General features: G+C 37.1%; 106 protein-coding genes and 6 pseudogenes (2 of these 112 only partly in view). 81 read left to right on the top strand and 31 right to left on the bottom strand.

Annotated features, from left to right (window positions below):
- The 3 genes and pseudogenes from QF028_RS24180 to QF028_RS24170 all read left to right on the top strand — a co-directional run.
- On the top strand, positions 1–312 hold the end of the coding sequence (locus QF028_RS24180; protein WP_429469678.1) for a GerAB/ArcD/ProY family transporter. It extends 777 nt beyond the left edge of the window; the window shows 312 of its 1,089 coding nt (coding positions 778–1,089); the start codon falls outside the window, past its left edge; its stop codon occupies positions 310–312.
- Entirely contained in the window at positions 309–1,373 is a 1,065-nt protein-coding gene (locus QF028_RS24175) for a Ger(x)C family spore germination protein (protein ID WP_429469676.1), read from the top strand. Before QF028_RS24180 ends, QF028_RS24175 begins: the two co-directional genes overlap by 4 nt.
- A gap of 171 nt (positions 1,374–1,544) precedes the next feature.
- Positions 1,545–1,877 (top strand): annotated as a pseudogene (locus tag QF028_RS24170) (alkene reductase); the annotation flags it as partial.
- Between the two features lie 2 nt (positions 1,878–1,879).
- On the opposite strand, the gene psiE reads toward QF028_RS24170, so the two are convergent.
- Positions 1,880–2,332 carry a phosphate-starvation-inducible protein PsiE gene (gene psiE / locus QF028_RS24165; RefSeq protein WP_429469674.1) on the bottom strand — a complete coding sequence of 151 codons (453 nt, stop codon included), beginning with the start codon at positions 2,330–2,332 and terminating at the stop codon, positions 1,880–1,882.
- Positions 2,333–3,042: 710 nt separating this feature from the next.
- Here psiE and QF028_RS24160 point away from each other — a divergent pair.
- A complete protein-coding gene (locus tag QF028_RS24160) occupies positions 3,043–3,687 on the top strand; it encodes a TerC family protein (RefSeq protein ID WP_429469672.1) in 645 nt (214 codons plus the stop codon).
- A gap of 192 nt (positions 3,688–3,879) precedes the next feature.
- On the opposite strand, the gene QF028_RS24155 is transcribed toward QF028_RS24160, so the two are convergent.
- A complete protein-coding gene (locus tag QF028_RS24155) occupies positions 3,880–4,971 on the bottom strand; it encodes a low temperature requirement protein A (protein WP_429472503.1) in 1,092 nt (363 codons plus the stop codon).
- Positions 4,972–5,044: 73 nt separating this feature from the next.
- Here QF028_RS24155 and QF028_RS24150 point away from each other — a divergent pair, with 73 nt between their 5' ends.
- The 14 genes from QF028_RS24150 to QF028_RS24085 all read left to right on the top strand — a co-directional run bounded on the left by QF028_RS24150 (position 5,045) and on the right by QF028_RS24085 (position 21,153).
- Entirely contained in the window at positions 5,045–5,605 is a 561-nt protein-coding gene (locus QF028_RS24150; RefSeq protein WP_429469670.1) for an NADPH-dependent FMN reductase, read from the top strand.
- Between the two features lie 206 nt (positions 5,606–5,811).
- Entirely contained in the window at positions 5,812–6,456 is a 645-nt protein-coding gene (gene ycaC, locus QF028_RS24145; protein ID WP_429469668.1) for an isochorismate family cysteine hydrolase YcaC, read from the top strand.
- Between the two features lie 417 nt (positions 6,457–6,873).
- The gene (locus QF028_RS24140) at positions 6,874–7,251 is read left to right on the top strand and encodes a Gp49 family protein (protein WP_410886581.1); all 378 of its coding nucleotides are present in this window, start codon (positions 6,874–6,876) and stop codon (positions 7,249–7,251) included.
- Positions 7,252–7,429: 178 nt separating this feature from the next.
- Positions 7,430–7,987 (top strand): DUF4240 domain-containing protein, encoded by a 558-nt coding sequence (locus tag QF028_RS24135; protein WP_429469666.1) that lies wholly within the window; start codon positions 7,430–7,432, stop codon positions 7,985–7,987.
- 258 nt (positions 7,988–8,245) lie between these two features.
- Positions 8,246–8,500: a hypothetical protein gene (locus QF028_RS24130; RefSeq protein ID WP_429469664.1), complete on the top strand. Its 255-nt coding sequence runs from the start codon at positions 8,246–8,248 to the stop codon at positions 8,498–8,500.
- A 1,023-nt stretch (positions 8,501–9,523) separates the two neighbouring features.
- Positions 9,524–10,825, top strand: a complete 1,302-nt coding sequence (locus QF028_RS24125; protein ID WP_429469661.1) for a pyrimidine-nucleoside phosphorylase — start codon at positions 9,524–9,526, stop codon at positions 10,823–10,825.
- A gap of 282 nt (positions 10,826–11,107) precedes the next feature.
- Positions 11,108–12,289, top strand: coding sequence for a NupC/NupG family nucleoside CNT transporter (locus QF028_RS24120; protein ID WP_429469658.1), 1,182 nt, complete (start codon positions 11,108–11,110; stop codon positions 12,287–12,289).
- Between the two features lie 123 nt (positions 12,290–12,412).
- Positions 12,413–13,042, top strand: a complete 630-nt coding sequence (locus QF028_RS24115; protein ID WP_429469656.1) for an AmiS/UreI family transporter — start codon at positions 12,413–12,415, stop codon at positions 13,040–13,042.
- A 681-nt stretch (positions 13,043–13,723) separates the two neighbouring features.
- On the top strand, positions 13,724–14,704 hold the full coding sequence (locus tag QF028_RS24110; protein ID WP_429469653.1) for an ABC transporter substrate-binding protein: 981 nt from the start codon (positions 13,724–13,726) through the stop codon (positions 14,702–14,704).
- An 83-nt stretch (positions 14,705–14,787) separates the two neighbouring features.
- Positions 14,788–16,347, top strand: coding sequence for a sugar ABC transporter ATP-binding protein (locus QF028_RS24105; RefSeq protein ID WP_429469650.1), 1,560 nt, complete (start codon positions 14,788–14,790; stop codon positions 16,345–16,347).
- 89 nt (positions 16,348–16,436) lie between these two features.
- The gene (locus tag QF028_RS24100) at positions 16,437–17,339 is read left to right on the top strand and encodes an ABC transporter permease (RefSeq protein ID WP_374193759.1); all 903 of its coding nucleotides are present in this window, start codon (positions 16,437–16,439) and stop codon (positions 17,337–17,339) included.
- A gap of 178 nt (positions 17,340–17,517) precedes the next feature.
- Positions 17,518–18,996: a xylulokinase gene (gene xylB, locus QF028_RS24095; protein WP_429469647.1), complete on the top strand. Its 1,479-nt coding sequence runs from the start codon at positions 17,518–17,520 to the stop codon at positions 18,994–18,996.
- 59 nt (positions 18,997–19,055) lie between these two features.
- A complete protein-coding gene (locus tag QF028_RS24090) occupies positions 19,056–20,021 on the top strand; it encodes a carbohydrate kinase family protein (protein ID WP_429469644.1) in 966 nt (321 codons plus the stop codon).
- 625 nt (positions 20,022–20,646) lie between these two features.
- A complete protein-coding gene (locus QF028_RS24085; protein ID WP_215002108.1) occupies positions 20,647–21,153 on the top strand; it encodes an acyl-CoA thioesterase in 507 nt (168 codons plus the stop codon).
- A gap of 109 nt (positions 21,154–21,262) precedes the next feature.
- Here the strand turns inward: QF028_RS24085 and QF028_RS24080 are convergent, their stop codons facing one another.
- The gene (locus QF028_RS24080) at positions 21,263–21,427 is read right to left on the bottom strand and encodes a hypothetical protein (RefSeq protein ID WP_429469641.1); all 165 of its coding nucleotides are present in this window, start codon (positions 21,425–21,427) and stop codon (positions 21,263–21,265) included.
- Between the two features lies 1 nt (position 21,428).
- Positions 21,429–22,748: an ATP-binding protein gene (locus QF028_RS24075; RefSeq protein WP_429469638.1), complete on the bottom strand. Its 1,320-nt coding sequence runs from the start codon at positions 22,746–22,748 to the stop codon at positions 21,429–21,431.
- Between the two features lie 245 nt (positions 22,749–22,993).
- On the opposite strand from QF028_RS24075, the gene QF028_RS24070 reads away from it, so the two are divergent.
- Positions 22,994–23,995 (top strand): glutaminase, encoded by a 1,002-nt coding sequence (locus QF028_RS24070; protein ID WP_429469635.1) that lies wholly within the window; start codon positions 22,994–22,996, stop codon positions 23,993–23,995.
- Positions 23,996–24,143: 148 nt separating this feature from the next.
- Positions 24,144–25,436, top strand: coding sequence for a Glu/Leu/Phe/Val family dehydrogenase (locus QF028_RS24065; protein WP_429469632.1), 1,293 nt, complete (start codon positions 24,144–24,146; stop codon positions 25,434–25,436).
- A gap of 314 nt (positions 25,437–25,750) precedes the next feature.
- Here QF028_RS24065 and QF028_RS24060 read toward each other — a convergent pair whose 3' ends face one another.
- Positions 25,751–25,918 carry a hypothetical protein gene (locus QF028_RS24060; protein ID WP_215002116.1) on the bottom strand — a complete coding sequence of 56 codons (168 nt, stop codon included), beginning with the start codon at positions 25,916–25,918 and terminating at the stop codon, positions 25,751–25,753.
- A gap of 88 nt (positions 25,919–26,006) precedes the next feature.
- Between QF028_RS24060 and QF028_RS24055 the strand changes: the two genes are divergently transcribed.
- The 7 genes from QF028_RS24055 to QF028_RS24025 all read left to right on the top strand — a co-directional run bounded on the left by QF028_RS24055 (position 26,007) and on the right by QF028_RS24025 (position 33,802).
- Positions 26,007–27,440 carry an alanine/glycine:cation symporter family protein gene (locus tag QF028_RS24055; RefSeq protein ID WP_429469629.1) on the top strand — a complete coding sequence of 478 codons (1,434 nt, stop codon included), beginning with the start codon at positions 26,007–26,009 and terminating at the stop codon, positions 27,438–27,440.
- A 328-nt stretch (positions 27,441–27,768) separates the two neighbouring features.
- Complete coding sequence (locus QF028_RS24050) at positions 27,769–28,191, top strand: CBS domain-containing protein (protein ID WP_215016824.1); 423 nt, start codon at positions 27,769–27,771, stop codon at positions 28,189–28,191.
- A 251-nt stretch (positions 28,192–28,442) separates the two neighbouring features.
- Positions 28,443–29,228 (top strand): 6-carboxyhexanoate--CoA ligase, encoded by a 786-nt coding sequence (gene bioW / locus QF028_RS24045; protein WP_429469626.1) that lies wholly within the window; start codon positions 28,443–28,445, stop codon positions 29,226–29,228.
- On the top strand, positions 29,209–30,567 hold the full coding sequence (gene bioA / locus QF028_RS24040; RefSeq protein WP_429469623.1) for an adenosylmethionine--8-amino-7-oxononanoate transaminase: 1,359 nt from the start codon (positions 29,209–29,211) through the stop codon (positions 30,565–30,567). The genes bioW and bioA overlap by 20 nt, the downstream gene beginning before the upstream one ends.
- A complete protein-coding gene (gene bioF, locus QF028_RS24035) occupies positions 30,557–31,729 on the top strand; it encodes an 8-amino-7-oxononanoate synthase (RefSeq protein ID WP_429469620.1) in 1,173 nt (390 codons plus the stop codon). The genes bioA and bioF overlap by 11 nt, the downstream gene beginning before the upstream one ends.
- Entirely contained in the window at positions 31,726–32,427 is a 702-nt protein-coding gene (gene bioD, locus QF028_RS24030; protein WP_215002128.1) for a dethiobiotin synthase, read from the top strand. Before bioF ends, bioD begins: the two co-directional genes overlap by 4 nt.
- Before the next feature lie 166 nt (positions 32,428–32,593).
- Positions 32,594–33,802: a cytochrome P450 gene (locus QF028_RS24025; protein WP_429469617.1), complete on the top strand. Its 1,209-nt coding sequence runs from the start codon at positions 32,594–32,596 to the stop codon at positions 33,800–33,802.
- 182 nt (positions 33,803–33,984) lie between these two features.
- Here the strand turns inward: QF028_RS24025 and QF028_RS24020 are convergent, their stop codons facing one another.
- The 8 genes from QF028_RS24020 to QF028_RS23985 all read right to left on the bottom strand — a co-directional run bounded on the left by QF028_RS24020 (position 33,985) and on the right by QF028_RS23985 (position 39,708).
- Positions 33,985–34,662, bottom strand: a complete 678-nt coding sequence (locus tag QF028_RS24020; protein ID WP_429469614.1) for a sulfite exporter TauE/SafE family protein — start codon at positions 34,660–34,662, stop codon at positions 33,985–33,987.
- A 73-nt stretch (positions 34,663–34,735) separates the two neighbouring features.
- A complete protein-coding gene (locus QF028_RS24015; RefSeq protein ID WP_215002135.1) occupies positions 34,736–35,560 on the bottom strand; it encodes an urease accessory protein UreD in 825 nt (274 codons plus the stop codon).
- A gap of 1 nt (position 35,561) precedes the next feature.
- Positions 35,562–36,173: an urease accessory protein UreG gene (gene ureG / locus QF028_RS24010; protein WP_098262975.1), complete on the bottom strand. Its 612-nt coding sequence runs from the start codon at positions 36,171–36,173 to the stop codon at positions 35,562–35,564.
- Positions 36,174–36,189: 16 nt separating this feature from the next.
- A complete protein-coding gene (locus tag QF028_RS24005; protein WP_429469610.1) occupies positions 36,190–36,876 on the bottom strand; it encodes an urease accessory protein UreF in 687 nt (228 codons plus the stop codon).
- Positions 36,869–37,324, bottom strand: coding sequence for an urease accessory protein UreE (gene ureE / locus QF028_RS24000; protein WP_429469607.1), 456 nt, complete (start codon positions 37,322–37,324; stop codon positions 36,869–36,871). Before ureE ends, QF028_RS24005 begins: the two co-directional genes overlap by 8 nt.
- Positions 37,325–37,334: 10 nt before the next feature.
- Entirely contained in the window at positions 37,335–39,047 is a 1,713-nt protein-coding gene (ureC, locus tag QF028_RS23995) for an urease subunit alpha (RefSeq protein ID WP_429469604.1), read from the bottom strand.
- The gene (ureB, locus tag QF028_RS23990) at positions 39,044–39,367 is read right to left on the bottom strand and encodes an urease subunit beta (RefSeq protein WP_215002217.1); all 324 of its coding nucleotides are present in this window, start codon (positions 39,365–39,367) and stop codon (positions 39,044–39,046) included. Before ureB ends, ureC begins: the two co-directional genes overlap by 4 nt.
- Before the next feature lie 38 nt (positions 39,368–39,405).
- Positions 39,406–39,708 carry an urease subunit gamma gene (locus tag QF028_RS23985; protein WP_066250648.1) on the bottom strand — a complete coding sequence of 101 codons (303 nt, stop codon included), beginning with the start codon at positions 39,706–39,708 and terminating at the stop codon, positions 39,406–39,408.
- A 169-nt stretch (positions 39,709–39,877) separates the two neighbouring features.
- On the opposite strand from QF028_RS23985, the gene QF028_RS23980 reads away from it, so the two are divergent.
- Positions 39,878–40,840, top strand: coding sequence for an urea transporter (locus tag QF028_RS23980; protein ID WP_429469601.1), 963 nt, complete (start codon positions 39,878–39,880; stop codon positions 40,838–40,840).
- Between the two features lie 222 nt (positions 40,841–41,062).
- Positions 41,063–41,614: a DJ-1/PfpI family protein gene (locus tag QF028_RS23975; protein ID WP_215002160.1), complete on the top strand. Its 552-nt coding sequence runs from the start codon at positions 41,063–41,065 to the stop codon at positions 41,612–41,614.
- A gap of 108 nt (positions 41,615–41,722) precedes the next feature.
- Here the strand turns inward: QF028_RS23975 and QF028_RS23970 are convergent, their stop codons facing one another.
- Both QF028_RS23970 and QF028_RS23965 read right to left on the bottom strand, forming a co-directional pair.
- Positions 41,723–42,133 (bottom strand): histidine phosphatase family protein, encoded by a 411-nt coding sequence (locus QF028_RS23970; protein WP_429469597.1) that lies wholly within the window; start codon positions 42,131–42,133, stop codon positions 41,723–41,725.
- Complete coding sequence (locus tag QF028_RS23965) at positions 42,102–42,440, bottom strand: histidine phosphatase family protein (RefSeq protein WP_429469594.1); 339 nt, start codon at positions 42,438–42,440, stop codon at positions 42,102–42,104. The genes QF028_RS23970 and QF028_RS23965 overlap by 32 nt, the downstream gene beginning before the upstream one ends.
- A 67-nt stretch (positions 42,441–42,507) precedes the next feature.
- Here QF028_RS23965 and QF028_RS23960 point away from each other — a divergent pair, with 67 nt between their 5' ends.
- Positions 42,508–43,074, top strand: a complete 567-nt coding sequence (locus QF028_RS23960) for an MOSC domain-containing protein (RefSeq protein ID WP_429469591.1) — start codon at positions 42,508–42,510, stop codon at positions 43,072–43,074.
- Positions 43,075–43,327: 253 nt separating this feature from the next.
- Here QF028_RS23960 and QF028_RS23955 read toward each other — a convergent pair whose 3' ends face one another.
- Complete coding sequence (locus QF028_RS23955; protein ID WP_429469588.1) at positions 43,328–44,029, bottom strand: HAD family hydrolase; 702 nt, start codon at positions 44,027–44,029, stop codon at positions 43,328–43,330.
- Between the two features lie 237 nt (positions 44,030–44,266).
- Between QF028_RS23955 and QF028_RS23950 the strand changes: the two genes are divergently transcribed.
- The 10 genes from QF028_RS23950 to QF028_RS23905 all read left to right on the top strand — a co-directional run bounded on the left by QF028_RS23950 (position 44,267) and on the right by QF028_RS23905 (position 54,606).
- The gene (locus QF028_RS23950) at positions 44,267–46,282 is read left to right on the top strand and encodes a BglG family transcription antiterminator (RefSeq protein WP_429469585.1); all 2,016 of its coding nucleotides are present in this window, start codon (positions 44,267–44,269) and stop codon (positions 46,280–46,282) included.
- Positions 46,251–46,727: a PTS sugar transporter subunit IIA gene (locus QF028_RS23945; protein WP_429469582.1), complete on the top strand. Its 477-nt coding sequence runs from the start codon at positions 46,251–46,253 to the stop codon at positions 46,725–46,727. Before QF028_RS23950 ends, QF028_RS23945 begins: the two co-directional genes overlap by 32 nt.
- Entirely contained in the window at positions 46,724–47,038 is a 315-nt protein-coding gene (locus QF028_RS23940; RefSeq protein WP_429469579.1) for a PTS fructose transporter subunit IIB, read from the top strand. The genes QF028_RS23945 and QF028_RS23940 overlap by 4 nt, the downstream gene beginning before the upstream one ends.
- A gap of 13 nt (positions 47,039–47,051) precedes the next feature.
- Positions 47,052–48,140: a PTS fructose transporter subunit IIC gene (locus QF028_RS23935; protein WP_429469576.1), complete on the top strand. Its 1,089-nt coding sequence runs from the start codon at positions 47,052–47,054 to the stop codon at positions 48,138–48,140.
- A 50-nt stretch (positions 48,141–48,190) separates the two neighbouring features.
- Positions 48,191–49,471 (top strand): class II D-tagatose-bisphosphate aldolase non-catalytic subunit, encoded by a 1,281-nt coding sequence (locus QF028_RS23930; RefSeq protein WP_429472500.1) that lies wholly within the window; start codon positions 48,191–48,193, stop codon positions 49,469–49,471.
- Between the two features lie 207 nt (positions 49,472–49,678).
- Positions 49,679–51,703 carry a transketolase gene (gene tkt / locus QF028_RS23925; protein ID WP_429469573.1) on the top strand — a complete coding sequence of 675 codons (2,025 nt, stop codon included), beginning with the start codon at positions 49,679–49,681 and terminating at the stop codon, positions 51,701–51,703.
- A 116-nt stretch (positions 51,704–51,819) separates the two neighbouring features.
- Positions 51,820–52,779, top strand: a complete 960-nt coding sequence (gene pfkA, locus QF028_RS23920; protein ID WP_429469570.1) for a 6-phosphofructokinase — start codon at positions 51,820–51,822, stop codon at positions 52,777–52,779.
- 59 nt (positions 52,780–52,838) lie between these two features.
- Positions 52,839–53,123: a phosphocarrier protein HPr gene (locus tag QF028_RS23915; RefSeq protein WP_429469567.1), complete on the top strand. Its 285-nt coding sequence runs from the start codon at positions 52,839–52,841 to the stop codon at positions 53,121–53,123.
- Between the two features lie 437 nt (positions 53,124–53,560).
- The gene (locus QF028_RS23910; protein ID WP_429469564.1) at positions 53,561–54,160 is read left to right on the top strand and encodes a hypothetical protein; all 600 of its coding nucleotides are present in this window, start codon (positions 53,561–53,563) and stop codon (positions 54,158–54,160) included.
- Entirely contained in the window at positions 54,157–54,606 is a 450-nt protein-coding gene (locus tag QF028_RS23905) for a Uma2 family endonuclease (protein WP_429469562.1), read from the top strand. Before QF028_RS23910 ends, QF028_RS23905 begins: the two co-directional genes overlap by 4 nt.
- Positions 54,607–54,980: 374 nt before the next feature.
- Here the strand turns inward: QF028_RS23905 and QF028_RS23900 are convergent.
- Both QF028_RS23900 and QF028_RS23895 read right to left on the bottom strand, forming a co-directional pair.
- A pseudogene (locus QF028_RS23900) lies at positions 54,981–55,640 on the bottom strand (shikimate dehydrogenase family protein).
- A 248-nt stretch (positions 55,641–55,888) separates the two neighbouring features.
- Positions 55,889–56,887 (bottom strand): LacI family DNA-binding transcriptional regulator, encoded by a 999-nt coding sequence (locus QF028_RS23895; protein ID WP_429469559.1) that lies wholly within the window; start codon positions 56,885–56,887, stop codon positions 55,889–55,891.
- 272 nt (positions 56,888–57,159) lie between these two features.
- On the opposite strand from QF028_RS23895, the gene QF028_RS23890 reads away from it, so the two are divergent.
- The 8 genes from QF028_RS23890 to QF028_RS23855 all read left to right on the top strand — a co-directional run bounded on the left by QF028_RS23890 (position 57,160) and on the right by QF028_RS23855 (position 65,844).
- Complete coding sequence (locus QF028_RS23890; protein ID WP_429469556.1) at positions 57,160–58,413, top strand: sugar ABC transporter substrate-binding protein; 1,254 nt, start codon at positions 57,160–57,162, stop codon at positions 58,411–58,413.
- Positions 58,414–58,500: 87 nt separating this feature from the next.
- Positions 58,501–59,376 carry a carbohydrate ABC transporter permease gene (locus QF028_RS23885; RefSeq protein ID WP_429469553.1) on the top strand — a complete coding sequence of 292 codons (876 nt, stop codon included), beginning with the start codon at positions 58,501–58,503 and terminating at the stop codon, positions 59,374–59,376.
- 15 nt (positions 59,377–59,391) lie between these two features.
- A complete protein-coding gene (locus QF028_RS23880) occupies positions 59,392–60,309 on the top strand; it encodes a carbohydrate ABC transporter permease (protein WP_429469550.1) in 918 nt (305 codons plus the stop codon).
- 22 nt (positions 60,310–60,331) lie between these two features.
- A complete protein-coding gene (locus QF028_RS23875; protein WP_429469547.1) occupies positions 60,332–61,441 on the top strand; it encodes a glycoside hydrolase family 172 protein in 1,110 nt (369 codons plus the stop codon).
- 70 nt (positions 61,442–61,511) lie between these two features.
- Entirely contained in the window at positions 61,512–62,597 is a 1,086-nt protein-coding gene (locus tag QF028_RS23870; protein ID WP_429469544.1) for a glycoside hydrolase family 172 protein, read from the top strand.
- Position 62,598: 1 nt separating this feature from the next.
- On the top strand, positions 62,599–64,119 hold the full coding sequence (gene xylB, locus QF028_RS23865) for a xylulokinase (protein ID WP_429469541.1): 1,521 nt from the start codon (positions 62,599–62,601) through the stop codon (positions 64,117–64,119).
- Between the two features lie 20 nt (positions 64,120–64,139).
- Positions 64,140–65,108: a carbohydrate kinase family protein gene (locus tag QF028_RS23860; protein ID WP_429469538.1), complete on the top strand. Its 969-nt coding sequence runs from the start codon at positions 64,140–64,142 to the stop codon at positions 65,106–65,108.
- Positions 65,109–65,277: 169 nt separating this feature from the next.
- Entirely contained in the window at positions 65,278–65,844 is a 567-nt protein-coding gene (locus tag QF028_RS23855) for a YesL family protein (RefSeq protein ID WP_429469535.1), read from the top strand.
- 100 nt (positions 65,845–65,944) lie between these two features.
- Here QF028_RS23855 and QF028_RS23850 read toward each other — a convergent pair whose 3' ends face one another.
- On the bottom strand, positions 65,945–66,670 hold the full coding sequence (locus QF028_RS23850) for a histidine phosphatase family protein (RefSeq protein ID WP_429469532.1): 726 nt from the start codon (positions 66,668–66,670) through the stop codon (positions 65,945–65,947).
- Positions 66,671–66,736: 66 nt separating this feature from the next.
- On the opposite strand from QF028_RS23850, the pseudogene QF028_RS23845 reads away from it, so the two are divergent.
- Positions 66,737–67,303: pseudogene (locus tag QF028_RS23845) on the top strand (MOSC domain-containing protein).
- Positions 67,304–67,483: 180 nt separating this feature from the next.
- A pseudogene (locus tag QF028_RS23840) lies at positions 67,484–67,705 on the top strand (reverse transcriptase domain-containing protein); the annotation flags it as partial.
- An 82-nt stretch (positions 67,706–67,787) separates the two neighbouring features.
- Here QF028_RS23840 and QF028_RS23835 read toward each other — a convergent pair.
- Positions 67,788–69,344 (bottom strand): ABC-F family ATP-binding cassette domain-containing protein, encoded by a 1,557-nt coding sequence (locus tag QF028_RS23835; protein ID WP_429469529.1) that lies wholly within the window; start codon positions 69,342–69,344, stop codon positions 67,788–67,790.
- 556 nt (positions 69,345–69,900) lie between these two features.
- On the opposite strand from QF028_RS23835, the gene QF028_RS23830 reads away from it, so the two are divergent.
- The 3 genes from QF028_RS23830 (at position 69,901) to QF028_RS23820 (ending at position 72,597) form a co-directional block, all read left to right on the top strand.
- Positions 69,901–70,593: a DUF4351 domain-containing protein gene (locus tag QF028_RS23830; protein WP_429469527.1), complete on the top strand. Its 693-nt coding sequence runs from the start codon at positions 69,901–69,903 to the stop codon at positions 70,591–70,593.
- 676 nt (positions 70,594–71,269) lie between these two features.
- A complete protein-coding gene (locus QF028_RS23825; RefSeq protein ID WP_429469524.1) occupies positions 71,270–71,728 on the top strand; it encodes a hypothetical protein in 459 nt (152 codons plus the stop codon).
- Positions 71,729–72,213: 485 nt separating this feature from the next.
- Positions 72,214–72,597 carry a retropepsin-like aspartic protease gene (locus QF028_RS23820; protein WP_429469521.1) on the top strand — a complete coding sequence of 128 codons (384 nt, stop codon included), beginning with the start codon at positions 72,214–72,216 and terminating at the stop codon, positions 72,595–72,597.
- Positions 72,598–72,784: 187 nt separating this feature from the next.
- On the opposite strand, the gene QF028_RS23815 is transcribed toward QF028_RS23820, so the two are convergent.
- Both QF028_RS23815 and QF028_RS23810 read right to left on the bottom strand, forming a co-directional pair.
- Positions 72,785–73,141, bottom strand: a complete 357-nt coding sequence (locus QF028_RS23815; protein ID WP_429469518.1) for a histidine phosphatase family protein — start codon at positions 73,139–73,141, stop codon at positions 72,785–72,787.
- The gene (locus QF028_RS23810; RefSeq protein ID WP_429472498.1) at positions 73,111–73,500 is read right to left on the bottom strand and encodes a histidine phosphatase family protein; all 390 of its coding nucleotides are present in this window, start codon (positions 73,498–73,500) and stop codon (positions 73,111–73,113) included. The genes QF028_RS23815 and QF028_RS23810 overlap by 31 nt, the downstream gene beginning before the upstream one ends.
- A 73-nt stretch (positions 73,501–73,573) precedes the next feature.
- On the opposite strand from QF028_RS23810, the gene QF028_RS23805 reads away from it, so the two are divergent.
- From QF028_RS23805 to QF028_RS23785, 5 genes are all read left to right on the top strand, one after another.
- Positions 73,574–74,140 (top strand): MOSC domain-containing protein, encoded by a 567-nt coding sequence (locus tag QF028_RS23805; protein WP_429469515.1) that lies wholly within the window; start codon positions 73,574–73,576, stop codon positions 74,138–74,140.
- Between the two features lie 688 nt (positions 74,141–74,828).
- Positions 74,829–76,589: a hypothetical protein gene (locus tag QF028_RS23800; RefSeq protein WP_429469512.1), complete on the top strand. Its 1,761-nt coding sequence runs from the start codon at positions 74,829–74,831 to the stop codon at positions 76,587–76,589.
- Positions 76,570–79,926 (top strand): AAA family ATPase, encoded by a 3,357-nt coding sequence (locus tag QF028_RS23795; protein WP_429469509.1) that lies wholly within the window; start codon positions 76,570–76,572, stop codon positions 79,924–79,926. The genes QF028_RS23800 and QF028_RS23795 overlap by 20 nt, the downstream gene beginning before the upstream one ends.
- Before the next feature lie 22 nt (positions 79,927–79,948).
- The gene (locus QF028_RS23790) at positions 79,949–80,839 is read left to right on the top strand and encodes a macro domain-containing protein (protein ID WP_429469506.1); all 891 of its coding nucleotides are present in this window, start codon (positions 79,949–79,951) and stop codon (positions 80,837–80,839) included.
- A 236-nt stretch (positions 80,840–81,075) separates the two neighbouring features.
- Entirely contained in the window at positions 81,076–83,889 is a 2,814-nt protein-coding gene (locus QF028_RS23785; RefSeq protein WP_429469503.1) for a DEAD/DEAH box helicase, read from the top strand.
- Positions 83,890–83,908: 19 nt separating this feature from the next.
- Here the strand turns inward: QF028_RS23785 and QF028_RS23780 are convergent, their stop codons facing one another.
- Positions 83,909–84,307 carry a (deoxy)nucleoside triphosphate pyrophosphohydrolase gene (locus QF028_RS23780; protein WP_429469500.1) on the bottom strand — a complete coding sequence of 133 codons (399 nt, stop codon included), beginning with the start codon at positions 84,305–84,307 and terminating at the stop codon, positions 83,909–83,911.
- Positions 84,308–84,471: 164 nt separating this feature from the next.
- Between QF028_RS23780 and QF028_RS23775 the strand changes: the two genes are divergently transcribed.
- From QF028_RS23775 to QF028_RS23750, 6 genes and pseudogenes are all read left to right on the top strand, one after another.
- Positions 84,472–84,891, top strand: a complete 420-nt coding sequence (locus QF028_RS23775) for a hypothetical protein (RefSeq protein ID WP_429469497.1) — start codon at positions 84,472–84,474, stop codon at positions 84,889–84,891.
- A 12-nt stretch (positions 84,892–84,903) separates the two neighbouring features.
- The gene (locus QF028_RS23770) at positions 84,904–85,389 is read left to right on the top strand and encodes a hypothetical protein (RefSeq protein ID WP_429469494.1); all 486 of its coding nucleotides are present in this window, start codon (positions 84,904–84,906) and stop codon (positions 85,387–85,389) included.
- Between the two features lie 3 nt (positions 85,390–85,392).
- A complete protein-coding gene (locus tag QF028_RS23765) occupies positions 85,393–85,671 on the top strand; it encodes a hypothetical protein (protein ID WP_429469491.1) in 279 nt (92 codons plus the stop codon).
- Positions 85,672–85,794: 123 nt separating this feature from the next.
- Positions 85,795–86,261: pseudogene (locus QF028_RS23760) on the top strand (GNAT family N-acetyltransferase).
- Between the two features lie 78 nt (positions 86,262–86,339).
- Positions 86,340–86,828 (top strand): peptide ABC transporter substrate-binding protein, encoded by a 489-nt coding sequence (locus QF028_RS23755; protein ID WP_429469488.1) that lies wholly within the window; start codon positions 86,340–86,342, stop codon positions 86,826–86,828.
- Positions 86,829–87,105: 277 nt separating this feature from the next.
- Entirely contained in the window at positions 87,106–88,620 is a 1,515-nt protein-coding gene (locus QF028_RS23750) for a malate:quinone oxidoreductase (RefSeq protein ID WP_429472496.1), read from the top strand.
- Between the two features lie 443 nt (positions 88,621–89,063).
- Here QF028_RS23750 and QF028_RS23745 read toward each other — a convergent pair whose 3' ends face one another.
- A complete protein-coding gene (locus tag QF028_RS23745) occupies positions 89,064–89,504 on the bottom strand; it encodes a YfmQ family protein (protein ID WP_429469486.1) in 441 nt (146 codons plus the stop codon).
- Positions 89,505–89,747: 243 nt separating this feature from the next.
- Here QF028_RS23745 and QF028_RS23740 point away from each other — a divergent pair, with 243 nt between their 5' ends.
- Entirely contained in the window at positions 89,748–91,340 is a 1,593-nt protein-coding gene (locus tag QF028_RS23740; RefSeq protein WP_429469483.1) for a GMC family oxidoreductase, read from the top strand.
- Between the two features lie 176 nt (positions 91,341–91,516).
- Positions 91,517–91,924: a DUF1259 domain-containing protein gene (locus QF028_RS23735; RefSeq protein ID WP_429472494.1), complete on the top strand. Its 408-nt coding sequence runs from the start codon at positions 91,517–91,519 to the stop codon at positions 91,922–91,924.
- A 184-nt stretch (positions 91,925–92,108) separates the two neighbouring features.
- Here QF028_RS23735 and QF028_RS23730 read toward each other — a convergent pair whose 3' ends face one another.
- The 3 genes from QF028_RS23730 to QF028_RS23720 form a co-directional block, all read right to left on the bottom strand.
- The gene (locus tag QF028_RS23730) at positions 92,109–93,479 is read right to left on the bottom strand and encodes an MATE family efflux transporter (protein ID WP_429469480.1); all 1,371 of its coding nucleotides are present in this window, start codon (positions 93,477–93,479) and stop codon (positions 92,109–92,111) included.
- A gap of 181 nt (positions 93,480–93,660) precedes the next feature.
- Positions 93,661–94,104 (bottom strand): cell wall hydrolase, encoded by a 444-nt coding sequence (locus tag QF028_RS23725; protein WP_429469478.1) that lies wholly within the window; start codon positions 94,102–94,104, stop codon positions 93,661–93,663.
- 149 nt (positions 94,105–94,253) lie between these two features.
- Entirely contained in the window at positions 94,254–94,880 is a 627-nt protein-coding gene (locus tag QF028_RS23720) for a hypothetical protein (protein WP_429469475.1), read from the bottom strand.
- Between the two features lie 222 nt (positions 94,881–95,102).
- Between QF028_RS23720 and QF028_RS23715 the strand changes: the two are divergent.
- The 4 genes and pseudogenes from QF028_RS23715 to QF028_RS23700 all read left to right on the top strand — a co-directional run bounded on the left by QF028_RS23715 (position 95,103) and on the right by QF028_RS23700 (position 97,953).
- Positions 95,103–95,636 (top strand): annotated as a pseudogene (locus QF028_RS23715) (sigma-70 family RNA polymerase sigma factor).
- Positions 95,637–95,638: 2 nt separating this feature from the next.
- Positions 95,639–96,046, top strand: coding sequence for a PadR family transcriptional regulator (locus QF028_RS23710; protein ID WP_429469472.1), 408 nt, complete (start codon positions 95,639–95,641; stop codon positions 96,044–96,046).
- 7 nt (positions 96,047–96,053) lie between these two features.
- Entirely contained in the window at positions 96,054–97,316 is a 1,263-nt protein-coding gene (locus tag QF028_RS23705; protein WP_429469469.1) for an FtsW/RodA/SpoVE family cell cycle protein, read from the top strand.
- Between the two features lie 274 nt (positions 97,317–97,590).
- Positions 97,591–97,953: a hypothetical protein gene (locus QF028_RS23700; RefSeq protein ID WP_429469466.1), complete on the top strand. Its 363-nt coding sequence runs from the start codon at positions 97,591–97,593 to the stop codon at positions 97,951–97,953.
- A gap of 56 nt (positions 97,954–98,009) precedes the next feature.
- On the opposite strand, the gene QF028_RS23695 is transcribed toward QF028_RS23700, so the two are convergent.
- Positions 98,010–98,672 (bottom strand): hypothetical protein, encoded by a 663-nt coding sequence (locus tag QF028_RS23695; RefSeq protein ID WP_429472492.1) that lies wholly within the window; start codon positions 98,670–98,672, stop codon positions 98,010–98,012.
- Between the two features lie 446 nt (positions 98,673–99,118).
- Here QF028_RS23695 and QF028_RS23690 point away from each other — a divergent pair, with 446 nt between their 5' ends.
- From QF028_RS23690 to QF028_RS23675, 4 genes are all read left to right on the top strand, one after another.
- A complete protein-coding gene (locus QF028_RS23690) occupies positions 99,119–100,414 on the top strand; it encodes an IS110 family transposase (protein ID WP_429465923.1) in 1,296 nt (431 codons plus the stop codon).
- Between the two features lie 515 nt (positions 100,415–100,929).
- On the top strand, positions 100,930–101,511 hold the full coding sequence (locus QF028_RS23685; protein WP_429469463.1) for a pyridoxamine 5'-phosphate oxidase family protein: 582 nt from the start codon (positions 100,930–100,932) through the stop codon (positions 101,509–101,511).
- 230 nt (positions 101,512–101,741) lie between these two features.
- Complete coding sequence (locus QF028_RS23680; RefSeq protein ID WP_215002209.1) at positions 101,742–102,332, top strand: molybdopterin-dependent oxidoreductase; 591 nt, start codon at positions 101,742–101,744, stop codon at positions 102,330–102,332.
- Positions 102,333–103,482: 1,150 nt separating this feature from the next.
- Positions 103,483–103,611 (top strand): hypothetical protein, encoded by a 129-nt coding sequence (locus tag QF028_RS23675; RefSeq protein WP_429469459.1) that lies wholly within the window; start codon positions 103,483–103,485, stop codon positions 103,609–103,611.
- An 830-nt stretch (positions 103,612–104,441) separates the two neighbouring features.
- Here QF028_RS23675 and QF028_RS23670 read toward each other — a convergent pair.
- The 3 genes from QF028_RS23670 to QF028_RS23660 form a co-directional block, all read right to left on the bottom strand.
- Entirely contained in the window at positions 104,442–104,546 is a 105-nt protein-coding gene (locus QF028_RS23670) for a spore germination protein (protein ID WP_410889529.1), read from the bottom strand.
- A gap of 428 nt (positions 104,547–104,974) precedes the next feature.
- Positions 104,975–105,934: a DUF3231 family protein gene (locus tag QF028_RS23665; protein WP_429469456.1), complete on the bottom strand. Its 960-nt coding sequence runs from the start codon at positions 105,932–105,934 to the stop codon at positions 104,975–104,977.
- A gap of 196 nt (positions 105,935–106,130) precedes the next feature.
- Positions 106,131–106,574, bottom strand: coding sequence for a hypothetical protein (locus QF028_RS23660; protein ID WP_429469453.1), 444 nt, complete (start codon positions 106,572–106,574; stop codon positions 106,131–106,133).
- Positions 106,575–107,275: 701 nt separating this feature from the next.
- On the opposite strand from QF028_RS23660, the gene QF028_RS23655 reads away from it, so the two are divergent.
- From QF028_RS23655 to QF028_RS23625, 7 genes are all read left to right on the top strand, one after another.
- A complete protein-coding gene (locus tag QF028_RS23655) occupies positions 107,276–108,262 on the top strand; it encodes an NAD(P)-dependent alcohol dehydrogenase (protein ID WP_429469451.1) in 987 nt (328 codons plus the stop codon).
- A 215-nt stretch (positions 108,263–108,477) separates the two neighbouring features.
- Entirely contained in the window at positions 108,478–109,308 is an 831-nt protein-coding gene (locus QF028_RS23650) for a hypothetical protein (RefSeq protein WP_429469448.1), read from the top strand.
- Between the two features lie 423 nt (positions 109,309–109,731).
- Entirely contained in the window at positions 109,732–111,600 is a 1,869-nt protein-coding gene (locus QF028_RS23645) for a V4R domain-containing protein (RefSeq protein WP_429469446.1), read from the top strand.
- 282 nt (positions 111,601–111,882) lie between these two features.
- Positions 111,883–113,067, top strand: a complete 1,185-nt coding sequence (locus QF028_RS23640) for an acyl-CoA dehydrogenase (RefSeq protein WP_429469444.1) — start codon at positions 111,883–111,885, stop codon at positions 113,065–113,067.
- 66 nt (positions 113,068–113,133) lie between these two features.
- Entirely contained in the window at positions 113,134–113,613 is a 480-nt protein-coding gene (locus tag QF028_RS23635) for a flavin reductase family protein (RefSeq protein WP_168241969.1), read from the top strand.
- 21 nt (positions 113,614–113,634) lie between these two features.
- Positions 113,635–114,450, top strand: coding sequence for an FAD synthetase family protein (locus QF028_RS23630; protein ID WP_429469443.1), 816 nt, complete (start codon positions 113,635–113,637; stop codon positions 114,448–114,450).
- Positions 114,451–114,468: 18 nt separating this feature from the next.
- Positions 114,469–115,343 carry the 5' portion of a hypothetical protein gene (locus tag QF028_RS23625; protein ID WP_429469442.1) on the top strand. The gene runs 115 nt beyond the window's last position, so 875 of the gene's 990 nt are visible here — the first part of the coding sequence; the start codon lies at positions 114,469–114,471; the stop codon falls past the right edge of the window.

The following is a 115,343-nucleotide window of genomic DNA, read 5'->3' as shown; positions in this document are numbered from 1 at the left end:
GTGGAAATGCCTTTTGTGGAGAGATTTGAATACATTGGCATCGCCAATTGGAATATCATCATTCTCCCCAATTTCTGTATTGCCCTATGGTGTGCCAGCCGCATTGTAAAAAGGGTGACCAACATGAAGCAAAAATATGGGGTCCTTATATTAGCAATGGTCGTGTTAATCACCATTAATTTTTTAAAGACCCGGCAACAAATTCACACCTTGATCGACTATACAGGAAAAATTGCTTTTTGGATTAACTACGGGTACATCCCATTACTCTTTTTTCTCATTCTTATTGTGAAGAAGGTGAAGAAAAAATGAAAAGTATCATGATATCCCTACTAATTTTAACCACAGTTCTTGTAGGGTGTGTACAAAAGGAGATCTTAGATGATGTTAATCTCGAAACGGGAAGCGCTTATGATTATGTTGGTGATAAGATACGCGGAACGGCATTAATACCTATCTATTTGCCAGATAAAGCCGTTGAAAATAAAACCTTTACGGCCTCTTCTATGTTAAGCAGGGATTTTTTAAGAGATGTGCAGCGTCAATCTTCAGATCCGATCGTGACAGGAAGTCTTAAAGTAGTCCTTTTTGGTGAACGGCTTGCGAGAAAAAAAGGAATTTTAGACCTCATTGATTCGTTTCAACGGGATCCCAGCGTAGGTGCCGGCCTTTACCTCGCTGTAACAGAGGGTGAAGCAAAGGATTTTGTTGAAGGTCAGTTTGGAAAAAGAGGAAATGCCGTTTATTTATCCAATCTCATTCGCCATAATATGAAAACAAAAGATGTGCCCAAAACAAACCTTCAGCGTTTTTTATTTGATTTTAATCAATTGGGGAAAACACCTTATCTCCCGCAGTTAAGAAAAATTGGAAAGGATCAGATTGAAATAAGCGGAATCAGCTTTTTTCGGTATGGAAAAGTTGTGGAAACCATTCCAGCTGAGAAAATGTTCTATTTCAAGCTGCTGGTTGACAAATATAGTCAAGGAACCTTAAAGGTGAACATGGGCAAAGATTGGGCAGCCATTGAAAGCATCCGTTCAAAATACAAAATGCGGCTTTCATCCAGAGATCCCGTTACAGTAAATGTGCAGCTTAAGATTAAAGCTATCTTAAATGAATACTCCGGCAACCGTGCTACACCAAAGGAAATTAAAGAAATCGAAAAGAAACTACAAAAGAAAATTGAAGTTGAATGTAAAAAATTAACAAAAAGGTTTCGGGAAAAAAATATTGATCCAGTAGGATATGGGCATTTTGTAAAAAGCAACACTAGGCAATTCAATTTTAAACAGTGGGCAACTGACTATCAAAATCTAAAAGTAAATGTCCATGCAGATGTAGCCATTACGGAATCTGGGGTCATAGAATAATTTTGATATTCACTTAACCATTTTAGAAAATATATTGCTTCATACCATTCTCTGCTGAATCTGAAAAGGAGACACTTTGTTTTAAGTATCTCCTTTTCATTTAATATAAGGTTTTAGATCACATTTTAAACATTTATTTGGAAAATCGCCCCACTAAAACCCAATACAGGAATGCGAACTCGCACAGCTATGGCACCGATGACACGCTGTTTTGCTGACGACCAAACAGGTGTCGTAGGCTCGGACGTGGTCGAGTATTACCGGAAACGTGCGGCAGACGGTATCGGCCTAATTATTACAGAAGGGACAGTAATCAGCCCACAAGGGAAAGGGAATCCGGGTATTCCAGGTTTATATTCCCTAGAACAAATTGCAGCATGGAAAAAAGTGACCGAAGCCGTACATGCTGAAGGGGGCACGATTATTGCCCAGATTTGGCATGTCGGAAGACTCACACATCACGAACTAACAGGAGGTCTTTCTCCGCAAGCTCCCTCTGCCATGCTTCAAACATTATTTTTTTTAAAGAACCATTTACTATCTGGTCTTTCACGAGGAGTTAAATTCATAATGAAATACCCAATGATCAGGATTAAGATGACAAGCGAATAAAGCATTGTATTTACAGGCTGTTCGTGGTCAACAATAATTATTCGTACCATTGCCGTTATGCCTATATATATAAAATATCTAATAGGGAAATGGTATTCTTCTTTAAAGTATTTAACGATCATCGTAATAAACTCAAAATATAAAAAGAAGATGAGTATATTGTCCAGAAAGAGTTTATAGTCGTCGCTGCCACTTTCTATCAAAATATGACTGAAAATGATTAATTCCTTAACTAGTAAAATCGATAGAATAATTGCTAAAAAAATGAGGGAAATATTCAAAAATACTTGGAGAATCTTAGGGATAAGGTATAGAACAAAAGTAAAATCCTTTTTTACCTTTAACATACAAACCATCCTCTCACTTTTTTAGGTTTTGTTTTAATAAAACTTGATTAGAGAATAATCTACGATGTAGTTATATACTATTTTTAATTTTATGAAAAATCAAGATATTATTATCGATCTTTCCATAACTAGAATTTTCCCCAACTAATTAAAACGTTTTTAATTTTAAGGGCTATCTACAAAATTGACAGCCAAATGTTCTTCCTTTTATATACGATCTTTTCCGAAAGGGATAGCAGCCCGACTAGTTTTAAATTTGCCGTTTGGAATGAGGTAGCAATCGAATATCAGAATGAGAAACCTGCCAAAAAAGAGTTATACCCCATATAGGCACACCACTGATTCAAACTCCGGTGTTACAGTCCCCGAGTGAGAGCTTTTTTTCATCGAACGGTCGCTCTAACGGTGTTACAGTGCCCGGGTGAGAGCCCTTTTTCATCGAACGGTCACTCTATGGTGTTACAGTGCCCAGTTGAATGCTTTTTTTTCCGAGGCGTGACAGGCACTGAATCTACGAATCACACCCTAATTTTAGTATGAAAACATCCGTCATCAAAAGTCTTTTGACCCTTACAAACTTCAACGCTTCCGTCGCAATGCCATGTCTTTCATCCATTTATACGTATATGAAAAGGTCTTTTTTTTACATCAAATTAATATAATGACAAAGTTAACTTTTTCTAGAGGTGAATACTTTGGAGATTTTTGGTTTGTCATTTGCGGTACTCTTGAAAATTATTTTAATCAATATTGTCTTAAGTGGAGATAACGCAGTCGTTATCGCAATGGCATCACGTAATGTTCCAAAGAAACAACAAAAGAAAGCGATCTTTTGGGGAACATTTGGAGCCATTATTTTACGTTTAATATTTGCAGTAGCAATTATTTACCTACTAGACGTACCTTATGTAACTTTTATAGGTGGGCTTCTTCTAGTGTATATTGCCATTAAACTACTAATTGGCGATGATGAAGAAAATCTTAGAGAAGGAGGTTCAAGCTTATTTTCCGCTGTGAAAACAATCATGATTGCTGATGCCGTAATGTCGCTTGATAATGTACTAGCTATTGCTGGTGCTGCTGAAGGAAATTTAGTCGGTATTATCATCGGAGTTATTATTAGTATTCCTATCGTTGTTTTTGGGAGCCAGTTAATATTAAAAGCAATGGAAAATTACCCTATTATCTCTTATGCAGGTGCGGGAATCTTATCTTGGACCGCAGGTGAAATGATCGTCGGAGAACCAAAATTTGAACCTATTCTCACTCACGGTCTACATTTATTGGTTCCTACGGCTATTACAGTTTTTGTTATTGGTTTTGGATATTTAATTTCTAAGAAAAAACTGCTATAGAAAAAATTCCAAGTAACCATGCGCCTTTACGAATGACACATGGTAAATTCCCATTAATTTCGATGTCCTTGCCATTTAGCAGCTTTGGCTTAATGCCACCGCTGCTAAATGCTATCTTAGTTGGTATTGTCTTAAGTGTATATCGCCGAAAGGAGCCTTCAGGACCCCCATTATTAAATTTTCCGTATTTTATTAAGTGGTTGTAAATTTAGCATAGATGATAAAAAATAGAGTTAATTCACCCATTATGACAATGTTTGGAACTACCATGATTAAATTAATAATAAAAAAGGCTGCTAAAATCCCTAAAAACAACCCTAAATGATAAATTTTCAGACGGTGTTGTTCATACCTGTATTGATGAAAAACAATGGTAGTTGAAATGAAATAGAGCAATACAGAACTAAATACAAAATATACGATAAATGAATAATGGACCTCAGATAAAAACATCAGTTTGATAGATGCTGCAATCATGCTCAAAGACATTAGAATAAACAGATGTCCGTAAATAATAGTTTGTCCTGCCCCATGAATCGACTTATCTACCTTCTTTTCTACATTATCAAAATATTGCCACCACATCGAAATAATAAGGATAAATGAAATAATCGAAAATGAGATCGAATTCCAATCACCTTTTTGGGGCTGTAGTACAAATAGGGTGCTGACGACCGATTCTCCAAAAAGGATTAATGTCAATAAAGCAAATCGTTCTAATAAATGAGCCGTATTGGTCAGGGCTTTTACCAAATACCTGCGTCCGAAAACAGGCACAATAACATCGACAATAATTCCTGCATATAACACAGCGTATCGAATCCATGAGTCAAAAAAGATAGAGAGAAATGAGATGAGGACTCCAATCCCAAAACATGTTCCTAAAAACCGAGCAGCTGTTTTTCTATCCCCTTCTTCTAGATTCTGAACAACAAGATATTGAATTGCCGTTAGTGCCCTTACTCCAATATAGCCAATAAGAAAAGGGAGATAGTATTGATCAAAATCTTCCGATAAGCTGGATGTCATAACAAGGACAAATAACATTTGAAGAATTATAAAGATACGTTGATGCAAAAAATCTTGTCCAAACCGATTAATAAACATTGTTTGTCCAGTCCAAGACCACCATATCGGGATAAACATTAGAGCAAACTTTAATAGATATTCTGGATAAATATAACCTTTTTCAACATGAAGTAAAACATGAGTAGTAGTTGCAACTGCTGCCACAAATAGCAAGTCATAAAAAAGTTCTAACCACGTCACTTTTTTTTCTACCACCACTGGAAATACCTCCTATAAATAATAAAATATGGTATTATTAAAGTTGATTTCAAACAAGGAGGGAATCTCTATGCCCAAAACCATTGGCCTTATTTGTGGAAGTTTACGAAAAAATTCTTATAACCGAATCGTTGCTCAATCATTGACAGATATGAGTGATGCCGCCCAATTTCGCTGGATCGAAATCAACGATCTTCCTTTGTTTAACGAAGATTTAGAAATTGGCGGTGATCCAGAAACAGTAACATCATTTAAGTCCGCTATTCAGGACGTTGACGGTATCATTATCGTTAGTCCGGAGTACAATTCTGGAATTCCGGGCGTGCTAAAAAATGCATTAGACTGGGCGTCAAGAACTCCGAAGTCCTCCGTTCTTAGTAGAAAACCGGTTGGCTTAATCGGAGCAACTCCTGGGGGATTAGGGACTGCCTTTGCTCAAATGCAAATCAGACAAATATTAGAAGCAATACAAGCTCAGGTTCTTCCATTTCAAAAAGTGCTGATTTCGCAAGTACATGAAAAGATTGACTCCGGTCAGAAAGTGCTTACTGACGAAAAAACAAAACGATATCTTGAGCGTTATTTACAACAATTTATTCATTGGATTGATCAGACTTCTGTTTTAAATTAACCAAAGAAAACAAAACATCATCAAGTAATTTTTTATGATGATCTTGTATTATTAAAAAATGCTGTTGACACTTAATAGGTTTATAGATAAACCAATGACAACAATCAATTTACTATTAAACTAATTATAACAGACGAAGGAGTTTAAGGTAAATTTACCGATATATGGTACTTTCTAATATTCGTTAATATAAGGAGGATTATAAAATGTCTGATCTCTATTCTCGTCTTTCCAAAGAGGATGCTGCCGTTCTTCTTGTGGATCATCAAACTGGCCTTATTTCCGGCCTAGTGCGTGACTATGGTGTTGATGAATTCAAGAACAATGTTTTGGCTCTTGCTAACACCGCTAAGTTTTTTGATTTACCGGTTATTTTAACAACAAGCTTTGAAAACGGACCTAACGGCCCACTAATGCAAGAATTGGTTGAGCTCTTTCCTGATGCGCCAAAAATAGCTCGGCCTGGACAAATTAACGCTTGGGACAATGAAGAATTTGTTAAAGCCATTGAAGCAACAGGTAAAAAACAACTTATTATAGCAGGAGTTGTTACTGATGTTTGTGTTGCGTTCCCGGCACTATCTGCTGTAAATGCTGGTTACGAAGTATGTGTTGTCACTGATGCTTCCGGAACGTTTAGCAAACAAGTAGCGAACGCGTCATTAATGCGTATGGCCCATGGTGGAGTACAGCTTATGAACTGGTTTAGCGTTGCGTGCGAATTACAACGCGATTGGCGCAACGACGTTGAAGGTTTTGGCGCTTTACTCTCTAGTCAACTTCCTGGTTATCAAAATTTAATTGGAAGCTATAGGGGAGCACAGAGAGATCACGGCAAGCAGAACGCTTAGATCAACAAAGGTCAACCTTGACATAAAGTTAGCTATCCTCACCAACAAACGCGAATTTTATATGAAATTCGCGTTTTGCCATCAGGACCCCTTCTTCAACTAAACCAGCTAATAGTTTGTCAACATTTTTCAATAAAAAGATTAATAACCTCGTGATATACTAAAATGTTTATTCCAAATAACCTTTCGTTAAACCCTAATTGGAGTGTTTTGTTGTATTTAGTTAGATATGGTTTTTAAACCAATATTGGAAAGTAGTTCTGCTTTTGTAAGGGGCAAATCCAATGTAAGAAAAATTAAGTACCTTCAATATTAGAAGGTATTTTTTTTTCGGAAATGAAATATATAAAGTAACACAACCTTTGTTCTAAGATGTTTTCATCCTATTAACCAAATAATTTAAAGGGAGTGCGGTAAATGGTAAGTATGTTCATAGATAGTATTTGTCCAAAATGCGGAGAGATCAATCAAGTGGAACATAAAGGGGAAAAAATTCTTATCGTAACTTGTAAGAATCACCATATGTATGACCATATCGTCATCCCGTATTCTCGAATCCATCCGATTAAGGATGAAAAACGGATTAAATTAGAAGAAATGCTCATAGAGAAAAAATTCCATCGTATGAGTGATAAATCAACGATATGTCTTCTTATTTTTAATAATGGGTATGAAATTGAAGGACGTTCGACAGTTCGAGATGTTGCAGATTTTCGTACTGTAGTGGGTAAGGATAAGGCCTATGAACAAGCATTAAAGAAAGCGATGGTGGCCTTAGGGGCATACCTAGTATAATAGCAAATTATTCAAAAGGAGTATAACTCTTAGAATGGCGATACTCCTTAACGGTATCGCAGTTTTTTTGGATTGTAAATAAATTGTTATACTTGATAAAATAGGAATTAATAAATATTTTTGGTAAAAGGAAAAACCGTAATTGAGTAATATCTACATATACTGGAGGGGTCATAGAGTGAATAAAACGGAATACTGGAATTTAATAGAGCAGTCCAAGTCTTACAAAGAAGACCAGGTTGACTGGTTAACAGAAGAACTTAGTAAGAAATCGATAGATGAGATCGTGGATTTTGAGTTTATTTTCGAAGGTTACATGAAGGAAAGCTATCAATCTCATCTATGGGGTGCAGCCTATCTGATCATGGGAGGATGCTCTGATGATTCTTTTGATTATTTTAGAGGATGGCTCATTTCACAAGGACAAGAGGTATACGAGAAAACACTGAAGGAACCCGAATTTTTGGCAAATTATATAACTGATGAAAATTTGGGAGATGAAGGTGTTCCGGAATACGAGGATTTTCTAAATGTAGGTTTTGATGCCTATACACTGAAAAAGGATGGTGACCCAGAAGATTGGGATGAAGATTTGTATGACGAGATGCTAGAGTTGCTGTCTCAAAAGGGATTGGTAGATAATATAGAAATTGAATTTGATTGGGAAGACGAAGATGATCTAGAAGAGATGTTTCCAAACCTTTGGGAACGATTTGGAGAAGATCCTCTCGGTTAAGTGGTAGATTTCGGTTGGTAAATAGTGACTGCACTGTTTGTCATTGGTACATAAGGTCTAAAAAAACTAATCAAACGTTTGATTGGATCGCTGGAATCCTTGGTACGTATGGGCCGAATAAAATCAAAACCCAAAATTAAGCCTCAATAGGTTTAATTTTGGGTTATTTTTAGGACTCCACATAGGCGAACAGTGACAGTCACTGTTCGCAAGGTGGACGAAAAAGGTCAGTTTGCTAAGCAGAGAAGGTACGGTGAAATGAGCAACCTGTCTCTTGTAATGGTGTTTTTCTCTTACTTTTATTTTGATGATTATTGGAAGTATGCGAGTGTGTATACGTATGCCAACGCGGCCAATACACTAGCGGTTGCTCAACTGCCATTTTTTGCGGTACTGCTTCGGATGGTTCTGGTCATGGGGATGGAGGTCACGGAGGCGGTCATGATGGAGGTTCAAGTTGCTCAAGTTGTTCTAGTTGTGGTAGCGGATGTTCCTCATAGGGTAAGCATTTAGTTCATAAAGCCCATCCACCGGAAAATGGATAGTCACCGGTCGATAAGAGAGGTTCATAAAGCCTGTTCACCGAAAAATAAAGGGTCACCGGTCGGTGTTACAGTGCCCGAGTGAGAGCTTTTTTTGATCGAACGGTCACTCTAACGGTGTTACAGTGCCTGAGTGAGAGCTTTTTTTGATCGAACGGTCACTCTAACGGTGTTACAGTGCCCGAGTGAGAGCTTTTTTTGATCGAACGGTCACTCTAACGGTGTTACAGTGCCCGAGTGAGAGCCTTTTTTGATCGAACGGTCACTCTAATGGTGTTACAGTGCCCAGTTGAATGCTTTTTTTGATCGAACGGTCACTCTAACGATGTTTCAATGCCCGAGGGACTACTTTGTTTTCCTCAAACGGTCAATGGAACGTTCTTTCATGCACCGCGAAAGCTCCCTTTTTCGTAAATGTAAAAATAGCAACAAAGTTAATTAACAAAGCTTTTTAAAAAAAGAGAAATGTTTTTCCTATCTACAGCTAAAACACCCATGTCACCTCATTTCTTATCTATCTCCATCTTTCCACGATCGGATATATCGGTAGATCATCCATTTCCCGCTTTTAACTCCAATTGTTTTGTAAACCCAGTTGAATTATTTGATGAAATGGCAAGGGTCATTGTATATTACCAATCTTTACAATTTTTCTATTGTACTTTTACAAAAGTTCAGTAAATTCTTAAATATAGTGCATATTTGCTGATATGAATGTTATTTAGGATGAAGATGGCGATATGGTAAAAAATAAGTTTGAATTTTGTTCAAATGTTACTTAACATTTGTTCACCATCTGTGCTATAGTTATTTTGAAATAATAAGCGGATAGATGAAAGCGTTCGCTTTGGGAAAACACAAACCAAGATTTCAAGAAGTTATTAGTCAGATTTCTACTAGTATTTAGCAGCTGAACAGTTTGTAACTTTAATGATCTTAAACTTTCTTTAAAATATTTAAAAAGACTTTAACCTAAATTTAGGGGGAAAACGATATGAGAATGGTTGATATTATTGAGAAAAAACGTAATGGTCTTGAATTAACAAACGGAGAAATTCAGTTTTTAATAAATGGATTTACCAACGGAAGTATTCCTGACTATCAAATGTCTGCATTTTCAATGGCGCTATTTTTCCAAGGAATGTCCAAAGAAGAACGCGTCTATTTGACGGAAGCGATGGTTAACTCTGGGGATCAAATCGATTTATCCGGAATTGAAGGAATTAAAGTAGATAAGCATAGTACTGGCGGTGTTGGTGATACAACCACACTTGTGTTAGCGCCATTAGTCGCCTCTGTTGGGGTACCTATTGCCAAAATGTCTGGCAGCGGTCTTGGGCACACCGGCGGCACGATTGATAAATTAGAATCAGTAAAAGGTTTTCATGTTGAAATTACAAATGACGAGTTTATTCGTTTAGTGAACAAAAATAAAATTGCTGTAATCGGCCAAAGTGCCAATTTAACACCTGCAGATAAAAAGCTTTATGCCTTAAGAGATGTAACCGCTACAGTCGATTCGATTCCGCTTATTGCAAGCTCAATTATGAGTAAAAAAATTGCAGCAGGAGCAGATGCGATTGTTCTTGATGTGAAAACAGGCAGTGGGGCTTTCATGAAGAATCTCGACGATGCGAAAGAATTGGCACAGACAATGGTGGACATTGGAAATGGTGTGGGACGGAAGACAAAAGCGATCATTTCTGATATGAGCCAACCGCTCGGGTTTGCCGTAGGAAATGCTTTAGAAGTGAAAGAAGCAATTGATACCCTTCGTGGACAAGGTCCAGAGGATTTACATGAATTATGTTTAACACTTGGCAGCCATATGGTCGTCCTAGCAGAAAAAGCAGCCGATTTGCAACAAGCGCGTGAAATGTTGGAAGAGTCGATCCGAAACGGAAGAGCATTACAATCCTTTAAAACATTCCTTGCTGCCCAAGGTGGAGACGCTTCTGTTGTTGATGAACCTACAAAACTTCCTACAGCTAAATATACGATCGAAGTACCAGCCCTAAAAACAGGATGTGTTGCTGAAATCACTGCCGAGATGATTGGGATTGCCGCAATGATGTTAGGAGCTGGACGCATCACTAAAGAATCAGTCATTGATTTGGCAGTAGGCGTTATTCTCCACAAAAAAGTAGGCGATTTTGTCCAACAGGGTGACGCACTTGTGACAATCCACAGTAATCGTGAGAATGTTCAAGAAGTCATCGAGAAAATTTACGCAGCCTACAAACTAGTTGAAGAAAAAGTAGCCCAGCCAACACTTATTTATACAGAAATCCATTAATCCCTGACGAGGGTGGCTTGTTGGTCAGTCTCAGGCTTTTTGTTTTCTTATAGAAAAATCATGAATGGAGAATAATAAATTAATTGATCAAGCGATCTAGGCTCGGAAACAGGCCTATTCGCCATATTCAAGCTTTCAAGTCATTGCAGCTATATTAACAAAGAATAACCAGGTATCTTTTTCTTCAAAGGATTTAAAGAAGTAATCTGTTTGGGATAGCCCTGTAGTCAGGTTCGGAATCATTTACATCTTAGAATAAAATACATCATTGTGGAGGAAATCATGAAATACATCATAGCCATCATTGGATTACTTGTTGTTTTTGGACTTGCTTTTGTTGCAAGTAATAATAAGAAAAATATTAAAATCAAACCGATTATCCTAATGGTCATCATTCAAGTAATATTAGCGGCATTATTATTAAATACAAAATTTGGTTTAGTCTTAGTTAAAGGATTTGCTGACGTTTTTAGTAAATTATTAGAATACGCAGCCAGCGGTATTTCCTTTGTGTTTGGCGGGCTTGCGAATAAAGGTGAAATGTCGTTCTTCCTTAATGTATTACTTCCAATCGTGTTCATTTCAGTATTAATTGGGATCTTCCAGCATTTTAAAATACTCCCTTTCATTATGAAAGCAATAGGCTTATTGTTAAGTAAAGTAAATGGTATGGGTAAATTAGAGTCATACAATGCCGTAGCTTCCGCGATCGTTGGTCAATCAGAGGTATTTATTACGGTTAAAAAGCAGCTCGGCCTGCTGCCTGCCCATCGCTTATATACATTATGTGCTTCCGCGATGTCAACGGTTTCGATGTCCATTGTCGGTGCGTATATGACAATGATTGAACCAAGATATGTTGTGACAGCACTTGTGATAAACCTATTTGGCGGATTTATTATTTCATCGATTATTAATCCATATACTGTGCCAGAAGACGAAGATATTCTCAACATTCAAGATGTGGAAAAGCAAAGCTTCTTTGAAATGTTAGGCGAATATATTATGGATGGATTTAAAGTAGCCGTCATTGTCGGTGCTATGTTGATTGGATTTGTTGCTTTAATGGCTGGTATCAATAGTGTTTTTGATATGGTTTTCGGAATTTCATTTCAGGAAATTTTAGGATATATTTTTTCACCATTTGCCTTTATCATGGGAGTTCCATTTTCAGAAGCTGTCCAAGCTGGGGGAATTATGGCAACGAAGCTTGTCACAAATGAGTTTGTAGCGATGATGGATTTAGCAAAAATACAGGAGAGCTTTAGCCCGCGTACATTAGGAATTATTTCTGTCTTCCTTGTCTCCTTTGCAAACTTCTCCTCGATAGGAATTGTTGCAGGAGCCGTAAAAAGCTTAAATGAAAAAAAGGGAAACACTGTCGCACGATTTGGTCTAAAACTTTTATTTGGAGCAACATTAGTTAGTGTTTTATCATCTGTGATCGTAAGTATCGTGTTATAAATGAGGTTGTTTTCGTAAAGACAATAAATGATGTTGAAAAAGCAATTTCTTTTCTTAGTTGAGAGGGGATTGCTTTCTAAAAGGAGGGGGAGGTTGTGAAAATAGTTTTTCACAACTATTAATATGAGTTTTGTTGGTTTATTTCTCTCAGGTGCAGTATTATTTTTAAACAGTCTTATGCTATTGGGGAAGGCAGAAGCAAAAAGTGTAGGTATTTTTAATATATTCATTGGAATTATTCAAATTATAATCCCATCTTACTTAATGTTTGTATCGGGTCAAAATAATTGGGAACTTTATAATGTTGCATCTATTTTTCTATTTGGCTTAACCTATTTATATGTTGGGGTAACCGTATTGAAAGGGCTTGATGGCAGCGGTCTCGGTTGGTTTAGTTTATGGGTCGCTATTATTGCAGTCGTCTATACGTTAACATCGATTATTCACTTTCACGATGTTGTCAATGCATTAACATGGGGTATGTGGGCACTATTATGGTTTTTGTTCTTTTTATCAAATGCGCTTAAAAAGAAAATAGATACCTACATTGGGATTGTTGCTTTCGTACAGTCATGGGTAACGCTGACCATTCCAGCTTTGCTGTATTTCTTAGGTGTCTGGAATACACGATTTGTCTCTCAAATCTGGACCCTCGTTTTAATTCTAGCGATTGTCTATTTTGTTGTAAGTCTTTTCAAAATGAAATTTTCATTTAAAAAAGAGAATAGTGGACAAGAAATTCAAGTGATATGATTAAAAGATATGCTTCAAAAACCTGTGTAGATTTAATCTACACAGGTTTTTTTATGAGAACAGTGCCTGTGCGTTGCGAATCCAAAAGAAATAAACCAAAACACCCTTTCTAGTAGGAGAGGGTGTTTTTGGTTTATCGTTGTCTGTCATATCCTCCGATAAAAACGATAAAACTTTCTGGGGTGTGACAGGCACTGAATCTATTTTTTATTTTTGTTGCATTTTACCAATATAATAAAAAAGCATAAAAAGTAGGTTCCTTTCTTTATAGATAAGTTTGTCAAACATCATTGAAATATATGCTACGATCTGTGAGAACTTCTATTTGAATAGTTCATATTTAGCTATATTAATATATTTTTGTCTAAATATGGGATTGTTGACAATTAAAAACAGCCATAATATAATCTGAATTAACTTAAAACATTCAAAAACAATCATAAATGATCAATAACGTTCAAATAAAACTCCAAAAATAATCATTGAAATGATTTTATTTTCCAAAGAGATGAAAACGGTAACAGAGGGGTTTATACCTAATAATCTAGTAGAAAGGATTTATAAATCTATTTGTACTACCTAAAAATGTTTTTAAGGAGGTGATGTAATTAAAATTGAAAGCGATAACAAATTTAACTTCTTTAAGTAATCTTTAAGTTTATAAAAACTAGGGGGATCATAATGAGAAAAAATGTAAAAATGCTATTAATACTAGTTTTAATGTTTGTAATGGCTGTGATGACTGCGTGTACTAGTGCTAGTGAATCATCAAGTGAATCTACGAAAGATAACAAAGAGCAAAAAGGTGACAAAAAGTTAACAATAGGACTAACTGTGGGTACTTTGGCCAATCCTTTCTTTGTTGCCATGTCAAAAGGAGTTGAAGAAGCAGGGAAAGAATTAGGTGCAGATGTTTTTGTTGAAAGTGCTGAATATGATCTCGCAAAGCAAACTTCTCAAATTGAAAACTTCATTACAAAAAAAGTAGATGTTATTTTATTAAATGCTGTTGATACAAAAGGAATTGCAGCAGCTGTTCAACAGGCAAAAGACGCTGGTATTCCTGTAATCGCTGTAGATACGAATGCTGATGGTGGTGTCGATGCTACTGTTACATCGGATAACTATCAAGCTGGTAAACTAGCTGGAGAATATGTCATTGAACAATTAGGTGGAAAAGGAAACATTGCTATTATTGATGGACCTCCTGTTTCGGCAGTAACAGACCGTATTAAAGGGTTTGAGGATGCTATTAAAGATTCTAAAATTAAAATAGTAGCGAAGCAAAACGGCGAAGGAAATCGTGAAAAGGCATTAACCGTTATGGAAAGTATTTTACAAGCTAATCCATCAGGCTCTATTGACGCCGTATTTGCTATCAATGACCCTGAAGCAATCGGAGTTGAAATTGCTCAAGAGCAAGCTGATCGTAAAGATGAATTTTTCATTGTGGGTGTAGATGGTGCTCCTGAAGTGACAGAAGCTATGGCAAAAAAGGGAAGTACTATTAGGGCAACTTCCGCGCAATCACCAAGCGATATGGTGAAAAAGGCTGTTGAAATTGGAATGAAAGTGAAAAATGGTGAAGATGTAGAAGATCTTATTAAAGTTCCGGTTAAACTTGTTACTCAAGATAAATTAGATTCTTACCAAGGGTGGTAAGCCTCCTCTAATCAAAAGGGCTGATAAGGAAAGACCCCTTATTCAGCCTTTTTATAAAATTAAAAAAGGGGTGAGATAAAAGTATGGCTGTTACAGAAAGGTTATTGAAGGTTCAGCATGGTCATAAAAATCCAGTGTTGAATATGGAAGGGATTAGTAAAACATTCTCAGGTGTAACCGTATTAAACAATGTGAAAATTGAACTTTATCCAGGTGAAGTACATGCCTTAATGGGTGAGAATGGAGCCGGAAAGTCAACTTTTATGAAAATATTAGCAGGGATCTATACACCTGATAATAATGGTGGAAAGATCTATTTTAAAGGTCAGCCGACTTTGTGGAAGGATCCTGTTGATGCAAGGAACAAAGGAATAAATGTTATTCATCAGGAGTTAAGCCTTTCACCAAATTTGACGATTAGTGAAAATATCTTAATGGGTTCAACCTTTCCGAGAAATCGGTTAGGGATGGTTAAGTGGGGAGAGGTGCATAAAAGTGCACAAAAGGTGTTAGATTCAATGGGTTCTAATCTTGACCCACGCCAATTGGTTTCAACCCTAAGCGTGGCTCAACAACAAATGGTGGAGATCGCCCGAGCATTATCCTTTAAGGCAGAGGTTCTTATCATGGATGAACCAACAGCCTCTTTAACAGATAAAGAAATTATGAAACTATTTGATATTATTGAGGATTTAAAAAAACAGGGTGTTGCCATCGTTTATATTTCTCATAGAATGGAAGAAATCTTTACGATTGCTAATAGATTTACTGTCTTACGTGACGGTGAGTGGATTGCAAGTGGCCCCATTGAAGAGACAAACCCCGATCACCTTGTGAAGCTTATGGTAGGTCGTGATTTAAAAGATTTGTTTAATCGAGATAAGTCTTCTGATCCTAAAAAACTTTCAAAAAGCAGTTCCCCTGTTCTAGAACTGAGAAATGTTTCAGATAACACCATTGTTAAAAACGTTTCGTTTAAAATTTATCCAGGTGAAATTATTGGTTTAGCAGGGCTTGTAGGTGCGGGAAGAACAGAGTTAGTTAGGGCCCTATTTGGTGCATCTGAGTTGGTAAGTGGGGAAATATTTGTAGATGGAAAGTCCGTTAAAATACAATCCCCCATAGATGCAATGGCTAATGGAATTGCTCATGTACCTGAAAGCAGGAAAGAGCAAGGTTTATTTTTATCTATGTCTGTAAAAGAGAATATTTTAATGGCAGAATTGAAAAAGCATACGAAGGCAGGAATTGTTAGTTGGAAAGAAGTGAACGCTACCGCAGATCGTTATATAAAAGAACTAAACATAAAAATTGCCTCACCGGAACAGCAGGTATCGAACTTAAGTGGTGGTAATCAACAAAAAGTTGTGATCGCTAGATGGCTGTCCATCGGACCTAAAGTATTACTGCTTGATGAACCCACGAGAGGTGTGGATATTGGGGCAAAGACTGAAATACATAAAATTGTTTCGAAGCTTGCCGAAAATGGCTTGGCAGTTTTAATGATTTCATCTGAGCTTCCGGAAGTATTAGGTGTTAGTGATCGAATCCTCGTCATGTGCGAAGGAAGGTTAACAGGAGAACTTTCGAGAGAAGAAGCCACACAGGAAAAAATTATGTACTTAGCTACTAGGGGGGAGTAAAGAAAATGAGGGGAAATACTCAAACAATATCACAAAGAGAAAGCCTTCATGTTGGGAAGGTCCTTCACGGATTATGGAATCGATTAGGCATGATCATGATTTTAATCTTATTATGCGTTGTCCTTTCTTTTACCGCGCCTAATTTCTTAGAAACGGCCAATATGTTAAATGTATTAAAGCAAGTTTCCATCATTGCTGTGCTAGCTGCTGGAATGACAATTGTGATATTAACTGGTGGAATTGATTTGTCGGTCGGGTCAACAGTTGCTTTATCCGGCGTTATTTCAGTTATGGTCTCTTCAGCAGGAGTTAACCCCGTCATTGCCATGATATCAGGTGTGGCTGTAGGGTATGCAGTAGGACTAATAAATGGATTTTTCACTGCTAAAACAAAATTACCAGCATTTATTGTTACATTAGGTAGTTTCACCTATGTTCGAGGTCTTGCTTATGTCATTAGTGGTGGTTATCCGATTGTTTTACAAAATGAAACGTTCAAATTCATTGGCGGCGGAGCTATTTTCGGAATACCAACTCCTATCTATATCATGGTTTTTGTTTATATCGTTATGTTTTATGTTTTAAAGTATACCATGTTTGGCCGCCATATTTATGCCATTGGTGGAAATGAAGAAGCAGCACGATTAACAGGAATTAAGGTTGAGAAGTCATTAATTAATGTGTATTCCATCAGTGGATTATTAGCAGGTTTAGGTGGGGTCGTTTTAGCTGGCAGGTTGTATTCTGGTCAACCAACTGCAGGACAAATGTATGAGTTAGATGCAATTGCCGCGGTTATTTTGGGTGGAACTAGTCTAACAGGTGGTAAAGGAAAGATACAAGCAACGATCATTGGGGTATTAATTATGGGCGTTATTAGTAATGGCTTAACTCTAATGGACGTTAACTATTATTGGCAGCTTGTTGTCAAAGGTGGAGTAATTGTTGCCGCGGTATTATTAGATCGCTTACGTGGAAATAGTGCAGCTTAATGGAATTCAACAGATGTATTTAACAATGTAGAGAACAAGAGTAATAAAGGTAAAAAAAGATAAAATATCTTTCCATTAAGTGGATTTTTCTTGTTGAAAGTAAGACATTTTAAAGGCTGTCGAATGATCGGCAGCCTTCATTCTCCATGCAATTTTGCGATCAAAAAGGGGGTATTTGATGAAGTACTTGCTTGGAATAGATCTTGGAACATCTAGTGTGAAGACATGCCTGATTGACTATACTGGAACAGAGTGTTTTTCAGATAGTGAGGTATATAGCATAAATACTCCAGCAAGAAATTGGGCAGAACAAGATCCTGAAGAATGGTGGAGAGCTACAAAGAAGACCATACAGCATTGTTTACAAAAAGTGGGGAGATATGAGGTTGAAATTACTGGAATTGGTTTTTCTGGACAAATGCATGGTTTAGTAATACTTGATAAAGACAAACAAGTAATAAGACCAGCGATCATTTGGTGTGACCAAAGAAGTCAGCAGCAAATCCACTCCATACATAATAAAATACATAAGGAAGAAGTAGGAAGGCAAACACTGAATGCACTTTCTCCTGGTTTTTTACTGCCTTCTTTAATGTGGATAAAAGAACATGAACCTTTTAATTATGAAAAAATAGATAAAGTGGTTTTACCTAAAGATTATATACGTTACAGAATAACTGGTGAGATTGGTACAGATTCAACAGATGCTTGTGGAACATTAATATTTAATATAGAAAGAAGGGAATGGGCTGAAGATCTAATTAAAAAGTTAGGGATAAATAGGAACCTTTTTCCACTATGCCGTGAGCCATACGAGATCGCGGGTTACGTAACTCGAATTGCAGCCAATGAAACTGGATTGAAATTAGCAACCCCTGTCGTATATGGTGGAGGGGATCAGCCGATGCAGGCTGTTGGGAATGGCATCCTTTCTTCAGGGACAATTTCCTGTACGATTGGAACAGGAGGACAGTTATTTTCACCTGTAAATCAACCAGTTCATGACAGACTATATCGTACAAATACATTCTGTCATGTGAAAAACTGGTACATATTAGGTGCTAATTTAAGTGCAGGACTATCATTAAAATGGTTAATGGAAAATATTTTATATATCGCAGACTTTACTAAGTTAAACAAAGAAACTAGTAAGATTCCATCAGGTAGTGAAAAGTTACTCTTCCTACCATATTTAAATGGAGATAGAACACCCCATATGGATGCTAATGCTAAAGGGATGTTTTTTGGACTTCAATTAAAGCACAATCGTTACCACATGTTGAGAGCGGTGATGGAAGGTGTTGCTTTTTCATTGCGTGATTCATTAGAGATTTTTAATGAACTGCAAATACCTGTTGAGCAGGTTATCGCTTCAGGTGGATTTATCCAAAGTGATTTATGGATGCAAATTGTAGCAGACGTTTTTCAAAAAAGTATATGTACTACCTTGACGAAGGAACATGCCTGTAAAGGAGCAGCAATTATGGCAGCTGTAGGTACAAAAGTCTTCAATTCAATGGAAGAAGCAGTAAGTGAAATGGTAAAAAAGAGTGATAGGCTAGTAGAGCCAAATGAAAAGAATGGATATGTATATAATGAGCAATATGAGCTATTTAAATCTCTCTATATACAAAATAGAGAACTGTTTATGATATAGATCTAGATACTTTGTATTCTAAATTAATAGAAGCGGTAAGAATGGAGAGTGGAAAATAAATGAATAAAACATCCCGCTCAGTTATGTGCGTTGGAGAGCTGTTAATCGATTTTTTCTGTACAGATATTGATGTTAATTTAAAAGAAGGTGATCATTTCCTAAAGAAGGCTGGAGGTGCCCCAGCGAATGTAGCAGCTGCAATTTCAAAGCTAGGTGGGGTGGCGAGTCTTATTGGGAAAGTAGGAAATGACCCATTTGGATCATTCTTGATAGAAACTTTAAACGAGGTGGGTGTAGATACATCGATGGTTGTTACCGATGATTTAGCACCAACAACCTTAGCATTTGTTTCTCTCCAAGCAGACGGTGAAAGGGATTTTGTATTCAATAGAGGAGCAGATCAACATCTAACAGACGAAAACTTAAATTTAGATAGACTAAGTAGAGCAAAAATACTACACTTTGGATCCGCAACAGCGTTACTTGATAACCCTTTTAAAACAACCTACTTTAATGCAATGAACTTTGCGCAAAATAGTGGAATATTCCTATCATTTGACCCTAATTTCCGTAAGGATTTATGGAAAAATAGAATAGAAGAATTTATTAGTTTAGCTAGAAAAGGTATATCCATGGCTGATTTTGTAAAAGTAAGTGAAGAGGAGCTTGAACTTATCACAGGAAAAATGGATAAGTATGAAGGAATAGAGAAGCTCCATCATTTGGGCGCAAAAATTGTGGCTGTGACTCTTGGAAGTGAAGGAACTCTTCTTTCAAATGGAAATGATGTGGGTGTAATAAACAGTATAGAAATAAATTCAATTGACTCTACCGGTGCTGGTGATGCATTTGTCGGGGCTGCTTTATATCAGTTTGCAAACTTGGAGTCCATTAATACAATTCTTAATGATTTTAGTAAACTGAAAGAGATCATTCTATTTGCAAATAAAGTAGGGGCACTTGTATGTACAAGGGTAGGAGCGATATCTTCCTTACCAAACGAAGAGGATATATTAAAAATTTAGTCATTTTTACTCATGCAGTAAGTTTAAAGAGTCTGATTACAAGAATAGGATAGAAGTCATTCTTAAGCAGTGACATTTATATTCAGCAAAGAAAGGAATCGTGGCATGATCTGCCGTGGTTCCTTTTTAAATGAAGGCTGAGAGATAAAAAAATGCCGTGCCGATTTAGTTGGTTTTTTTTTTTACTATTTTTTTATAACGGTAATCCATATTAATCCCTAAAATTATACGATATAAAAGTTTTTTATATGTGGTTATAATTTTATATCATTTTATTTATTTCAATAATTGCATTATTCTTAGACATATAAATACTTCTCTAATGAGAAACAGAATCATGGGGGATATTGTGCATGGAAATACAGAAAACCCAAAAAAATTCTTGTCGATACTTTCATGGTCCAAATCTTGGCTATAAAATGGAAAATTTGGGTTATGTAAATGGTTCCATAAAACATTTTTTTGTATTGGGATGGAAAATGAAGTCGTTAGTTTCTTTCACTGTCAACTAGTTATATGTAAGATCCAGAAACTTAATTATTAGAAGACTAAGAGCTTTATAGTGTGTGTCAATTAAAGCTATCTCGTAGAAGATGGTGCCAGTAGTTCAATAGGGGAGTATATTATGGAAGCAAAATATTGTAAAGAATCACGAGTTATAAGAACAAGTCGTGTATTTCCAAATGACGTAAACAATCACCATACATTATTTGGAGGAAAATTAATGAGTGATGTGGACCAGGTAGCTTCTATTTCTGCGGCTCGCCATAGTCGCAGGGAATGTGTAACTGCTTCAACCGATTCAGTTGACTTCTTATATCCTGTTCGTACAACAGATTCGGTCTGTTTTGAATCATATGTGACATGGACAGGGACGTCGTCTATGGAGATTTTTGTGAAAATTATTGCTGAAGATTTAAAAAGTGGTAAACGTACAATTGCAGCAACAGCTCTATTAACATTTGTCGCACTTGATGAACATAAACGTCCAACACATGTTCCACAGGTTATTCCGGAAACAGAAGAAGAGAAAAAATTGCATGAGACCGCACCAGAGCGAGCAAGAGTTCGCAAAGAAAGAAAACAAAAGAGCAAAAAATTAGCTGCTTTTTTAACAACAAATTATCCTTAAGGTCAACAAAGCTTATGTTAATTTTGTTAACGAATAGTATATTTTTCTCGTCTTATAACAGAAAAACTTCACTAAACAACGGTTCAGTGAAGTTTTTTCGTCATTGAGACTATGCAAGGACTCTCTCAAGTATATCAATGTCTAACCTGTTTCCATCCAATAAGGATCCATTTGCTGCCTCCCCGGCCACTTCCCCTAAGCCCTCGTCTTCGATGATTTGAGCCAGCATCGAACGAACGGCTTCATCATCATCTATTATATGAAAAAGTAACAAATCACCCTTTCTCCATTAAATGATTGGCCGATAAGCGGATAGTGAAAATGGACCCTGTTCCTTCTAATCTATTCTGCACTGTAATATCACCTTCAAGTTGTTCAACTATCTCTTTTACAAAGGATAATCCCATTCCCGTTGATGGATTTCCGGAATAATCATATTTAGTGGTAAACCCGGGCTTGAAAATTAAATTTTTATGTTTCTGGATAAAACCAGGGCCATTATCTTTGATCTGGAATTTAACCAAATGGTTTTCCCTTTCAATACTAATGGTAATCTTGCCCGTTTTATCGATGGCTTCTACGGCGTTAGTGACGATATTATTGATAATCGATAAAAGGGTAAAAACATGGTAAGGGGGATGAGCTCCTGTAATGGAATATTCAACTTGAATATTTTTTCCAAGGATACTGGCATATTTTTCATTTGTTCGTTTGATAATGGAAACTAGTTCAACCAGGTTCATATAATCTGTAAAACTTTCATCAGAAATAAGTTTTGAAAGTCCCGCATAAATACGTTGGTTATCTTTTTTTATTTCATGGACTTCGCCGGCTATTGTCAATGCCTGCCTGCCGAGGTCCTTGACTGTATGGGTAGTCGTCCCTTCGTTTTGCAAAACATTTAAGCATTTGTATAGATCATATGATTTTTTTGTGATGTTTTCAGCATCTAGCAATGTTTTTTTTAAATGAATTGATTCCTCGTATAAATTGGAAATGAGCATGAGCATATGCTCATTTTGTTTTCTTATATGTTTTTCCCTTGCCTGTGCCTCATATAACTGCATGATCGTGAAAAAGCTGACAACCAGAAAGCTATGTGAAATCGCCATAATCAGAATTTCGCTAAGTGCTGCCAATTTAATCGTTATTCCCAATACAAAATATTGCATCAGTATCTCTGTCAAATCCGACAATATTTCGATGGTGATGCCAATCAATCCAATTAAAATAGGACGGTGATAAAATCGGTTTACTTTTGCCAAATAAAATAAACAAGCATAGGCAAAATAAAAGAAAAAACTAGGAAAATTAGCTTCAAAAGAGGAAGTCAAATTCATATTACCTTGGTTGATGAATTCTAGTAAAATACGAAAGACCACAACTTGTATAGCTGTCAATAAACCAGACAAAATAGCAGGAATTTTTCGGAACAATAACAAAAAGAATAAAAATATTGGTACACCAAAACTGACCCGGAACGTTTCATTAATCGGATAGAAATTTAATTCACCCGCCAAAGGGACTGTAATCATCATCAAAACGAGTATGAATAGGTCTTTTTTTACTAAAGGACTGATGTTCAAGCAGATCACTTCCTAATTTTTCTGAAAATTAGTATACAGATAGATTGGCCACAATACAATGCAAACTTTATTATTAGATACTCCAATTTTATTCGAGTAAAAAATTAAACGAAAGATAAAAAATTTTCTGTAGGTTTTTGTTATCTTTTGTAGTTCTAATTATAGAATCAATAATATCATTCCATCAGAAAATAGAAAGCGTTTTCTTTTGAGCGTGAAATGTTTTCCCTAAAAAAGAATTTAGAAAGAGAGGGTTGGAAGAGTTGATTCACATGATTAAAAAAAAGGAAAGAGATCAAATCGGGAACCAAAAGCAGGATTGGTTGGATGAATGGGTGGATCATTATCGTTCCTATGGTACAGAAGGACGATGTGCAAGCTACATTCCTGCTTTGGGAAAGGCAAACCCGTCACAGTTAGGTATTTGTATCGTAGGATCAAATGGACTAGTGGTCAAGTCGGGTGATTGGCAAGTCCCTTTCACATTACAGAGTATCTCAAAAGTGATCAGCTTTATAGCGGCATGTGTAAGTCGCGGAATTCCTTATGTGTTAGATCGGGTCGATGTGGAACCAACTGGAGATGCCTTTAACTCCATTATCCGCCTTGAAATGCATAAACCAGGTAAGCCGTTTAATCCCATGATCAATGCAGGAGCAATTACCATCGCATCACTGCTTCCGGGAGAATCATCAAAAAATAAATTGGAGTTTCTTTACAAATTTATCGAAAAAATGATAGGGAAACGTCCGAACATCAATGCGGAGGTTTTTCAGTCAGAATGGCAGACTGCCAATCGAAATAGAGCAATAGCCTATTATTTAAAAGAGACGGGTTTTTTAGAATCAGAGGTGGAAGAAGCTTTAGAAGTTTATCTGAAGGTGTGTTCCTTAGAAGTAAATACGGAAGATATAGCCCTGATTGGAATGATTCTTGCTCATGATGGATATCACCCAATTCAAAAACAACAAGTACTGCCTGTTGAAGTGGCCAGACTTTCCAAAGCCTTAATGCTTACCTGTGGAATGTACAATGCTTCAGGCAAATTTGCCGCCTTTGTCGGAGTACCAGCCAAAAGCGGGGTATCGGGAGGTATTTTAGCAACAGTTCCCCCAAGTATGAAAAGAGAACTGCCTTTTCAAGATGGATGTGGAATTGGTATTTATGGACCAGCTATTGATCAGTATGGAAATAGCCTGACGGGTGTTAAGCTATTGAAACATCTATCGCAAGAATGGAATCTGTGTATTTTCTAAAAACATCTTATCAGAAAGATGTAATCGTCGAATTGTATAAAAATACCATAGTCCAAGGAAGATTTCATTGGACATTTGAAAAATTCATACGAAACTAAGAAAACGATACAATAAAACTTTTATTCTTTTAAATTATGGGGTGATATTAATGGTATTAACAACTACTGTAGAAAAGCTAGCCGAAGAACAGAAAAAAGAAAAGGAATCTCTAGATTTATTTCTTTCTACACAAACGGTCATAAAAGAGGCGTTGGATAAATTAGGTTATTCAAATAATGAATTTGAATTATTCAAAGAACCTATCCGAATGCTCACTGTCCGCATACCTGTAAAAATGGATGATGGTTCAATCAAAGTGTTTACCGGTTTTCGTTCCCAACATAATGATGCAGTAGGTCCGACAAAAGGAGGCATACGCTTTCACCCAGAAGTGAACGAAGAAGAGGTAAAAGCCTTGTCTATTTGGATGAGTTTAAAGTGCGGCATTGCGAACCTCCCTTTCGGAGGTGGAAAAGGCGGCATTAAGTGTGACCCGAGATTAATGTCGTTTGCAGAACTGGAAAGATTGAGTCGTGGTTATGTTCGTGCCATCAGCCAAATTGTCGGGCCTACAAAAGATATACCGGCACCCGATGTATATACAAACTCTCAAATCATGGCTTGGATGATGGATGAGTATAGCCGCCTTCGTGAATTCGATTCTCCAGGATTCATTACGGGCAAGCCCCTTGTTTTAGGGGGGTCAAATGGACGTGAAACGGCAACAGCCCGGGGTGTAACCATCTGTATTGAAGAAGCGGTAAAGAAAAAAAACATTGAATTGCAAGGTGCCCGCATAGTGATTCAAGGTTTTGGGAATGCAGGAAGCTTTTTGGCCAAATTCATGCATGATGCTGGAGCAAAAGTGATTGGTATTTCGGATGCATATGGTGCTCTTTATGATCCACAAGGGCTTAATATTGATTACCTGCTCGATCGACGCGATAGTTTTGGTACAGTAACAACTTTATTTAACAATGTTATCACGAATCAAGAATTACTGGAAAAAGAATGTGACATTCTGGTGCCGGCTGCCATTTCCAACCAAATTACAGCACAAAACGCCAATCGTATTAAAGCTTCCATCGTAGTGGAGGCAGCTAACGGGCCAACAACCCTTGAAGCAACCAAAATTTTGGATGAAAGAGGAATCCTCCTTGTTCCGGATATATTGGCAAGTGCAGGTGGTGTCACCGTATCTTACTTTGAATGGGTTCAGAACAATCAAGGATTTTATTGGTCAGAGGAAGAGGTGGCTGAAAAATTACGAAAAGTAATGGTCGATTCTTTTGAAAATATTTATCAAACAACACATGACCATCAAGTTAATATGCGCCTAGCAGCGTATATGGTTGGTATAAGAAAACTGGCTGAAGCCTCACATTTCCGGGGCTGGATCTAAAATGCGAGATTTTCTACAATTATATGGAAGAAGGAGATTTACTTGTGGATTATCACTGTCCATTCAAAAAACAATCTAAACATGTTTGAGTTTGACACTGAAGAAGAAGCAAAAGAAGCTTTCGAAAAAATGAAGGGCTCTAAAATTCTTACTGAGATCCTTTACCTGTCGAAGATCCACTAGCGGGTCTAGATATCCAACGTAAGACAAGTTATGTAGACTATATTGGAGGGAACAAATCAATGGGCCCCAAATTGGTTAGGTTAGAGGGTCATCTCACATGCCCATTAAGCTAACAAAATGGGGTCTTTTTTTCAATGGTTTCTTTCCACAGCGAAAAAAGAAACATTTTCTTCCGCTGCATAAGCATCCATGTCTATACGGAGATCAGCTAACGCTGCAAATGATGCTGATGCAATAAACCCTGTTAAAAAATGATCTTTTATTAAGATTCCAGCAGCAGGTGGCACCATCGCCGGCACTGACCTACTTCGATTCGAACCATTTCTATCAAACTGATGTCCTAATTACTTCAATATAAACTACTAAATTTTAAAAAGGGGTGGTAAAATGCCACAATTATTACAAAATATGATTGGTATAACAAATGAATTCCTTTGGTCAAAATTACTAATTATTATGCTTGTTTCTTGCGGGATTTATTTCACATTTAAATCGAAATTTGTACAGTTTCGAATGTTAAAGGAAATGGTCCGTGTTTTAATGGAAGGGAGAACTAGTTCTAAAGACAACATTTCCCCATTTCAAGCGTTCTGTATTGGTATGGCCGCTCGCGTTGGGACAGGTAATATCACAGGAATTGCGATTGCGATTGCATTAGGCGGTCCTGGAGCGGTATTCTGGATGTGGATTATTGCTATTATTAGCTCAGCATCCAGCTTTATTGAAAGTACGTTAGCGCAAGTATATAAAGTAAAAGATAAAAATGGTTTCCGCGGGGGCCCATCCTATTATATGGAAAAAGGATTAAACAAACGTTGGATGGGAGTATTATTCTCCATTTTAATTACGCTTTCTTTCGGTCTTGTATTCAATTCTGTACAATCAAATACCGTTTCAATTGCTTTTGAGAACTCATTTGGTACAGATCGTTTAACTTTAGGGATTATCATGGCACTTGCTTTCGCTGCGATTATCTTTGGCGGTGTGAAGCGAATTGCAAAAATGGCTGAATACAAGGTTATGATTCTAGCTGTGTTATACATTGGTATTGCATTATTTATCATAGCTACGAACATAACAAAAATGCCGGAAATTCTTTCTCTTATTGTTAAAAATGCGTTTGGCCTTGAACAAATAGCAGGCGGTTCAATCGGCGCTGCACTCATGAATGGAGTTAAACGTGGTTTGTTCTCGAATGAAGCTGGAATGGGGAGTGCGCCAAACGTTGCCGCAACGGCAACAACAAGTCATCCGGTTAAACAAGGACTTATTCAAGCATTTGGCGTATTAACGGATACACTAATCATCTGTACAAGCACAGCATTTATTATTTTACTTTCTGATGCTTACAAACAACCAGGGCTAAGTGGTATTGCACTTACACAAGCAGCATTAAGTGAACATGTCGGTTCCTGGGCATCAGGCTGTCTGGCTATTTTTATTTTTCTATTTGGATTCGGTGCGTTAATCGGTAACTATTATTATGGGGAAACAAATATTCGATTTTTACACACAAGTAAAGTATGGTTGATACTATACCGAATAAGCGTGTTAGCCATGATTGTATTCGGTTCCATTGCAAAGGTCCAGTTTGTATGGGATTTAGCGGATTTATTTATGGGCTTTATGGTTATCATAAACTTGATTGCTATTACATTACTAGCAAAAATAGCCTTTGCTGCTTTAACGGACTACATGAAACAGAAAAAAGCTGGTAAAGATCCTGTCTTTTATAAAGATTGTATTAAAAATCATGAAGGCATTGAATGTTGGGAGCACACTCCAGCTACTTCAAGTTCAAAAAAGGAAAAAGCGATGTAAATAATACAAAAAGATGTTCAGATACAGTACACGGGCCAACAAGCTTATCATCGATGGAAAACGGGAGAGATGACAGCTGTGAAGGCGAGAAAAATAACATTATATAATAGAAGGAACTCGTAAAAAAAAGTTGCCTTTGCTCAACGAGAGCAAAGGCTTTTATCAATTGGGAATACTTTTTTATATATCTTAATGTCTACTAACGTGTATTCAAAATTCTAAAACGGATTTCCTTTTAGTAAAAATGAAATCTTGCTTTGAGTAATAATTTAGATTCACATGGAGAAAATAAGAAGGAAAAATCAATCACCAATAGGAGGAAAAAACAATGACAATGGTACAAGACATTATGACAAAGGATGTTAAGGTGTGTGCATCACATGACTCTGTGACAGTAGCCGCAAAAATAATGCGTGATATCAACTGTGGTTCTGTTCCAGTTTGTGAAGGTAGAAAAGTTGTTGGAATGATTACAGATCGTGATATTGTATTGAATTGTGTAGCTGATGGGAAAGACTGCAATTCCGTTCATTGCCATGATTGTATGACTTCGGATGTAATCACTTGCTCGCCTGATACAGATGTACATGAATGTGCTCGAATGATGGCAGACCATCAAATCCGTCGCATTCCAGTTGTACAAAATGGTGAAATGATTGGTATTTGTGCCATTGGTGATCTATCAACAGTCAACATTCATGTAAACGAAGCTGGAGAAGCATTAAGTCATATTTCTGAACAGATTCAATAGGAACTGTTAGTTACATCCATTCCACCTGTAAAAAGCTATTAAAGAAAAACCAAAACAAGACAATAATTTGGGATAAACCTAAAAGTACTTAAAAATGGTTTATTCCTTTTTTCTTTAATAACTTTTAAATTACAAATACAATTTTGTTAACAATATTGACAGAAAAGGGTAACTATCTTATTATTCTAATTGTTAACCTATTGTTGATTTTGGTTTACAATTAGTATTACCCAGGTTGGGAGGTAGAAGATATGCAAGAGGGCAAGTATTATAGCATTAGAATGAGAGCTGCCAAGAATGGACCTCATGAACAAGGAGGAAAGCATATATCCGGTGGAGAACTACTTTCAACATATAGCAATATGAAACATGCAGTGAATGCTTTATTGGAAAAGGGCTTAACTCATTCAAGAGGAAATCCAGATTTTATGCAGATTCAGTTTGAATCTATTGACGAGCCTATAAAACTAGTTAAGCCATTACAAATTGCAACAAATGAAGTGGAATCAGTAGATGAAGGGCAATCATTCGCCAGGAGACTTTTGGAGAGAGAGGGGATCCCAAGAACGAGCATTGAAAAAGCGTATCAACTGATGACTGAATATTCAGGAATCAGGGGTGCTATTTTGATTGATATTCATTCAGGTGAACGAATTGATGAACGGAAAGAAAAGGGCTTGCGTGTTTCAAGAATGGACTGGTTGGACACGAATTTTGAAAAATGGGCTGACTACTTTAAAATGCCTAAGAATTCCAGAGTGAAGGAGGCACTTGTACTTGCAACAAAGGTGAATGAGCATCCAGCTACTGTCGCAGAATTATGTTGGTCAGATGATCCTGAATACATAACAGGCTATGTAGCTAGTAAAAAGCTAGGCTATCAACGCATTACAAAATTAAAAGAATACGGAGATGAACACGGCTGTCGAATCTTCTTTGTGGATGGCTTAAGCGATCTTCATTCATACATACACTACCTAGAAAAACAACCAATTTTTATTCAATGGGAGGAAGAGAATGACACAAGAGTTAATTGAAAAAAGTAAAAAGTATCTTTGGCTGCCTTTCACTCAAATGAAAGATTATGATGAAAATCCTTTCATTATTGAGAGTGGAAACGGAATTAAAGTAAAAGACATTTATGGTAAGGAATATTATGATGGATTTTCTGCTTTGTGGCTCAATGTACATGGCCACCGAAAAAAAGAATTGGATCAAGCGATTAAGAAACAACTTGAAAAAATAGCCCACTCTACATTGTTGGGGATGACAAATGTTCCAGCAACAGAGCTTGCTGAAAAACTAATTGAAATAAGTCCTGAAAAGTTAACACGTGTCTTTTATTCAGATAGTGGAGCAGAAGCGATGGAAATTGCTCTTAAGATAGCGTTTCAATATTGGATGAATATTGGTAGGCCAGAGAAACAAAAATTTATAGCGATGAAAAATGGCTATCATGGCGATACGATTGGGGCCGTTAGTGTTGGTTCAATCGAGCTTTACCATCAAGTGTACGGCCCATTAATGTTTGAGAGCTTTAAAGCACCAATTCCTTACGTATATCACTCTAAGAGTGGTGATCCTGTACAGTGCCGCGATGAATGTTTAGATATACTTGAACAGCTCCTGATTGAAAATCACCAAGAAATCGCTGCACTTACTATTGAATCAATGGTCCAAGGAGCCGGAGGTATGATTGTGATGCCAGAAGGATTTTTGGCAGGTGTACGTAAGCTTTGTACAAAATATGATGTCTTAATGATTGTTGATGAAGTAGCAACGGGATTTGGACGTACGGGGAAAATGTTTGCCTGTGAACACGAAGGTGTCCAACCAGACATAATGGCAGTTGGGAAAGGGATTACAGGAGGCTATTTGCCAATTGCTGCTACATTGACAACAGAGGAAATCTATATGGCATTCTATGATGACTACGAAAAGTTAAAAACGTTGTTCCACGGTCATTCTTATACAGGAAATCAGCTTGGTTGTGCAGTTGCAATTGAAAATTTACGTTTGTTTGAATCTGAAAATATTGTAGAACAGGTAGCCAAAAAGGCAGAGTATCTCCATTTACTCCTACAAGAGCTGCAATCGCTTCCGCACGTTGGGGATATTAGGCAACTTGGTTTTATGTGTGGAATAGAGCTTGTTTACTCAAAGGAAACAAAGGAGCCCTTTTCTGCTCATAAACGAGTAGGTTATCAGGTTACTTTAAAAATGAGAGAGCTTGGTATGTTAACGAGACCATTAGGTGATGTCATTGTATTTTTTCCTCCGCTTGTTAGTACTAGGGAAGAAATTAAAGCGATGGTCATGATCATGAAAGAAGCCATCATTGAGGTGACAAATGGGGTGACGAGTGTTGGAGCTTGATAGATGGTTAAGCCATCGATTAGACAAGACCAAAGAGGCTGGTTTGTATCGAAAGTTTCGAACAATGAATACGGCTCCGCTTCCTGAGATGTTGATTGATGGTCAGAGACAGATCGTCTTTTCATCAAATAATTATTTAGGGCTGGCGAATGATCGACGATTGGTTTATGCGGCAGAAACGAGCTTACATGATTTTGGAGTAGGAAGCAGTGGCTCAAGGTTAACGACAGGTCACACTGAATGGCATCAAAAACTTGAAGAAAGAATTGCAAGCTTCAAGCAAACGGAGAAAGCTCTCCTGTTTTCAAGCGGTTATTTAGCGAATGTCGGTGTGCTATCGTCATTGCCTGAAAAAGGGGATGTCATTTTAAGTGATCAATTAAATCATGCCAGTATTATCGATGGCTGCCGGCTATCCAATGCTGACACAGTCATTTATAGCCATGTCGATATGGGTGATCTTGAAGAAAAGTTGAAGGAAACAGCGTCATATCAGCGGCGTTTTATTGTAACAGATGGAGTATTTAGTATGGATGGTACGATTGCACCTCTTGATCAGATGCTCTCACTTGGTAAACGCTATCATGCCTACGTTATTGTTGATGATGCACACGCAACAGGTGTTTTGGGGGAAAATGGCAGGGGCACAAGTGAATATTTTGGTGTTCATCCCGATGTGGTGATTGGAACCTTAAGCAAGGCTGTTGGTACGGAGGGTGGTTTTGTTGCTGGTTCGAAGGTGTTAATTGATTTTCTGTTAAACCATGCGAGAACCTTTATTTTTCAAACAGCCATGCCACCGGCAATCTGTGCTGCTTCGTATGCAGCCATAGAGATAATTGAAGATAGTAAAGAAATACGCCAACTGTTATTTTCAAATGTAAAAAAAATAAAAATCAGTCTTGAAGAAATGGGTTATACCGTGAAGGGCGATCTTACACCGATTATTCCTGTAATCATTGGGGATACCGAAAAGGCTGTACAATTTGCGAAAAAATTACAGGAAAAAGGAATACATGCACCAGCGATTCGTCCACCAACCGTCCCAATTGGAGAAAGTCGTATCCGGTTAACAGTCTCCTCCGACCATGGTTCAAAAGAAATCGATTACTTGCTAGAGTCCTTTAATTTCATCGGAAAAGAGTTGAATATGATTAAATGAACGGTTTTTTTGTAACAGGAACAGATACAGGAGTTGGAAAAACCATTATTTCTAGTGGACTTGCAGCTGTATTAAAAGAGAAAAATGTGGATGTTGGCGTATTTAAGCCATTGTTGAGCGGTACTTCACGTGAAGATCCAGAAAGTGATACAAGCTTACTGAAGCAACTGTCACAAACATCTTTATCCTATGAAGAGATTACCCCTTTTGAATTTAAAGAACCACTTGCACCGTATGTTGCAGGGAAGCTAGAAGGGAAGATAGTGGGGATTGAAGATGTATTAAGTCACTGGGAAAAGATTAGAGGAAAACATGAATTTTTCATCGTAGAAGGTGCTGGCGGTATTTCAGTCCCACTGGGTGAACATTTCTTAGTTAGTGACTTAATTCAGGCGTTACAGCTGCCAATTGTGCTTGTAGCCCGACCTAATCTTGGTACAGTAAATCATATTTTTCTAACGGTTCAATACGCAAAAAGCCTAGGTCTGACGATTGCCGGAATCGTGATCAACGGCATAAGTGAATGTCCTGATCTTGCGGAAAAAACAAACCCGAAACTAATTGAAGAGTTATGTGGTGTGCCTATATTAGGCATCACACCTAAACTTAAAGAAATAACAAAAGATAACATTCAAAAAATGGTAAAGGATCACATAGATGTGACATTACTAATCAATCAAATGGAGGTAGGAAAATGAATAAATGGATGGAACTTGCAGATCAAGTGTTAGATGGGAAGGAAGTAACAAATTAGGAGGCCCTTTCAATCTTAGACTGTCCAGATGAGATAAATTTAAGAGTTTAACAGAGATGTGAGTTACACATCTCTGTTAAACGATCGTGATCTATTTTAGGGGGCGTGACATGACAACCGATTTAAATCAAACCATACCATTTTCATTTACTTCTCCTGAGTTTTTTAAAAATCCTTATCCATTTTACGATAAGCTGCGTTCCATTCATCCGATCTATTGGGGAAATCTATTAAAATATCCAGGATGGTACGTGACAGGATACGAAGAGGCGATAGCGATTCTTAAAGATACTAGATTTAAAAATCGCATCCCGCTGCCTCAGACTTCAAAAAAATATGAGCGGCTAAAAAACACCCAAAATGACATGATGCTTTTTAAAAATCAACCAGACCATAAGCGGTTGCGTTTACTGGTTAGTAACGTATTTACTCCTAGAATGGTGGAACATCTTCGTCCTTATATCCAAGAAACGGTAAACGATTTACTGCAACAGTTTCAAAATAAGAAAACAATGGATGTGGTTTCCGATTTAGCGTTTCCTTTAGCAAGTCTCATTATAGCGAAAATAATAGGAGTACCTCAAGAAGAGCGATATCAATTTAGAGAATGGGCGGCAAGCTTAATTCAAACCATTGATTTTACCCGTTCGAGAAAGGCGTTAGACAATGGGAATGCAATTACTATAATCTTAAGGGATTATTTTAAAGAACTGATTAAAAGACGGAAACACAGCCCTGAAGAGGACCTTGTCAGCTTGTTAATAAAGGAGGAACAGCAAGGGGACAGGTTAACAGACGAGGAATTATTGGCAACCTGCATTTTACTTGTTATTGCCGGTCATGAGACAACAGTCAATCTTATCAGCAATTCAATCCTTACCTTATTGAAACATCCTCATCAACTGATGGACCTAAAGGAAAAACCATTACTTATTGAAGGGGCGGTTGAGGAGTTTTTGCGCTATGAGAGTCCAACACAGATGACCGCTCGGATTGCTTCGGAGGATATCGAGATCCATCAAACAACTATTAAAAAAGGCGACCAGGTATATATCCTTTTGGGAGCTGCCAATCGCGATCCGAATAAATTCCATGATCCTCATTTATTCGACATAACGAGGAATCCGAATCCCCATCTTGCATTTGGATATGGCACGCATTTTTGTTTAGGTGCCCCGTTGGCACGGTTAGAAACACAAATTACGATTAAATCACTCCTGGTTTGGAAAGACAACCTTCAATTAGCGGCTCCTGACTTGCAATGGCGAAAAATGATTGGGTTTAGATCGTTAAACGAACTGCAAATTATATTTGACTGAGTCAGGATTTAGAGATTGCATATTTGGAATGGTGAATACGTACGGTAAAAGAAAACGGACACAAACTTGGACTTGGACTAGCCTAAGTAAATAAGACAATATATACGTTTATGAAGTGAATGTCTATAAAAAAGATCAATCCCTTATTAAAATGGATTGATCTTTTTATCAAATTCTGGCTTTTATATCCAAAGTTTAAATAGTCCTTCATTAATTCCTAAATTATACATATAATAGATTCCAAACATGACACTAATTGCTCCTGTTAGCAGGATAAGGCTGCGACTTAATTTTAAACGTTTCTTGCTCAATACAAATGGAATGCCGAGAATCGTTGTGAATATTAACATACCTATTGTTGTACCTACTCCAAATATAAAAATATACAAAACACCTTGCCAAACTGTGTCAACCGCGCTCATCGTAAGTAGAACCAATGCCGCACTTCCTGCAAGTCCATGAACAAATCCAATGAACAATGATTTAAAATAGGATACATCTTTCTTGTTCAAATGATCATTCTTTGAATGTTCTTCTTTTAGATGAGAGTGTTGTTTGTGCTTTCTAAATGTAAGTAAGCTCGTAATACCTAAATAGATAAGCATAATACCTACAAGAAATTCTAATGACATGGACCATTTATCCGACAAATCATTTTTCATTAGGATTAATATAATCCCAAGGATAAAAAGAGTTGCAGTATGTCCAATGCCCCAAAATACCCCAGCTAGAGAGGCATGCCATAACTTTTTGCTATTACTGGCAATAGTCGATACGGCAATGACATGATCAGGTTCAATCGCATGTTTAATCCCCAAAATGAACCCAAGTGCCAACACGGAAAACAAAGTAATCTCCATCAAGATCCTCCCTTAAACTTTTTCTCTGTTTAATTCGATACCCTTGTTGAATACTGAATCCAAATTTTACACCTTAATATTTTCTAAGAAAGCTTGGGGTTGTATCAAACCATTCATGACTAATCATATGATGGACATTCTTAAATATTCTTTCAATTTCCTGTGTTGAGTTTGCTAAAACCCGTACGGTAAATCCTTTAACAGCTAATTGGGATAATCCAACTTTATAGGTATTCGTTTCTGATTGGATCACATGATATAACCGATCCAGTAGCTCAGAGGTGGTTTGTTCCCCGATAACTAGCATAGAGCCCAAGTGAGAAAAACCTTCCATAAGTCCAATCGTTTCCACATTATGGTTTGCTGGACTTAACTTAATATGATCATAAGTCACAAGTTCATGATCCATGTATATTTCATTCATTAATTGAAGCCGGTCATAGCTAAATCTTTTCCCATCTGGAGACCAGCCTGGCGTAATAATATCTGAATAAAGAAACGTAGCGCCTTTTTCCATGTGGATGACATTTTTTTGTTTATATCGCGCTTGTCGATAGGCAATCAAAGGATCGGGAGTATACTCCAAAAAGCTGCCTTTCTTCAAAAAGATTTCCGTTTCCTGATATGCATGTGTATGGGGGGTTCTATACACTTTCGTAGCAGACTGTGTCGTTAATGTGAGTCTAGCCTGTTTCTCTAATGCAATTTGTATGCGGTATCGATCACCGTCTAAATAGCCTCCCCCAGGGTTTAAAATATAATAGCAGACTTGTCCCGAATCGTTGTGATAAATAGGGCGCATTACTTTCAATGCGCCCTGGAAATATACACTTTTTGCAACTGTCTTTCCTTTTCGATTTTCAACAGCTAAACGTAATTCTCCTGTCCAACCTGTCATTCTAAGCCAATCCCTTTAAAAGGGTGTCCTGCTTGATCCAGTTGATGACTTCATCAAGCCCCGAATTATTTTTTAAATTTGTAAAGACAAACGGTTTATCGCCACGAAAAACCTTAGTATCTGATTCCATTACTTCTAAGCTTGCGCCAACAAAGGGAGCTAAATCTGTTTTATTAATAATAAATAAATCAGATTTAATCATTCCCTGTCCGCCTTTTCTTGGAATTTTTTCACCTTGGGCTACATCAATGATATAGATAGAAAAATCAACTAACTCCGGGCTAAATGTGGCCGCAAGATTATCTCCTCCACTTTCAACAAAAATAAGTTCAACATCCGGATGTTTCTCTTTTAATTCATCGATGGCTGCAAAATTCATTGAGGCATCTTCGCGGATTGCTGTATGAGGGCATCCACCTGTTTCAACACCGATGATACGATCAGAAGGTAAAACTCCATTTTGCATAAGGAATTTAGCATCTTCCTTTGTATAAATATCATTTGTCACAACTGCCATGCTAATTTCTCCATCTAAATCTCGGGTAATCTTCTCAATTAACAATGTTTTTCCTGCTCCAACAGGACCGCCTACGCCAATTTTTATCGGTTCCATTTCAACACGTCCTTTCCTAAGACATAAAAATACGAATATTCACACGCTCATGCATCATTTGCGCTAATTCTAAACCTGGAGACACAATTCCAAAATCCTCTTCGTCCAAAAGTTGAATTTTTTCGGTTGCCTTGGCTAAAGCAGCTTGGAACTCTTGAATGATTTTTTGCCCGGCTGTTTGACCTAACGGAATGGCACGTACCGCATTTTGAACAAGACTTGACACGGTAGAATATAAATAATAGAGCGTTGTGTTTTCTTGTGAAACGCCAAGATGATGACCAATCATCGTAAACACAATGGCCGGATGTCCAAAAGATTTCTTTTGCTGGATTCGTTCTCTATATTGGGCAAGTATTGGATTCTGATATAAAGATTCCACAAGCTTTAACATCCGTTCACCCATTCTCTGTGACCCATCTCGTGTTTCTCGTGGTAAATTCTGAACCATTAACATCCGATCTATTTTCCAAACCTTTTCCATCTCGTTATTTTCTAATGATTCATAGACAAGACGAGTTGCCAGCCCATCTGAATAGACGAGCTGCTCATTTAAATAAACTTGAAGCCACTGGGCAAACGTGGCTTGATCGTGTACGATATTTTCCTGAATATAACTCTCTAAGCCATATGAATGACTAAAAGCACCTGTTGGAAAGTTAGAATCACAAAGTTGAAACAAAGACAGTGTTTTATCAATCATGACTATGACCGATATGCCGAAATGCTTGCTTTACTTTCCTATCTTCGCGTTTAAAAGGGATTTGCAACTCTTGCAGCAATTCTTCCACTAGGTAATCATATTGTACGAGCATGTCTTCCTCTTCAAATTGCGCTGGAAGATGGCGATTTCCCAATTGATGAGCAATCGTCCCCATTTCCTTCAAGGAACGCGGGCTAATAACGAGTACATCATCTGATAGAACATCCACAATAATCATATTTTTATCATCCATAAATAAAACATCACCAGCCACAAGATCACGTGGATTTTTTAGTCGAATCCCTATTTCTTTGCCGTGGTCTGTTGTCACTCGCTGAATTCGTTTCACTAAATCAGAACTTTCTAGATATACCTTTTCCTTATGTCGTTTTAAAAGTTCTTCCATTTCCATTTCTTCTATATTTGTTACAATACTTTCAACAATCATTGTTTTCACCTCAAAATAAGAAATAGCGTTGTCCCATTGGTACTTCGTCAACAGGATCACAGGTAATCAGTTCCCCATTTACTTTTACTTCATATGTTTGGGGATCTACAGTAATTTCAGGAGTTTCGGAATTAAGCTTCATATCCTTTTTTGTTAATTTTCGAATTCCGTGAACAGGGAGAATGATTTTTTCCAATCCCAATTTCTCATGTACTTTGCCATCAAAGGCTGCTTGAGAGATAAAGGTAATCGAGCTTTTAGACAGGGCTTTCCCTATTGAAGCATACATCGGTCGATAAATAATCGGCTGTGGTGTCGGAATGGATGCATTGGCATCACCCATTAAGGCTTGAACAATAAAGCCATTTTTTAAAATGAGTTCAGGTTTCACACCGAAAAACGCTGGATTCCAGAGCACAAGATCAGCAATTTTCCCTACTTCTATAGAACCAACATGATCAGAAATACCATGTGTAATCGCTGGATTAATGGTAAATTTGGCAATATATCGCTTTACTCGGTTATTATCTGAATACTCGCTGTCACCTTGCATAGTTCCTCTTTGTTTTTTCATTTTATCTGCAGTTTGCCATGTACGTAAAATAACTTCCCCAATCCGTCCCATTGCTTGTGCATCTGAGCTGACCATACTAAATACTCCCATATCTTGAAGGATATCTTCTGCTGCAATTGTTTCCTTTCTAATTCGGGAATCAGCAAAAGCGATATCTTCTGGTACAGCAGGGTTCAAATGGTGGCAAACCATCAGCATGTCTAGATGTTCATCAATCGTATTCACGGTATAAGGCAAGGTTGGATTCGTAGAGGACGGAAGAACATTCATGAATCCAGCCGACTTGATTAAATCAGGAGCATGACCACCCCCTGCACCTTCCGTATGGTACATGTGAATAACCCGATCCTTAATGGCTGCCATTGTATTTTCCACAAATCCCCCTTCGTTCAAGGTATCGGCATGAAGGGCTACTTGTACATCAAATTTGTCAGCTACTCTAAGTGAATGGTCAATAGCAGAAGCGGTAGCTCCCCAGTCTTCATGAACTTTAAGACCAATGACACCTGCACGTATTTGCTCCGCAAGCGGTTCTTCTGCTGCAGCCTGGCCTTTCCCAGTAAAACCTACGTTTATGGGCAATCCTTCAGCAGCTTCGAGCATCCGATGAATATTCCATTCACCAGGAGAAACGGTTGTTGCCCTGGACCCTGCAGTTGGACCGGTTCCTCCTCCAATCAGAGTGGTCACACCGGAAGTAAGTGCTGTATCTACCTGAGCCGGGTTAATAAAGTGAACATGTGTATCAATTCCACCGGCCGTTACAATCATTCCCTCACCGGCAATAATTTCAGTGGAGGCTCCAATCACAATATCGACACCATCCATGACTAATGGATTCCCTGCTTTTCCAATTGCAGCAATGACCCCATCACGAATACCAATATCAGCTTTATAAATTCCGGTATAATCCAAAATGACGACATTTGTAATCACTACATCCGGTATCCCATCTCCACGAGTGACAAGGGGATGCTGCCCCATACCATCTCGAATAACCTTGCCGCCGCCAAAGACGACTTCCTCGCCGTAAGTTGTAAGGTCTTTTTCAATTTGAATGATTAAGTTCGTATCGGCTAAACGAATGGAATCACCTGCTGTTGGTCCGTACATTTCGGCATATTGTTTTCTCGTCATTTTAAAGCTCATTGATTAGACCCTCTTTCAATGGAACCATCTGTTTTATTGTTAAATCCATATACTCGACGTTCTCCACCATAGGGAATCAATTCTACTTCTTTCTCATCCCCAGGTTCAAAACGAACGGCAGCACCTGATGGAATGTTCAAACGTTTCCCGAACCCTTCTTCTCTATTAAATTGGAGAGATTCATTTACTTCATAAAAGTGAAAATGAGACCCGATTTGGACGGGACGATCGCCGGTGTTGGTTACAGATATCTTTGATGTCGTTCTTCCAGCATTACAAATAATATCTTCTTCCTTTAAAAATAGCTGCCCTGGTTCCATTTCAATGTGTTCCATAAAGTTAAGCCTCCTGTTCATTCTTATCGAATTGGATCATGTACAGTTACTAGTTTGGTTCCATCAGGAAATGTAGCTTCTACTTGAATATCGTCAATGATATCTGGAATGCCATTCATGACATCTTCGCGAGACAAGATTGTTGCGCCAAATTCCATTAATTCGGCAACCGTTTTTCCATCCCTTGCACCTTCTAGTACTTCATAAGTAATTAGCGCAACAGCTTCTGGGTAATTTAATTTTAAGCCCCTTTCTTTTCGTCTTTTAGCAAGATCCGCAGCAACGACAATCATGAGCTTATCAATCTCACGAGGTAATAATTGCATGGTAAACCTCCTCTTTTTCATATAATTACCAAATGTATTTTTCTTAATTAAGAAAATACTAATGTGTAGTCATCTTTTAGAAAAGCAAACATAAATAGCTTTTCCATATAGATTTGATTTAATCTTTTATTTTTTTATTTAGAAATTTTTTTAAGGAGAAGTGTTGTCAATGCTAAAAGACAATAGTTTATATTTGCCAGAGGAGGCTTACTTATTAAGGAGGGAGTTTCCTTCAATTATTTTGGCGTCGCTGAAAGGGGTCTCTCAAGTCATCTTTATTGAGAATGCTGTTTCTGGTGTCCTTATTCTAATTGCTATTACTCTTTCTTCTTATGAATTAGGAATTATTGCTTTTTTGTCTTCTATTATCGGTACATTAATCGGAAAAATAGGAGGGGCAAATGAAAAAAGTGTAAATTCCGGTTTATACGGGTATAATTCTGTGCTAACAGGCATTGCCCTTACATTATTTTTAACTGGATCTTCTCGGTGGATTATTGCTTTAGTAGGGGCAGTTATTGCGGCGATCTTTGCAGCTATGATGGTCCATTTTATAAAGAATGCTGCACTTCCTATTCTTACTTTCCCTTTTATCATCCTGACTTGGTTTATGCTATTAGTTTCTTACCGATTAAAAGTATTCCAATTAAGTAACACCTTAGTACCTCAAAGTTTATCGCACTGGAAACTAGATATTGAAGGTGAGGTAAATTGGACGGAGGGAATTTTTAATGGAATTGGACAAATATTTTTTCTGGATCATACCCTATCTGGAGTGTTGCTGTTTATTGCTGTATTTTGGGCAGGATGGAAACTCGGTCTTTATGCTGTAGTAGGAAATACGGCTGCTTTGCTTACAGCTTACGGACTCGGGGGAGAACACTCATTAATTATACTAGGGCTATATGGCTACAATGCAATATTGGCATGTATGGCAGTAGCAACTGTATTTAGCACTGAAGATAATCGTTTTAAGAGTATTTCAGGGATTGCAGCTGCTTGTTTAACAGTCCCACTTACTGCTAGTACCAGTATCTGGCTTTTACCATATGGACTTCCTGCCCTAACTATGCCTTTTGTCCTTATTACTTGGCTTTTTTTAGGGGCGAGAAAAGTTTTGCCAACATTGTAACTACGAAGGATTGACCTTTTGAATGATTTTGTGGGACAGTCCATCAACTGTGTCACCTTTTTATTTTCCAATGTTATTAAATAATATTAAAAATAAAAAAATCTACGTGTGTATGATCGTTGCTGGATATGAAGCTTTTTCAAATATAAGGAATTATTAGAAGCATTATGAATATATAAATAAAGGCAATAGCCTAATTTTTTAACAGGGGGAGTTTTTAACGTGTCAAAAAAGGTTTTAATCTTAGCAGGAGATGCTGTAGAGGCATTGGAAATTTATTATCCGTATTTTCGTTGTCTTGAAGAAGGCATCGAGGTACAAATAGCAGCACCATCAAAGAAGAAGCTGCAAACAGTAGTCCATGACTTTATTGGATGGGATACTTATACGGAAAGCAAAGGATACTTAATTGAAGCACAGTTAGCTTTTGAAGATGTAAATCCGGACGAATTCGATGGGCTCATTATTCCAGGAGGACGGGCTCCGGAATACATTCGCTTAAATGAAAATGTTCCAAAAATCGTCGCGCATTTTTTTGAAGCAAATAAACCTGTGGGGGCCATTTGTCATGCAGGTCAGGTATTAACAACCGTTCGTCAATATTTGGAAGGTCGAGAATTGACCGCCTATATCGCCTGTAAGCCGGATGTAGAAGCAGCAGGGGCAACCTATATAACAAATCCGCTCCATGTTCAAGGTAATCTCGTTTCTGGGCATGCATGGCCAGATCTTCCGGGGTTCATGAAAGAGTTTATTAATCTATTAAACCAATAAGACTATGACTATTATCTGATTATCACTTAGTTAATTATAACTAGAAATAAGACATAATGGATACAGATTCAAGGGGCAGTTTGAGGAGTGGGCTGCCCTTTATTTTAGTTAGTATTTATCTCGAAAAGAAGTGTCAGCAATCCTGTCTACATAAAATTCACCGTTCAAATAATTGATTACAGAGACACTGCAATTATCATGGTGAGGATAACCGCTCATTTTTGCTAATTGCATTAAGTAGTTGCCTATTGTTACCCCATGTGAAAATACTAGGACATTTCCACCCTTATTTTTATGCTTATGAATGATTTCATCGATAGCAGAGCTTGTTCGTGAAAATAGCTGTAAATAAGATTCCCCTTCAGGTGCTGACATATTTAAATCGTTAAGACTAAATAATGTCTCTAGGATATTCCCATATTGAGCTAGAATTTCCGTTTGTAATAGGGATTCCAAAACACCAAAGTTCATTTCCTTTAGACGTGGATCAGTAATGATTGGGGATGTTTCGATGGCCAATGGCATACCTAGCCGTATCTACTACTCTCTGGCTTTCACTTGCGTATACTGCTTTAAATTCTATTTCAGATAAACCGATTCCTACAGATTTAGCCTGTTCAATTCCTTTATCTGTAAGTGGTGAATCACAAAATCCCTGTAATCGTTTCTCTACATTATAATGGGTCTCCCCATGCCGAACAAAATAAAGATTCACTTCTTTTTCAGAGGACACGCGTAAACACCTTCTTTGTAATGGGATTAATTGATTGATAAAATGAATTTTACCACACTTTTCGAGTAGTTTGTAATTAAATATACCAAGCATTTCCAATCCAACCTAGGTTGTGAGGTATTATTTGTAGGAAATGGTTATATGGATAGGAGTTTTCTTTTTGGAAAAAGTATGGGCAAAAATAAATGCAGTATTAATTGCAGATGCTCCAAAGACATTTGTAACCAGAAGAATATCAGAAGCAAATCTTGAATTTGGGGGGATTCGTGGGGACCGCCATTTTGGAATAACTAGTAAGGCTGATTCAAGGCAGCCGATGTATCCAAGAGGAACAGAGATTCTAAACCGCCGCCAAATAACGATTGTGTCTGTGGAAGAATTAGACAGGATTGCAGAAGAATTAGGTGTTGAATCTGTTCTGCCTGAGTGGTTAGGGGCTAATGTATTGGTAAAGGGATTTCCGGAATTAACAAAACTCACCATGGGTTCACGTATCCTTTTTCCAAGTGGAGCAGGATTAATATGTATGGGTGAAAACCAGCCTTGTACCTTACCTGGTGATGAAATCCAAAAGCATTATGATGATCACGAGAAGTTATCCCTCCGTTTTGTACGTGCAGGATATAAGCGGCGGGGGATTGTATGTGCAATAGAAAGGCCTGGAAAAATAACTGAAAATGATGAAGTACAGCTTTTGGTTAATGATTTTAAAAATCCAATGCAATAAATAGAAGGAATGAAACAATTGATTGGTTGGCTGTGGAAATTTGGCCATAAAGTAACAAATAACAGGCGAACAGTGACAGTACTGTTCGCCTGTTATTTGTTATATAGATTAAAGTTGTTCGTGGAACATCGTTGTGAAACAAGAAAATCCGGGGCGTGACAGTGTACGGGTTCAAGGTAATAATCGATTAAAGGGGTACCATATCAAGATGGTATCCCTTTTCGTGTCTTATGAAATAATAGTAATAAGTATCTTAAAGATAGCAATCAATTAAATCCAATAATTCTTTAGGTGAACTAATTATTTTGTCAGGATCAATAGTAGAGATGGGTTTAGCTTTGTTCCGATGATTCATCCATATCGAATTCCAGCCAACTTGTTTGGCACCAATTACATCATTATCAAAAGAATCTCCTATGTATACTGTTTTCTCCCTATTTAAGTAGAGGTTTTTTTCAACAATATCGAAAGCCTGGGAATCTGGTTTAGCGCTTCCGATTGCGCCAGAAATGAAAATATTCTCTTCAGGAATCCATCTAGTCATTCCCAATTGGGTTATTTTCATAAGTTGATGCTGGTGAGGACCATTTGTAAGGATCCCAAGTTGTTTGTTCTTTTTATTAAGCAGCTCAAGTAGTTCTTCTATTTCTGGAAACAGGGTTATTTTTTTTTGTTCCAATTCATAAATTTTTTGAAATTCTACCGCCCCATCATATTGGATTTCAACTCCAAAATCTTTGCAAGCAGTCATAATGCGATAGGTGTGTAGCTCTAGTAAAGAAATGGTTCCTGCTTCGCTTTTATTAAATAGGGTGTCACTATGTTTCCGGCTAGCCACATAAATTTTTTCAATTGGAACATTCGTTAGATGTTTAAAAGTAATTTGAAACGCATTTTTAAAGGGTTGTAATTGATCATACAAAGTGTCATCGACATCAAACAAAATAGTATCCATTTCCTATTCCTCTCCTAAAAATCTAGTTTTTCTAGTTATTATTAATAGGATATCATCTTTATCTCGTTCTGGTAGTTTTTACAATTGCAACAATGATGTTGTAATAGCCTGTTATTAACGAAAAAAATTTACATGATAAAATGAGTACATAAGGTTAAGTAAGCGCTATCAGATGGTTGGCAATATTTCAATTTTGATATTAAATGGGATAAAGCAATTCTAAAAGGAGGTGTTAAAGTGATTGATTTATCTAAAAGGCAATATCATTTAATAAAAATTATGCTAAGTAATCAAGATTATAAAACTGTAAAATATTACTCCGACGTAATGAATGTTTCCCAAAGAACACTTCACAACGACTTAAAAGTAGTTGAAAAATTTATTAATCATTTTGACTTAATGTTAGAGAAGAAACCGAGCATGGGGGTCAAAATTAGTGGTGAAATGAATAACAAATTGGACATTCTAACATATCTCAAAACTCAATTTGAAAATGAGGAGATTCAAGAGCTCTCCCCATTAGATAGAAAAATTCAAATAACAAAAATGTTATTGATCGAGGAAAAGGTATTATCGTACCAAGGCTTATCTGAACTATTTTTTGTTAGTAAATCCTCCATTGCTGCTGATCTGGAGAAAATTCAATCAGAGTTAAATGGATGGACTGTTAAGGTCAAAGGGGATCAAAAGGGTACATATATTACCGGTACAGAATCCCAAATCCAGTATTCTTTGAAGTTATTTAATGAAGAACTATTTAAAAAATCTAAAGTCGAGAACAATCTGGTCGGGATTGATAAATTCGGGGATTTATTACTACAGTATTATCCAAGTGAAATTGTGAATACTTCGCTTAGCATAGTTAGAAAAGTTGAAAATAAATCAGCCAAACCTTTTGCAGAGCATTATTTAACAACTTTATTTAACACTCTCGTCGTTCTATGCTTTCGCGCTTCAAAGAATAAACACCATTTAGAAGTGATAAATAACCTTATCTTTGATGAGGTAAAAAATCTAAAAACTTATTTTATGGCTAAAGATATTCTGGATGATATACAACATGCATTAGCGATTACTTTTACAACTGAAGATACGATTTACTTAAATCAATATTTAATCGCCATCGGAATAGAATCCAGTTATCATCCAACTTCAATCACGGAAGAATACATTCATCTCGTTGAAGAAATCATTCAGAAAATGAGTAGTGTCCTTAAAGTTGATTTATCAAATGATAAGAAACTATTTGAAGGATTAGTGTCTCATATCATTCCGATGATTTATAGATTGCGGGCGGGGATTACTGTTAAAAACCCGTTGCTTACTGAGATCAAAGATGAATATTCCGTCATGTTAGGAGTTAGCTGGTTTGTAACCTCTATTATTGAAGAAGTATTTGAAGTTAATTTAACGGAAGATGAAGTAGCGTTTATCATGGTTCATTTCCAAGCTGCGTTAGAAAGAAATTCAAGTTATAAAAAAGTCTTAATTGTATGTCCTAATGGGATTGGAACATCGGAATTGATTGCCAATAAAGTGAAGCATGTGCTGCCAGCTTTATGCCTTATTGAGGTGGTTCCAATTGACAAACTTTATCAAATGAATATTAATAGTGTCGACTTTATCATTTCAGCCATCCCAATCAGAAATACGACTAAACCAGTGATCTATGTATCGCCTTTAGTTACCAGTACAGATATCAAAAATATTATGAATTTTTACACAGATTTATTTTTACTAAAAGAAGAAAAAAAGGCACCTGTCGACGATTATCCTGATATTAAGTACTTATCTAAATTTATTAAAGAAGATTCTATTTTTATCAATAAGAAAATGCAGGATCAGAAAGAGGTATTGAGTTTTTTAATTCAAAAATTAAAGGATTCAAATGACATCATTTCCGGATTTGAAGAGTCTGTCTACAACCGCGAGAATGTAGGAACAACGGCTCTAGACACAGGAGTGGCTATCCCCCATGGCACACCTAAATTTGTGGTTAATACAAGAATATTCATTTTAACCACGGAGGATATGATTGATTGGGGAGGCACGAAAGTCGATACAGTTATCCTAATTTGTATTTCACCTAGCGATTTAAAAAACGTTAAAAATATTTTAAGTGATATTTATAAACTAATAGAATCCAGGAAAAACGTTAAAAAGTATTTCTCGGATAACACAAGGAATGGAATATTACAGCTTATGAAGGAAGGGGATAAAATTGATACAGAAAGAATTTATTTATTTAAATAGTGATCTAACAAGTCGGAATGAAATCATCAGAAAAATGAGTGAAGATGTTTTAAAAAATGGGCTGATTACTGATGTTGATACTTATGTCAATGCAGTTTTAAAAAGAGAAGAAGAAATCCCAACAACTGTGGGTTTTGATGTAAGTATACCTCATGGGAAATCAGAAGCTGTTACATCTCCTTTTATTACATTTATGAGAACCAGGGAACCATTTGTTTGGGAAGAAAAAAGCAATGATCAAGCCCAATTAATTTTTATGATTGGTGTTCCTATCAATCAACAAGATAAATTGCATTTAAAAATTTTAGCACAAATTAGTAAAAACTTAATGGATGAAAATTTTAGAAGTAGTTTACTAGAAGCGGAATCTATTGATGAAGCCTTTAGTTTATTAAAACGCATTGAAGAAAATATATATGCTGAAGAAATGGGGAACTTTAAATGAAAATTGTAGGAGTTACAGCTTGTACAACAGGAATTGCACATACTTATATGGCACAAGAGGCGTTAGAAAAAGAATGTGCTAAGCGCGGTTTTGAAGTCAAAATTGAAACCCAAGGTGGAATGGGAATTGATAATGAGTTGACTGAGGAAGAAATTGCAGATGCAGATGCGGTTATTCTTGCGATCGCGATTGGAATCGAAGGCGAAGAGCGATTTGAGGAAAAACAAGATCAAGGCAAAGTTATCACGTTAGACCCGTCTAATGTAATCAAGAATGTAAAGGATGTTGTTGACCAATTAGTTAACTTGTAGGAGGAATGTATTTATGGCGGTTAATGGGAAAAAGGTAAAGGTAGGAGAAGAGCTTAAAAAGGCATTTAGTACCGGTGTGTCTTACATGATGCCTTCAGTAGTTGTCGGCGGGATATTCTTAGCGATTGCATTAGCCTCTGGGAAACCGACTGATGAGGGAATGGTAGTTACAAATCCTTTCCTTCAAAACTTGAATACGATTGGTGCAGCTGGTTTCGCGATGATGATTCCAATTTTAGCAGGGTATATTGCCTATTCCATCGCGGGGAAACCAGGGTTAATTCCTGGTATGATTGCGGGCTTTATCGCCAATAATCCGATTGGTGATGGTGATGTTAAAACTGGGTTCCTTGGGGCAATGATTTTAGGGATTGTTTCCGGTTATATTGCTAAGTATGTTAAAACATGGAAAGTTCCGAATACGATTAAAACGATTATGCCGATCTTAATTATTCCGGTGATTACCACATTTGTTACTTGTATGGGATATATTTATATCTTAGCTCAACCTCTTGCTAGTCTAGTTGACGGTCTTGTTAAATTATTGTCTTCTATGCAAGGTGGAAGTGCGTTAATTCTAGGGCTAGCAATTGGAGCCTTTACTGCTATTGACATGGGTGGTCCGATTAATAAAACGATTACGGCATTTACATTAGCATTAATGGCTGAAGGAATTTTTGGACCAAATGGTGCTCATCGAATCGCGGTCGCAATTCCACCATTAGGAATGGCTTTATCAACATTTATTTCAAGAAAAAAATATACGGAAGAAGAACGCAGTTTGGGCGTAAGTGCTGGCTTCATGGGGTTAATTGGTATAACTGAAGGCGCGATTCCTTTTGCCGTGAAAGATATGAAACGTGTGTTGCCTGCCATTATGATTGGTAGTGCTGTTGGTGGTGGAATAGGAATGATACAAAATGTAAGCACTTATATTCCTCACGGTGGATTAATTGTTATCGGTGCTGTTGACGGTAAACTGTGGTATTTTCTTGCGATGTTAATCGGAACTGTTGTTACAGCAGGCATCTTACATTTCATAAAACCAGATATCGCAGTAAAGGCAACTACAGAAAAGAAGGAAGAAAAAAAAGTAGGTTAATGAAAAAAACGATAAATGACTAGGAGGAAGATATTGTGGTAAAAGCATCAATTAATTCAACTGTTAAGGCCATATTGGAATTACAAGAGGAAGGGAAAGGCGCTACATTACTAGGGATTGGACCTATGTCAGCTAATCTATTACAAGCAAGTTTTGAGTTAGCTAGAGACGAAGATTTTCCATTAATGTTTATTGCAAGTCGTAATCAAGTAGATATGGATGAATTGGGCGGCGGCTATGTTAATGGCTGGAATCAACATTCTTTTGTAGAGGCAATTCGCAGTACTGCGGAGGAAGCTGGTTTCGAAGGCCTATATTATGTCTGCCGAGACCATGGTGGTCCATGGCAGCGAGATAAAGAAAGAAACGATCATTTACCTGCAGAACAAGCGATGGAATTTGGAAAAAAATCCTATCTTGCAGATATTGAAGCAGGATTTGACTTATTGATGATCGATCCAACGAAAGATCCGTTTGAAGTAGGGAAAGTTGTTCCTTTAGAGAACGTCATCAGTCGGACTGTTGAACTGATTGAGTACTGTGAAAAAGAAAGAAAAGCAAGAAACTTACCAGAAATCGGTTATGAAGTGGGGACAGAAGAAACAAATGGAGGACTAACTTCCACTGAAACCTATGAAACCTTCATTAATAGACTAAAAGAAGAACTTGGCAGCAAAGGTCTTCCAATGCCGACCTTTATTGTAGGGCAAACAGGAACATTAACTAGAAAAACAGAACAAGTTGGAACGTTTAATTTTCATAATGCCTATGAGTTGGCGCAAATGGCAAATAAGTATGGGGTTGGATTAAAAGAACATAATGGTGACTACCTAGATGATGTGACCTTATTGGAGCATATTCCGTCTAACATTGTTGCAACAAATGTAGCACCTCAGTATGGAACTGAGGAAACAAGAGCGTATCTAAAACTAGCAGAAGTAGAACAAAGATTAAAAGAATATGGTTTAGTTGCTGAGCCGTCTAACCTAAGAGATACTCTTTTAGTTCGTTCGATTAAGAGTGAACGTTGGAGAAAATGGATGGTCGGAGATCAAACGGACTTAACAGTTGAGGAAATTATGAAAGACAATGACATATCTGCTGAAATTTTAGATATCGCCGGTCATTATACTTTTAATGATGAAGAAGTAAAAGTAGAAATTGATAAACTTTATGAAAACTTAAGCAAAGTAAATATTAATGGGCAAAGATTTGTAATAGACCATATTAAGCGCCCAATTCGAGACTATGTTGAATGTTATAACCTAAAAGGATCCACTTCGAGAATTATAGATAAGCTACAATCCTCTGAAGTGATTTCAATAGGTTAAGTAGTTCTTTTCTCCAAGATCAATGTCTTACTATTTGATGTGCATAGGGTTCATGATTGGTAGTCGGAAACTCTATGCATGTCAAAATTAGGAGAACCTATATAAAATTAATTTATATTAATTATTTTTTATAGTCAACTATAGGTTTTATTAGAATCAGAGAATATCTAGTTATAAAAATCTAATGAATATTGAGGGATGTACAGCATGTTTGATGAAACCGATCAATTAGGCGTTAACACTATACGCATGTTAAGTATAGAAACGATCAACAAGGCTAATTCGGGTCATCCAGGATTGCCAATGGGTGCTGCGCCAATGGCTTATACATTATGGACAAGACATTTAAAAGTAAATCCGAAAAATGCAAAATGGGTGAATCGTGATCGCTTCGTGTTATCTGCTGGCCACGGTTCCTCTTTACTTTATAGTTTATTGCATCTAGCTGGGTATGATGTAACGATGGAAGACTTACAGGAATTTCGTCAATTAAATAGTCGTACTCCTGGTCATCCAGAAGTTGGTGAAACGGATGGGGTGGAAGCAACAACAGGTCCATTGGGCCAAGGTTTTGCCAATGCCATAGGGATGGCTATGGCAGAAGCCCATTTGGCTGCGACTTATAACAAAGAAGGATATAACATTGTTGACCATTATACATACACTTTATGTGGTGATGGAGATTTAATGGAGGGGGTTGCTGCAGAAGCCGCCTCATTAGCTGGTCACTTAAAACTAGGGAAATTAATCGTTTTATATGATTCTAATGATATTTCTCTTGATGGTCCCACATCCATGACTTTTACAGAAGATGTTGGCGGTCGTTTTGAAGCATATGGCTGGCAACATATTTTAGTAGAGGATGGTAATGACTTACAAGCCATTTCTGAAGCAATTAAAGTCGCCCAAACCGAAAAGAATAAGCCAACGTTGATTGAAGTGAAAACGGTCATTGGTTACGGCTCGCCTAACCAAGGTACAAAAGAAGTACATGGTGCTCCGCTAGGAGAAGGGAATACGGCAATCACTAAAGAAGTTTATGGTTGGGATTACCCTCCGTTTACGGTTCCAACAGAAGTTGCTCAACGTTTTCAAGAAGCAGTCCTTAATCGTGGAACAACGATTGAAGCAGAATGGGAAGCTTTGTTTGCTAAGTATAAAGCAGTCTATCCTGAATTAGGTCAACAATTAGAGGATGTCTTTATTGGTGATCTACCAGAAAATTGGGATGATATCTTACCAGACTATTCGATTGAAGACGCACCAACTGCTTCTCGTAAAACTAGTGAAGCGACTATTCAAGCGATTGGGGCGAGATTACCTCAGTTCTGGGGCGGTTCAGCTGACTTAAGTTCTTCTAACAATACCCTAATCAAATCAGATGAAAACTTCACACCAGAAAACTATGCCGGGCGAAATATTTGGTTTGGTGTTCGCGAGTTTGCGATGGGCGCGATATTGAATGGCATTATTTTACACGGGGGCACCATTCCGTTTGTAGGCACCTTCTTCGTATTCTCAGATTATCTAAGAGCAGCGATTCGTGTAGCAGCCATTTCAAAGTTACCTGGAATTTATGTTTTTACCCATGACTCGATTTGTGTAGGAGAAGATGGTCCTACTCATGAGCCTGTTGAACAAATTGATTCTTACCGTGCCATGCCAAATGTAAACGTCCTGCGACCAGCTGATGGAAATGAAGTTTCACAGGCTTGGAGAATCGCAGTAGAATCAAAAGAAACACCGACACTATTAGTATTGAGTCGTCAAAACTTACCGGTTCTTGAAGGAACAGCTGAAAAAGCCCCAGAAGGTGTTGAGAAAGGCGCTTATGTTCTATCTTCAGCGAAAGGAAAAACAATAGATGGCATTATAATGGCTAGTGGTTCTGAAGTGAAACTAGCATTAAATGTTCAAGCAAAATTAGCAGAAGAGGGCATTCATGTTTCGGTTGTATCCGCACCAAGTTTAGATTTGTTTGAAAAGCAAGATCTAGAATATAAAGAAGCTGTCCTCCCTACCAATGTACGTAACCGTGTTTCTATTGAAATGGGCTCAAGCTTAGGATGGGGCAAGTATACTGGATTAGACGGCATTAACATTGGGATTGATCAATTCGGAGCTTCTGGAAAAGGTGAATTAGTAATAGAGCAATATGGTTTTACGGTCGACCATATTGTCAGAAAGTATAAAGAAGCGTTTGTAACAAACTTTGTAGGGGGTTTAAAATAACTTTTGAACAAAGTTATTACCGCTTTTATTTTTAAAGATTAGCAATGTGTTAGCAGATGGTTTAGGTTTTTTAATCTTCTATCTGCTTTATTTTACCAAAAGAAGGATGAAATCGTGTGAAGAAAATTGCCGTTTTGACGAGCGGAGGAGATGCCCCCGGAATGAATGCTGCCATTCGTGCAGTAGTAAGACGGGGGATATTTAAAGGTTTAGACGTTTATGGGGTTAGACATGGCTATGCTGGCTTAATGGATGGAGATTATTATCAGATGGACCTTGGCAGTGTAGGCGATATTATCCATCGGGGAGGAACCATTCTAAGAAGTGCACGCAGTGAGTTATTCAAAACAGTTGAAGGACAACAACAGGCGATAACTTCTCTAAATGACGCAGGGATTGATGGATTGATTGTTATCGGAGGAGATGGAACCTTCAAAGGGGCTAGTAAGTTGACCTCCCATGGTGTTCCCACCATAGGAATTCCTGGAACAATAGATAATGATATTTCAGGTACAGAGTATTCGATTGGGTTTGATACTGCCGTTAACACAGCTTTGGATGCGATTGATAAAATTAGAGATACTGCTTATTCACATGACCGAATTTGTATCATTGAGGTGATGGGACGTAAGGCAGGAGATTTAGCCTTATGGGCTGGATTATGTTCAGGAGCGGAATCTATTATTATTCCAGAAGCCGCCTTTTCTATCGAGGATATCATAAACCGTATTCAGTATGGGCAAAAACGCGGTAAATCTCACACGATTATCGTTCTAGCTGAAGGTGTATGTAAGGCCGATGTGCTCAAAGATATGATTAATAAGGGGTTAGGCCTTGAAGCAAGCGTTATGGTACTTGGATACTTGCAACGTGGAGGATCCCCCTCTGCCTATGACCGTATGATGGCTAGTAAGATGGGTGGAAAAGCCATTGATTTGTTAATAGACGGGATAAAAGGTGTCATGATTGGCTGGAAGAATAGTCAACTGGTCCATTTACCTTTTGAGATAGCAGAAAAAGAAAAACATACGATTGATATGGCTGACTATCATTTAGCAAGAAGTCTTTCTATATAATATGAATTTTCGAAGACATCTTCGTTGAACGATATTTGTTATGAAGGGATTGGAGATACGTGGAAGAAAAACAATACAAGGTCATAGCAGATCAAGGATTACATGCTCGACCAGCAACCATTTTAGTTCATGAAGCGAGTAAATTTGATTCTGCTATTAATCTTGAATATAAAGGTAAATCCGTTAATCTAAAATCGATTATGGGTGTTATGTCTCTAGGAATTGGTTTAGGTGCTGAAATCAAAATTAATGCTAATGGTGATGATGAGAATGAGGCATTGCAGGCATTACAGGAACTATTGTTGACAGAAGAGCTGGCAACGGAACAGTTAGTTTTCCGATGAACTTTACCATCAAATAGGTTGATAAATAGGAAACGCAAAGACAATTGTCCTTGCGTTTTTTTACTTTATTTTGAAATTTGGATATTATAATTCAAATTTACTCTATAAAAGTACATCCTAATATCACGCTTAATAATTATGCTGTAGGCGAGCATTGGAAACTATTCGTTTGGGCGAATCACATTCAAGTTCAAGGTAATGATCAAAAATATTTAATTACCCCAAAAACCATTAAGGCATCCTAGAAGGAGGAGATTAACATAATCTTAGAAGTAATATCAAAATATCATGAACTTTCAAAAATAGATAATCATCATCGGTTTAAGTCTTGGGAGCATTGCTATCAATTTTTAAGTTTAAATTATAAAACTTTACATAATGACAAAACGTTCGACCATGGTTGCCTTCATTTGGCTTTTTACCTAGTAAGCTGGGGGATGTTGAGAGGAGGTGCATTTCTTCTTCAAAAGGTTTATCGAATTCATGAATACTTTTTAAATGATGTGGTGAAGAAACAACAATATCATCATTACTTCGACCGTGAACTCCAACTAAGCATGAATCGGTTCAGTGCTGAAGGCATTGATATGCTAATTAAGGAAACGACTGAATCATACATAAATAACATACCGCAGATTAATAGGGAGGAAAAATTAATAAGTGTGACGGATACATTGGCCTCGAAACTATTACTGGATGTATATGGAAATGTACCGGCATATGATCGATATTTAAAAGACGCCTTAAAGATACATGGCATAAACCAGCAATTTAACGAGGCTTCTTTAGTAGAATTAATAAACTTTTACAATCAAAATCGTGACGAGTTTGAAAAATGTCACCGATTATTTAGTGAAGATGGGACATTCTATACTCCAATGAAGTTGATAGATATGTATTTTTGGCAGGTTGGTTTTTTGATGGATACTTTGGATAAGAGTAATATTGAAATAGTAAAAATAAAAGAATTTGCTGCAAGATTTTCTAATGTTAAAAATAGGAAATCTGATATCCGGAAGAAGTCCGCTATGAAGTGATTGATGGCCAGATCATTAGCATGTCTCCAGCATCGACATCAAGGCACCAACACGTTCAAAGAGAGCTATTAATCGAATTCGGCACGTATTTGAGGGGGAAAGAGTGCAGTGTATTTGGTTCTCCCATTGATGTGTGTCTTTTCGTAGATCAAACAACGTCGAACGAAAAGATCAAGGATTGGGTTCAACCAGATATGGTAGTTGTCTGTGATCGAAACAAAATTAACCAGCAAAATATTGTCGGTGCTCCTGATTTGGTTATAGAAATTCTTTCTCCCTCCACGGCTCGAAATGACAGGGTAGTGAAATTCAATAACTTCCAAAAGGCGGGAGTCAAAGAATATTGGATTGTCGATCCATCCAACGAATACGTGGAAGTTTTTTTATTGCAAAACAACAGGTTTATCTCATCAGGATTTTATATAAAAGAGGATGGATTCCATTAAGGTTTCCATATTAGAAAATTTAAGCATAAATCTTAAAGACATTTTTCCAGAAGATAAGTAACGGTATTTATTTTTAATACTATGGAAAAAGCATTAATATCGTGGAGTAGGAGCCCTTGAGCTTATTAGAGAACTTTACAGAGGTTTTTTTAGAAGAAGCCTTTCGAAAAATTATTACCTTTAACAGTCCATCCTGCTGAATAACACGAAAAAAGCAAATTACCCGAACCGTGTTAAGAGCCTCGAACCTTGAAATAACCTATAAAAGGAGAACAGTGACGATACTGTTCTCCTTTTATAGGTTTGTACAATTAAATATGCACGTGGAACATCGTTGTGAAACAAGAAAATTCGGGGCGTGACAGGCACGGATTCTATCCGAATAAAATTTCTTTTACTTGTTCTATAGGCATATCTTCACCAGTAAATAATTTAAATGCTAATGCACCTTGCCATAACATCATACCTAAACCATTAATCGCCGTTGCGTCAGCTTCTTCTGCGTGTGCTAATAGTTTTGAATTTTGTGGATTATAAACGACGTCTGTTACGACTAAACCTGGACGTAATATGCTTGTTCGAAGAATTGATCATTCCTAGCAAAAATACTAAGCTGCACCACCTGAACCGACAAGTGTTACTTTTTGTCCTTCTAGCTCAACCCCATGTTCAATTAAGTTACGTACATAACCTAAGCCGTCAGTGTTAAAACCGATTAATTTACCGTCACGATTGACGACTGTGTTACTTGCACGAGCGAATCTTGCGCTATCATCTAATTCATCAAGATAATCTAACACTTTCATTTTGTTTGGCATTGATACGTTAAAACCGGCTACACCTGCTGCTTTTAAACCCTTTACTGTGTCTTCTAATGTCTCTGTACCAACTTCAAATGCGAGGTACGCATAGTCTAAATCCTTCATTGTGTAACCTAAATTGTGCATACGTGGTGATAAGCTGTGTCCAATTGGTCTTGCTAATAATCCTACTAATTTTGTTGTTCCGTTAATGTTTTTTTCTACTGTATTCATGTTTAATAATCTCCTTTAAATGTGTGATTTATTTTGTTGTTACCTCATGGAACTTAAATATAGTGTCATGTAAATTTAAACAAATACTTTTTTTATACGATTAAATACATACACCGCTGATAAAACGCTGATGATGGCAATCGTCATATCAAATACTAGAGTCACTGAAATCTTCCAAATGAAAAAATCTACTCCTTTCATTTATTGAAATAGCAAGAAATGGAAGGAGTAGATTTTTTATAATTTTATTAAAAAGAATTTCTTATTACTATTTGTGTTGGAAGTCTATATTCTTTAAAGCGATTTGATGGATTACGTAGTTTCTTTAGCAGTACCTCAGCGGCTTTGGCGCCAAGTTCATAGGCAGATTGTTTGATTACTGACAACGGCGGATTGGACACGGCCCCCCAGTCATAATTGTCAAAACCGATGATTGCTAATTCCTCTGGAACCTTGATCCCTTTGTCCTGAATATATCCAATAGAACCCATTGCAATTGAGTTAGAAGCGATAAATAAGGCGGTTACATCCGAGTGTTCCGTCAATTTCCTTGTCATCTCGTAGCCACTGTCAAAGCTTGATTTGCCTATCAAAATGAGATTCTCATCCAAAGGAATACCGTGGTCTGTCAGTGCCTTACGGTAACCTGCCAACCGTTCTTGCCCTGGCGATAAATTCAGAAGTCCTGAAAGGATACCGATTTTCCGATGGCCTTTATCAATCAGCAGCTTGACAGCATCGTAGCTGCCTTGAAAACCGTTGTTCAACACAAAGTCTCCCTTTACCCCATCTGGTTTCCTGTCTATAAATACTACAGGACAATCGGCGTCAATCATTTCAGCGATATTCTCATGACTGCCTGCAGAAGGAGCAATGATCAGCCCGTCGACTTGGCGCGATCTATAATATTTAATTTGCTCCATCTCATATTCAAAGGATTCATTCGTATTTCCTAGCATAATGTGGTAACCACTTTGTCTAAAGACATGCTCTACGCCTCGGGCTACCCTCATAAAAAAAATGTTATTGGATTCATCTTCCAATATGGGTATCAGCAGTCCAATCGTTTTTGTTTTTTGACTCCGAAGACTTTGGGCAGCGGGATTCGGAATATATTTCAGCTCTTCCATGGCGTTCAATACACGCGCTTTTGTTTCTTCGGAAACGAATCGTGTCTCGTTAATTACATGCGATACTGTAGCGGTCGAAACATCTGCAAGTTGAGCCACTTTTTTAATTGTTGTCATTGTTATTCCCCATTTTAATATATTGTTGTTATTTATCATATCACGGCTACTCCGTAATAAATTGAAAAACGCTTACATTTTTTAATTGACAGAAGATTTATACTTGTCTTATACTGATTATACAGTAAATCGATTACGTAATCAATTACGTAATCGATTGCGTAAGTTTTAACCATTAAGTTGCATGGGGGGATACATAAGTAAAATTGATTAAATAACCCGAAACGCAATAATTATCTGATTGCCTAAAATTGATAATGGGGGTTTTGAACATGAAAATGAAAAAGAAGATCATGAGTACCTTACTAGCGACAGTAACGGCCGCAACACTTGCACTGACTGGATGTTCAGGTTCGTCAAGTTCCAACACATCAGATTCCAGTGGTAAAAATGAAATTACTCTTTATACCATTCAGTCTACGAATCCTAATTTCAAATCCTGGCTGAGTGCAGCTGAGAAGGCAACGGGTCTTAAGATTAACGTTGTTGCAGAGCCTACAGACTCAGATACACGACAACAGAAAATCACAACGATGCTATCTACAAAAGACAGTTCAGCTGACATCATTGAGGTAAACGATGAAATGGCCACTTCCTTTAAGAATTCCGGCTGGCTTGAACCTCTTCAAGATACGGTGTTAACAGAAGATATTCGTGGTGAATTTGCACAAGGTTATTTGAAAGATATGCTGACTTCAACAAAAGGCGACATTGTTGGTGTTCCAAGTTATCAAGGTTATCTTGCACTTTGGGTTGACCAAAAGAAACTTGACGCCGCAGGCATGAAATCAATTGAAACCAAGGACGATTTTATTAAGTTTGTAAAAGCCTCTACGAAGAATGGTGAGTACGGTTATGGCGGTTCTTGGGAAAAAACTTATGTATTTAACGAAATCGCATCATTTGTAAACCTTTTCGGAGGAGATTATTTTGATTGGTCAAATCCAAAGAGCAGAGAAGCAGTTAAGTTTATGTATGACATGGCGAACACCTGGAAGGTCACTCCAGTTGACCAAATCGCTGACAAATACGAGCAAATGAACCAAAAATTTAATGATGGAAAGTATGCATCGGTCTTCATGTGGGGAACTGGCGATGATTATAAGAAAGCCAATCGTTACGGACCAGACCAAATTCATATCATCAACACACCACAATTTGAAAAGAGATCAATCTTCACGGATTCCTGGAGCTATGTGTTGAATTCATCTTCGAAGAATAAACCTGCTGCCGAAAAATTCTTGAAGTATGTAGCAAGTAAAGATGGAGAATTACAAGGCTGGAAAGATTTCGCTAGATATCCTGCAAGAGCTGATGTATCACAAGATTCTTCTGTTACTGGCGATGTCAAAGAAATCTATTCACAAATCCAAGCAACAAACGAAATTCATGGTCGTCCAATGTTACCTCAGACAATGGAATTTATCTCAGCAATGGGTGCACTCTTCCAGGATTATATCCAAGACAAAATCACTCTGGATGATTTCTGTGAAAAAGCACAGGCAGCGGTTAAAGAATACAAATAATATCAACAAAACTACCAACAAAAAGTAAGCAGATGCGTGTTGTCTGCTTACTTTTTCCAAATGCCTGTTTAAGAAAGGTTGGTTTTTATGTATGCAAATAAAAAATACCTAACCATAGCATGGATTCTAGTTTTACCTGCACTGTTAATAAGAGGTTTTACAACGATTTATCCTATTTTTGAAACGTTCCGAATCAGTTTCTATGATATTAAGATTCTCAGAGGAATCAATGAATTTGTTGGATTCGAAAACTATGTAAAAATATTTCATGATCCCAAATTGCTAGATGCGATTAACTTTACAGCAATTTTTGTTGTTGGTTCCATGATCGGTCACATTCTTTTAGGGGTTATCCTAGCGCTCATCTTGAACATGAAATTCGGAGGACAAAAAATTCTGAGAACGATTGTACTGCTTCCTTGGGCATTGCCAATGGTTGTAGTCGCCATCGCTTCCAAATGGGCTTTTAATAACGATTACGGTTTGATCAATGACTTTGTACGTAGGTTCAATCCATCATTTCACATGGATTGGTTAATTAATACAGATACAGCCCGTTTCGCCGTTATAGCGGTCGACCTGTGGAAGGATCTCCCGTTTTTTGCGATCTTGGTGTTGGCAAGTTTGCAGTTTATTTCATCCGATGTGTATGAGGCTGCAAAAGTAGACGGTGCAGGGAGTATCCGATCTTTTTTCAAGATAACATTACCACTGATCTCTAAAAACCTCTTTGTTTTAAGTATATTTTTCACTATGTGGAGAATTACGTCGTTCGATGTGGTCTACGCTATGACAGCTGGAGGACCAGGAAATAGTACAGATTTAATCGCCTACCGAATTACAACAGAGGCATTTACCAACTTGAATACAGGATATAGCGCAGCAATGGCAGTTACACTGTTCGTTGTAATGGCCATATTAAGCGGAATAAGTCTGTATGGATCTAAAAAAGTAGATTATTAAGGAGGGAGAGGTAATATGCTTCAAGAAGGATATAAGAACCAGGTAAGTGTTGAACGTCCTCTATCAAAGCCAGCACAAAACAAGTCAATGCTTTCAAGAAAATTTAAGAAACAGTTACTGCATGGTTTTAAGTGGATCTTGGCACTCATTGTCGCTTTTATTATTTTATTTCCGATATGGTGGATATTTGAATCTTCCATTACTCCTGCTGGGGAGTTGTTCAAGAAACCGATTCAATATTTTCCTGAACATCCTACTCTAGCAAGCTATGATTATTTAATTCAATTTGTAGGCTTGCTGCCAAAAATCAAAGATACACTGATTATCGTAGGATCGACTCTTGTCGTGAGCACGGTTGTTTCCATCATGGCCGCTTACGGTTTTGCTAGATTCAGAAGCAAATGGTTAGCTTTCGCCGTTTCCTTGTTATTGGGTTCCATGCTAATTCCAGAAGTGGTAACAGCCCGTCCACTTTATGAATTTTTACAAACTGTAGGATTGTACGATACGTATCCAGGCTTAATTATTGTTTATACAAGTGGGATACTTCCTTTTACGATTTTAATTCTACAGAATTTTCTTAGGGATATACCTACTTCTATTGAAGAAGCGGCTGCGATAGACGGGTGTGGATTCTTCCAAACGATGTTTTATGTGATCCTGCCTCTTTTGAGACCTGCGATCGCTACCGTTTGTATTGTTAATTTTATTAGCTGCTTAAACAATTTCTTTACACCTTTGTTCTACTCAAACGGAATTTCAGTATTGGCAACAGCCATTACCCAGTTACCTTTGAGGGACAATATGTATTCCATTCCATGGGATCTTGTAAGTGCAATGGGATTTTTAATCATTTTGCCAATCATCATTTTCGTAAGTATCTTCCAAAAGCAAATCATGGAAGGTATTATTTCTGGCGGTATAAAAGGCTAATAATTGAAGGGAGTATTTTAACATGAATTTTAATCCATTAATCGGAGGACTTTCGTCCCTTCCGTTAATCAACAACGGCAGAAGCCGAGCAATCAACGCAGAAAATCCGCGTGGTGAAAAAGGCAAAGGCGGCATGGCCGCAAGCCAATTAGGACCGTCAAGAAAAGGTTCGCCATGCATTCGCGAAATTCAACCTGGTAGCACGGTAACGCTTGCTGAAATAGACGGTCCAGGAGTGATTCAGCATATTTGGATTACAGTTACTGATAAAACAGATAAGGACGTCTTTGTTTTAAGAGATTTAGTCCTTCGAATGTATTGGGATGACGAAACCGTTCCTTCTGTTGAAAGCCCGCTCGGTGACTTTTTCTGCAATGGATTCGGAAGAGGCTGCACGGTGAATTCTATGCCAATCGTTGTAAATCCTTCAAGGGGTTTTAATAGCTACTTCCAAATGCCTTTTAGAAAAAGAGCAAAGATTACCATCGAAAATCAGCATGATGGAGTCGTTCCGGCTTTCTTTTATCAAATCGATTATTGCTTATATGATGAACTTCCTGAAAATACAGCGTATTTCCATGCACAATGGAATCGTCAAAAGATCACTACTAAACAGGAAGACTATGTGATTGTAGACAACATAAAAGGCCAAGGTCTATATGTGGGAACGTATATTGCCTTAACCACGCTGGAACGATACTGGTGGGGTGAAGGTGAAGTGAAAATGTATATCGACGGTGACGTTGATTATCCTACGATCTGTGGTACTGGAATGGAAGATTATTTTGGCGGAGCATGGAGTTTTGCGAGCCAAAAGGATGGTAAGACAGTAGAAAATACATATTCTACGCCGTTTATGGGATATCCATATTATTCTGCTCATGATGAAGTTGTTCATAACTTCTATCATAATGATGATACGATGCCGCAAAGAGGCTTCTATCGCTGGCATATTCTTGACCCAATCCGATTCACCGAAGATCTAAAAGTGACGATTCAACAAATTGGCGTCGAGAAAAATGGCTTGTTCGAAAGGCAGGATGATCTTGCTTCGGTTGCTTATTGGTATCAAGCAGAGCCACACAATACATTTAAGCCGCTTGCAAGCAAAGAAGACAGACGTCCAAGATAAAATACCTTATTTCGAGCCCTGCAGTTTTTGCAGGGTTTGTTTACTAATGATCTAAAAGGAGGTTAGGAACATGCTTGATCGAGTCCCTTACAATGGGGGAATACCAACCAGACAAATTTCAGCGGAAAATCCAACCGGCGAGAAAGGAAACGCATGTATATGGGAACCGGATCCAAGTAATCCATTCCTTCCTCACAGCGGAACTGCTCTTAATATGGGCAGAGGGTGGAAGGTAAGACCTTTCATTAAACTTCAACCAGGGGAAACCGCGGTTCTGGCGGACATTAAAGGTCCTGGGTGCATCAATCAGTTTTTCTTTACCTCTTCACATGAATTGGACTCGGAGCTTGTTCTTCGGATGTATTGGGATGATGAGGAAACACCTTCTGTGGAAAGTCCGATTGGCGCTTTTTTCGCCAATGGACACGACTCGGCAAAACATGGCGTGAACTCCCTTCCAATCGTCGTAGCACCAAGGAATGCGTATATTTCCTATTGGCAAATGCCTTTTCGTAAGCGTGCACGAATTACGGTCACTCATGACGGTACAAAAGAAATCGAATGTGTGGCCTATCGTGTGTTATATAAACTGTACGACATTCCCGAGGACGCCATGTATTTCCATGCCCAGTGGAGAAGGAGCACCACCTCACTTACTCATCCTGAACATATCATATTGGATAATGTCAGCGGCAAAGGTTCTTATGTAGGTACATACCTAGCTTGGAATGCTCTGTCTAGCGATTGGTGGGGAGAAGGGGAGGTTAAGTTTTACATCGACGGTGATGATGAGTTTCCGACAATGGCGGATAATGGAACGGAAGATTACTTTGGGGGATCTTTCGGTTTTTCTACATTCAATTCTGACCTGGTTTGGAATGATGAACAACCGTTTATGACGCCTTTCTTTGGAATGCCTTTGGCAAAGACCAATAATACAGTTGGTCCTCGAAAATATAGTTTATACCGATGGCACATCTATGATTCAATTGGATTTGCCTCCGATCTAAAAGTAACGGTACAAACCCTTGGGGTGCGATTTGGAAAGTATAGGGCGCTAGATGAAGATGTTGCGTCAGTTGCTTATTGGTATCAGTCTGAACCACATGCAGCCTATCCGGAGTTGCTGCCTGTCCAACAAAGGTGGGATCGATGAAATGGGATATTATTTAGGAATCGATTTAGGAACTTCTAGTGTAAGAGCGTTACTAATGAAAAGTGAAGGGAATGTAGTAGCTGTTGCTAGCGGTGAATATCCCGTACACATTCCTGTTTCTAATTGGGCTGAGCAAGACCCGAATGAATGGTGGACATCCACCTGCCATGCGATTAAAGAAGTAATAAAAAAATCATCGGTTACCCCTGATGATATTAAAGCTGTAGGATTATCAGGACAGATGCATGGATTGGTTCTTTTAGGTAAGAACGGAGACGTTATCAGGAATGCCATCATTTGGCTTGATAAAAGGACTTCCGATCAGTGTCAAGAGATCAGACAAAAAATTCCGGAGGATGAATTATATCGGATTACTGGAAATCCTCTTTCAACCGGAATTTTCGGACCAACACTTCTGTGGATTAAACAGTTTGAACCACACTCTTATGAACGAATTTATAAAGCAATCCTGCCTAAAGATTATATTCGATATAAGCTGACAGGTTGTATTGCTACGGACCCGACAGATGCATCGGGTACCTTACTATTTGATTTAGAGAAAAGAGATTGGTCCTCCAAAATTATTAAAGTATTGGATTTGAACAAGGAAATCCTTCCAATGGTGTTAGAAACTTCCGAGTTTGCTGGTAAAACAACAGACGATTGTGAGGAAGAAACTGGCATTCATCCTCGTACAGTTGTCATTACAGGTGGGGCAGACCAGATCATTGCATCTATTGGCAATGGCGCCATTGAACCAGGAGTTGCCGCCATTGTTCTCGGAACAGGCGGTCAGCTAATAACAACAACAAATCAATTAATAATAGATAACAATCGTAGAATTCATACATTTTGTCATGTCGAAAAAGATTCATGGCTTGTTATGGGAGCTACATTAGCAGGAGGCTTATCACTGCGTTGGTATAAAGAAACTTTTGGATATATAGAGGAATTATGCTCTCAGTTTTGTGATAAGAGTCCATTTGATTTGCTTTCTGCCCAAGCTATGAAGGCAAATCCAGGTTCTAATCAGTTGATATTTTTGCCGTATTTATCCGGTGAACGAACTCCACATATGGATCACATGGCAAAAAGCTGTTTTATCGGATTAACTTTAGAACATAACCGTTCTCATATTGTCAGATCCATTATGGAAGGTGTGGTCTATTCCCTTAAAGATTGCTTGAATGTATTTTATGAAATTGGAGTTCCGGTTGAAAAGTTGTTGAGCTCAGGAGGATGGGCAAAAAGTATAGTTTGGAGACAAATACAATCGGATATATTGGAACTGCCTCTTCATAGTATAAAAAACAATGAACATTCGTCTTATGGTGCAGCTTTACTTGCCGCAGTTGCATGTGGTGAATATAAAGATATCAAGGAAGCTTGTCATAGGAACGTATCTTACGAGGACACATTATATCCTCTAAAAGAAAATATAGAAATATATAAAAAATTATATAGAATATATCAATCTTTATATCCATTACTAAAGAATGTATTTAAAGAATTGCATAGCTAACAGTACAAGGAGGAAGGAAAATGAGCGAGAAAACGTTCGATGTCGCGGCTCTCGGTGAATTATTAATAGATTTTACGCAAAATGGTGTGAGTTCTCAGGGAAATTCATTATTTGAAGCAAATCCAGGAGGTGCACCGTGTAATGTCTTGGCAATGCTCTCAAAGCTAGGAAAGAAAACAGCATTTATCGGGAAAGTGGGGAAAGATCAATTCGGCCATACATTAAAAACCACTCTGGAAGAAGTGGGAATCAATAGTGATGGTCTAATTTTCGATCATGAAGTGCCTACGACTCTAGCTTTCGTTCATACATTTGCAGACGGAGATCGAGACTTCTCATTCTACCGAAAACCAGGAGCAGATATGATGCTAACAGAATTAGAAGTGAATGAAGACCTAATCAAACGTTCAAAGGTATTCCATTTTGGGACTCTATCATTAACGGATGAAATTGTTAGAATGGCGACAAAAAGAGCCGTTCGTATTGCAAAAGACCACAATCTATTGATCACATTTGACCCTAATCTTCGACCACCATTGTGGAAATCTCTTGAAGAAGCAAAAGAGCAGATTCAGTTCGGACTGACACAGTGTGATGTTGTAAAGTTGTCTGAAGAAGAATTGGAATTCATAACGAACATAAAGGATATCGAGGAAGCCGTTAGCTATTTAAGAAGTCAATATTCGATTCCACTCATTCTGATCACAATGGGAGCGGGAGGGAGTCTTGGGTTTTACAAAAATCTACAAGTTGAAAGACCAGCTTTCCTTCAGGAACATACGATCGAGACGACTGGTGCAGGGGATACTTTCTTCGGTTCAATCATTAACTATGTGTTGGAATATGGAGTAGAAAACCTTTCAGAAGCTAATTTGGCAGAAATGCTCACATTTGCAAACGCAGCTGCTTCTTTAATTACAACGAAGAAAGGGGCACTTCGAGTTATGCCGGAAAAACAGGAAGTGTTAGATTTTATAAAAAGTTTTTAGTAAAAACGAAGGGTGATATTTGATGCCGGAAAATCAATATTATTAAGAAATCTTTCCAGCTAGTGAGAGTGAAGAATTAGTATTGTTTGCTTTCGATGGGGATGTTAAACTTGTCACATTGCAAATTTACCGATTAGCATCGATTTGGGAATGAAAAGGGGAATTATCTATGAAGGTCCTCAATAGTCGATTTTCACGAATTATTGAAATCATAGGAAACCTTGTACAGTTGAATATCATATGGATTATTATGTGCTTACCAGTCATAACTATTTTTCCAGCAACTGTTGCTATGTATGGTGTAGTTAGGAAATGGATTTCGGGTAGGAATAGTGAAGGTATTTTCCGTTTATATTTTTCATTACTACGGGAATGTTTCATGCAAAGTTTTGGTATTTCGATTGGCTGGTTTATCTTGGCATGCTTTCTATATTTCGATTATCATATCATGCGATTTACCGGTTCTATTTTTATTCTCGGGCTTGTAACTCTAATTTTCTTAGCCATTACGGTATACCTATTTCCTACCATGGCTCATTTTAATACAAATTGGAATAATATTATTAGAAATTCACTGACAATGGCCATTGCATTTCCATTAAAAACAGCATTATTAGTAGTTATCCTTCTTGTAACAATTCTTCTCATCTACATTTTTCCGGTTTCTATTTTTATTCTTGGAAGCATTTCAGCTTATTTATCTTACCGAGTGTGTCATAGTTTAAAACCATGGTGACGGTTCTTGTGGTCGCTTCATAAACCTTATTAAGGATCATTAGAACCTTCCCATAACTCCGGGGCGTGACAGGCACGGAGTCTAAGAAGTGGGCTGCCCTTTATTTTAGGTAGTATTTATCTCTAAAGGAAGTGTCAGCAATCCTGTCTACATAAAATTCACCGTTCAAATAATTGATTACAGAGACACTGCAATTATCATGGTGAGGATAACCGCTCATTTTTGCTAATTGCATTAAGTAGTTGCCTATTGTTACCCCATGTGAAAATACTAGGACATTTCCACCCTTATTTTTATGCTTATGAATGATTTCATCGATAGCAGAGCTTGTTCGTGAAAAAAGCTGTAAGTAGGATTCCCCTTCAGGTGCTGACATATTTAAATCGTTAAGACTAAATAATGTCTCTAGGATATTCCCATATTGAGCTAGAATTTCCTTTTGGAATAGTGATTCCAAAACACCAAAGTTCATTTCCTTTAGACGTGGATCAGTAATGATGGGAATGTTTCGATGGCCAATGGCATGCCTAGCCGTATCTACTACTCTCTGGCTTTCACTTGCGTATACTGCTTTAAATTCTATATCAGATAAACCGATTCCTACAGATTTAGCCTGTTCAATTCCTTTATCTGTAAGTGGTGAATCACAAAATCCCTGTAATCGCCTCTCTACATTAAAATGGGTCTCCCCATGCCGAACAAAATAAAGCTTCACTTCTTTTTCAGAGGACACGCGTAAACACCTGCTTTGTATTGGAATGAATGGATTGATAAAATGAATTTTACCACACCTTTCGAGTAGTTTGTAATTAAATACACCAAGCATTTCCAATCCAACCTAGGTTGTGAGGTATTATTTGTAGGAATTGTTTGTAAGAAAAGGAGTTTTCTTTTGAAAAAAGTCTGCGCAAACATAAGTGCGGTATTAATTGCAGATAATCCAAAGACATTTGTAACTAGAAGAATATCAGAAGCAAATCTTGAGTTTGGGGGGATTCGTGGGGACCGCCACTTTGGAATTACCAGTAAGGCTGATTCAAGGCAGCCGATGTATCCAAGAGGAACAGAGATTCTAAACCGCCGCTAAATAACGATTGTGTCTGTGAAAGAATTAGACAGGATTGCAGAAGAATTAGGTGTGGAATCTGTTTTGCCTGAGTGGTTAGGGGCTAATGTCTTGGTAAAAGGATTTCCGGAATTGACAAAACTCACCATGGGTTCACGTATCCTTTTTCCAAGTGGAGCAGGATTAATATGTATGGGTGAAAACCAGCCTTGTACCTTACCTGGAGATGAAATCCAAAAGCATTATGAAGATCATGAGAAGTTATCCTTCCGGTTTGTACGTGCAGGTTATAAGCGGCGGGTGATCGTATGTGCAGTAGAAAGGCCTGGAATAATTCACGAAAATGATGAAGTCCAGGTTTTGGTTAATGATTTTAAAAATCCGATGCAATAAATAGAAGAGAATGAAACAATTCGATTGGTTGACTGTGAAAATTTGGACATATAATAACAAATAACAGGCGAACAGTGACAGTACTGTTCGCCTGTTATTTGTTATATAGATTAAAGTTGTTCGTGGAACATCGTTGTGAAACAAGAAAATCCGGGGCGTGACAGGCACTGAATCTAAAAGAATTATAAACCCCAAACGGTACGAAGAGTTGAAATACCTAAACCGAATGGAAAGAAACGACCGTTAGGTATTCCAACTATGAGAGATAGATTAATTCAACAGACGGTGTTCAAACAAGTATTAGAGCCAATTTGTGAAGCTAAATTTTATAACCATTCATACGGATTTAGACCAAACAGGTCAACCCATCATGTAATGGCTAGATGTCAGTTCTTAGTCAATAATGTGAAGTTACATCAAGTAAAAGGTGCCTGACCCCCGTTGCGTACACTAGGGGTCAGGCACCTTTTTCGATCTTTAAAGTTTATATAGCTTTAGTCGTCCATGATTCTACGTCCCAAATATCTGTTACCACGTCTTGGTAAAACTCAGGTTCATGAGAGATAAGGAGCATGCTTCCCTTATACGATTTCAAAGCTCGTTTAAGCTCAGCTTTTGCATCTATATCCAAATGGTTGGTTGGCTCATCGAAAACAAGAATATTGCTTTCTTGGTTAAGGAGTTTACATAAGCGGACTTTCGCTTGCTCGCCACCACTTAAAACCGATATTTTACTTTCAATGTGTTTTCTAGTTAATCCACATCTTGCAAGAGCAGCGCGGACCTGTCCTTGGCTTAAATGAGGAAACTCATTCCATATTTCTTCGATGCACGTATTTTGATTTTCTGTTTTCACTTCTTGCTCAAAATAGCCAATATACTGGTGTTCACCGCGTTCTAGTGTACCAGAAAGAGATCTTATTTCTCCAAGCATGCTACGAAGGAGTGTCGTCTTTCCGATTCCATTCGCGCCAACTAAGGCGACTTTTTGTCCACGCTCTATATAAAGATTTAACGGTTTTGAAAGTGGCTCTTCGTACCCAATGATAAATTCTTTCGTCTCAAAAATTAATTTACCTGAAGTTCTTGATTCTTTAAAGTTGAAATCAGGTTTTGGTCGTTCCTGTGCAATTTCAATAACGTCCATTTTATCGAGTTTTTTCTGTCTGGACATTGCCAGGCTGCTAGTAGATGCCCTTGCCTTATTACGGGCTACAAAATCCTTTAAATTAGAAATCTCTGATTGTTGTCTCTTAAAAGCAGCTTCAACTTGTATTTTTTTAGCTTCATAGACAATAAGGAAATTGTTGTAATCACCGACGTAGCGATTTAATTCTTGATTTTCTAAATGGTAGATGACATTTACCACGCTATTAAGAAATGGCATATCATGCGAAATCAATAAAAAAGCATTCTCGTATTCTTGCAAGTAACGTCTTAACCACTCAATATGTTGTTCGTCTAAATAGTTTGTAGGCTCATCTAAAAGAAGAATATCTGGCTTCTCGAGTAAAAGCTTGGCTAATAAAACCTTTGTTCTTTGCCCGCCGCTCAAATCATGAACATCTTTTTCTAATCCTACATCATCAAGACCAAGTCCACGTGCCACTTCTTCTACTTTAGAATCAATAATATAAAAATCATTATTTGTTAATATTTCTTGTAATGTACCGACTTCATCTAACAACTTTTCCATTTCTTCAGGTGTAACGTTCGATAATTTTTCATAAATCGTATTAATATTCGTTTCGACGTCAAAGAGGTATTGAAAAGCCGTATTTAGTACGTCACGGATTGTCATTCCCTGTTGTAAAGCAGTATGTTGATCAAGATAACCGACTCGTTGGTGCTTTGCCCACTCTACTTTTCCATCATCAGGCTGAAGTTGCCCTGTAATGATATTCATAAATGTCGATTTACCTTCACCGTTTGCCCCAATTAAAGCGATATGTTCTCCTTTTAATAAGCGGAAGGAAACATTATTAAAAATAGTCCGATCACCAAAGCCGTGGTTTAAGTCTTTAACCGTTAATATACTCATCTATTCAACCTCATTTAAATTTCATTTTATTTTGTTTGGAAATGTTTTTATATTTTCGTTCGCCTGTTGGTTAGAATTCAATTTTTAACTATAACACAGATAATGGAATAATTGAATGGTTTAAATTGGAGGTGAGGGAGCGGTTCTAAACAAAGGTGCCTGACCCCCGATGCGTTAAAGTTTTAACTCACTGGGGGTCAGGCACCACTTTTTTTAAGAGGGTAGGATGAAAGTGAGAGAGATGGAACAAACCCAGCCGAACAGTGAAAGATACTGTTCGCCATCCGGAGAAGATATGAAAGATATTATTCTAAAATCGAGAACGTTTGTTTGTTTTGGAAGTTGTTGCTATAATAGAATTAGAATACTTCCACGATTATTCCTCTCATTTCATTTAGAAGGATGTGCTAATATGTCCCCAACGATGATAGTACATGAAGACCCCAGGCAGTATATCCACCACGATCAACTATTCAAGCAGTTAATCCACACCTTTTTTGCAGAGTTTTTAGAAATGTTTTATCCAGAAGTCCATTAGCATATTGATTTTTCTTCCTTGAAACCGTTATCGGAAGAAGTATTTACTGACCTTTATATTGGGGAGGCACGGAGAGCAGATATTGTTATTGAAGCAAAATTAAAAGGACAGGAAACGCTAATCATTATCCATGTTGAACCGCAAAGCTACGGTCAACGAAACTTTAATGAAAGAATGTATCATTATTTCAGCCTGCTTTATCATAAGTATCGTAAACCGATTTTACCAATTGCTCTTTTTAGTTATGATGAAAATCGGAATGAGAAGGATGAATATACAATTACCTTTCCGTTCTTCCACGTTTTGTCTTTTCACTATCTGATGGTTGAGTTACGAAAACTGAATTGGAGAAACTTTATCTATTCAAGAAATCCCATTACCGCTGCTTTAATAAGTAAAATGGGCTATACCGAAATGGAAAGAGTTCAGGTAAAAAAGGAATTTTTGCGGATGTTGGTTAATATGGAAATAAATCCGGCAAAAATGGAGTTAATAAATGGATTTTTTGAAACATACTTAACTTTAAATGAAAGCGAGGAGAAAGAGCTAATGGAAGAAATTAAACAATTAGACCGGGAAGAATCAGAACAAATCTTGAAACTGCCAAATTCTTGGGTTGAAAAAGGAAAAAAGGAAGGTGAATTGGAAGGAATAAGAAAAGTAGCCCTAAATATGTTAAAAGAAGGCTCATCCATTGAATTCATCGTTTGAGTGACAAATCTGGATTATTCTGAAATTGAAGAGATCAGTAAACAGCTTTGATCTTGAAATTGATTTATTCAAATAATTATCCCTGTTGCCAGTCCAATCATCATGATAATGTGAGGGCGGGCGCTTTTTTAGGTCGAGACTTAATGAAGGTTTATAAATTACATGGCCTTCAATCATTTACCCATGAAGGTAAAAAGTTTAAGTTAAAATAAACTAGAAAGTCTAAATAGATAAAATAACTTTTTCAAGACTAAAAAAATAAGGAGTGAAGAACATATTTTGGTGCAACAAGAGGTGGAGATATCGCCTTATCAAATCATCAAATTAGCATAGAAATTAGATGGCCAATTAGCAGAACATTAAGCACAAGTTTTCTTTGATGTATAATAATTACATGAAATTTGTCGAAGATTAAGAGGGAAATAATTGACAAATCGGGGATTTGAATTAAACTGAAAGTAGTTCCATCCTAAAATCCTTCAATTAACAAAATTCTCGTTTTCTCCCTTACAAAACCTACTTAAACCTACTCCATGAAAACACCTCCAATGCTACAACAAAGAGACTCTTTACACCTTTTCACAACCACCATTTTATCTGCTTCTAAAAACACACTCATTCATGTTCGAAATCTATTATTCAAAGTTTAGATTAATAAAAAGGAGAGGATTAATTCGTGGGATCGAATATATATGCTAGAGAATGCCCATGTTGTGGACGTTCAGCAATAGAAGATTATTATTACAAAACGGACGAGTTTTATACTTTTTGCATGCGCTGTGGTTATAATTACTCCAAAATAATAGAAAAGTGGACCGCAAATAGTCCTGAATTTAAGGAAGAAAAGTATGATGGAAATGGTGTGTTTATCTTAGAGAAAAAAGATGGAAGTCGTAAAAAAATGTTGTTGAACGGCGTTACGGATAAGCAATTGGAGGAGTATAAAGCATCCTTTATGGCCGATGAAATTAATCAGGATAAAAGTTACTTGGTTTCTTTCAGAGACGGAGAATTCACTGTTCTTTTAGGGAATCCTCCTGATAATTTCTATTTACTATTTGAAGAATATAGGGAAAAAATGTTTGCAAAGTATGGGGTACCTGAATTTGATTTCATGGTTCCCATTGAGGAATAGTTAAGGAACTGAGATAAGACGAAATTGTTAGTTGAAGAGTTTTTTGAAAAGAACGAAACACCGCTTTACAAAAGGATTTTGGGGTCAGTTCCCAGCTGCTTTAAAGTGATATCATAGCGGGGGACTGACCCAATTTAGTACTTAAAATTAATAATAATAAGTAGGCATATAATTGTTTAAATAGCTTGTGTTATATAATAAAAATAAATAATACATGAATGGAGGTGCGAGATGCGTTAGCTAGAAGTACAAGAAGGATTTCCAAATGATTGGGTTGTATTAGAGGTCATTAAGGCGCACTCAAATGAAGGACATAGATATATTGAAGAAGTCATAGTTATTGATCGGTTTGAAAATTCACTTGAAGCAATGCATTGTTATGAAAAGCTACGTCAAGAACAACCACATCGTGAATATTGTTATTTCCACACCTCCCGACCTAATCTAATAGCCCGTGAAAGATATATGGGGATGCGAGGTCCAAGATGAAAATTGATATTCAGTATGGTCTTCCTTTTGTTCAGCTTGAAGTTAATTTTCGAGGGAAAAAGAAACTACTAGATAAAGTCTTATTATTCACAGGATCTGCAGGAACGGTATTTAATGCAAATCGGGTAGAAGAAATCGGTGTAGCACCTGAAGAAAACGATATTGTAGACACTATTCGAGGTGTCGGCGGTGTAGAATACGTATATGTAAAGAAATTCGACATGATTCATTTTGGTGATTTACTCCAAGAAAGTTTTGAAGTTGAGATTGGCAATATGGATTATGGAATGGATATTGACGGCATTTTGGGATTTGATTTTATAAGTGCATCAAACCTTGTAATTGATACGAAAGAGTTGTTAATCTATATATCTAAATAAATCTTAAAGGGGACCATTGAGTGGTCCCCGTTTCTATTAAAACCTCATATAGTTATGTCTCGGTGAACCGTATCATAAGTACATGAGCACCAACAGACTTAAAATTTTGGGGTCAGTCCCCAGCTGCTTTAAAGTGATATCAAAGCGGGGGACTGACCCTAAATTACAGTAGATTTATGATAGGATTTTATTTTAGGTAGTATTTATCCCTAAAGGAAGTGTCAGCAATCCTGTCTACATAAAATTCATCGTTCCAATATTTGATCACAGAAACACTGCAATTATCATGGTGAAGGTAACTGCTCATTTTTGCTAATTGCATTAAGTAGTTACCTATTGTTACCCCATGTGAAAATACTAGAACATTTCCACCTTCATTTTTATGATTATGAATGATTTCATCAATAGCAGAGCTTGTTCGTGAAAAAAGCTGTAAGTAGGATTCTCCTTCAGGTGCTGACATATTTAAATCATTCAGACTAAATAATGTCTCTAGGATATTCCCATATTGAGCTAGAATTTCTGTTTGTAATAGGGATTCCAAACACCGAAGTTCATTTCCTTTAGACGTGGGTCAGTAATAATGGGAATGTTTCGATGGCCAATGGCATACCTAGCCGTATCTACTACTCTTTGGCTTTCACTTGCGTATACTGCTTTAAATTCGATATCAGATAATCCGATTCCTACAGATTTAGCCTGTGCAATTCCATTATCTGTAAGTGGTGAATCACAAAATCCTTGTAATCGCTTCTCTACATTATAATGGGTCTCCCCATGCCGAACAAAATAAAGTTTCACTTCTTTTTCAGCGGAAATGTAAACACCTGCTTTGTATTGGAATGAATGGATTGATAAAATGAATTTTACCACACCTTTCGAGTAGTTTGTAATTAAATACACCAAGCATTTCCAATCCAACCTAGGTTGTGAGGTATTATTTGTAGGAATTGTTTGTACGAAAAGGAGTTTTCTTTTGAAAAAAGTCTGCGCAAACATAAATGCGGTATTAATTGCAGATAATCCAAAGACATTTGTAACTAGAAGAATATCAGAAGCAAATCTTGAGTTTGGGGGGATTCGTGGGGATCGCCACTTTGGAATTACCAGTAAGGCTGATTCAAGGCAGCCGATGTATCCAAGAGGAACAGAGATTCTAAACCGCCGCCAAATAACGATTGTGTCTGTGGAAGAATTAGATAGAATTGCTGAAGAATTAGGTGTTGAATCTGTTCTGCCCGAGTGGTTAGGGGCTAATCTTTTGATAAAGGGATTCCCGGGATTAACGAAACTCACCATGGGCTCACGTATCCTTTTCCCTAGTGGTGCAGGATTAATATGTATGGGTGAAAACCAGCCTTGTACCTTACCTGGTGATGAAATTCAAAATCATTATGAAGATCATGACAAGTTATCCTTCCGTTTTGTACGTGCATGTTATAAGCGGCGGGGGATCGTATGTGCAATAGAAAGGCCTGGAATAATTCATGAAAATGATGAAGTCCAGGTTTTGGTTAATGATTTTACTAATTCGATGCAATAAATAGCTAGGAATGGAACAAATCGATTGGTTGACTGTAAAAAGTTGGACATAAAATAACAAATAACAGGGGAACAGTGACAGTTCTGTTCGCCTGTTATTTGTTATATAGATTAAAGTTGTTCGTGGAACATCGTTGTGAAACAAGAAAATCCGGGGCGTAGGTAGGGGATTTAGATATAACTTATGTTTCGGATGGTAAGCAATACTAGTTTTGAAAACAGTATAAAAATAGAAAAGAAAAAAGTGTAGCTTAAACAAGGAAACTGCCTAGATTATGTTTGTATTGCAATCCTTCTTCTCGTCTCAAAACAGAGAAGTTGCATATATAACAGCGTAAAACAGAAGTGGAAATACGACACGCTATTGAAGAATAAATGTATCACTATAATTACAAAGGAATTCAAAAGAAACTAAATCAACGTGGGCAGATTGAGAATAGACACGCGTTAGACCTTAGCTTTTTTTACTGTCTACTGGAACTGGGATAAGACCACTGCGCATGGTTTTTGTACCTGTTTAATATTGGTAATTATTAAGCTCCCTTCTCGAAAGGGAGGTTTTATTTTGTTTTGAATAAGAATTAGTAAAACTTTTAGTCTCTTATTTATTTCTATTTTATTCCTGTTTGTTTAATGTTAATCTATGAAAAAGAATGTAATTTTTTATCGAAAGAAAGGAGTATTTGTCGGTGTCGATTGCGACTATACCTATCAAAGATTGTTTTGCTAGTCCGGAGGAAGGGGAAAGAGTCGTTCCTAACTTTCATTTTCTTGATATTGAAGACGACTCTCCTTTTCGACTTATACGCTTACAATGCAAAGAAGATTTAAAAGCAAATCAGTATGAAGGTGTACAACACACCACGAACGACCATATGGATAAATGCAGGGATGCAATGCGTCTTGCCCATACGGAAAGAGCGGATTTGTTTCTTACACCAGAATATTGTATTCCACTAAGTCTCATTGACGAAATTATAAGCAATCCTGAATTGCGCCCCCGAACGAATAAATTATGGTGCCTCGGATGTGAAGGCGTGTCATATGATAAGTTTAATGAATATATCAATAGTTGGGGAGATCAAGCAATAGTAGGAAAGCGAACACTTGAGGACATAAGGGAAAATCACTTCGTAAACTTTCTCCTTTATGTTTTTATTTCTAAAGAAGATGGGAGGCTATGCTTGGTTCCGCAACTAAAAGTGCAAAGAATGAGTGAACCTATTTTAGTTTGTGAGGGATCGGGCCTTACAATTGGCAGTAAAATTATCGTGTTCGGCAAGGAGACAGAAAATCAGCTATTTACTCTCTTATGTGCGGATGCTTTTAGCCCAGAAATCAAAAGTGGCCACCTTTTTTTCCCGGACCGCCAACCAAAGCGTTATATTATTTTGCATCCGCAATTAAACCCTTCCCCTAGACATCCAGATATGGCTGCGCTACGAAATCATGCATTTGACAATACATCAGGAAAAGATGTTATTTATATTACGGCTAACTGGGCTTACGGGACAACCATTTCAACCGGAGAAGGTTCGACATTATCTATAGAAATACCCTGGTCTTCCATATATCGGAGATTTCTAAGCTATGACGGAGAGCGTAATTGGAAAGATGTTCTTCGTGAGGTGAGAATTAAAAACTATAAATATGGGCTCGGACTAGGCTTTCATAGGACTAGAAAATATAAAGTATGGTTTGCTAACAAAACTGAGCATATCCAGCAGCTCAAACTGTCCAAGCCTTTTGATGGAGGTGCTGAATTAGCTAGTCCCTTAGGTAAAGTACAAGCCGAAAAGGCCTATTTTCTTAACCCTTCACGTAATGGATGGCAGGAGGGTGAAATTCCTTTTCAGGAGGATTTACCAACCACTCTCTTGACAGAAGTTACTCAGGAATATATATATCCGCTTACAGCAAGTGTTGAGGATAGAGATAAGTTTTTTGGATACTGTCTAGGTAACATGAAAAGCGGGCAATTATATATTTCAGACCAAGAGAGCAGTGGGAGAATAAGCTATCATATCGACAAGCAATGTGAACCTGAACGTGAACATAGAGCCGAATTAATTGTAAAGTTGATTCAATGTCTCAAGTCTAAAGAAGAACTACCAGGCCAGTTAAGAGGACTGGGAGACAATTTCCGATTCCAATTGGCGCAACGGACTCCTTTTAATTTAATCCCACAACGAGGGAACGAAAATCAAGGTGCGTTGGCGGTTTATGAAGAACGGGCAAATTCTATGAAACACAAATTTGAGCAGATATACGAATCATTGGGTGATTCTGCAGGTTTTATGGATGATAAGATTTGTGTTTTTTCTCATGAACATACTGGAAGGAAAGTGTATTATCCTAAGTACTCAGAAGAATATACTTCCCCTGTAAAAACACACCATTCCACAGATTTCACTGAAGGAGGTGCTTTAATTGACCCAGAAATGGATTAAAGCTATCAGGGAATGCGGATTAACTTTTATCCGCAAACATACATTTGGTGAGAATATGAACGTATATGAGTCATTACACAAATGGAATAACATGGTGATAGGTAAGTATTTGATCCTTCCCGTCTCGTTCGAAACATTCGCTGACATTTCAGAAAACGCCAATCACTTTAAACAATTTGAAGAAGAAGTGGTATCCCCCTTTTACTTTAGTTTGAAAGGGGACTGGAGCTGGAATCTATACATTTGTTTTGTTTTACAAAATTCTGACTTACTCCGGGTAACAACTGACAGACTTTCTTTAGTCCAAAGAGGAAAAAGGTTTGCGAAAAAAATCATTATATCAGAGAATCAAATGTCCGATAAACTCCCTATGGCGAGAATCCCTAAACTTCTCAGCGGAGCCACGATAGTGGACCCTCTGCAAGAATGGCAAGAAAAACTTACTGATGAAGGACTACTGTTCTGCCTTGATAATTTCAGACAACAGCCGTTAAGGGAATACCTCGAATCGGATGTTAATACGATTGTCCCGTGCATGGAAACGCCAATTGCGAATGAAAACACGTTACAACGACCAGCAGGCCATATACATTCCTTACAATTTGGAGAGCAGTTTCGACCTCATTTTCTCTCAAGTTCGCCTATGCTTAATTTCTCTCAGATTAATTTATTGGAAGGACCAAATGGAATGGGCAAAACCTCAGTCTTGGAATGTATTGAGCTTGCCTATACTGGGGCAATCCAGAGAAATCTGCTAGCAGACCGTAATGCTACTGAAAGTTGGAACGGCAGAATTATCATCGGGGATAATGAAGTAGAGTTTAATGAAATTCCTACGGAATCGGAAAAAAAGATTAGAGAAACTGCCTATTATAAACACAAGGTAGGACCAAGGAGGAGCAGTCAACTAAACAGAGCCTTTCATCAATACAACTACTTCTCTTCTGAATCAGTCCACCAATTTTGCTTTTCCTCCAACAGTCAGATTGATTATCGGTCAGCTTTTGCACGAGTCATATTTGGAGAACAGCTGGAACGTTATGAACAGTGTTTAAACCAATACAATGATGAATTTCAAAAGTCGGCTAGACGTTTGGGAGAAGAGTATAGAAGAGTGGAAGCTGAATTGGAAGCATCTATAGATGAGGACATTACAGATAACGTTGTTTTACAAGAAAGAGTACAGGCTAAATTAAAATCTATGGTGAAGTGGATAAAGAATGTTTTGCCAAATTACCCCACTCCGGAGGAACCTGCAACTTTGGAAGAAGTTGAACAATGGTTGCAACATATAAAGCCATGGCTTCATGACCTTGATGTGATTAGTACTCCCTTAGCAAACCATCAACATCGGGTTGTATATAATGGAAAGCAACTAGTTCAAGAGGAGAATTCAGTTGACACAGCATACAATTCTCTTCAAAATCAAATTGCCAACTTAAGGGTGCAGTTGGGACAACTGCCTTTACTAAAGGAAATAAAGGAGAATGTTGAAGGTCATTGGTTAAATTTTGAAAAGCAACACAAACGCCATAATGAACTCGAACAATTGCTTCAAAAAATCAAGGATTTTGCGGTTATACTCGACAACAGGGGCTCACTTGAAAGAAGGAAACAAATTAATAACGAATTGATTTCACTGGAGAAGAGTAACCGCCAATTAGAGGATATCTGGAACCTCTTCGGTCCCTTGACGGATATAGAGTTGAAATTTGTGAATGAAATTGAACTTCGAGACCAAATTGTAAAATGGAAAGAAAAGAGAAATCAAGCCCATGTGAAGCTTGCAGGCATTAAAGAGAGTATAAACAATCATAAGGTTCATGTTAATAAGCTGCAAGTGCTTTTATCTGAATTGAAATCTAACGCCCTGCAGTATATTCATGAGCATCCTAACCAATCAAATTGTCCATTATGTGGTCATAACCATGAAACTGTGGAGCTTCTGAGAGGGGCTATAAACACCAGTTTAACTGCAGATGATGGTAAACTTACAGCTTGGTTGGAAGAAGAAGAGCAAATCAAGGAGGAACTGAATGTATCAATCATTGAACTAGATAAGCTTAATAAGGTTGTATCAATATTAGAACAATTAAAAGATGCTCGATTAAACCTTATTAATAAGCATAAGGTTGAGGAGACCACGATATTATCGGATAACTCTGATTTTAAGGATGTCCAAGATGTCCTAAAGCGTATCCATGTTCGAATGATAAAACAAAATAATTATCAAAAAGAGCTTCGTCACCAAGCAGACACCTTAGATCAGCAGGGCATTACTTTATCAGCCATTCATGAGCTGAATATGTTGATTGATAGTGAACTCTTTGCCAAGTATTTGGATGATGTAACTCCAGAAAAGACTAGTATCGAGATCTTGGTTTTTATCACAGAAGAACTTGTAAATACTAAAAAGTTAGTAGAATTAGCAAGACTGGAGTATATTTCCAAACGAGAAGATTCAAAACAAGTCAACAAATCCTATCAAATACTAACCCAGAAACTGGACGAGCTTTTAACGGACGAACAGCAACTTATGCAGAGGAAGATGTATCTTAGTGAGTTAAGGCAAGCGTGGGTTCGTTTAAAAGAGAAAAATGTTCATATACCGGATGACTATAATTGGATAGAATGGAGGCAATACTTTACTAAGCTGTTCCATGCATCTCAGGATCTTGATAAGTCGTTGGAGCCGCGCATTCTGTTAGAAAAAAAATCACATGAAGTATCTAATTTGAGAAATCAACTTCGAGAATTAAACTTCAAGCTAAAGCGTTGCCATCACGCGATACAAGTATTATCGGAAATACGAAATCTAGCACAATATGGAGATGATTTCGTACGAAGTAATTTTGAAGCAATCAGCCAGCTTTTTGTTGCCTTGCATTCTCCTAATGAATTTGATCGATTGGAATGGACCCAAGATGACAAAATTGTCGCCAAACGAAAAGGTAGCGATAGAATATGTGCCCTACACCAAATGAGCACGGGGCAGCGCACATCTGTCATACTCGCTGTGTTCTTCATAATGCATTTGGTTATGGAATCAGCTCCCCAATTTTTACTACTTGATGAACCTGTAGCCAATATGGATGAGCTTAACGTTGTAGGACTACTTGATTTTTTAAGACAACTTTCGATTACTAAAGGTACTCAAATCTTTTTCACTACAGCAAATCCACAAATTGCGACACTATTTAGACGAAAATTTAGCATTCTAGAAGATCGTTTTCGTTCCTTTCACTTACGGCGCGACATAGAAGGTCCAGTGAAAGTTCATGTACAGAAATATTTGCCTTATCAAGAAAGACCAATCCTAATACCATTTGCTCATTAAAAATAAAAGGTGATAAATTGCTATGAAATTAAAAATAAAAGCGTTTTTTTCTATTCATGCTTGGAGATATTCGTTAAACGTAAAAGTGTTATTTGTTCATTGGCTTGCTGTGTTTGGTGTTATATGGACATTCATTGAGTTTTTGGGATATTTTTTTATTAGAGACAACGATTCATTAAAACCTAACGTTTGGTATGTTCTAGCAATTGGGTTACTAATTTCGACATGGATGAGCAGGCCACGATTGTGCAGATCTGTTAATCTATCAGATAAAGATATAACAATGCAAGTAGATGTGAATAACATTTTTGAAATGGAAAATGGCTCACTGATCATTCCATCCAACTGTTCTTTTCAACATGACTATATTGATGAGGATGCAGTAATCGTTCAGTTTCGCAATCGTTTTTTCTCAAATCCATCACTATTTGATGAAGCTATTGCCAACGCTCTTCAGAATGTACCCAAAGAGTGTATCGCCATAAAAGGAAAACCTGTGAATAAGTATCCAATTGGAACCGTTGCTCAAATTTCACTACCTGGACCTGATGGACGAACAGCTTATGTGTTAGCTTCAGGAGAATTGAATGAGCATGGTAGAGGAGAACCGAATATTAACCATTTAAGGACTGCTTTAATCTCGCTATGGAACTATATAGGAGAGCAAGGGAATACTAGACCTTTGATTATTCCGATTATTGGAAGTGGGCGTCAACGCCTCACACAGAATAGGTTCAAGTTAATTGCACTAATTGTAAGTACTTTCCTGGCTGCTATACAGCAGCGAAAGTTTACTAGTCGCTTGACCCTAACAATTCTACCAAGAGCGTATTTACAGAACAAATATAATCTGGACGATATTGAAACTTATCTATCCTGTGCTGATAAGTTTGATATTCTAGATAATCATTAAGTCAGCGTAATAGGTACCACTAAGGGCCTATTTAAAACAATTACAGAGGGGTAATTTTCTCGCATTTTAATGTGTTACTGTGACATTTCATATGTACTGTTATGTCCATTTAAAGGTCTACTATTCATTTTGAATAGTGGATCTTTTTATTTACCCCAAAATATAGTACAATTTTCACATATCCAATAAATAACAATATAGGTATTGATAGTTAATATATAGTCAGGAGCAAACCAATGGAAGCGGTTGAAAAGAAGTTGATTGTGAATTCCGATAAGGGGAATTTATTAAGAGAGTTAGTAAAATCGATGAGCGAGTGTGAAAGGTTTTATTTTAGTGTCGCATTTATTAACTTCAGTGGCTTGCAGCTTCTGCTTGATCCCTTACAGGAAGCCGAGAAAAAGGGAACCAAAGGGAAAATCATTACTTCCACTTATCTCAATTTCACAGATGCAAAAGCTCTAGAAAAAATCAGAGAGTTTAATAATGTCGAGCTTAAGGTTTTTGTTACCGATAAAGAAATTGGTTTCCATACGAAAGCCTACATATTTGAGTACAAAGATAGCTACAAAGTGATTATTGGTTCCTCGAATATAACTCAAAGTGCTCTGAAAAGTAATATTGAGTGGAATGTCGAAATCATTACGAAAGAGGATGGCCGATTTATACAGGATGTTTTAAAGGAATATGATTATCTTTGGAGTATGAGTGAAGATGCCGATCAGGATTTTATTAGTAGATATGAGGAATTCCTAAATAGCTTTAAGAATACACAAAAAAATCATCAGTTGATTTATGAAAACAAACAATATATTGTCCCCAATAGAATGCAAAAGCGAGCAACTGAGAATTTAGAAAGACTAAGAAGATTTGGGGAGAAGAAGGCGCTTGTCATTGCAGCAACCGGTACGGGTAAAACCTATATGTCAGCGTTTGATGTAAAGAGCTTGAGACCGAAAAAACTCCTGTTCATTGTTCATAGGGAAGAGATTTTGAAAAAAGCTAAAGAAACCTTTGAAATGCTTCTACCGAATGATGGTCTTTCCTTTGGCCTGCTGACAGGTAATCATAAACAAAAAAATGTGGATTATGTTTTTGCCACCATCCAAACAATCTCTAAATGTTTTCATGAATACAAAAAGGATGAATTTGATTATCTAATTATTGATGAAGCTCATCATGCGACAAGCCCGACCTATCAAACTGTTTTAAAATACTTTGAGCCTAAGTTCACATTAGGGATGACGGCAACCCCTGAACGTAGTGATGGTTATAATGTTTTTGATCTTTTTGATAATAATGTGGCTTTAGAAGTGCGGTTACATGAGGCTTTAGAGGACGAGTTAGTTATTCCTTTTCATTACTTTGGGATTACTGATATTGAAGGCATTGACTTAAGTGATGTTAATATTGACGATATTGCTGAAATAACCAAGCGGTTAAAGGTTAATGAACGGGTAGATTTTATTATTAGAAAAATGGACTTCTATGGCCATGACGGCGAGAAAAGAAAAGGGCTTGGTTTCTGTGCCAGTATCGAACATGCTCAGTATATGGCTAGTGAATTTAATAAAAGAGGCTATAAAAGTGTTTGTCTATACGGTGCTGATTCACCTGAAACACGGGAGCGATATATTAATCGATTAGAAAGTGATCATGACGAGTTAGAATTCATATTTACAGTTGATATTTTTAATGAAGGAGTGGACATCCCTTCTATCAACACGGTACTAATGCTGAGGCCAACTAATTCTCCAATTGTTTTTATTCAACAGCTAGGAAGAGGTTTACGCAAACATGCGGATAAAAGCTTCTTAACTGTCCTTGATTTTATTGGAAACCATAATAAAACGTTTCTCATTGCACTCGCACTTAACGGAAGTCGATATTACGATAAAGAAAGTTTAAAGGTAGCGATTGCGACTGGGTTTGCTAATATTCCCGGGTGTACTCATATCCAAATGGATAAGATATCACAGGAAAGAATATTGGCGCAGATTGACAATGAAAACTTTAACTCGATGAAATACCTAAAGGAAGAGTACTTTGAATTTAAAAAGCTTAATCAAGGTCGAATTCCTTATTTGTTACTGGATTATCTCAAATACGATGGCGCACCTGATCCCACAAAATTTATTGACCGAGAAAAAACATATCTACAATTTGTGGCAAAAGTTGAAAAAGATGATTATTTAAAAGGATTATTACAAAACGAAGCTTTCGAAGGGGCTTTAAAAGAATTATCCAGTAAGCTTCCTCTAAACAGGATTTATGAGTTTATTATCATCAGATATTTGTTAGAACATGAAGAAATTAATTTAGAAATTGCTAAACATCAAATCTTAAAGATGATTAATGACGTTGACGATGACAGTGTATTGCATGCATTTGAGTGCTTGAACCAGAACTACTATGATAGCGGTCAGTTAAAGAGTAAACCAAAACTATTTAATTATACTAACGGAATACTTGTTAAGGCTCCAATTTTTAAAGAAATACTAGAAAATAGGGAGCATCGTAAATATATAGAAGATACCATTACCTACGGGATTTTCCGTTACGAAAAAGAGTTTAGGTCTGAATACTACGGTGTTCCACACTTTAAACTGTATGAACAATATCAAATGATGGACGCTGCGTTACTCTCTAACTATCGAAAAATCCATAGTTCCTTTAGGGGTTCAGGGTTGCTCGCTAATGGGAAGGAATATTTCCTATTTATTGATTTGCATAAGGAAGAGGACGTAAAGGAAAGTATTAACTATAAAGATAAATTTATTAACGAGCGATACTTCCAGTGGCAATCACAAAATAGTACTGCCCAACAATCTGATCGAGGACAGAATATTATTCACAATAAGCAACGTGGAGTGAATCTTCATTTATTTGTGAGGAAGTACAGGGAAATAGATGGGAAGAACGAGCCTTTCATATATATTGGTAAAGGCGACACGGTCCAATATGAAGGTGAGAAACCGATCACGGTGAAAATCAAATTAGAGCACGAAATACCCGCAACACTATATACAGAATTTACAAAAAAAGTTTAGTCTTCTCTTTTCGAGAAGACTATTTTTCATGGATTAATTGCTCAACAGCTGGAATGTCAGCCGGTGCCCATTTTAGTGAATCTAGATTTTCTGTTTTTAGCCAAATTAACTTGGAATGCTCACTTGATGTTGGTGTTCCTTCGACAACCTTACATTTAATCGATTTTAAATTAATGATAAATGTTTCATATTCATGGGTATTATCGTTAAATACTTCATTTATTGTCTCAATTTTACAGCTTAATTCTTCATCAATTTCCCTTACGAGGGCTGAGTAGATATCCTCATTTGCTTCCACTTTTCCTCCTGGAAACTCCCACATATTTGGAATAGACATTTCTGGGGACCTAAGAGCACAAAGAATCTCATTCTGTTCATTTTCAATAATTGCTGCGACTACTTTTACGAGCTTTTTCAATGTAATCCTCCTTGATGATTGATGTACTAGTCATAATATATCACTTTTGATGGAAATATTCTTTAAGGGGATTTTTCTTTTTATTGTGAAAGTTTTGTTGGAAAAATAACCCTACTAATCTATCATTAAGATAATAGAACGAATCGGTTTACAGGAGTGATATTTTGGAAAAAATAAATGTAATTGAAAGAATTAAAGATAGTTTTTTAGAAAATGGTAAAACGATAGAAATCCCTTTATTAAAAGGGCAAAAGACATTTCAAGCGGTCTTACATGATGGTGGTATTAGCGTCAGTAATTTAGCCAATCAATCTTTTTTACCATGGTCAGTGTTTGAAGAAACGATTGTGTTGTTAAATGAGAAAAATGGCTGCGCAATTAAGGGTGATGCAATGAGTAATAAATTAGGGGAAACGGGACTGCCACATGATTCTATTGAAGGTAGAATTGCTTCAAAGGTCTATGGGAAACAATTAGGCCAGAATGTTTTTCGTAGAATCACTCCTATCGCTTGTATATTAGTATGGTCCGGCATAGTTGAAAATCAAAGGGGAAAATTAGTCCTCCTAAACTATCATAAATAGGGTGAGGTTGCTATGGATAAAAAGCAATTTAAAGCGAAAGTTTTAAATTTACTTGAACAAGATGTAAATGGATTAACATCTAAGAATAAGATTAAGTATATGAAAAAATGGATTAGAGAATATGAGCTTGCACAGCACAGTGAGCCTGTAACTGTAAAACCTCAAGATTCCATTAAAGTGGGTATTCTAGTACAAACAACCATTAGGAAAATAATTAGAGCGCAACAACTATCGGAAGAAAGGATTCGATTATTACAGAATCCTAGGTACTGTAAATTTACATTTGATATAAATTATCCTTTTTTAAAAAGGGTCAAATGGGATACTCCACTTTCTGAACAACGAAAAATTAATGGTTATGACCTGTATTGGAAAGAAGTTGTAACTATTCACAACGAGAGATATCTGATTTGTAATGATTGGTGTGAAAGAAATAAGCCCAAATTTATTAATTGGGTAAAAGAACTTGAGTACGAATTTACAAAGGGGAGTAGATAAGATATGGACGCAGCGATTCTATGGGACAAGCTTAGAGCAAAAGCAAGTTTGTCAGAGTTTGAAATACCTACGGTACCACAAAATAGAAGTATACCATTATGGTTTCTAGTGGGTGTCTCAGATAAACATCTGGTGATTAAGAAAGCTAAATACCATACACCTAGTGTCAAAATTTCGATGGATCGAATCATAACGTTCAAGGATTTTGAATTTGTCTACCGATGCTATGAACGTTGGTTAAAAGGAGATACTAGTAGTCGTCAGGAAGCTACCAAAAAGTAACAAAGTACAGCATATATTTTTGCATTAACAGCCGAGGCATCTAAACAGAGAGTTTGAGTATAGTAATGTTAGCTAAATTTAAAGAAAAAAGAACGAATATTCCTGTTGATAGGGGATCTAATTATGCAGCTATATTTTTATGTTGAGAGATATATAAATCTCATCGAAAAGTATCAATTATCGGAGGAACAACTTCGTTTTACTGGTACGCCAACAGAATGTATCAAACTTTCAAATGAAGAGCCAGATCGATATTCAATCTTAGCGATGGATCAAGAAAATTTGGTCACCTTTTTCAATCTACATAAAAAGGAAGGAGTAAAACCATTCTCTAATAATGATCGTTCCATTTTACTAAGAGCCTTTTCGACAGATTTCCGCATCAAGGTAAGGGATATGCCAAGAATGTACTTTTGCAATTACCTTTCTTTGTAAAGGAACATTTTATTGAAACGAATGAAATTGTCCTAGCAGTTAACCTTCAAAATACTGTCGCACAAGGCTTATATAAAAAATGTGGATTTATTGATGAAGGTGAACGAAGGATGGGGAACAAAGGGGAACTAATCATCATGAGTTATCATTTGTAGGTTTTAGAAGTTTCTTTAAAAAGGAACTCCCAATCAAAAAAAGCCCTAGTATTAGTTAATGAAAGGGGGGGCATAAAATTGAAAATTAAGTTTGCTTCCATGCTATTAATCATATCGCTCTTTCTCACGGATTGTAACCTTGGAGTAAAACCGGAGGAACATTTAGGAGAAATATACAGCGTTGCGTTGGACGCAATCATGGAAAAAGACGAGGCATTGAGTAGTGAAATGAAATTTATTGCTATTGATATGAGCAATTTCGACGACGGATTAAGTAAAAAGGATAAAAAAGAAATTATGAACTTTTTCAAAGATAAATATAAAGTTGATGTAATGGATGCCACTTTTGATGAACTGAAAGAAAAAGGATACTACGACCCCGATAAAATGGCGTTGGATGGTGTACTCCTTAGAATAGAGAAAATGGATTTTAAACTAAATAACAATGTTTTCTTTGAAGGTTCTAAATATAGGTCAGGATTAGGTGCAATTGGTGTAGAAGGTACTGTCCACTACAAAGATGGTATTTGGCAAATGAAAGAGTCGAAAGAGACCTGGATAAGCTAATTTTTAATAAAGGTGTCTGACCCCCGGCGCATTAAAGCTTTAACACACTGGGGGTCAGGCACCTTTTATTTAAGAGAATGTTAGTTTCATAAACGGATTCTCACTATTTACCGGCTTTTAAATAATTTGAAATTATCATATAATATAAGTGTTTAAATCTATAAACAACATTTTTACACTATAAATGGTTATAATTAAGACAGAAAAGGTGTGTGACTAGGTCGCGCTTAGGTTGGTGTGACGTCTAGCCAAATTTTAGGGGAAAAGGTTGATGAAAATGAACAACATAGAAACTAAAACAGACGTCATTTTAATTGGCGCCGGAATCATGAGTGCGACTTTAGGGACACTCTTAAAAGAATTAGTACCGGAATGTGAAATTACTGTGTTTGAGAAGCTCGCAAACGCTGGAGAGGAAAGCTCTAACGAGTGGAATAATGCGGGAACGGGGCATGCTGCACTATGTGAACTTAACTACACAGTCGAAAAACCGGATGGATCTTTAGATATTAGTAAAGCAATAAAAATTAATGAACAGTTTCAGGTTTCCATGCAGTTTTGGTCTTATCTTGTAAACAGCAAGCTGATGCATAATCCAGAGGATTTTATCAGACAACTGCCTCATATGAGTTTAGTACAAGGGGAACAAAATGTTACGTTTTTAAAGAAACGTTTTGAAGCGCTGTCAAACAATCCCCTATTCCAAGGGATGGAATTTTCGGATGACCATGATAAACTGGCGGAATGGATTCCGCTTATCATGGAAGGCCGTAAAGTGAATGAACCGATAGCGGCAACTAAAATGGACGCTGGAACGGATGTCAACTTTGGTGCCTTAACACGGATGTTGTTTGATCACTTAGAGAGTAAAAATGTCAATATAAACTACAAACATAGTGTTAATAATATTAAACGTACTAGCGACGGCTTGTGGGAATTGAAAGTGCAGAATCTCGATAGCGGTACGGTCGAACGCCATACGGCAAAATTCGTCTTTATTGGAGGCGGGGGAGGAAGTCTGCATTTACTGCAAAAATCCGGTATTCCTGAAGGAAAACATATTGGAGGATTCCCGGTAAGCGGAATATTTATGGTGTGCAATAATCCGAATGTTGTAGAGCAGAATCATGCAAAAATATACGGCAAAGCTAAGGTTGGTGCTCCACCAATGTCTGTTCCGCATCTTGACACAAGATTTATCGACAATAAAAAATCGTTGCTATTTGGACCATTTGCCGGCTTTTCACCTAAGTTCTTAAAAACTGGTTCAATGTTCGATTTAGTAACTTCGATAAATCCAGATAATATCTTAACTATGTTGGCGGCAGGCGTAAAAGAGATGTCATTGACAAAATACTTGATTCAGCAAGTTATGTTATCGAAGGAACAGCGCATGGAAGAGTTACGTGAGTTTATCCCGAATGCCAAAAGCGAGGATTGGGATTTAGTAGTAGCGGGCCAACGTGTCCAAGTTATCAAGGATACTGAAGCTGGCGGCAAAGGAACGCTTCAATTTGGTACGGAAGTAATTACTGCTGCTGATGGCTCGATCGCAGCATTACTAGGCGCTTCACCGGGTGCTTCTACTGCCGTGCACGTTATGCTTGAAGTAATCAAAAAATGCTTCCCGCAACATATGAATAAGTGGGAACCGAAAATCAAAGAAATGATTCCTTCTTTTGGCATGTCACTAATGGAAAACCCCGAGCTTCTGCACGAAATTCATACATCAACAGCAAAGACGCTTGGTCTAAGCGAAAAAGAGCTGGAAAAAGAGTTGGTCTTTAGTTAGACCTTAGGATGTAGAATCCAAGGTTGCTAGTGAATAGATTCCCTCGATAGTTTTTAAGAGAATTATAAAAAGAGTGGAGAAAAAACTAACTAAACGGTTAATTAAATTGGACAACCCTTGGTATACATGGACTGAGAAACTAACTAAACGTTTGATTAAATACTTTTCAAGAGACCCTGATAACGCTCATCAGGGTTCTTTTTATTTTCGATATTTTTATATAAATGGTGAAGGAGAGTTAGAGAAAAAAGAGTCTTGACCAACAAAAATGAACATAGGCATAAGGCTCCCGTGTTCATTTTCATATCAGAGTAAAATTATTATTCAATTTTTAGAAAAGCTGAGGATAGGTATAGGTGTTTTCTAGTCAACAATCGCACTCCGATAGATTAAGTACAACTTTTCACAAATAGTTGAAACCGACTTTCTTCTGATCTATTAAACTAAATCCCCTGTACGGCCAAAGAACCTTTTTGGAGATGATCTGAAAGGAGACTATACGCAACTACTTTCTTCTTGTACTGTTTGACTACATCAATGCGATCGTTGTAGCTAAAAACAAATAACCTAACATCTTTTTTGCCTCTTTTTGTATCAATAACTAATGGAGTCTCACTGTTCTCTGGATGCAAATATAATTCCTCGGTCCCTGGAAATATATAATGCTGCTTTAAAAATGTTGCTTCGTTAAAGGAATGAATAACTTGAATTTTGTCTTTACCTTCTAAGAGTTTTCCGTCAATTGTTACAGTGACATTCGGTTCACTAAGTTTTGAATGAATTTCAAATTTCCTTATAAGCCATTCCACAGGACCAGTTGGAAGACAAGTCATTAATATTTTTACAATACTTAAAAGAATTATCGAAATTACAGCCCAGGTCATTTTCCATCATCTCCATTAAAGCTTTAATTTATTATTAGGGTTTATTATTAATTAAATAATATCTCAACTAGAACAATTATTAACCATCCAATTCGGTTGAAAATATACCATCCACTTTCAGAACTTCTCTTATAAAATATATTCTAAAATAACAAAAAGGAAGGGTGAATAGGTGTATCTTACCCACTACTCCCCCGGTGTTTTTTCATAGGATAATTAAACTGAAAAAAAGGGGAATGCAATATGAATAAAAGCGAGTCAAAAATTATATTTGACTATATTGTTGTGGGGACTGGACCTGCTGGTGCAGTTATGGCTAAGACACTTACAGATGATAAAAACACCTCGGTTCTCGTTTTGGAAGCAGGAGAGAATAATGATCGGGATCAGCCAATTAGAGATTCTAGATTTGCACCTGAACTTGAAGAGAAGTTTTTCCCACAGTATTTTTGGCAAGGAGAAGGTGTACCACAACCAGAGGTGGATGAAAGAACTTTTGAATGGACAACAGGCCGTCTTTCAGGCGGGGGATCTTCCATCAATGGGGAACAGTATGTCAGACCTACACCAGCAGTATTAAAGGAATGGGAAAGGCTTTTGGGTTCGTTGTGGTCACCCGAACAAGTGATTCAAAACTTCAAACAGTTAGAAAATTATGATGGGAAAACGAATAATCCAGTAATTCATGGCTTTCATGGTCGTTTAAATATCAGACAAACTCCTACTAATCCTCCACATGTAACGAAAAAATTAGTTTCAGCGATAAAGGATGCAACAGGCTTTCCTAAAATTCTTGATTATAATGACCCCAGAACTCCACTGGGTCCTTTTAACCGATGGCAATTATATCAGCGATCGAATGGAGAGCGTGAGAGTTCCTCAACTGCATTTTTATCTTCAGATATCATGACTCCCGATGGACTTGGAGTAAATGATCGAAAATTAAGGGTTTTTTATAAATCAACCGCCCTCCGCATTCTATTCGAGGGAAAAAAGGCAATTGGAATTGAATTTCTTAAAGAAGGGCGAATGGTACAAGCATTTGCCCGGAAAAAAGTGATTATTTCAGCAGGGATAAACAGTGCCCAGCTTCTCATGTTATCTGGGATTGGACCTTCCAAGGATTTAAAACAGACTGGCATCCCAATTGTTTTTGATAATCCCAATGTTGGTAAATATTTAACCAATCATACGTTAAACACCGCTACCTTTACGATGAATCAAAAGGATATTCCTGAACTTCAAAACGACCCGTTTTCCCTTTATACAGGTGGAGCCTTCTTGCCTCATCCTCTTTCAGGAAGAAGTGATCGCAGTAGAGCAGTACAACTTATAGGAATTCCAGCAGAGGGAAATTTAATCATTGCGATTCTATTTTTAAAACCAAAAAGCCGAGGAACGATTAAAATGCAAAATAATGATCCCTTAAAGATTGTATTTGCTGATGAAGGTTTTCTTGAAAACGAGTATGACCTCAACTCCATTAAAGAGATTTATAGGACGTATATTAAAAATATTGCAGAAAAACTATCAAACATTGATCCAACATACCAGCTGGTAAATCCAACACTTGAAACAATGAATGATGATGAACAACTTGAAAATTTCATTAAAGAAAACTTCGGTCATAATCACCATCAACAAAGTTCACTACGAATGGCACCATTGAATAAAGGTGGCGTAGTTGATCGTTTTGGAAGTGTACATGGAGTTGATAATCTAATAGTTGCCGATGCACAGATTATTCCCTTTACGGTTGATGGCAACACATCTGCAGCAGCATTCCTCATTGGATATACCATTGCCAAACAATTAATGCAGGAAAAATGGAATTAAACAGATTTCAGAATACCCCAAACCGTTTGACGTATAAAATAATGATTCCGTAAGAAAGCAGCAAAAAAAATAACTATCACTAAACTCTTGTCCACTCAAAATCAAAAAGTAAATCATAGTGTAATAGCAAAGGGAAATCCTTTTACTAAAATAACTATAACAAAGGAGGTTACATGATGAGTTGGAATGAGAGAAGAAACCTATGTCAAGAATTTGCTAGGATCCTCGGTGGGAGTGGAAGCTTTGATGAAAATGGAGTTTGTTTAGTGCAAAAGTTTCGTGATATTAACTTTACAATTCTTGGACGTGAAACACATTCTCCACTAGTTAATCCTCAATTTTTTTCTTTTGAAAATTTAGATCGACAAGGGAATGCGTTAAATTTAGGTGAAACCGTTCTTTTACAAGAAGAAATTAACCCTCTATTAACAGAACTTCGTAAGCGGGACATTATCGTTACGGCTGTTCATAATCACTGGCTGTTTGAACAACCTAGAGCAATGTACATGCACTTTGAATCAGTTGAACCACCACTGCAATTTGCTAGAAAAGTAAGGGAAGCCTTTAGAGTTTTAAAAGGCTAATTTTAACACGGCACTATTAAGGCAATCATCGTCTTATATAGTGCTTTTTATTTTTCGTTTCGTATGATAGTAATAGTTAGTTTGCCTACTAGCATCATTAGCAAACACTTTTGGTAAATCTGGTCCGTTTATAAAAAAAAAAGCTGCCATTTTGGCAGCAAGGTTAGCAAAGTAACCTAGTAATCTAAGACACGCTTGGCGATACGTTCTGTTCGGCACTTTTTTTCTTCAACCAAGGTTTGGAGACCCACCGGTTCAAGGCGAAAAATCCTCGTATACATTCATCGAGTCCTTGGGCCAGCCAAATTCCTAGTAGTCCTAAACCAAGTGTAATTCCGAAAAAGTAACTAAATACTACGGCAATGCCCCACATGCAGATCACACCAATGACAACTGGGAACCGTACATCACCTACTGATTTTAAAGAACCCATAAGGACGATATTCATGGCACGGCCAGGTTCAATAAATACAATTGCCCACAATACTGGAAGAGCTATAGCAATAATGTTAGTATCGGTTGTAAATATAGTTAAGATGGGCTTACCAATGAGAGCAACAGCAAGAGAAACCGCAGCTGATACAATGACGGCAATTTTTAATGTCTTAAGACCCCTCTTCAGGGCTCTGTCGTATTGCTTAGCTCCGATATAGCGGGCAATCAAAAGTTGTGTCCCTTGGGCAATTGCCACTGTAAACAGGAAGCAAATCATCGATATATTTAATATATACACCCGTGCGGCTAATGCAGCATCACCGGTAAGTGCGACAAAGCTTGTAATCACCACTTGTGAAAATTGATAGGAAAGGTTTTCACCAGCGGATGGAATCCCGATCGACAGAAGCTCCTTTACATCGGTCTTATTGATTTGAAAGATATCCTTTATATGAAACTTTAAAGCTAGTTGTTTATAAACAAAGTAAAACAGTGCTACAATGATAAAAATCCGGGCAACAAACATGGAATAAGCCACCCCAGCAACCCCTGTTACAGGAAGGCCGAACCACCCTTTAATAGCAATAAAGGAACCGATTATACTAATCACATTCATGATGACCGTAACGACCATGGTTTCTTTTGTATGTCCGTAGCTGCGCAAAACAGCACTTAAAGCTAAAGAGATGGCTTCAAGGAAAAGAGATAGGCCAATGATGGTAAGGAAGGTGTAAGCAAAGTCGTAAACTTCACCGCTAAGTCCGTAAAATTTTAAAAACAAACCGCCAAAAGCAACCACAATGATGGTCATCATAACTCCAAACCAGAAATTCACTCCAAAGGAAGATCTTGCAAGGCGTTGCGCCCGGTCCAATCGGTTTGCTCCTAAATTTTGACCGATAAGGATAGTCGCTCCGATGGCTGTGATGTTAAATACTAAAATAAAAATATTAAGAATCTGATTGGCTACTCCAACTCCTGCAACAGCCTTGTCTGAATATCCGCTTAAAATTAACGTAGCAACAATTCCCATACTCATATGAAGCGATATTTCGATAAAAAGAGGCCACGTGATACTAAACAATGATTGATTCTGGTACTTATTATTCTCTACAGTCAATTTATTCTCCTTCTTTACTCAAAATCATATAAAACCTATATTACTACATTTACTCTAAATGAAAATAAAAAAGTTACTTTTAAAAATTCCAGTTGGACGGATGGACATTCACCTTGTCCTATTTAACAACCGAAAAAGGATATTGTGCTGAAAAGGTAAAAAGCTTACTCAAAGAGTAAGCTTAACTTCCTTTATAAACACTATCACATGTTCCAGCTTTTGGTTCATAATAGCAATGATTTTTATATTGACCAGATTGAGGTTGACCGTACCATGTTGGAGGACATGGAGCATATGGATTAAAGTACCAAAGGGCATATTTCCCTGGGTGTTCTCTCCAATAATCCAAATTCTGTTTTGCTAATCTTTTCTCAGAAGTTCTCGCTCTTTGATAAAATACATTTCCTTTTTGAACAGCTTCAAAGGAAAAATTCCCTCCTTGTACTTGAAAAATTACTTGGCGAATTAATCTTAAACCTTTAAAGTCTAAACAATCTGCTTTAATACGATTAACAATTACATTTCCAACATATAACATTCCTTGTATTCCTTCACCTTCGGCTTCCGCTCTCATCATCCTTGCCATTAAGTCAACGTCTGAACTTCGGTAATTTACTCTTGGCATTTTTTCACCCCAAAAATATAGTATGAAAAAGAGCCTGCATTAATGTAGACTTTTTTCAAATAAAATTACTTTTCATCCGACGTCCAAATATATTTCTGTTGTTCCATTCATATTTGCGTGCAACACGTAAATATTCATCTTCATTCCCCTTATGATCTTTTAGTTCTCCGTAAAAAAGATAATGCAATCACTACGACAGTTACAAGGAGGATAAGCCAGAGCCAATTAAATGAGTGATTTTCTTCTTCGGAGTATGTTTCGTTTTCAAAATTTTCATAAGAAGATGCTGTTTCTATTTCTTCAGGCACTACCGTGTCCGATTCATTTTCATCAAAACTAACCGTTTCAGAATATAAATCATCTTCTACTGGTTCATCTTCTGGTATTTGTACATCCATCTCTTCTAAATCAGCAAGCGTATAAACGTTCCCTGCTTCATCCGCATATGTAGGTTCAACTTCGTTTGCATCGTTTAGCATTAATAAAACCGTTCCAAAAACAAGCGTTTTTGATAACACATCGCCAGAAAAATAACGTGTAGATTTTGGATATTTTGTCGTAAGTGAAGAATAAGATGTCGGTTTTGTCGTTGTGTTCGTTGTACTGCTTGAGCTCGGTTTTGACGGCGAAGTCTTCGGAGTCGTCGTAGACGGTTTGGTATAGCTAGGACTCGTCCCCCTCGTCCCGCCTATTCGTGTTTTTGCCTCAGCAATGACATTACAAAGTAAAAAACTTAAAACAAGGATAGATAGCACACTAATCATAGTTTTTTTCATTTATATCCCCTCCTATAAAATAGCCAGCTCAGATTAAAGAACCTGCTTCCTTTAATTGACTATGCTTAGTAGAATAATATTAACATATTTTTCCTAATAAAATACGAAAAGCCGTGCGATTTAAATGAGATGGGCCTGTCGTTTGTCCTTTACGAAAAAAAGCTGTTTTTAAAAACTTTATCTGGGAGTACATCGTCTATTGTTTATGAAGGAGGGATGGACGTGGAAGAAATGACTTTGGAAGTATTAGATACAGAAGACAAAGAAGTACTTATAGACGAAATTATGAATAGTTATTGTCAGGAAGTCCTCCAGCTTGTTTTTTCATATGTAAATAATCGTACCATAGCAGAAGACCTAACTCAGGATATATTTGTTAAGTGCTATAAAGGACTTCATACATATAGCGGCAAATAGACGTTAAGAACATGGTTGTGGAGGATTGCTATCAATTATTGTAAGGATTTTCTAAAAAGCTGGTATAACAAGAACGTGGTCATAACAGAGTTTGAACCGCTAAACAACATAACAAAAAAGGAAATGGTCGAGCAGGCTGTCATCCAAAAACAAGAGGATGATCAATTGATTTCTGCGATCATGATGCTGCCAATTAAGTATCGAGAAGTGGTATATCTCTTTTATTATGAGGAACTGCCCATTAAAGAAATTGCGTTATTAACGGAAGTAGGCGATAACACAGTGAAAACCAGGCTCAGACGTGCAAAGGAACTTCTGAAAGAACGATTGGAGGAATAGTGGTGGAGGACCGTTTAAAGAACTTAAAAAAGGCGATGGATCAACGGGCGTTTTCTCAATTGAACTTTACAGAGAAGCATCGTAGAAACATCCGTGAAAAAATTAATCAACAAGCCGAAAATGACGAAGATATTCTGCTAGCGGTTATGCAGCTACTTGTTCATGAAAAAACAGGCTTTGAATTAACGAAGTTGTTGCGAGGAAGAGGTATCCGAAAATTTGAAGACAACGAAGGTTTTTTATACACTTTTTTACATCGATTAGAACAGTCTGGATCTATACAATCAAGCTGGACGGAAGATGAGACGAAGTATTATCAATTAACGGACAAAGGCCGAAGAGTGTTGAGAAAGGCAGAGAAAAAACAAAACAAAAAACAAGTGGTATTAAAAGAATTATTTGAGAGGTGATACAGTAGTGAACAAAAAACACGTTTTTTTAAATGAAGTCATCGCTCAAATCAAATCGAAGGAAGCAAAGAAATATGTTACGGATGAATTGAGTTATCACTTAAAGGAAGCGAAGAATGTATGGATAGAGAAGGGGTTAACAGGATCAGAGGCTGAGGAAAAAGCGGTAGATCAAATGGGAAGCCCGATTAAATTAGGCCAGCAGCTGAATAAACTCCATCGGCCAAAAGTAGATTGGATCCTCGTGGTTCTATTAATAACTATCTTTGGTCTCGGCTTTTTACCGATGTTTTCAATCGGTATTATGGGAGAATATTTATTAGTTTATAAAGTTGTTATTACTCTAATCGGCGGTGCGTTTACATTAGGGATTATGCTAATGGATTATAGGAAGTTAAAGAGACAAGGATGGTTATTTTATTCTATTGGAGTATTCTTTCTATTGGTGTTAAGACTATTTTCAAACACGACGATTAATGGACTTCAACTTCTTAGGATTGGACCGTTGACCATTGAAAGTATCATGTCTCTACCCTTCTTCTTCTTAGCGTGGGCAACATTTTTTAGTAATGAGAGGTTGAAGGTCTGGCAGTTTATTCTATTGTTCTTCCTGCCATTCTTTTTACTATTTACGGTACCAAGTATTTCAACTACCTACATTTACACCATCATGGTATTTTCGATGCTTTGGTGGAGCAAGTTTAGTCGAAAAATTGTTCTTTTGATCTGGGGAGGATCCGTTAGTTGTTTCTTGTTCGTGAATTTCATTTCTTGGAAGTTTTTAAACTATTATCAGAAAGATCGATTGTTGGCCTATCTAAACCCGGAAAAGTATTCGGATGGACCAGGATTTATGATCCTGCGTGTGAAAGAGCTTCTGTTAAAAGCAGGCTGGTTTGGTAACGCCATGAACAAGGAAATTATTCCTGAGGCCCATACTAATTTAGTGTTTGTAAGTTTAACCTACTATTACGGTTGGCTTTTTGCCATTATGCTAGTTTTAATCCTTTTCCTTTTTAGTGTAAGAATCATTGTCATCACAAGTAGGATAAAAGATTCGTATGGAAAACTTCTTCTAATCGGTGCAGTTGCACTTTATACGATACAGTTAGCGACTAATATCGGAATGACACTAGGTGTTTTCCCATTCATTGCGATGTCCTTGCCCTTTATAAGTTATGGATTAATGCCGATGCTGCTCAATGCGATATTAATTGGGATTGTCTTAAGCGTATATCGCCGAAAGGATCTAACCAGAATACAAATTTGAACTCCAGATAACCCGCTTAGGAAAAAGCTAAGCAGTGTGTTTCTCAATGGAAGCACACTGCTTTTAGTACGTTTTTAGTAAGATTATGGAAAAAATATAGACTTATTCAATTAACTGCCTTTATATACAGTATGATTTTCCACCGTATTAAACGTAAGCACTGATACGAAAAATGTGAGTTTTCTATCTTTGTAGAAGCATTAACAACAGTAAGTATTTATAGTTTTTAACTTTAACAAACATAGGACTTTACTTGGAGGGGGGGTATGATGCTTTGCTGCCTCTGAAACTTCCTGCTATCTTTATAGGAACTCTTGCGATGATATCATATGGTGTGACTTCGAGTATTTGGATTCAAAACATTATAATCTGGATATTAGGAACCTTTTTGGGTTCTGTTTTTTTAATTAGGACCAAGGGAAAAAATTTAAGCAAAGGTAATTTTAGTCATAACATTATTATAATAGCATTATTAGTTTTGCCATTCTGGTTTAATGATTTAGATGGTGTTCATCGATGGTTATCCTTTGGACCAATTAATCTATATATAGCAAGTATTATTTTACCCTTATTAATTATTCATTTATGGAAATGTTATTTTTATGTAAATAAGCCAAAAATATATAAAGGTGAATAAAATCTTGTATATTTTCAACTTATTAAAAATATTCGATTTGATGCTAAGGTACAAGTTTACCGTTCACATCTGAACTTGAACTTAGGCTCTGTCTGAATATAATAAGCATTTCTTACCTCTGCACTCCAGTTTGCAAAGGCTTCTCTCCATTCAATAGTGCTAAAGAATTCATCAACAGTTTGATTTTCAGAATCCCAAATTATAAATGTGTTGAGTGGAGCTATTCCTCCTGCCCAAATTCCATTATTTTGGTCAGTATTATCTTCCCTTACTAATAATAAGGGTAGACCAAATTGAAAAGCCATTGAAGGTTCTACTTGTGAATAAACTGACCCTTCCCAGAACGGAGTAGTTGAAGGGGGTTGGCCTACATTGGTGTTAACTATATCAACGAAAAAACGACGAAAATTCATTGCCAACATTCCATAGCTTGATGAAACCAACCGACGAATATCAGTTAAAATGATTTCGGGATAACTTTCGCTTAAAGGTAATGTACGTGGAAAAAGCAAAGCATTTTCAATCTCTAAAATTAGACGGTTTAGAAACTGATTTTGTTTGTCATTTAAATGAGTTGTCGTACTTAAAAATATGGGAATACGATAGGCACGCTCAATACATTCTTTGTGTCCCGATGATTGATATACTTTTTCTTCCTTTAAAAGTTCATTTTTAGAATTTCTTGAGAAATCTTTGCGTAATTCTCCTTTATATTTCATCACTTTCTCATCTCCTTTTTTAATTAGTCTATGGAAAAGGATTAAGTGAGATTGGACAAAACAACCTGATTTCTAAAATTAGGACTTTTAAAAAAAATTTAATAATTGGGCCTAAATTCGAATTTCATTTTCGTTTAGGCCCTACAAACTGATATATTCCTACTATCAAATCATACATAGATTAATTGTACAGGGGAAGATAGTTTACTGGAGTTTCCTAAAAATTAATTTTAGAAATTGTGAAATATTTCACTTAAACTAACGGGTGCAAGAGTTTAAGATCGGAGCTGCCATTGGAGCAGCTTTTCTTATTCAGCTAACGGGGCAGCATTCCTGTAATGAGTGAAAATGAGGTTTGAACAAAAAAATAACCTCTTGGTAGAATAAGAGTGTCCTGAAGCTGGCCAGCGAAAAAGGACAACACTCAAATACCAGGAGGCTTTAAAATGAATTATAACCAAAATAAGAAGATTGCTCAAATTACTTCCCAAACTCTTATTATAGGAGTCGATATTGCTAAATTCAAGCATGTGGCACGTGCCCAGGACTTTAGAGGAATGGAGTTCGGATCACCTTGTTATTTTGAAAATACAAAAGAGGGGTTCGGGCATTTTCTTACATGGATTTCTGAACTGAAGAGAGAACAAGACATGGAAAAAGTGATGGTTGGAATGGAACCAACTGGCCACTATTGGTTCAACCTCGCACATATTCTGAAAGAAAATGAGATTAAGTTTGTAGTAGTCAATCCCTTGCATGTAAAGAAAAGCAAGGAACTCGATGATAATTCGCCAACTAAAAATGATGTAAAGGACGCCAAAGTAATAGCTCAGCTGGTCAAAGACGGAAGATACGCCGAACCTACTATCCCACAAGGAGTTTATGCCGAGCTCCGAGTGGCAAAGAAAATTCGCGATCTTCTAACTGATGACCTCCAAACCGTCCAAGGACAGGTTCATAACTGGATTGATCGGTACTTTCCAGAATTTCTAACGGTCTTTAAGAAGTGGGAAGGCAAGGCAGCATTACAATTCTTAAAACTATATGCTTTACCGCATGAGATAGTAAAATTCTCTGAAGTAGAACTGCTTGCCCACTTAAGAAAAGCAGTTTCCCGGAGTGTGGGGCTTAATAAGATACGAGAGTTAAAGCAAGCAGCCAGTAAGTCCATTGGACTTCGGCAAGGCTCTGATATGGCTAAACTGGAGCTGAAAACTTTACTAGATAAATATGATTTAATCCAGCTTAAATTCGAAGAATTAGATTCAAAAATAGATATTTTACTTGATGAAATACCAGGTGTACCACAAATGTTGGCCATTAAAGGTGTTGGAAGGGATACGGTTGCCGGTTTCTTTGCGGAAGTAGGTGACCTCAATGATTATACTCATCCCCGACAAATTATTAAGCTGGCTGGCTTAAGTTTAAAAGAAAATACATCCGGTAAGCACAAGGGGAAAACGACCATCACAAAGAGGGGACGTAAGAAACTAAGGGCCCTGTTGTTTAGAGTATGTATGATACTAGTAGCTAAGAATTCAGCTTTTAAAGAATTACATGCCTACTATACTCAACGTTCTGATAATCCATTAAAGAAGATGCAATCCCTTATTGCTTTATGTAATAAGCTGATCCGTATTTTCTTTAGCATAGGTAAAAAGCAATTTGAATTTAGCGAAGAAAAGATGTTAAAGGATATTCCTCATGTGTCAGTAACAAAGAAGGCAGAACTGGCTGCTTAATTCTGTTTTAAATTAGATTAAATAGTAATTGCATTATAGATTTGGGTACATTTGAAGCACGGATTAGTCGGCAAAGCAACTAAATTACGGGCAAGGACCCTGTGGGGCAGCATGGCTGACATCCACCTCATGGAAAGGTTGGACGAAGGAATTTGAGAGCGAAGACTCTGTGAGGCATGGGAGGGTTGACCTCCATGAGAAATGTGGACATCCACCAGTGCGATCATATTTTGACTAAACAACCAATTTCTTCCAGGTTATTGGTTGGTGGGCTATAAGTCTTTTTTCTCAAAGGGTCCAGTTTTATCCTTTTCAGTAATGTTCACCCAACTATTAAGTGATTACCGGAAGGTAAACTACTATGAAAATCTAAGAAAAACGGAGAAATCGTGAGATTTTGCTTTCTTTATTGAGGGAGGTTAATTGAAGAATTGAATAATAACCTAACAACTATGTGTTAAGATATAAGGCAGAATTACTGAAAGGGTTGAAAGAAAATGTCAAGAGGGGAACACTTGCTGCAAGAACAACATGGGACTATAAAGAAAGCATCCTCTTTTTATGAGAACCAAATGCTTAATTACCTAAATGATAAGATGATAGATTTTATAGTTAAGCAAGGTATGATGTTTATTGCTACAGCTGATTCTAGTGGAAACTGTGACTCCTCTTTTAGAGCTGGCTCAGTAGGTTTTGTAAGGGTTATTAATGATAAAACATTAATATATCCTGAATACAAGGGGAATGGTGTTATGGCAAGTTTAGGAAACATCATTGAAAATCCCCATATAGGATTAATGTTTATAGATTTTTTTGAGCATTCCATTGGGTTACATGTAAATGGTACAGCCTCTATTATAGAAAATGGACAATTAGCCTCATTAAAGATGACAGAAAAGATAATGAATGATATTAAAGAAAAAGAAGGTAATAGACCAGAACGTTGGGTTATTATCAAAGTTGATGAAGCTTATATTCATTGTTCAAAACATATCCCAAAGCTAAAACAAATCGACAAAAAAATATATTGGGGAACTGATGATGAGAAACAAAAGGGTGGGGATTTTTTCAAAGCAAAACAAAGTAAAAAAGATTAAAAAAATATAGCTAGCGGGTGCGATTGCTTAACAAAGTGGTCGCTTTTTTCTTCTTCAAGTAACGGGAGCAGGATAGTGGAATAAGAAATTTATGGGAATATACTGGTTCCAAATTTTAGGTAAATCTCAAATAACGGATTTGACTACAGTATGCTTTCATTATTTTGAAGCAAACTATACAAAGCACTGTGATTTAATTAACGTTTAAGATGAAAAAGGGATGGTGTAAGATGAAAAAGCAGCTTCCACCTGGCCAATTCGAAACAGAAAAATGGCCAATACTGCACACAGGGGATGTTCCCGAGTTTAATGAAATCACATGGGATTTCAGACTTTTTGGTGAGGTGAAGGAAGAAAAGTCCTTATCCTATAAGGAAATCATGGAGCTTCCAAAGACCATATCAAGCGTTAACATGCATTGTGTTACCACCTGGTCTAAATTTGATACAACTTTTGAAGGAATTGCACTTAGAGAGTTATTGAAATTTGTTGAAATTAATGAAGGTGTAAAATACATTAAAATTTACGGATACTACAATGGGGACAGATTTGGTTATTCTGCAAACCTGCCGCTAGAGCCTTTATTAGGGGACGATTCTTTGTTTGTATACCGTTGGAAGGATAAAAATCATGATTGGCATGATATTGATCAAAAACATGGTTATCCACTAAGGTTTATTCCACCAGAAGTATTTTATCTATGGAAAGGCTCAAAGTGGGTTTCAGGGATTGAGTTTATGAAAGTAGACGAGGCTGGTTTTTGGGAAGAGCTTGGCTATTCGATGACAGCAAATCCATTTAAAGAAGAGCGGTACCGTTAACACAGGCTACGAAACAAAAAGGAGGGTGAGAAGTACTTAAACTTTTGATACTTTGCTTCCAATAAAAAAGCAAGGCCATTTTTTTTGTAACGGTGCAGGTTAATGGAAGAAGAATGGATTCTAGCTATTCCGAATGGAAGAACGACAAAAACGAAAACAGAAAGAAAAACCGTAGTATTTTTCGCATTGAGGATCTCTTTACATTGTTAGTAAAGGCTAATAGTTAATTCAAAGTCAACAGTGGACAGAAGTTGAAAGAAAACAACTCATTATCACCAATGGAGGCTTAATGAACCTACAGAATTGTAGATTAGTATCACCCTTTTAGGAACAAATATAAACTTAAATTTACCGAATGTTGGCTTATTCGTAGGATTTCAAATATGTACGGAGTACCAGATTCTTCAACATAAGGGCACGGACCCATTAGTTTAGCATGATTGGCCTCCCACCCCTTGGATAGGCATGACGAAGGAATGATAGGGCATTGACCCGTTGAGACATGGGAGGGAAAGCCTCCAAGGCGGCGTGGAGCACGTACTATATGGTAAAATATGGAGTAATAATTTACTCCTCTATTTAACTATGCCTTCAGGTAGCCATAATGATCTGAACTCATTTCAATTTACCGTTTCACCTAACCGAAAGGTTATGAAATCCTGCGAATAAGCGAGTATTCGGGAGAAAATCGTATTAAACTGAGGGAGTTGAATAAATTAAATGGGATAAAAGATACACAAGTTATTCGAAAAAAGGTTAAGTAAGGAAGATTTGGCAAATTATAAGTAGAAGGAGGATTTGAAATGAAATTTACTATTCGTATTTTCTTCAGGGAAAACTTTAATAATTCAATATTTTAAAGAGAGCTAAAAAAATCCTTAGAGGAAATTAGTGTATCTGTTACAAGTATTAATTTTAATCAATTTGAAGAAAAATTCATACATAATAAAAGGAATATTATTGAGATAAATGTTGAAGTCAAAGGGGACTATATCGATTACAGAACCGTTTTTGGTTGTGTATTTTTAGTATTAGATGAACTTTCTTTAAATTTATCTGGATTAGATATAAATGAATAATAGGCTTCCCTAAGTGCTTTGGTATTTTTAAATTTTCCCTTATAAAAAATTTGTTTTTTAAGGAGGAAATTATGAAAGAATTTATTATTTCATATATAGAAGATAATGAAATTGGTGGCCATAAAAAGGAAATCCTCGTTGTAACGAAGACTTTCAATCATGCTATGAAGAGTATATTCAAAAATATCCAACCATGGTAGGTATTGTTCAGCAATTTGATGAAGAGCACGAAACCATAAATTTTCTCCGCCCTAACAATATTCAAATAGAAAAAGTTACTGACGAAATCTTCGAGGAAGAAGAGAAAAAAAGAGAAGTTTATGATGGATGATATATATCCACATTTCAGACTGAAGTGTTGACCATTTTGTCAATGCTGCAAAATTCATAGCTAAAAATTATCGAAAATCAGGCTGCTAAATTTGGTGGCTTTTCTGAAGTGCATAAAAATCCGAACATAGAGCAGATTTATGAGAAACTATTTGGTTTGAATAAACAACTATTTTCTTATTGGTCTAGGAATATACTTTTTAAGACACAGTGGTGGATAACTTTGGGGTTGTTAATAATTCCATGGATAATTGTATTGATTGTTATTCCGATATCAATGGTATGAAATCCTGCGAATAAGCGAGTATTCGGGGGAAAATCGTATTAAACTGAGGGAGCGAAAGAAGTGGAATGAAAACCCATTTTCCTTAATCCTGCATTTGACAAAAAAATTTTCGATTATTTTTTAGTCGGTAAAATACGAGGCAAGATGTAAAACTTAGAATTGAAAATAAAAGCAAGTGTATGCAAAACAACTTATCAGGTTCCGCAACTTGACAAGGAGCCTCTGCGGGCATGCTTTCCCTGCCAGGAAACCAGATGGCAAAGACATCTGGCTTGCCGAAACAGGCTAGCATACCCGCCTCTCCTAGTAAAGTCGCTAGAAGGATCTCTTATGCTAATAAGCAGTATGCCCTGGTTTGGCGGTTAGTCTACTTGACCTTAATTTTTTTGTTCAGTTAAGTTAAGTGTAGCCGATTCAAGGCAATAATAATGCTATTAAAAGTGCAAAGAATCGTACAGCTCTTAATGTAACTCCTAACCAAAACCTCTCATAATAATCCTCAGATGCTTGCAAGAACATTTTCAAGTAGATGGCAAAGTCTTTTTAGAGTAACAGATTATTCCTGCTTTATTCTTGTTAGGAAATAAGATGATACAAAAACCGTATAATAAGTACGACAATATATCCTCAATTTTATCTGAAAAAAAACTGATGCTGTGGGAAACACATTTTCTAATACTGTGATATCGACATCATCGTTTCCGTGAGGATAATTTTTTACAACTTTTTCAAGCAAGGATTCGTATAATAATGTTTCGTCAACAATATTTTCACAATAGATAAAAATAATTTGCTTCCCTTTAATATTTCGAGGGTTTAAAATTCTATATCCTCACAATGTGTAAGTTTATCTTGGAAAAATTTATAATTTTGCTCTATAGAATCGGTTGATTTTTCCATAAAATTCCTCCTTCTTTATTATTTACACTATTGGATTCAGTTTATAATTATTTAATTGACCTACTAGTTAATGGTGGTTCATTAAACCAACCTTTTTTAACCAATAGTTTAAACCCTTTTTCTGAAAAACTTTGGACCTGTTCCATTAATTCATTTAGTATTTTGACATGATTCTTCTTATAACTAGATACAGCAGCGTTTTGTAAATTTATTATTCCAATAGGATTTAAAAACATTATTAGGTTCGTCATTAACTTATCTGAAAATGGAGATTCATGGACCCTATGAACGAAGCTCTCTAGTCCAGTTGTAGTACTAATTCCGTTTTCCCTTAAAATATCCGATAAAGTAGCAGCTTGATGAAAAGCTAATTTCTTGCCATCATTAAATAATTGCTTTGACTCTTCATCTTTTACAACATCAGCAAAAGCAGCGCATAGAGCAACACCAACATTATTGCATTGAAGTGGACTGTACATATGTCCCAATTCTACCGCATTAAGTGGCCTCAATTGTGTAGATACAACCTTAAACAGTTTACTCTCTCTTTCATGTGCTTTCATGTATAAAAATGGACTGTTTTGTAACAAGTTCTTTTCTTTTAATAAACCTAAAAGAGATTCATCAATTTGAATAATCTTAGTGAGGACTTCACTAAAGAATTTCTTTACATTCATATCCGCTAGTTCTGAATATTGAGAAGCGAGGACCCGCATCCCATTTCCGGTAATATGCTTAAGAATTTCAATGATTAATTGATCGGTAAAAAGCTTTACTGAGGAGTTATATAAATCGTCTTCACTGAAAAATGGCGTTTCATTATAACCGCTGTCATTTAATATCTTTGTAGCCTCTTTTTCTTGAAATGTAGATAATGAATTGATTTCATCTAGAACACTTCTCAAATCTTTATCCTCAGCAGTGTCAATAAGATTTTTTAAAATAATATTAACCATATTCGAACTTGATTGTAGATACCAAAGAAAGCCGAACTCATTTACGTTCATACAAAAGGCTCCTTCATTATTTATTTTCTCTTATTAGAATGACAAAAATATTGGTAATTATTCAGGGGATATTTCTAATTAATACATTTAGTCTCAATCTCAAACTTTATTAATTATTGTAATTTATATAATTTAATTAGAGTTTCTGTTAAAAGAATACTAATTAAATTCACTGGCTCTCAGGTTTCTCAATAGCTTATTTAATGATTTTCATTAGTAAAAGGCCTATCCAAATTCCTGGTATCACGCACAAAATTGGTAACCATATTGGGCCAAATAAAAATCCGAATATCTTGAAAGTTGATGAATATATACACCCCACTGTTACAAAGAAAGCACAAAAAACGAATGGTAAATAAGAATATTTTCTATTTCCTCCACCAGCATCTTTATAAGCATCCCACATAGCAAAAAAGTATAAACAAGGGTAAAACATTAGCCATAAGTAATCAGTTTGAGCAATGGCTTTTTCGATTTCTCCATGAAAACTAGAAATTATAACAACATTAAAATTTGCATTTACATTTATAAGGAATTCTAAAAATACAAAAACAATACCTTTTATTAGTTTGCCATTTAAAAATTGACCAAAGCCAGGAAGAGCAATACTCCATAGTAATACTTCTTTTGAGTTAGTCACCTAATTCAAGCTCCTTACCAAGTTTCTTATAGTGTGATTATGTCAATTGTAAAAAAGGCAATCGCACTAATCATTATTCATTAAAAACTTAATTAGTTTTTTATTGTGGAAATAAAATTTAACATTACACCAACGTAACCTTAGAATGTCCTGCTTAACATAAAAAATGTGATGAAAAGTACAGTGATGGCATTTCATTTCTAAATATTAATAAACAGAGATATCCAATAAAAAGACGTGCTTCTATCAACATGGTCTTATAAAAAGCATAGAAAACTTATGATAAAACACATCCATTTTTAATCAATTATGAAATGACTAATGCATAGGTTCAAAAGTTATAATAAATTTGATAATCCTTGTTCAACTAAAGGGTCCTTTATCACAGTAATGAATAAAATTAATAAGCCTAAAATATGCAAGTTTTATGCACACTTGCATATTTTAGCTTTTTTTACATTCAAAAAACATACTCCCACATCAGCATTTTAAAATTTCCAAATACACCCAGAGGCTCCTAGACAAGACCTTAAACGCTTATCTATGGATACATATAAACAAAGATAAAAGGTGCACCATTCGTAGGTTTTGTTGTTGATACTGTATATAACTGCCCAATAGTTTTAAGGAGTGAACCCTCGTTCTATTTGTTCGTAGACCTTCGTAGATATAAATGAATATAACGAATTGGAGGAGAATATATGCGAGCAATTGAGTACACAAAATACGGACCCCCCGACGTTCTTCAACTGAAAGAGGTAGAAAAACCTTCTCCTAAGGAAAATGAAATCCTGGTAAAAGTAAAAGCGACAACCGTAACAGTAGCAGATATTCGGGCACGGAGTTTTACAGTTCCTCCCGCTTTTTGGCTGCCTGCCCGACTAACACTTGGTTTTAGACAACCCCAAAAAACTACATTGGGGATGGAGTTAGCTGGGGAAGTTGAGGCAGTAGGGAAAAATGTCAAAAGGTTTAAGGAAGGTGATCAGGTTTTTGCTGCTTCTCTTTTGGGTTTTGGTGCTTATGCTGAGTATAAGTGTCTGCCGGAAGATGGACCAGTATCTATTAAGCCCTCCAATTTAACATATGAAGAAGCCGCCGCCATTCCGATTGGAGCACGCACCGCATTGTATTTTCTTAGAAAAGCTGACATTCAGAGCGGTCAAAGGGTTCTAGTTTATGGTGCTTCAGGAAGTGTAGGAAGTTATGCAGTTCAGATTGCCAAATATCTCGGAGCAAATGTTACAGGAGTATGCAGTACCACGAATATAGAATTGGTAAAATCTCTTGGAGCGGATCAGGTAATTGATTACACTGCAGAAGATTTTTCGAGTAAAGGCGAGACTTATGATGTGATCTTTGAAGCGGTTGACAAGAGCTCGTTTTCGGCTTGTATGAAATCGCTAAAGAAGGACGGAACCTATATAAATGTCACTGTACCGTTACCAGGTGTTCGGATGCTATGGACTAAATTGACAAGCAGCAAAAAACTAATATTGAGTCAAAACTCACCTGAAACTTCAGAAGCACTAGATTTTCTTAAAGAACTTGTTGAGACGGGGAAGTTAAAAGTGGTCATTGACAGATCCTATGCGTTTGAAGAAATCGTTGAGGCTCATAGATATGTCGAAAAAGGACACAAAAAGGGAAATGTTGTCATAACGGTGGAACCTAACAACAAATCCTAAAATATGAAGGACTATAAAAAGATGATATGTACCAGATAATGTAGTAGTAGGTGGTAATCCCGCAAAAGTAATTAAACAAATAGAATAATAAACTAGGTCTTATTGGTTTAATAAAGAACTGAAGTTGATAGAATTAGAATTATATGGAAAATGGGGAAAAATCCAGGTTACACGTATCTTTCGTTCACCCATAAACTAAATATGGGGTGATGAATGTGTTATTACGAAATCAAATGGACACCACTTCTTGTCAACAAAAGTATTTTCGTCCATCATGTTTACCAGCATTAAATTTGAGATTTAATAATGGGGATTTCTACTTACCATATTATGAAAAAACTCATGACCAAATTCAAGTACCAAAGGAATTGACTAGAACCCCAGAAGATACCCTCCTGAATTATTTTAGCATTTTGCGTGAAGCAGAAAATATGGGAGGGCGAAGTTGCGGTTCGATCGGTCATGCACGTATTCCATTTCCGCTTGCATACAATTTTTTGTCTAAGAATTATCAAATAAAATTAAGCTATGAAGATTATTTAAATTTATTTGCTGGGATAGGTCATACGAATTTGATAAAGCTTTGTCAAGTGCCAGATGGAAAACGGGGAATAAGGTTTTTTTATGAAATTGAAACGATAGAGGGGTTTGAAGGCAAGAGGGCTGAGTATTTTGGCTATTCATACGGATTTATCCAGCTTATTCACGAAGAAGAAGGTTATCGAATATCAGATTTGCGACAGCTTCCTGAGGACTTTCTATGCGCACCTTATCATGGATGGAGTCATGATGGGGAATCAGTAGTAGAGGTGAAATATGGAAATTGGTGCAAGTTAATTCAGGTAATATACCCAACGATAAAAATTGGATATGTTAAAAATATTTGTTTTCACGGTAAGGATGGTGCTGATTATTGTTTAATGTTTATTACCTTAACAAATGGAACTGACATCGAAATTGCTCAATTTCGCAAAGTTGGCATTGAAAAGTGGAAACAGATAAAAATGAAGCCCGAAGAAGAGTGTTTAACAGAGAAAGGGGACTGATAAGTTATATACTTTATGAAATGGGGAGCCTTGAGCGGAAATCAACAGACCAGTTTAACAGAGCTATTCTATTAAAGGTTGCAGGTAAATGAAAGAAGGATATTAAGAAATAGGAGAGGAATGTAGTTTGGGAGAAAGTTAATTAAAGTTGCAGAACAGAAAAATTTTTTAACTAATGCTATTTTAGAACTAGAGGAGAAATTTGTAAGTTATCGTAACACTTGTTATTTTTTCAAATCTATGGGAACGATTTGGAGAAGATCCTCTAGGTTAAGGTGCTCTTCGAGGGAAAATGGTGAATTTTGATTGATGGTCTATTTGAAAAGCCTTATGATTAAATTACTGAAATTTGAGGCATACGAAAAGATTTGTTTTCAACTAGAAGGACGTATGCTATCTATCATGAAAACAGGATGTGTTAGCATGAACGTCAAGGTTTCGGAGGAGAGTTATAGCCACGAGGTAGTTGCAGGTGACCGTAAGATTGTTACATCTGCATCCGTTTTCGGGATTCTCAGGCAGCAACTGGCAAAGAATATTGGCATTAAGAGGATAAAGGGATTTTTATTTCATTATGGCTGGGAAATGGGTGTCAAAATTGCCAATGAAGTGGTGCAAACCGAATCCTCACTAGAAAATCTCATCAAACATGGGCCGATTCTTCACATTCAAAATGGGCATATAAGAGGGATTAAACATGATTGCTCTTATGAGTTAGATGAACAACGCCGGATCCAATATTTCTTTTCATCCGGAACATGGATTGATTCTTATGAGGCTGAGGAGCATATAAAGCATCTCGGAGTATCTAATGGTCCGGTTTGTCACACATTGAGCGGATTTGCGAGCGGTTTTATGACAACAATATTTGGAGAATCGCTTCTGTCGAGAGAAATCACTTGTGTGGGGAAGGGCGATTCGGAGTGCCGATGGGTGATGAAGCCCAAAAAGGAATGGGAAAAGGAACTTCAAGATGAGCATGAACTCGATTATTATAATGAAACACCGATTGTAAAAGAACTTGAGTTAACCTATGACCAATTATTGGATCAGAAAAATGTCGTCACTCGCTTGGCCAATTTTCAAAACAAATTGACCGAAGAGATTATTAATGGCAGTGATTTGCAAACCCTAGCTGATATGGTATATAAAATGATGCAAATCCCCATTATCGTTGAGGATACGTTACATCGAACGATTACCTATTCGGGGCTATCGAAGGAAAAATATTTGGATTATCGAGACGATATGGAAAGTTATCTTCAAGAAAATCGATTAAGCACGAAGTCACTTTTACCCTTTAGAAAAAAAGTGATCAAAACTTCGATTCAAGAACGTCTCATCACCCCAATCATTTTACAAAAAGAGGTAATCGGTTATTGTACCTTGCTTTATGATGAAATGAAAAATCATCATCACGAAGAGGATTATTTGTTTTTAGACCGATTTGCCAATGCAGCCTCACTCATTCTCTTAAATGAGAAAACAAAGGTAGAAACGTTTGAGAGAATGAAGGGGAATTTTCTTGAACAAATAGTAGAGGGCAGGCTGTCTACAAATGAGATCATCAATCGAGGGAAATATACTGGTGTAGATCTTGAGCAGAAATACTATCTATCGGTAGTGGAATATAAAAAAATCCAAAGTTCAATTGAAGATGAGTTTCTTCTGCAGGAACATATTTTTGAAACGACCTTTCATTATTTCAATGAGAAAAAGCATAATATCTTGGTTGGACACCGTGATGGCAACATGGTGTTATTGATTACCAATGAAACCATTCAAAAGAAAGCAATCTATGATGTGATAAAAGAATACCTCGATTATATGTTAAAAAAATATCCACAAGGTCATTTTAAATGTGGTATCAGCCATCTAGAGGATGATATTTGCCATGCATCCAGATGTTACGAGGAAGCAACCATTGCTTTACGATTAGCAGTCAAGAAGCATATCGTCCCGTTTCAATCATTAGGGATCGTAGGGGTACTGATTAACGCGAAAAATATCAGTGGGATTAAACTAATTGCTGAACAAGAATTAGGACCTCTATATAACATGACAGATCCAAAAATCCTCGAACTTCTAAAAACTTTGTATAGTTTTTTGTTGAATGGGGGAAAGCTTGAGCAAACGATGAGTGATTTGTCTTTATCGATGAGCGGGCTCCGGCATAGGATTAGCAGAATCGAAAGCTTATTAGAAAAAGACCTTCGCGATTCAGATGAAATGCATCAATTACTACTGATTATAAAATCGTTGATTGCCATAGGGGAACTCACATTAGATTAGAGCCATCCGGAATAAGCCGGGTGGTTTTTCTTCTGCCTTTTTCCACCGCTGATTTCTCTTGGATGAACAAATTTTGTCTAGTAAATTAAAAAACATAGACATTTTTTGCCCTAGTATGAAAATTCCAAATTATATAAACTTTATTTACAAGGTTGAAATAGTAAAAACCTAGTTCAATTTCAAATGTAAGCGGTGCCAGCTAAATTGACCAACGGACGTTAGTCCATAACCTATTATTTTTCTCAACAATTATATCTAATCAAACAGAAGGGGTGTAGAACGATGGCAAGTTTTGTATTAAAAGGGGAAGATATCACAGTTGAAGATTTACTAGCCGGAGCGGAACGAATTGGAAAATTGGCAGAGCAAGAAGCACTAGAAGCAGAGAAAAATGCGACTATATCACAAAATGTGGTGAACCTCATCAAAGAAACGCAAATTTCACGGATGATGCTTCCAAAAAAATATGGCGGACCACAGGCAGATTTGAAAACGTTTGCTAAGGTCGTTCGTAAGGTGGCGAATTACAATATTTCAGCAGCTTGGCTTACCTATCTTTATCCGCTTCATAATATGCTTCCAGCATTTCTTCCTGAAAAGGGTGCAGACGAAATCATTCATCAGGGCGGATTAATTTGCGATATCTTTGCTGCATTAGGAAAAGCAGAACGGGATGGCGATGGTTATCGTATCAGTGGCAAGTGGAGTTTTGTCAGTGGTGTCAATTATAGTGATTGGGTTGGTGTTGGGGTTATGATTCAGTTTCCTGACAGCGAACAACCTGTATATTGTTTGCCAATGCTAAAAACATCCGAGGTGGAAGTGGTCCATAACTGGGATACATTTGGCTTAAGAGGATCAGGCAGTAACCAAATTATTGCCGATCAAGTGTATGTCCCAATGGAGCGGATTTTGCGTTTAGATCAAGCAGAGCTTACAAGAAGACCACCGCTAGAAGAATATGACATAGACTATCCTTTTTATCATGTCCCATTCTTTCCCTCCTTCTATTTGGGATTCGGTTACATGGCCCTGGGCGGGGCAGAACGGATTCTTAAGGAATTTAAAGTGCTTACTGAAAAACGTGTGCGCTTAATGGATGGAGTAAGGGAAAGTGAGTCACCAAGAAGTCAGCGGGTATTAGCCGAAATGACAACTGATTTCCACCTGGCGGAAGCTTTGCTAGAAAAATATATTAATCTGCTAGAAAACTATGAAACAGATGGCTGTATAACTCCTCCATCTGAATTCTTTGCAATCCGCACAAAAGCGATTAAGATTTGCACGGATATTGCCGTAAGATCTCTGTTAACTCTTGGCGGAGGTGCTCTTTATAAAGGCGGACCAATGGAATTGTTCTTAAGGGATATCATCGCCGTTGCTACACATAAAACTTCTTTATACGAAGATGCGGTTGCTGCATATGGTCAGGAGTTATTTGGTTTTAACAGTGGAGTTAGGGGTTAAATTCGAAGGGTACGAATCATAGCTAACAAGCTTTATAGAAATTTTTATCACAGGAGGATTTTTAAAATGGATGATCGTCAGTTTCGCAGTGCAATGGGTAAGTTTGCCACAGGGGTAACCGTTATTGCCACAGAAGTAGAGGGAGACGTTCACGGAATGACAGCGAATGCGTTCATGTCTGTGTCGCTTGACCCAAAACTTATCGTTATTTCTATCGGGGAAAAGGCAAAAATCTTAAACAAAATAAAAGAAAGCAAGATTTTCACTGTGAATATCTTAGCCGCTGACCAGCAAGAGCTTTCAATGATTTTCGCTGGACAATTGAAGGAGCACAAGGAAGTGGTCTTTGACCGCCTTGATGGAAAGCCGGTATTATCTGGTGCTGTTGCACAAGTTGCATGTGAAGTATCAGCAGAACATGTTGAAGGGGACCACACCTTGTTTATTGGCAAAGTAACGGATATTCACCTTGAAGATGCAGAACCACTGATTTTTTATAATGGAAAGTACCGTTCATTAGTAGAAGTATTGCCTGTGACAATCTAAGGATGATGAGAGGAGACTGTTATGGAAACAATTCATGTAAACCGGAGTAATTTGGCAGAATGGCAGGAAAAGGCGAGGCCAAATGTGATGGCCCTTGGTTGTTTCGACGGTCTCCATCATGGACATTGTGCAGTCATCAACACCGCTTATCAAAAGGCAAGCGAAAAACAAATGCCTTTTGCTGTCATGAGTTTCTTCCCACATCCGAAAACCGTTATCTCCAATGGAAACATTCACGTCCATTATTTAATGCCGCTTGCGGAAAAAGAGACGAAGCTTCGGAACATGGGAGTCGATACGTTTTATATTGTTAAATTTGATAAAGAGTTTGCCGGATTATCGCCAGAACAGTTTGTTGCGCAATACTTGAATGGTCTTGGTGTAATTCATGCAGTCGCAGGATTTGATTTTTCATATGGCTCTCGTGGTGCTGGTAATTTGGAACGGTTAAAACAGGACTCAGGCGGTCGAATTGATGTCACCAAAGTAGCAAAGGTAGAGCTCCGGGGCGAGAAAATAAGTTCCACCTGTATTCGTGAGCGGCTGTTAAACGGGAAGGTTGCAGAACTGCACGATTTACTCGGTCGATTCTATGAAACTCCATGCGAATGGGATGAAATATCATTCACACTTTACCCCTATTATACTCTTCCAGGTCCAGGAAGCTATGAGGTTACCTTAAGAAATGAAAGAGGTTCTATTCAAACAAAAGTAGCCGTAATGAATGATGGTACAACGCTCAAATGTATCGATGTTATGCCTTTATTTTTAAAGGGGAAACTATCCATTATTTGGCATAAAGAAATAGCTGAGTCTAGAAAATTAAGGATATCTTAAAAAAAAGGAGAGGATCAAATGGCTAAAATTATTGCAGGCGTCGCAATGTCGCATAGTCCGATGATCATGACAAATGAGGCGGGAGGCGGAGATAAAGGACAGCACTTCCTCCAAACTGCGTCTGAAATGAGGAAGGTACTCGAAGATTCAGGAGCAGACGTGATTGTATTGATATCGGATGATCATTTCAATAGTTATTTCTACGACCAAATGCCTGCATTTACCATTGGGATTGGCGAATGTGAAGGCTGGGGAGACTGGCAGCTGCCGAAATACAATATCCCTGTGCAGGAAGACTTAGCGAAGCATATCCTTCACACCGGTTTAGACAGCAATATTGATTTTGCCTTTACGTTAAAAATGAAAGTCGATCACGGCCATACACAAGGAATTTACTTCTTAAATCCAGATTTGAAAATTCCAGTGGTTCCAATAGCTGTGAATACGTCGGCGCCGCCGCTGCCAACGATGGACCGCTGTTTCCAAGTCGGCGAAGTGATTCGTAAAGCGATTGAGTCATGGGATAAAGATTTTAAAGTTGCAATTGTCGCTTCGGGTGGTTTATCTCACTGGGTGCCGATTCCAAAGATTGAGAGTGAAAAACCAGAAGACCAATCCTTGATACAAGTCTTAAAAAACGGCCGTCAGGAAATAGACCAGCTTGATGAATATTTAAAGTTACGGGAAACAAATGTCACACGAATTAAATCAGGGCCCGTTAATGAACAAATGGACCGTGAATTTTTACGATTGATTACCGAGAAGGATTTTACTGCATTAAGAAACTGGAGTGCTGATTATATTGAGGAGCATTTAGGGAATGGCGGTCAGGAAATTCACAACTGGCTTGTCCTGCTTGGTGTACTGCAAAGCTTGGATGCAAGTGTCGCATG

Source organism: Neobacillus sp. B4I6 (genome assembly GCF_050434045.1).
Taxonomy (GTDB): Bacteria; Bacillota; Bacilli; order Bacillales; family Cytobacillaceae; genus Neobacillus.
The sequence above is the reverse complement of the archived record's forward strand: the minus strand, read 5'-3'. Positions and strand labels throughout refer to the sequence as shown.

Bases quoted from the DNA above. Each gene is read 5' to 3' on its own strand.
- QF028_RS23655 (WP_429469451.1), top strand. From the start codon at position 107,276: ATGCGAGCAATTGAGTACACAAAATACGGACCCCCCGACGTTCTTCAA.
- QF028_RS23980 (WP_429469601.1), top strand. From the start codon at position 39,878: ATGCTAAAAGACAATAGTTTATATTTGCCAGAGGAGGCTTACTTATTA.
- xylB (WP_429469541.1), top strand. From the start codon at position 62,599: ATGGGATATTATTTAGGAATCGATTTAGGAACTTCTAGTGTAAGAGCG.
- QF028_RS24055 (WP_429469629.1), top strand. From the start codon at position 26,007: ATGCCACAATTATTACAAAATATGATTGGTATAACAAATGAATTCCTT.
- QF028_RS24130 (WP_429469664.1), top strand. From the start codon at position 8,246: ATGAGCAACCTGTCTCTTGTAATGGTGTTTTTCTCTTACTTTTATTTT.
- QF028_RS23670 (WP_410889529.1), bottom strand. From the start codon at position 104,546: ATGTTCTTGCAAGCATCTGAGGATTATTATGAGAGGTTTTGGTTAGGA.
- QF028_RS23770 (WP_429469494.1), top strand. From the start codon at position 84,904: ATGGATAAAAAGCAATTTAAAGCGAAAGTTTTAAATTTACTTGAACAA.
- QF028_RS23740 (WP_429469483.1), top strand. From the start codon at position 89,748: ATGAATAAAAGCGAGTCAAAAATTATATTTGACTATATTGTTGTGGGG.
- QF028_RS23690 (WP_429465923.1), top strand. From the start codon at position 99,119: ATGAATTATAACCAAAATAAGAAGATTGCTCAAATTACTTCCCAAACT.
- QF028_RS23885 (WP_429469553.1), top strand. From the start codon at position 58,501: ATGTATGCAAATAAAAAATACCTAACCATAGCATGGATTCTAGTTTTA.
- QF028_RS23645 (WP_429469446.1), top strand. From the start codon at position 109,732: ATGAACGTCAAGGTTTCGGAGGAGAGTTATAGCCACGAGGTAGTTGCA.
- QF028_RS23935 (WP_429469576.1), top strand. From the start codon at position 47,052: ATGGCGGTTAATGGGAAAAAGGTAAAGGTAGGAGAAGAGCTTAAAAAG.
- bioW (WP_429469626.1), top strand. From the start codon at position 28,443: ATGCAAGAGGGCAAGTATTATAGCATTAGAATGAGAGCTGCCAAGAAT.
- QF028_RS23695 (WP_429472492.1), bottom strand. From the start codon at position 98,672: ATGAAATATAAAGGAGAATTACGCAAAGATTTCTCAAGAAATTCTAAA.
- QF028_RS24120 (WP_429469658.1), top strand. From the start codon at position 11,108: ATGAAATACATCATAGCCATCATTGGATTACTTGTTGTTTTTGGACTT.
- QF028_RS23835 (WP_429469529.1), bottom strand. From the start codon at position 69,344: ATGAGTATATTAACGGTTAAAGACTTAAACCACGGCTTTGGTGATCGG.
- ureE (WP_429469607.1), bottom strand. From the start codon at position 37,324: ATGATTGTTGAAAGTATTGTAACAAATATAGAAGAAATGGAAATGGAA.
- QF028_RS23855 (WP_429469535.1), top strand. From the start codon at position 65,278: ATGAAGGTCCTCAATAGTCGATTTTCACGAATTATTGAAATCATAGGA.
- bioD (WP_215002128.1), top strand. From the start codon at position 31,726: ATGAACGGTTTTTTTGTAACAGGAACAGATACAGGAGTTGGAAAAACC.
- QF028_RS24105 (WP_429469650.1), top strand. From the start codon at position 14,788: ATGGCTGTTACAGAAAGGTTATTGAAGGTTCAGCATGGTCATAAAAAT.
- ureC (WP_429469604.1), bottom strand. From the start codon at position 39,047: ATGAGCTTTAAAATGACGAGAAAACAATATGCCGAAATGTACGGACCA.
- QF028_RS23635 (WP_168241969.1), top strand. From the start codon at position 113,134: ATGGATGATCGTCAGTTTCGCAGTGCAATGGGTAAGTTTGCCACAGGG.
- QF028_RS23870 (WP_429469544.1), top strand. From the start codon at position 61,512: ATGCTTGATCGAGTCCCTTACAATGGGGGAATACCAACCAGACAAATT.
- ycaC (WP_429469668.1), top strand. From the start codon at position 5,812: ATGTCTGATCTCTATTCTCGTCTTTCCAAAGAGGATGCTGCCGTTCTT.
- QF028_RS24125 (WP_429469661.1), top strand. From the start codon at position 9,524: ATGAGAATGGTTGATATTATTGAGAAAAAACGTAATGGTCTTGAATTA.
- QF028_RS23875 (WP_429469547.1), top strand. From the start codon at position 60,332: ATGAATTTTAATCCATTAATCGGAGGACTTTCGTCCCTTCCGTTAATC.
- QF028_RS23675 (WP_429469459.1), top strand. From the start codon at position 103,483: ATGAAAGAATTTATTATTTCATATATAGAAGATAATGAAATTGGTGGC.
- QF028_RS23895 (WP_429469559.1), bottom strand. From the start codon at position 56,887: ATGACAACAATTAAAAAAGTGGCTCAACTTGCAGATGTTTCGACCGCT.
- QF028_RS24050 (WP_215016824.1), top strand. From the start codon at position 27,769: ATGACAATGGTACAAGACATTATGACAAAGGATGTTAAGGTGTGTGCA.
- QF028_RS23985 (WP_066250648.1), bottom strand. From the start codon at position 39,708: ATGCAATTATTACCTCGTGAGATTGATAAGCTCATGATTGTCGTTGCT.
- QF028_RS24025 (WP_429469617.1), top strand. From the start codon at position 32,594: ATGACAACCGATTTAAATCAAACCATACCATTTTCATTTACTTCTCCT.
- bioA (WP_429469623.1), top strand. From the start codon at position 29,209: ATGACACAAGAGTTAATTGAAAAAAGTAAAAAGTATCTTTGGCTGCCT.
- QF028_RS23790 (WP_429469506.1), top strand. From the start codon at position 79,949: ATGAAATTAAAAATAAAAGCGTTTTTTTCTATTCATGCTTGGAGATAT.
- tkt (WP_429469573.1), top strand. From the start codon at position 49,679: ATGTTTGATGAAACCGATCAATTAGGCGTTAACACTATACGCATGTTA.
- QF028_RS23720 (WP_429469475.1), bottom strand. From the start codon at position 94,880: ATGAAAAAAACTATGATTAGTGTGCTATCTATCCTTGTTTTAAGTTTT.
- QF028_RS23640 (WP_429469444.1), top strand. From the start codon at position 111,883: ATGGCAAGTTTTGTATTAAAAGGGGAAGATATCACAGTTGAAGATTTA.
- QF028_RS23820 (WP_429469521.1), top strand. From the start codon at position 72,214: ATGAAAATTGATATTCAGTATGGTCTTCCTTTTGTTCAGCTTGAAGTT.
- QF028_RS23735 (WP_429472494.1), top strand. From the start codon at position 91,517: ATGAGTTGGAATGAGAGAAGAAACCTATGTCAAGAATTTGCTAGGATC.
- xylB (WP_429469647.1), top strand. From the start codon at position 17,518: ATGAAGTACTTGCTTGGAATAGATCTTGGAACATCTAGTGTGAAGACA.
- QF028_RS23630 (WP_429469443.1), top strand. From the start codon at position 113,635: ATGGAAACAATTCATGTAAACCGGAGTAATTTGGCAGAATGGCAGGAA.
- QF028_RS24100 (WP_374193759.1), top strand. From the start codon at position 16,437: ATGATCATGATTTTAATCTTATTATGCGTTGTCCTTTCTTTTACCGCG.
- QF028_RS23765 (WP_429469491.1), top strand. From the start codon at position 85,393: ATGGACGCAGCGATTCTATGGGACAAGCTTAGAGCAAAAGCAAGTTTG.
- QF028_RS23910 (WP_429469564.1), top strand. From the start codon at position 53,561: ATGTTGAGAGGAGGTGCATTTCTTCTTCAAAAGGTTTATCGAATTCAT.
- QF028_RS23665 (WP_429469456.1), bottom strand. From the start codon at position 105,934: ATGAACGTAAATGAGTTCGGCTTTCTTTGGTATCTACAATCAAGTTCG.
- psiE (WP_429469674.1), bottom strand. From the start codon at position 2,332: ATGTTAAAGGTAAAAAAGGATTTTACTTTTGTTCTATACCTTATCCCT.
- QF028_RS23750 (WP_429472496.1), top strand. From the start codon at position 87,106: ATGAACAACATAGAAACTAAAACAGACGTCATTTTAATTGGCGCCGGA.
- QF028_RS23785 (WP_429469503.1), top strand. From the start codon at position 81,076: ATGGAAGCGGTTGAAAAGAAGTTGATTGTGAATTCCGATAAGGGGAAT.
- ureB (WP_215002217.1), bottom strand. From the start codon at position 39,367: ATGGAACCAGGGCAGCTATTTTTAAAGGAAGAAGATATTATTTGTAAT.
- QF028_RS23680 (WP_215002209.1), top strand. From the start codon at position 101,742: ATGAAAAAGCAGCTTCCACCTGGCCAATTCGAAACAGAAAAATGGCCA.
- QF028_RS23940 (WP_429469579.1), top strand. From the start codon at position 46,724: ATGAAAATTGTAGGAGTTACAGCTTGTACAACAGGAATTGCACATACT.
- QF028_RS23955 (WP_429469588.1), bottom strand. From the start codon at position 44,029: ATGGATACTATTTTGTTTGATGTCGATGACACTTTGTATGATCAATTA.
- QF028_RS23890 (WP_429469556.1), top strand. From the start codon at position 57,160: ATGAAAATGAAAAAGAAGATCATGAGTACCTTACTAGCGACAGTAACG.
- QF028_RS24085 (WP_215002108.1), top strand. From the start codon at position 20,647: ATGGAAGCAAAATATTGTAAAGAATCACGAGTTATAAGAACAAGTCGT.
- QF028_RS23860 (WP_429469538.1), top strand. From the start codon at position 64,140: ATGAGCGAGAAAACGTTCGATGTCGCGGCTCTCGGTGAATTATTAATA.
- QF028_RS24140 (WP_410886581.1), top strand. From the start codon at position 6,874: ATGGTAAGTATGTTCATAGATAGTATTTGTCCAAAATGCGGAGAGATC.
- QF028_RS23745 (WP_429469486.1), bottom strand. From the start codon at position 89,504: ATGACCTGGGCTGTAATTTCGATAATTCTTTTAAGTATTGTAAAAATA.
- QF028_RS24110 (WP_429469653.1), top strand. From the start codon at position 13,724: ATGAGAAAAAATGTAAAAATGCTATTAATACTAGTTTTAATGTTTGTA.
- QF028_RS23725 (WP_429469478.1), bottom strand. From the start codon at position 94,104: ATGCCAAGAGTAAATTACCGAAGTTCAGACGTTGACTTAATGGCAAGG.
- QF028_RS24020 (WP_429469614.1), bottom strand. From the start codon at position 34,662: ATGGAGATTACTTTGTTTTCCGTGTTGGCACTTGGGTTCATTTTGGGG.
- QF028_RS23965 (WP_429469594.1), bottom strand. From the start codon at position 42,440: ATGCTTGGTATATTTAATTACAAACTACTCGAAAAGTGTGGTAAAATT.
- QF028_RS23850 (WP_429469532.1), bottom strand. From the start codon at position 66,670: ATGCTTGGTGTATTTAATTACAAACTACTCGAAAGGTGTGGTAAAATT.
- QF028_RS24065 (WP_429469632.1), top strand. From the start codon at position 24,144: ATGGTATTAACAACTACTGTAGAAAAGCTAGCCGAAGAACAGAAAAAA.
- QF028_RS24090 (WP_429469644.1), top strand. From the start codon at position 19,056: ATGAATAAAACATCCCGCTCAGTTATGTGCGTTGGAGAGCTGTTAATC.
- QF028_RS24115 (WP_429469656.1), top strand. From the start codon at position 12,413: ATGAGTTTTGTTGGTTTATTTCTCTCAGGTGCAGTATTATTTTTAAAC.
- QF028_RS24015 (WP_215002135.1), bottom strand. From the start codon at position 35,560: ATGACAGGTTGGACAGGAGAATTACGTTTAGCTGTTGAAAATCGAAAA.
- QF028_RS24175 (WP_429469676.1), top strand. From the start codon at position 309: ATGAAAAGTATCATGATATCCCTACTAATTTTAACCACAGTTCTTGTA.
- QF028_RS24150 (WP_429469670.1), top strand. From the start codon at position 5,045: ATGCCCAAAACCATTGGCCTTATTTGTGGAAGTTTACGAAAAAATTCT.
- QF028_RS24005 (WP_429469610.1), bottom strand. From the start codon at position 36,876: ATGATTGATAAAACACTGTCTTTGTTTCAACTTTGTGATTCTAACTTT.
- ureG (WP_098262975.1), bottom strand. From the start codon at position 36,173: ATGGAACCGATAAAAATTGGCGTAGGCGGTCCTGTTGGAGCAGGAAAA.
- QF028_RS23880 (WP_429469550.1), top strand. From the start codon at position 59,392: ATGCTTCAAGAAGGATATAAGAACCAGGTAAGTGTTGAACGTCCTCTA.